Raw genomic sequence first — 115,343 nt, forward strand, 5'->3', positions numbered from 1 at the left:
GGACAGGCAGCGTCGTGACCAGCAGGCCGGCCTGGGCCAGTCGTTCCCGCTGCCGGGCCCCGGTGTCCGGCCGGGAGGTGGCGACACCGCGCAGCAGGCGGCCGTCGGGGCGGCGCAGGCCGAGCGCCCACCACCCGCCGTCGGCGGCGGGGCCGAACACCGCGTCCGCGCGGGCCAGCGCGCGGCAGGCGTCGGCGAGCAGCGCCGGGGTCACCTGTGGGGTATCCATGCCGATGAGGAGCGCTGGGCCGGCGGCGGCGTCGAACGCGGCGGCAAGCCGGGCGTCGAACGGTCCCGGGGCCTGCGGGACCACCTCGATCGGCGTCCGCAGCCACGGGCCGACCGCGCCGTCGAGCATGAGCACGGGCCTGACCGGCCCGATGCCGGGAAGCCGGGTAAGACAGTCGACGGCGGTCAACGTGTCCGCGATGGCCGCCTCGGCCACGGCCGCGGCCTGAGCCGGGGTGAACGGCGGCGTCAGCCGGGTCTTCACCCGGCCGGGGACCGGTTCCTTCGCCACCACCAGCAACGTCACCGCGGGAGCCGGCTCCACGGGCCACTGATGAGAGGTCACCGCAGACTCGCCAGCGCGGCCGTCATGTCCCGCACCGTGCGGGCAGTGCCGAGCGGCGTCCCGGTCACCTTCGACCGGCCGACCCGGGGGTGGTAGTCGACGTCCGTCTCGACGATGCGCCAGCCGGCCTGGGCGGCGCGCAGCAGGAGCTCCAGTGGGTAGCCGAAGCGGCGGTCGGTGACCGGCAGGCGCAGCAGCTCCTCACGGCGCGCGGCCCGCATCGGCCCGAGATCGTGGACTCCGACGCCGCGACGGCGCAGCCGCTGGGCGACGATCGCATTGCCGATCCGGGCATGCGGCGGCCAGGCCCGGGCGGAGGTCGGCCGGCGGCGTCCCAGGACGAGGTCGGCGCGTCCGGCCACCAGCTCGGCGAGGAGCCGGGGAAGCTGCGCGGGATCCAGCGACGCGTCGGCGTCGCATACGCAGACCACGTCGGCGTCCGCCGCGAGCAGGCCCGCCTGCACCGCCGCCCCGTAGCCGCGCTGCGGCACGTCGACGACCACGGCGCCCCGCTCGCGGGCCAGCCGCGCCGAACCGTCGCGGGAGCCGTTGTCGGCGACGACGGCGCGATATCCGGGTGGTATCCGGTCGAGGACCCAGGGCAGTGCCTCGGCCTCGTTCAGGCAGGGGAGCACGACGTCCACCGACACCGACCCCTGGTGACTTTGCGTGAGCATGATCGCGACTCTAGTGACCGTCCGCCAACATCGACCCTTACCGAATAAGGAAATCCGGCAGGCAGGCGACCATCACTCGAGGGCGGGCCTAGGTCTGCTTACGAACCTGTGACGGCCTGCCCGGCGCGGTCCGTATCGGGCTCCGGCGACCTATGGTGACGGTGTGCCCCGTGTCCTCGTCGTCGATGACGACGCCACTGTGGCCGAGGTCGTCGACCGCTACCTGCGCAACGCCGGCTTCGACGTCGACCGGGCCGCGGACGGGCTCGCGGCACTGCGGATGGCGGAGGCCACCGCCCCCGACCTGGTTGTCCTGGACCTGATGCTCCCCGGTCTCGACGGCATCGAGGTCTGCCGCCGGCTGCGGGAGCGGGCCCCCATCCCGGTGATCATGCTCACCGCGCGGGGCGAGGAGGGCGACCGCATCGCCGGCCTCGAGTGCGGCGCGGACGACTACGTGACCAAGCCGTTCTCCCCACGAGAACTCACGCTGCGGGTACGGTCCGTGCTGCGCCGGGCGAGCGAGCCACCGCCGGCCGGGGCCGGGGTCCTGCGTGCCGGCACCCTCGTCGTCGACGCGGCCGCCCGCACCGCCACCCGCCACGGCGTTTCGCTCGGGCTCACCGTCCGTGAGTTCGACCTGCTGGTGTTCCTGCTGCGCCACCCCGGCCGCGCCCTTACCCGGGCTGAGCTGCTGGAACAGGTATGGGGCTGGACCTACGGTGACCCGTCGACCGTCACCGTGCACATCCGCCGACTGCGGGAGAAGATCGAGGACGACCCGACGACCCCACGGCTGCTGGTCACCGTGTGGGGCGTCGGCTACCGATATGACCCGCCGGCCGCGGCTGACCCAGATCCCGCGGGCCGGTCCCACGCCGCCGACGGGTAGGTCCCGGCAGGCCGGCCAGAAGGCCGGTGGGTAGGTCCTGCCGTTCGCCAGGAGGGAGACGCTGTCATGAGCGCGGACCTGCAGGTCGTCGGAATCGCCCTGGCCTGCTCGGCGGTGGCAGCGCTGACTGGTGTCCCGCTGCTTCGCCTGCTGCGCGCCCGGCCGCTGTGGGCCACCGCGGGCGTGCTCTGCGTCGTTCCGATCCTGGCGGTCGCGGCCGGCGTGGCCGGTACCGCCCGCGCCATGTTCCTCTCGCATCACGACCTACGGGTCGTGCTGATCGTCGTCGCCGTCTCCGCGGTGGTCGCGGCCGCATCCGCGGTGCGCCTCGGCCGGCCGGTCGTCGCGGCCACCAGTTCACTGACCCGCGCGGCGGACACACTGGGCGGCCCGGTCTACCAGCGGGCCGACCGGGTCCCGACGGCCGAGCTGACCGCCCTGGCACGCACGCTCGACGCGACACACGTTCGCCTCGTGGAGGCGCGCGAACGCGAACGCGCGTTGGAAGCCAGCCGGCGCGAACTGGTGGCCTGGATCAGCCACGACCTGCGCACGCCGCTGGCCGGGATCCGGGCCACGGCGGAAGCGCTCTCGGACGGCCTGGTCACGGACGCCGGGACGACGGCGCGTTACCACCGGCAGATGCTCGCCGACGCCGAGCGGCTGACCGGCATGGTCGACGACCTCTTCGAGCTCGCCCGGCTCCAGGCTGGAGCGCTCGAGCTGGCGTTGGAGAAGGTCTGCCTGGCCGACATCGTGTCCGACGCCGTCGCCACCGTCGATCCCATCGCCCGCGCCAGGAGGGTCGTCGTCACCGGTAGCGCCGACGACGCCGTCTATGTCGACGCGGACGCCACCCAGGTCGGCCGGGCGCTGATCAACCTGTTGGTCAACGCCATCCGCCACACCCCCGACGACGGCACGGTCGAGGTCCAGGTCGAGCGGGCGGGCGGTGCGGCACGCGGCGGCGGGGAGGGCGCGGCGGACGACAGCCGGGCGATCGTCGCGGTCGCCGACCGGTGCGGCGGCATCCCCGCCGAGGACCTGCCCCGGCTGTTCGACCTCGGTTTCCGCGGGGAGACCGCGCGTACCCCGGGTGACGGTGGCGATCATCCTCATCAGCCGCGGGTACGGTCCGGCATCGGGCTGGCCATCGTCCGAGGCATCGTGGAGGCCCACGGCGGCGACGTCACCGTCCACAACCAGCACGGCGGCTGCCGCTTCGTCGTCGCCCTCCCGGCCGCCTGAGCTCCTCCGGAGCTCCTCGGGAGCTCCTCGGGAGGAGCAGGCTTCCGCGGCTCGTAAGATCCGGCGGGCCCCAGCGCCGCTAGCGTCGCGGACATGCGGGTCCTTGTCACCGGCGGCGCCGGCTTTATCGGTTCCCATATCGTCGACGCACTGGTCGACGCTGGTCATGCCGTACGGGTGCTCGACGCCCTGCTTCCAGCCGTGCACCGCACGAAACCCTCAGTCAACGACGCCGCCGAGTTCATCACCGGGGACGTGACCGACCAGACCGCGGTGGACGCGGCGCTCGACGGGGTGGACGCCGTCTGCCACCAGGCGGCCATGGTCGGCCTCGGGGTCGATCTTGACGACCTGCCCGTCTACACCACCCACAACGACCTTGGCACCGCGGTCCTGCTCGCCGCGATGGCCCGCCGCGGCATAGGGCGGCTCGTACTGGCCAGCTCGATGGTCGTCTACGGCGAAGGTGGATATCGCTGCGCGGCCGACGGGCCGGTGCGCCCCGGCCCCCGGCAGCCACCCGACCTGGACGGCGGCAGGTTCGAACCGCCCTGCCCATGCTGCGGTGCCCCGTTGCGATCGACGCCTGTCACCGAGGACGCGCCGCTGGACCCGAGGAGTGTCTATGCGGCCACCAAGGTCGCTCAGGAACACCTCGCGGCCGCCTGGGCCGCGGCCACCGGTGGCACCGTTCTGGCGCTGCGCTACCACAACGTCTATGGCCCGCGGATGCCTCGGGACACGTTCTACGCCGGCGTCGCGTCGATTTTTCGAAGCGCCCTGGAACGGGGCGAGCCACCCCGGGTGTTCGAGGACGGCGGCCAGCTCCGCGACTTCGTCCACGTCCACGACGTCGCCCGCGCCAACGTGGCTGCGCTGCGGCACAGTTCCATGCCTGGCCGGCTCGTACCGGTCAACGTCGGCTCCGGGCAGGCCCACACCATCGGCGAGATGGCGTGCGTACTGTCCCGCGCCTTCGGCGGGCCTGTGCCCGTCGTCACCGGCCAGTACCGGGCCGGCGACGTCCGGCACATCGTCGCCTCGTCCGACCGCGCCCGCGAGCTCCTCGGCTACCAGGCGGCGGTTTCCTTCACCGAGGGCATCACCACCTTCGCCCACGCCCCGCTACGGAGGTGAAGCCGGAAGCCGAACCGCCTCGGCCTGGGCCGCGACTGGGACCACCGAACCGACAGCGACGGGGCGGCAGCGGTAGACGGGCGCGGAGGTAGAGCTCTCACGACTCCTGGACGTCGCCGACTGTGCCGTCGTCGACGCGACCGCCGGTGGGCTACTCGACGGTGACGGACTTCGCGAGGTTGCGGGGGCGGTCAACGTCGTGGCCGAGTGTCACGGCGGCGTGGTAGGCGAGCAGCTGCAGGGGGATGCCGAGGAGGACCGGGTCCAGTTCGGGCTCGTTCCGAGGGACGACGAGCACCTCGTCGGCGGCCGCCTTCAGCTCGGGGTCATGGCCGACGGCGAGGACCCGGCCGTCGCGTGCCTTCACCTCGGCGACCGTCCCCAGGTTCTTGTCCCGCAGCTCGTCGTCGGGGATGACCGCGACGACGGGCCGGTCGGGGGATATCAGCGCGAGCGGGCCGTGCTTGAGCTCGGACGCCGGATAGGCCTCGGCGTGCAGGTACGCGACCTCCTTGAGCTTCAGGGCGCCCTCCGAGGCCACGACCGCGCCGCGGACCCGGCCGACGTACAGCATTCCCGGGTAGGAGGCCCAGCGGGCCGCGACCTCCCGGATCTGCTTCTCGGAGGCGAGGATCTCGGCGATCTGGCCGGGCAGCGCCCGCAGCCCGGCGATCAGCCGCCGCCCGTCCGCGGGTGACAGATCCCGCACCCGGCCCAGGTGAAGCGCGAGCAGCGCGAAGGCGACCGCGGTCGCCGTGTAGGTCTTCGTGGACGTCACCGACACCTCCGGCCCGGCGTGCAGGTAGATGCCGCTGCCGCACTCCCGGGCGATCGCGCTGCCGACCATGCCGACCACGCCGACGACCCGGCCGCCCTTGCGCTGGACCTCCTGGACCGCGGAGAGCGTGTCGTAGGTCTCCCCGGACTGGCTGACGGCGACGTACAGCGTGTCCGGCTCGATGACCGGATTGCGGTAGCGGAACTCGGCGGCCGGCTCGGCGGAGGCGGGGATGCGGGCGATCTCCTCTACGAGCTGCGCGCCGAGCCGGCCCGCGAGGTAGGCAGAGCCACAACCGAGGATGACGACCCGGCGGATCTCCCTCGTCTCCCGGGGGGAGAGGCCGAGGCCGCCGAGGTGCGCAGTGGCGAACCGGTCGTCGATCCGGCCGGTGAGTGCCCGTTCGACGGCGGCGGGCTGCTCGTGGATCTCCTTGTGCATCCAGTGCGGGTGTGGGCCCAGCTCGTAGGCCATCGGCTCGATGTCGACGACCTCCGGCACCCGGCTCGCCGGCGCACCGTCGCGATGTACCTCGTAGCCGCCGGCGCGCAGGACGGCCAGGTCGCCGTCCTGAAGGTGGACGACGCGGCGGGTGTGGGTCACCAGCGCGGACAGGTCGGAGGCGGCCAGTACCTCGCGCTCGCCGACGCCGAGCAGCAGCGGACTGCCGTTGCGGGCGACGACGATCTCGTCGGGCCGGGTCGCGTCCAGCACGGCGATGCCGTACGTACCGGCGATGTGGCCTAGCGTGATCCGGACCGCGTCGGCGAGTCCCCGCTCACCCGCGGCGAACTCTCGGGCAATCAGGTGCGCGAGCACTTCCGTGTCCGTGTCGGAGGCGAACACGACGCCTTCCGCGGTGAGCCGGGCACGCAGCTCCGCGGCGTTCTCGACGATCCCGTTGTGCACGACCGCGACCCGGCCCGCGGTGTCGAGATGCGGGTGCGCGTTGACGTCGCTGGGCACGCCGTGGGTCGCCCAGCGGGTATGCCCGATCGCGGTCGTCGCCGTCAGACGTTTCGGCAGCCGCGCGGCGAGGTCGTCGACCCGGCCGGCCGTCTTGTGCACCGCCATTTTGTCGCCGCGGTCCGGAATGGCGAGACCGGCCGAGTCGTAGCCGCGGTATTCCAGCCGCCGCAGCCCGTCGACGACGAGAGGGACGGCTGGCCGGCGGCCGATGTAGGCGACGATCCCGCACATGTGATCTGCCCCTTCCGGGGTGCTAGTGGACGTCGAGATGTCCTGAGCAGGGAGGTCCTCAGCCGTAGACGAGGCGACGCAGTTGCCGCGAGGTCAGGCTGTCGGACCGGAACCGCTGGTCGGCCAGCTCCCGGCCGATCTGCCCGAAGATCGTGTCGTTGGTCAGTCCCTGGCGCTGCAGCTCGCGGTGCCGGCGGCGGACCCAGCAGTCGGGCGTCTCGTCGTAGTAGGCGAGAACATCGGCGACGACCCGGGCCGCCTCGGCCTGGCTCAGGTCCGTCGTCTGGGCCACGTGAGCGACGAGGTCGGCGGGCAGCGACACGGGCATGCGGGCCACGATGCCGGCCCGTCGGGCGCCAAAGCCAGCTTCCTGCCCGAAATCGGGCAGGAAGCTGGCGAGACGCGGAGTCTTGTTCGCGATCCGGGGCCCAGAGGCGTCCCGCGACGCGGCGCGGACATCTGGGCGGTCGCCAACCCGTACAAGGCGAGAACATGCCTGAGCCCCTGGGCCTGGGGCCGGAGGAAAGCGGGATCAGGGTTTGCGGGCGAGGGCGCCGTAGACGCTGACCTGGCGTCGGGGGTCGGGGGCGCGTACAGCTGCGTGCTGACCCACTTGGTGGCCTGACTCCCCACCCCGCACCCGCGGGGTCAGCCTGGGTCTCTCGGCGTGTCCTGCGTGCTCGTCGCTCGTCGCTGTGCCGTGAAGAGCTGGTATGCGGGGCGCAGCGCCTCGCGGAGGTCGCCGAACGGTTCCACCGCCAGTGGCCCGCACAACTCCAGCAGGATGTCGGGGCGCGCCGCCGGCGCGTGTCGATCAGATGCGGCGCCCCGGCGATCGGCCGGGACTGGTGATGACCAGAACGCGGAGACAGACCGGGGGAGCGGCTCCGCGCCTTCGTCAGCCGGGCCCGTCGCCGTCGTCGCCGCCATCGTCGGGGTGTCCGGCGGGCCCGGTTCCGCCCGCGGCCATCCCGGTCCCGCCGGCCAGGAAAAGGTGCGCGTGCCGCGTCCCGCGCGGGCGGCGGGGTGCGGGCGGAGGCGTCGGATCTCCCCCAGGAGGGCGTCGCGCTCCCGGCCGCGCAGCGCCAGGAGCACGAACGGGTCGAGGTCGATCGTGTCGGCGAGCTGGTGGCAGGCCGCCACGAGGTGCGCGCATGGCCGTTGCCAGTCGGAGCACGTGCAGTCCATCGCGAGGTCGTCGGCACGGGTGGGGAAGAGGGACAGCCCGAGCGCGGCGAAGGCCGGCTCGATACCCGCCGGCATCGAGCCGGCCAGCAGCGCGGCGGCGTACCGCGCCTCGGACGCGAGCGCGTCCTCGACGCGGCGCCAGTCGGCGTCGCCGAACGTCCGGACGGCGAGCCGGGCCTTGTGCAGGTCCTCGCCCTGGTCGCGGACCATCGCGACGACGAGGTTGCCCGATCGCCGCACGCTCAGCACGGCCTCGGTGCGTACCAGGACGCGACCGGCACGCAGCGGATCGGGCAGGCTCATGCCCTCGATCAGCGCGAGGAACCGGGACGACCACCAGGCCCGCCCGCCTCGATGGCCGCGGCCTCCGCCGCCCCCGCGGGCGCCCGGGTCAGTCATGGACGGCCTCGGGCGCGAGTGCGACGAGATCTCGCAGCTCGTCGGTGGACAGCGACGCCAGCCAGCTCTCCCCACCGCCGACGATGGTCCGTGCCAGCGCCGCCTTGTCCGCGAGGATCCGGTCGATGCGCTCCTCGAGCGTGCCCATGCACAGCAGCGTCTGGACCCACACGTCGCGCCGCTGCCCGATGCGGTGGGCACGGTCTGTCGCCTGCGCCTCCACCGCCGGGTTCCACCAGCGGTCGATGTGGATGACGTGGTTCGCCGCGGTCAGGTTCACGCCGGTGCCGCCGGCCTTGAGGGAGAGCAGGAACACGCCCGGTCCGCGCCGGGTCTGGAAGCGCTCGACGAGCGCGTCCCGCTCGGTGGCCCGCAGGCCGCCGTGCAGGAAGGACACCTCGACCCCGAGCCGGGTGGACAGGTAAGGCGCGAGCATGGCGCCGAAGCGGGCGAACTGGGTGAAGCAGAGCGCTCGCTCGCCGCCCGCGACAACCTGCGCGAGCACCTCCTCCAGCCGGGCGAGCTTCCCGGACCGGCCGGGCAGCGCCGAGCCGTCCCCGAGCAGGTGGGCCGGATGGTTGCAGACCTGCTTGAGCCGCGTCATCGCCGCGAGTACGACGCCGTTGCGGCGCACCGGGGACGAGGCGTCCCGCAGCCGCGCCATCATGTCGTCGACGACCGCCCGGTACAGCGACGCCTGCTCCGTCGTCAGCGTGCACAGCTGGCGCAGCTCCACCTTCGCCGGCAGGTCACGCAGCACCGACGGGTCGGTCTTCACCCGGCGCAGCACGACCGGGCGGATCCGCCGGCGCAGCCGGATGGTCGCGTCGGTGTCGCCGTAGCGCTCGATCGGCACCGCGTAGCGGGCGCGGAACGAGCTGGCCGAGCCGAGCAGGCCCGGGTTGACCACGTGCATGATCGACCAGAGGTCGCCGAGCCGGTTCTCCACCGGAGTGCCGGTCAGCGCGATCCGGTGGCGGGCGGTCAGCTGGCGGACCGCGCGGGCCTGGGCGGTCGCGGAGTTCTTGATCTGCTGTGCCTCGTCCAGGACGAGCCGCTCCCACGCGACCGGGCGGAACTCGTCGACGTCGCGGGCGAGCTGCGTGTAGGTCGTGAGGATCAGGTCATGCCCGGCGGCGGCATCGGCCATCGCCACGTTCCGCGGCTGGTGGGCCGAGTGGTGGATATGGACTCCCAGGCCAGGCGCGACCCGCTCCGCTTCTCGCAGCCAGTTCCCCAGCACCGAGACCGGGCAGACGACGAGGGTGGGCTCGCGGCGGGCGGCGCCCTGTGCGGTGCCCCGGGTGAGCAGCTCCAGCGCCAGGACCTGGATGGTCTTGCCCAGGCCCATGTCGTCGGCGAGGAGCGCGCCGACCCCGAGCCGGTCGAGCAGGGCGAGCCAGGCCAGGCCGTGCGCCTGGTAGGGGCGCAGGCGCACGCCCAGGCCGGCGGGCGGCTCGACCAGCGGCGGCGGCCCCGCGCCCGGCTGGCGGTCCGCGCCGGCGAGCAGTGCGCCGAGCCAGCCGTCCGCCGCCACCTCGACCTCCGCGCCGGAGGCCTCGTCACCGTCCCAGCCGGGGCCAAGACCCGTGTAGGCGAGGACGTCCCGGACGGTCATCCGGCCGCCGGCGGACTGCCGAGCCAGGTCGAGCCCGGCCAGCGTGCCCGGGTCCACCCGGGTCCACCGGCCCCTGACCTTGATGAGCTCGGCCTTGGCCGCCGCCAGGCCGTCGAGCTCGGCGCGGCTGAGCTCGACATCGCCCAGGCTGACGGCCCAGCGGAAGTCGACGATCTGGCCGAGGTCCGTCGTGATGTCACGCAGGATCGGCGTCACCGGATTCACCGCGCGCACGGTGAGCCGGGGCGCCGGCCGGACTGGCCGCGTCCACCAGGACGGCACGAGCACCCCGAAGCCCTCCTGCTCGAGGGCACCGGTCACGCCCAGGAACTCCTGTGCCTGTTCGAGGGTCAGGTCCATTCCGGTCGGACGGGCCTCGCGCAGGGCCCGGCCGAGCCCGGGCCACACGGCGACGGCCCGCCCGAGCCCGGCGAGCAGCGACTCCTCGGCGTCGGTGGCCCACGCCGCCGGCCCGGCGGGCCGACGCCGCCAGACCTGGCCGGCGGACACCTGGACACCGGGGTCCTCGACCGCCTGCAGCAGGAAGTCGACCCGCCAGGCCTCGTCGTCGCCCGGGGCCGTCCTCGACAGGGCGCCCGGTTCGCCCAGCCGGAAGCACACCCGCACCGGCCACGCCCTGGTGCCGCCCGAATGCCACGCACCGACCTTCGCGGCGAGCTCGCCGGCCGCGGCGCCCGCGGTGGTGCCGGCGGCGGTGGTGAAGCGCGGCTCGCCGCCGAGGGCCCGCAGCCAGCCGGCCGTCGCGCTGCCCAGCGGCGAGCGCCGTGCCCTGGGCGCCGCCGGGTCCGCCGGGGCCCTTGGCACAAGGCGGGCCCGCCGAAGCCGGCCGCGGGCGTGGGCGTCCACGAGATCGTCGAGCGTGGCGCCCAGTGCCTCGGCCGGATCGTTCCCGGCGGCGGCGTCCTCGCCGGCGGCCCGGAACGCCGGCGGCATGGCGGCGGTCAGTTCGTCGAACCGTTCGGCGTCCGGCCCGGTGAGGACCGGCCGCCAGTGTGCCAGCGGCTGCGCGCCGTCCCACCCGACCGCCGGAAGGACCCGGCCACGGTCGACCAGACCTGCCGCGAACGCGTCGACGGCCAGCAGGAACAGCGCGGAGGCCCCGAGCTGGAACGATTCGCCCGACTCCCGCGGTGGGCCGAGTGCCAGCGGGGCATCCAGGCGGATCGTGTCGACCAGCCAGCGGCGGAGGACCGGGCTGTGGGCATCCGCCCCCTCCCCGCCAGGCCCAGGCGCGGCGTCGGCCACCGCGGCCGCGAGGTCCGGCGACGCCAGCGGTCCCGTGGCCGCGCTCGGCAGGAGCACGGCGAGCTGCCCGGCCGCGGCGGATCCGCCGGTGACGAACGGCGCCAGCTCCGAGGGCCGGGCCGCGAAGGGATGGGGTGACGGCCCGCCGTCGCTTCCTCGCGGCGCCTGGCCCCATCGCCGCGTGTCCTCGGCCCACAGCCGGACCCCGCCGGTGGCCGCGCGGACGCCGTGCACGACCAGCATCGCCCCTCCCAGGGGCCGTTACCCGGGACCGGGCATCTCCACAGGGCTTGCCCCTGAGCTTACGTAGGCCCCGGCACTACCAGCGGACCGCCAGCACGATGACGATGACGGAACCAGGGCGGCTCGACGGCGCGGATGCAACGCCGACGCCCCGGCCGGGCGGGACCTGTGGTCCGAGCCTGGACGGGGCGTGGGATGGCGACGCGTCAGGTCAATGGGACGGTCGGGCGGTCGGTCGGGTACTCAGCGATTGCTGAGGACCTTCTCGAAGAAGTCCCGGTAGCCGCGTAGTGCCCGGCGCAGGTCCTCCGTGGACGCTTCGCCGTGCGTGTGCCACGCGTCCCGCAGTCCCGAGTGCTCACGGTTGATCCGTTCGGTCAGCGTCCGCACGGCGTCGTCGACGAGTCGATCGGCCTTCTCGACGGCCTCCCGCGGATGGTCGACGAACTCCAGCAGCACCTGCCGCCAGGCTCCAGACTGCCCGTCGCCCGCGGTGCCCTTGTCGGCAGCGATGTCGGTGTCGGCGGCAGAGTCGGTGTCGGTGTCGGCGGCGGTGCCGACGCCGACGGGGGTGCCAGCATCGGTGCGGGCGCGGGAGTCGGTGCCGACAGGAGTGTCGGCAGCGGTGCCGGTGTCGTCCACGTCGGTGCCGGCCTCAGGCGCGTTCGCCTTGTCGAATGCCCGGGTACCCGGGAGACCCGCGGCCGCCGGCTCATCCGCGCGGCTGTCGCCGGTGGCGCCACGAATGCCGGGGGGCGAGACCTGCGGAGTCGGCACCATCGCCCCGTCCAGGGCCACGATCCGATGCTCCGCGGTGGTATCCGCGGGCACTGGCTGGTTCGTCGGTACGGGCCTGGGCGTGTTCGGGGACGCCGCCTCGTCCGCGGATGGTCGTCGTTCGAACAGGCTCATATCGCGTCCTCCTCGGGGTCATGCTGGCGGGGGTTCCCGCCCGGCTCCTTCGCTCAGGGCCGCACGCGCGGCTCATGGGCCGGCGGGCGGTGCATGCCCGCCATGCCGGCGTCGGCATCGGGGCTTGTCGGCTCCTTCGCCCACCGGCGGACGGACTCGTGCCCGGCCGCGGGCGGGACGGCGGCGCGTCGCCGAATCCCGGACATGGCCGGGGGCCGGCCACGGTCTTCGGCGCCCGCCCGTTGCAACCTCGCCCGCTCCGAGCCGTCCACGAGCCACGCGAACAGCTCCCGGTACTGAACGAAGGCCGACCGCAGCTTCTCGGTGCCCCCACCGTTGACCTGGCTGGACGCCGCGGCCTGAGCCTGCCGGTAGGGCCCGGCGACCTCGGGACGGTCGGCCGAGATCAGCTCGACGCGCTCGTCGAAGCCCGCCTCCGGATAGCCGCGGGTCCGCATTACGTCCGCGATGAGCAGGTCCGCCTGCCGGGTGGCCTCGGCCGGGTCGTCCACGAACTGGCTCTGCAGCCCGTCCCAGCGGGCGACGTAGCCGGCGCGCTCGCGGTCGTCGAGGGGGCGGATGTCGAGTTCGTCGCGGCGGCGCGCGATTTCCGCGAGTTTGAGCTCGGCCGTGCGCCGGTCACCGCTCTGCTCGACCGCGCGGTCGTATTCCGGGCCGAACCGGCGGCGCAGCATATGCGTTCCGCCTCCGGGCCGGCCGATACGGTGGACGAACACGAGCGCGACCGCAGCCAGCGCAATCACACAGAGCGCCAGAATGGTCCATCCCAATGCCGACACGGCGCAACCTCCGTATGATCACTGCCTGCCTGTTACGTTTCGCCTGCTACGTCCGCTGCGGTACCCGGGAGCATCGGGGGTAAACACCGCGGATCGGCGGCCCGGCGGCGAGGCCGTCCATCCGATACCTCCCGTTCGGCCCCGCGCACCGCCGAAGCGCTGGTCGCGGGTCTGTCCGTCGCGTCCGTCGCGTCACATCCCGCGCGCCCGGAATGCGGCTGCCCGGTCCGCGGTGGGCTCCGGAGCGGGCATTCCGAAACAGTTCAGGCGTTGACGCGCCGCTGAGGCGACCGAGATCCGACGGGGCGGTGTGCGTAGCCTGCGGCGCAGAGGCGCGGCGGGAGAACGAGCGGACCGAGGAATCAGCCCAAATCCGCGATGCCGGCCTTGGCTCAATGCGACGGCGCCCCTTCAACGAGTTCGCCGCGAGTTCGCCGCGCCGTCTGGCCGCAACACCTCCATGGCCCCGCCCGCCTCGGCTCCTCCCGGCGCGACATCGCCGGCCAGGCCGCGTCGGCCAGGCCGCGTCGGCCAGCGGCCGGTGATTCGGCCAGGGACCGGCGATGACGCAGCTGAGCCCCGGGTATTCCACGTTGACGACGAGGCAGCGGCCCGGCCGCGTCAAGTTCGGTGACGCGTAGCGTCTGACTGATCGTTGACCTGCTGGAGCAGGCCGCGGGGCGAACGTTCGCTGAAGCGGCACCAGGCATCCATGGCGGCCGCGGTGGCCGTGGCCGTCAGGCCAGTCCGGGCGCTGGCGCCGTGATCGTGCGGCGGAGCCAGGCCGGCGATGGGGCCGGAGACGGCGCCGGGACCGGTGCCGGATCACGCAGCCAGTCCACGGTGAGCCGGTAGCCGCCCGCGATCAGGTTCCGGGTGCCGCGGAAGTCGAACGGGTTCACGGTCGCCGAGCCGGGTGTGGGCAGCAGGTACACGGTCCCGCGGACGGCGGACATGTCGGCCCAGGCGGCGTTGCCGAGGATCTGGTTGACCGCGCGCAGCGCCAGCGCGAACGCCCCGCGCGGGACGAGCTCGGGGGTGGCGGCGCTCGGGGTCGGGCCGACCGAGGGCAGCACGTAGGTCGTCGTCGCCCCCAGGCTCTCGGCCTGCCGGACCGGCGTGTCGGCGCTCACGCCGCCGTCGATGAGCCGTCGCCCCTCGATGGTGACCGGGGGGAAGACACCCGGGTAGGCCGAGGTCGCCAGCAGGGCCTCGACGGCGTCGCCGTTCGAGAGCACGACCGGGTGCCCGGTCGCCAGGTCGGTGGTGACGACGTGGGCCGGGATGACCGTCTGCTCCAGCTGGGACACCACCAGCCCGCTTTCCAGCAGGTGGCGCAGCCCGGTGCTGGAGGCCAGCCCGTCCTGCCGGCCGATCAGGCCACCCACCAACGCGCGGGGGGACAGTGGCGCCACGTCCTTGCGACGCATCGATGCCCATACTCCGGCGAGCCGTTCGATGCCCTCGACGGTGGGGTCACTGGCGTACGCGACGGCGTTGAGCGCGCCGGCCGAGGCGCCCACGACGAGGTCCGGGACGATGCCCGCCTCGGTCAACGCCCGCAGCATGCCGACCTGGGCCGCGGCGAGACTGCCCCCGCCCTGCAGGACGAACGCGACCCTGCCTTCGCTGGAGCCCTCCCCGGCGTCCTCCGGTCTGCCCGAGTCCCCGGCGCCGCCGGCCCGCGGGCCCGGCGCCGGGCGAGCGCCGTCCCGCGGCTGGCCCGAGGGCGGGGGCAACTGAAACGGCTGAGAGGGAAGCAGCGGCGCGGTCATCGGACCTCCCGGACGTGTCCAGTCGCCTCAAGGGCCCGCTGCCCACCTGGAGGGCACCGCCGCCCGAAAGCCAATGTCAGGCTATGACATTCCCCTCAACGTCGTCACCACTATGCGTTATGCCACATGACGGAAAGGGTGTGCTAGAGCACATTCGGTGACCTGGGTGCGCCCTTGGGGGCGGCTGTGCGGCGCACCGGCGAGCGCTCTCGCCGTCGGGCTGCTCCGTCGCCGGTCGCGGCATCCAGGGTGGACCGATTATGGTCGGGGCCCATGCAGAATTCGTTCTGCTCGTACTGTGGTACGAGGTATGGGCCCGACGCGACGTGGCCACGGGTGTGCGCCGCCTGCGGTGAGACGACGTGGCGCAATCCGACTCCGGTCGCGGTGGCGCTGCTGCCCGTCGTCATGCCCGAGGGTGGGCGCGGTCTGGTGGTGGTACGCCGCGACATCGACCCCGGTCGTGGTGAGCTGGGGCTGCCCGGCGGCTTCATGGAGGTCGGCGAGGTCTGGCGGGAGTCCACGGTCCGGGAGCTGCGTGAGGAGACCGGAATCCTCGCGGACGCGGCCGACGTGCGGCTGTTCGACGTGCACAGCGGCCGGGACGGCGGGGTCCTGCTGGTGTTCGGCCTGTTGCCGGAGCGGCCGTGGGCCGAGCTGCCGCCGGTGACCGCCACGGACGAGACCACGGAGTGGCTGGTGCTCACAGAGCCGCGGCCGCTCGTGTTCCCCACGCACACCGACGCGATGGCCGCCTACTTCGCCCAGCTCGACGGGCACGCCTCGGTCCCCACCGCCTGACCGGCGCCGCTGCTGGCGGCGCCCGATGTCGGTGCCAGCGAGGATCTGGGGGAGCTGACAAGGCCTCCGGCTGATCTGGCCCTCCCTAGACTGAGCGGGTGCCGATCGTCCTGACCGTCCTCGACCGCGTGCGCTGGCGCGGTCAGCCGGTGGTCGGCGAGCGCCCGCAGGCGTTGCTGGCCGCCCTGGTCGTCGGCGGCGGCCAGGCGGTGCCGAGCGACCGGCTGGCCGAGGCGGTCTGGGGCGAGAACGGCCCGGGAAACGCCGGCAAGGCGCTGCAGGTCCTGATCTCGCGGACGCGCGCCCAGTGCGGCCCGGACGCCGTCGTCCGGGACGGCGACGGTTACCGGCTCGGCGTCCCCGTCGACCAGGTGGACGCGTTACGGCTGCGAGACCTGACTCTGCGCGCACGGCGCCTGCTCGCGGCCGGCGACGTGCTCGCGGCCCGCGCGGTCGCGACCGAGGCCATGGCGCTGACGGAGGCGCGGACGGCGGCCCAGGACGGGGACGACCACCCGCTGGCGGAGCTGCGCCGGGGCGCCTCGGCGCACCGGGCGGAGCTCGCCGGGCTGCTGGGCCGCGCGCTGAGCCTGAGCGGAGAGCACACGTCCGCGCTGCCGCGCCTGGGTGAGGCGTTCGACCGAGATCCCTCGGACGAGGCGGTGCTCGTCTGCCTGCTGCGAAGCGAGGCGGCGGTGCGGGGCGCGGGCGCGGCGCTCGACCGGTACGAGAGATACCGGGCCGAGCTTCGCGAGCGGCTCGGCGTCAGCCCTGGCTCCGGGCTCGAGCGGGTGCACCAGGAGCTGCTCCGCCTCGACGAGCCGGTGCGCGCGGGCCTGCACTACGACACGAGCGCGTTGATCGGGCGCACGGATGACCTCAGGCAGCTCACCGCGCTCGTCAACACGGCCCGCGTGGTCTCGATCGTCGGCCCGGGCGGGCTGGGCAAGACCCGGCTGGCACATGTGCTCGGCCGGTCCGTCGAGCTGCCGGTCGTGCACTTCGTCGGGCTGGTGGGAGTCACCTCGCCGGAGGACCTGATCGGCGAGGTCGGCTCGGCGCTGGGGGTGCGCGACTCGGTGCACGGTCGCCGGACTTTGACACCCCAGCAGCTCGCCGACGTGCGCGGGCGGATCGCCCAGCACCTCAGCGCGGCGCCGAGCCTGCTGATCCTCGACAACTGCGAGCATCTCGTCGACGCCGTGGCCGACCTGGTCGCGTTCCTCGTCGCCACCACCAGCGACCTGCGCGTGGTCACCACGTCGCGCGCGCCGCTCGCGATCAGCGCGGAACGCGTCTACCCGCTCGGCTCGCTGCGCGAGACCGAGTCCGGCGAGCTCTTCCGGCAGCGAGCCGTCGCGGCCCGGCCCGACGTCCAGCTTCCCGACGAGGCCGTGACCGACATCGTGACCCGCCTGGACGGCCTCCCGCTGGCCATCGAGCTCGCCGCCGCCAAGGCCCGCATGATGTCCGTCGAGGAGATCAGCCGGCGGCTGGAGAACCGGTTCGCCCTGCTGCGCGGCGGGGTCAGGAACGCCCCGGACCGGCACCAGACCCTGCTCGCCGTCATCGACTGGTCGTGGAACCTGCTGACCGACCCGGAACGCCGCGCGCTGCGCTGGCTGGCGGTCTTCCAGGGCGGAGTGACGCTGGCCGCGGCCGAGGAGGTGCTCGGCGAGGACGCGTTCGGCGCGGTGCAGGCGCTGGTCGACCAGTCGCTGCTGACGGTCGCCGAGACGAGCGCCGGCGTCCGCTACCGGATGCTGGAGACGGTGCGCGAGTTCGGCCGGATGAGGCTCACCCAGGCCGGCGAGGAGGAGCAGGCGCTGCTGGCGCGGCGGGAGTGGGCGATCCGCTACGCCGCCGGCGCGGCGGAGCTGCTGTTCGGGCCGGACCAGTTCGCCGGCATCGACGCGCTCGGCGAGGAGGAGGCGAACCTCGCGGATGTACTGCGCCACGCGCTCGCCCACGCCGACCGGGAGGTCGTCGTCGAGGTGCTGCGCGGCCTGGGCGGGCTGTGGTCGTTGCGTGGCGATCACGCGAGGGTGGCCACGCTGGCCGGTACCGTCGCGGAGGTGGTGGCCGGCTGGCAACCACCGGACGAGCTGGCCGACAAGACCCGGGCGGCCATGGTGATCGTGCTGCAGAACGCGATGATCGGGACGCCGGGGGACCGGGCCAGGCCGGTCCGTGAACTGCTCGTCCGGCTCGGGACGGACGACCGCGGCGACCCGCGGATCAACGCCATGGCGACGGTGCTGCTGGCCTTCGACCCGGATCGGCCCGACGCCGAACCCCGCCTGGATGTGCGGCTGGACGAGTTCGTCGCCTCCCCGGATCCGTCCGTCGCGATCGCCGCGCTGCAGTGGCGCAGCTACCTTCTGGAGAACGCCGGCGACCCGGCGGCCGCGATCGACGCGGCCGAGCGGGCGCTTGCGCTGGTGCGGGAGACGGCCGAGGGCCCGTGGGCCGTGGCGATGCTGCACGCGCACCTCGCCGGCCTGCACATGCAGCTGGGGCATCCTGCCATCGCCCGCCCGCACGCGCAGGCCGCGCTGCCGGTGCTCGAACGGCTCGGCGCCCTCGACGACCAGATCCAGCTGCGCTCGGTCCTCGGGCTGTGCGCGGTGGCCGCCGGCCGCCTCGACGAGGCCGACCAGCACGTCCACACGGTGAACCGGCTCCTGGAGTCGGACAACGTCCTCGGTGGCCTGCTGGCGCTCGGGACGGTCGCGGGGGAGGTCGCGCTCGCGCGGGGCGACGTGGCCGCCGGGCTCGCGGCGTTCCGGCGGGCCTCCACGCGCATGCGCGCCTTCGTCTTTCCGGGTCAGCGGCCGACCGGCGTGGAGCCCTGGCTGATGTTCGCCGACGCCAGCCTGCTGACCGCGCTCGCGTACCACGGCACGGGCGAGGAGATCGCCGAGGGGGCGGAGGTGTTCCGCGGGTGCCTGGCCCGGACGGAGCGCGTCCTGGGCCTGGTCGACCCCTACCTCGACTACCCGGTGTGCGGCATGGCGCTGTTCGCGCTGGGGGTATGGGGTCTGCTGCGGTCCGCGATGCCACCGGCCGAGGCGGTGCGGCTGCTGGTGCTGGCCGAGCGGTTCGCGTACAGCCGGACCATTCCGACGATGTCCTGGGAGAAGATCGCGTCCTGCGCCGAGGAGCGCGAGCCCGGCCGGATCGCCGAGCTGCGCGCCGAGTACGGCGTCCGGCGTGGGCCCGACCTGACCGGCGAGGCACGTCGCCTCGTCGGCCAGGCCGGCTGAGCCCGCCACCACCGCCACCACCATCGCCTCCCGTGACTCCGGCGGGGGCGTCCGCGGGGTCCGCGAGAGCGGGGCGTTGCCGCGCACCCTCGGTCCTCTAGAGGTGCCGCTTGTAGAGCTTGACGGACAGCGGCGCGAACACCGCGATGACGATCACACAGGCGACCAGCGTCCAGCCCGCCTCAACGGACACGTGGGCGTGGTTGGCCAGGTCCCGGTCGGCGGAGACCAGGTGGGACACCGGGTTGACCTTGACGAACGCGGCCAGCCAGCCCGGCAGGGTGTCGACGGGCACGAACGCGTTCGACAGGAACGTCAACGGGAACATGATCATCATGGAGATGCCCTGGACGCTCTGGGCGCTGCGCGCGACGGTGCCGAGGCAGGTGAACACCCAGGCCAGCGACCAGCCGGTGATGACCGCGAGCAGGATCGCGCCGACCACGCCGAGCACGCCGCCGCCGGGCCGGTAGCCGAGCGCGAGGCCCATGCCGAAGGTGATCGTCGCCGCGATCGTGTAGCGGAGCAGGTCGGCGACCATCGGCCCCGCCAGCGGAGCGATCCGGGCCATCGGCAGCGACCGGAACCGGTCGAAGACGCCCTTGTCGATGTCCTCGCGCAGCTGCGTGCCGGTGGCCATGCTGGTCGTCAGGACCGTCTGCGCGAGGATGCCGGGGATCATCAGCGGCAGATAGCTCTTCACGCTGCCGGAGATCGCCCCGCCGAAGATGTAGGCGAACATCGCCGTGAACAGGATCGGCTGCAGGGTCACGTCGAAGAACTGCTCCGGGTTGCGGCGCATCTTCTTGGTGGCGCGCCAGGCCATGGTCATGATCTGGCGGAACGTGTCCGCCGGGCTGGGCCGGCTCTGGGCGCGGGCGACCGCCGCGCGGGAGTCGATGGTGATCGTGGTCATCGGGCCACCTCCTGTGGGATCTCCTTGCGCATCGGTCCGGGCACGGTCGCGTCCGGCTGCTCGCTCTCGTCCTCGGCGGTGTCGTGGCCGGTGAGCGCGAGGAAGACCTCGTCGAGCGTCGGCTTGTCGACGCCCACCGAGGCGATGTGGACGCCGGCCTGGCGCAGCCCGATCAGCACGTCGGCCACCCGGTCGGCCGTCTCGAGCGCGACGTTGAGCTGCCCGGACTCCGGGGTGAGGACCGGCTCCTCGCCGAGCTGGCGGCGCACCACGTCCGCGGCCAGGGAGAAGTCCGCGCCCGGGGCCAGGCGCAGCTGCAGCGTCAGGTTGCCCACCGAGGTCTTCAGCTCGTCCGGGGTGCCCTCGGCCACCTTGCGGCCGCGGTCGATCACCGCGATCCGGCCGGCGAGCTGGTCGGCCTCGTCGAGGTACTGCGTGGTCAGCAGGACGGTGCACCCGCTGGCGACCAGGTCGCGGATGGTCTCCCACATCTGCCCGCGTGTGCGGGGGTCGAGGCCGGTGGTCGGCTCGTCGAGGAAGATCAGCGGAGGCCGGGTGATCAGGCTCGCGGCCAGGTCGAGCCGTCGCCGCATCCCGCCTGAGAACTGCGCGATCCGCTTGTCCGCGGCGTCCGTGAGACCGAACTGCTCGAGCAGCTGGGCGGCGGTGTCCCGGGACCGGCGCGAGCTCAGGCCCTGCAGGCGCCCGAACATCCACAGGTTCTCGGTGGCGGTGAGGTTCTCGTCGACGGAGGCGTACTGGCCGGTGACGCCGATCAGCTGCCGCACCCGGTGCGGCTCCCGGCGGACGTCGACGCCGAAGATGGACGCCTCGCCCTCGTCGATCTTGAGTAGCGTCGCCAGCATCTTCAGCATCGTCGTCTTACCGGCCCCGTTGGGGCCGAGCACGCCGAAGATCTCGCCCTCACCGATGTCAAGGTCGATGCCGTCGACGGCTCGGACGTCGCCGAACGCCTTGACCAGACCATGCGCGTTGACCGCGGCTGTCATCGAGTTGCTCCTTCCGGGCCGTTCTCTGATGACCGGCCCTTGGGAACGACTCTGTGGGCGACCGGTTTCACCGTGACCTCAGCACGGTTTCACGGACGTCCGACCGTTTCACGGACGCCTGTTCGGTTTCACGGCCGCCTGGCCGGTTTTACGGAAGCCTGGCCGGGCGCGCGGCCACGGTCGGTCCGGCCGGCTCCGCCCCGAGGCCCTGGGCGGCTCGCGCCCGCCGCTCCGGGGCGGTGGCGGCGACGAGCAGGAATGCCACCGCGGCGAGCAGGGCCGCCGCGGCCGGTATCGCCGAGGCGCCGGCCACATCGAGGGTCACGCCACCGAGGGCCGCGCCGAGGGCCGCGCCGAGGTAGATCGCGGACCCGTTGAGGCCGAGCGCGACGGTGGCGACATCCGGGGCGACGACGAACAGCCTGTGCTGCTGCGGCGTGATGGTCAGTCCGCCGAAGGCCCCGACGGCGAAGACAAGGGCCAGCGCCGGGACGTACCAGGAATGCGCCGGCACCAGCAGGCCGTCGAACACGGCGACCCCGCCGACGCCGACCAGCAGCACCGGCAGCGCGCCGCGACTGTCGACCAGGTTTCCCACCAGCCGGTTGCCGAGGACGGCGCCCAGCCCGGACGCCAGCAGGACGATCACCAGCCGGCCACCCGTGCCGGACCCGCCGAGCACCGCGGGAAGGTAGGAGATCAGCACGAACGCCGGTGCGACCACGGCGACCGTCGCGGCCAGGACCGCGAGCACCGCGGGCCGCGTCAGCACACCCAGCCGAGTGCGCATCGACGTCGGCGGGACATGCGCCCTCGGCAGTCTCGGCACGGCGACCGCGGTAAGCGCCGCGAGCGCCGCGATCGTCCAGAGCACCACCCGCCATCCCCACCACTGCCCGATCAGGACGCCGAACGGGACTCCCAGCACCGTCGACAGCGAGGTCCCCGCGGTGACGGCGGCCAGCGCGCGGCCACGGCGCTGCTCGCTGGCCAGCAGGCCGGCCATGACGTAGGCGTTGGACTGGAAGGCGGCGGCGCCGACGGCCGCGACGACCCGGCCGGCGGCCATGACGGCGAACGAGGTGGCGAGCGCCTGGCCCGCCATGCCGAGCAGGAACAGCGCGAGCCCGCCACCGAGCAGGACGCGCCGGTCCCAGCGTCCCGTGAGGGTCGCGATGATCGGCGACCCCAGCGCGTAGGTGATCGAGAAGATCGTGGTGAGCTGGCCCGCCGTGGACACGCTCACGGACAGGTCGGTGGCGATCCCAGGGAGCAGGCCGCTCAGCACGAACCCGTCGACGCCCAGTACGAAGGTGCCGGCCGCCAGCACGCCGAGCTGCCAGCCACGCAGCCCGTCGGCGGGCGCGACGGCACTTTCATTCGATGCTTGTCGAATCGTCACAACGTGAGGCTAGGGGTAACGTTCGACGGGTGTCAAAGTATTTGGGTCGGCGCATCGGCCGACCGAGCAGCTGAACGGGGCGGCCGACCGTGCCTCGACAGCTTCCGCAGCCAAGCCGTGACTCGCTCGACCTGATCACGATCCTGGCGGCGTTGGCCGATCCGGTTCGGCTCACGCTGATGCGGGCGATGTACGCGCGACCGGGCGCGCACGACTGTGCCGTCGTCGCCGACGGGATCGAGGTCGGCGCGCCGACGATCTCCCACCACTACCGGGTGCTGCGCGAGGCGGGCCTCACCTCGACCACCGTGGAGGGGCGCCGCCGAGTCGTCACGATCCGCCACGAAGATCTCGAGGCGCGATTCCCCGGCCTGCTCGCCGCCGTCCTGGCTCCAGAGCTGGACGACCAGCCCGCTCGCGCCTAACGCCGCCGACCGGCCGGGCTACGGCATCCCCGACTGGCTGCGGCTGGTGCCGGTCGACTTCGAGGTGGACGGGGACTGGCTCAGGCAGCTGTCGGTCGCCGGCTTCGATCCCGGCCGGCCGGCGGTCGTCGTCTCCACCGGCGTCACCATGTACCTCACCAGGCAGGCCACCGCGGCGACCCTGCGCCAGATCGCCGCGCTCGCCCCCGGTTCGACCCTCGCCATGACGTTCCTGCTGCCATCGACCTCGTCGACGAGGCCGATCGCCCCGGACTCGAGGCGTCGAAAAAAGGCGCGCAAGGATCCGGAACACCGTTCATGAGCTTCTATGCCCCGGACGGCATGCTGGCACTGGCCCGCGAGGCCGGTTTCAAGAAAGCCCAGCATGTTGCGGGGTCCATGCTCGCCGAGCGTTATTTCGCCGACCGGTCCGACGGCCTCCGCCCGTCAAGCGGAGAGGACATCCTGGTGGCCGCCACCTGACACCGTCGCCGCGTCGCGCCGGCCTTCCAGGCGCCATGTTGCCTTCATCCGAGGGCGAATCTCCGTGCGGGGCGGCGCCGATATACGGTCGGCCCCGGCGGGTTCACGCCAACGCGGCACACCGAGGAGGGCCCTGACGTCCATGGTCGGTATCGAGGAGTCCGTGGAGGTGTCCGCGTCGCCGGACGAGGTCTGGGAATGGATCGCCACCGGCCCCGGGCTTTCCGCGTGGTTCGTGGCGGCGAGTGTGGAGCCCGGAGCGGCGGGGTCGGTGACCCTGACGTTCGCGCCGGGCGCCTCCGGCACGATGCCGATCGTCGAATGGTCACCGCCGTGGCGTTTCCGTTTCGGCGCCGCCTCGGGAACGAGTGGCCGAGCCCATGACTTCACCGTCAGCGCGACGGCCGGCGGCTGCCGGGTGAAGCTCCTGGACGACGGCGTAGCGCCTGAGGAAGCGGAGCAGACCGCGCTTGGCTGGCGCGGGATGCTGTCTCGCCTGGCGGCGGTCGTCGAAGGCGGGCATGAACGCGCCGATGACCAACCATGACCCGGCCGCATTCACGACGGAGCCGAGACCGGGCGTGACATGTCGAGGCTGGCGTGCTCCCGCGCCGCCTCGCGGCGGGATCAGCAGGTCGAGGCGGCTGGTTTGCCCGCGAATCGGAGAAGGTTTCTGCCGCGGTCGCGAGCAGCCGTCCCGACGTCGTGATCCTGGATATCCGACTGCCGCCCGACTCCACCGACGAAGGCCTGCGGACCGCGATGGCGCTGCGAACGACACCTTCGGCCAACCTACGGCGGCGGCGTGCCGACGACCGCGGCGTCCGGTCGCGGTCCTGCGCCGGCGGAGGCCGGCGCTTGACTTGAAGTTTGGTTGAGGTTCGAGCCTGGTGCCATGACGGACTCCAACAAGATCCTCGTTATCGGCGCCACCGGCAACATCGGCCGCCACGTCGTGGCCGGACTCCATGCCCGCGGTGCCGCCGTCGCAGCGATGTCCAGGTCTCCGGCCGCGGGCCGGTTTCCGGCCGGCGTCGAAACCGTTGTCGGTGACCTGACCGCCCCGGCCACCCTCGAACATGCGCTCGCCGACGTGGACGGGGTCTTTCTGCCGTGGCCGTTCCTGACGGCGGATGGCGCGCCCGCGGTCGTCGACGCCATCGCCCGCCACGCCCGCCGCGTCGTCTACGTCTCGGCGGCCAACGTGCGCGACGACCGCGCGCCGGCGGAGAACGGGGTCTGGGGCCAGATCGAGGCCGCCATCCGGCGTACCAACCTCGACTGGACGTTCCTGCGGGCCAGCGGGCTGGCCACCAACACCCTCGCCTGGGCCGGGGCCGTCCGTGCCGGCGAGCCCGTCCGCGTCCCGTATCCACGCGCGGCCAGGTCGCTGATCCACGAAAAGGACGTCGCCGAGGTAGCCGTGCGGGCGCTGACCGAGGAAGGGCATGAGGGGGCCGCGTATCTGGTCACCGGTCCCGCGGCCATCACCCAGGCGGAGCAGGTGCGCGTTCTCGGCGAGGTCGCCGGCCAGCCTGCGCGAGTCGAGGAGATCACCCCCGACGAGGCTCGCGCCTCGATGCTGACCTGGGCTGACGAGGACTTCGCGGACGCGGCGCTGAGCTACTGGGCCTCCCTGGTCGACACGCCCGAACCGGTGACCGGGGCGGTCGAGGAGATCACCGGGGCGCCGGCCCGCACCTTCGAGCAGTGGGCGAGCGACCACGTGGACGACCTGCGGCCGACATCGATGACGGATATCGCCGAGAGCTATGTTTCGGCGTTTCGGCAAGGACGGATGGACGTCGCCCTGCGGCTGATGTCCCCTGATGTGGTGCGGGCCGCGCCGTTGGAAACCGGCGGTGAGCGCCGGGAACTACGCGGGCTCGCCGAGATCATGGCGAACAGCGAACGGCTCAACCATGACCTGCGAATCCATGGCGTCGAGGTCGATGGGCCGTTCCTCGATGGTGAAAGGTTCGCTGTCCAATTCTCCTTCGATGAGACCCACCTACCGACCGGACGCCGGAATACGGCGGCGAAGATGTGCCTTTACACGGTCGCCGACGGTGCGATCACCCGAGAAGAAGTGTTCTACTTCGACCCGCCGGCCGGAGTGGCGTCCGTGACGACCACGTCCCACGGACAAGAAGGTCCATGACGGCGGCCGGCATATCTGTCTGGCGATCGTGGGCCGAGCCTCACCTGCGGCGTCCTGTCCTACCTGGGTGCGTCAGCGAGTCGGTGATCTCCGTCAGCTCCCGGATGAGCCGCTGAGCGGTCGCCACGTCGATGCCATACCGCGGGAAGATGCGCTCGGGTATGCCGGCGGCCTTCGCGCGCATCGCCTGTCCCGCCTCGGTCAGGGTGATGAGGACGCGGCGTTCGTCCGCCGGATCGCGGGTCCGGTCGGCCAGACCGAGGTCTTCCAGCCGCTTGAGCAGTGGGGTGAGGGTGCCGCTGTCGAGGTGTAGCCGCGCCCCGATGTCACCGACTGTGAGTGGCTCGGGCGCTTCCCAGAGCACGAGCATCGTCAGGTACTGCGGGTAGGTGAGCCCGAGCTCGGCGAGGAGCGGGCCGTAGGCGCGGATCGAGGCGCGGCTGGCGCTGTACAGCGCGAAGCAGAGCTGGTTCGTGAGTTCGAGCTGGGGTAGGCGACCCGCCATGGTCAAACGGTAGCAGGTTCCTCTTGCGCGGTTAGATTGCGCGCAATATTATCGCAAACGATAGATCTGGAGAGGAGCTGGACCTGATGGACGCCCTTTACACCGCCACGGCCACCGCATCGGGCGACGGCCGCAACGGCCACACCGAGAGTGACGACGGACTACTTGCGCTTGACGTCCGGATCCCCAAGGAGATGGGCGGCCCCGGTGGCGCGACCAACCCCGAACAGCTGTTCGCCGCGGGCTACGCGGCCTGCTTCCACTCGGCCCTCAAGCTCGTCGGCAACGCGGAATCGGCCGACCTGACCGGCTCCGAGGTCTCCACCAGCGTGTCCATCGGAGCTCTGTCGCAGGGCGGCTTCGGCCTGGCCGTCGAGATCGTCGTGCACGCGCCCAACCTCGACCGTGAGACCACGGCGGCGCTCGTCCACAAGGCACACCAGGTGTGCCCCTACTCGAACGCGATCAAGGGCAACGTGGAGGTCACGCTCGACACCGTCTGACGGCGGCGATCGTGCCGCGGGGTGACCCGGCGGCCATCGGCGGCCGGCGCTGCTGGGCCCGGGCCAGCGTCGGGCTGGCCGTCGAGGACGGTCCCGGACCGATCGACGCCGAGGTCCGGCGCACCTTCCCCCTGGAACGCGCGGCCGACGCGCACCGCGACGTCGAGACCGGCCATGGACGCGGCAAGGTCGTCCTGCTCGTCGGCTGACCCGAGACACAGGAAAGGAACGTCCGTGATCGATCTGGAAATCGGCGTCATCCTTCCGTCGGTCGCCGTCCAGCAGCGGGAGGCCCTGCGGATCCCCGCCGCAGCGCGGTACGCCGAGGGCGCCGGGCTGGACGGTGTGTGGCATGGCGACCACCTCGCGGTCGGCGTGGCCACGCTGGACTGCGCGATCGCGCTCGCCGCGGCGGCGACGGCCACCGAGCGGGTCCGGGTCGGCGCCTCGGTCCTCATCCCGGCGATCCGGCCGATCGCCTGGGCCGCGAAGCAGATCGCCAGCCTGCAGCACCTTTCACAGGGTCGGCTGGTCCTCGGCGTCGGCTCGGGCGGCGGCCCCGACCAGTGGGCCGCGGCCGGGGTGCCCTACGAGCAGCGTGGCCGGCGCACGGACACGGCGCTGGAACTCCTGCCGAGGCTGCTGGCCGGCGGGCCCGTTCAGCTCGTGGACGAGCAGGGGCAGCCCGAGGTGGCCCTCGACGCCGCGGTCACGCGACCGCCCTTCTGGGTCGGCAACGCCTCCGCGGCCGCGATCCGCCGCGCCGCCCGGCTGGGGGACGGATGGTTTCCCTCCGTCGTGCCGGCCGCCGACGTCCTGTCCGGCGCCGGCCGTCTCGGCGAGCTCTGCGTCGAGCTGGGTCGGCGAGTGCCCACGATCGCCGTCGGTGCGACCGGCGCGCTCGGCAACGGCGCCGGGCTCCCGACCCGGGACGAGATCGCCGCCAGGCTGAGCCAGGCCTACGAGATCCCGCCCGACCGGGCGACGACGATCCCGATCACGGGCAGCCCGGACGAGGCGGCCGAGCGCCTGGCGGCTTATCACGCCGCTGGCGCACGGCACCTCGTCATGGGATTCGCGGGCGGCGACTGGCGCCGGCAGTGCGACCTGCTCGCCGAAGCCCGTGCGCGGCTTCGGTGATGGAAGAACCGACATGTCGTCATGCTGGCCCTGGAGATGGTGCTGGTCATCCTGCTCGCGGCCTTCCGCGGACCACGCAACGTCCCGGCGGTGACGCTCCTGGCGGTTGGCCTGATCTCGGTGTCGATCTCGCAGCCCGCTCGCCCGGGCGGTGACGACGCGGGCGACGGCGTTCCCGCGGCGGTGTGGCTAGAACCGCCACCGCGTCGCGCCTCCGGGATCGACGGTGGCCAGCGCGGTCGCCGCGCGCGGCCGCAGGCGGTACACGTGCCAGGGGGGCGACCCGGCCGAGGGCGCGCTGAACTCGGCCGTGAGCGCCAGGCCCGTGTCGTCGACCCGGGCCGGCCAGCCATTCGCGGCCCAGCGCGCCGCGAGGTCGGCGACCGTGCCCGGGTCGGTGACCAGATCGGCCTCGCCCTCCACGGTGAGATCGAACTCCCGAGCGGCCACGCTGAGCGCGCAACGCGGGTCGCGAGCGAGGTTGCGCCCCTTGCGGGTGTCCCGGCCGGTCTCGAACCAGAAGCAGCCGTCGACCCACAGGGCGCCGATGCCGGTGGCGTGCGGACTTCCGTCCGGGTTGATCGTCACCAGCCAGGAGGTGTGGCGGTCCGGGCCGCCCGTGCCCGGGGCCTGGCTCAGGCCCGCGTCGAGCCGGGCCGTGATCCCGGACCAGTCGAGCGCGGGCAGGTCGTACAGGGTGGCAAGGTTGGTCGCTTCCATAACCGTTCGACCCCGCTGGGCGCCGGAACTCATCGCGACCGTGGCCGGGTGGGTCCCCGCGACCCGGCGGAGCGCGGGGAGTGACGTGTGGTGTGGGCCGCTCGCTTGGGCTACCCGGTGGAACCGGCCCGGCGGTAGGCGAGCCCGGCCGCGTTCGGGTTGCCCTGTTCGTCGTACAGGCCGGTGAGGCTGCCCGGCGTCGCCGGGAGGGCGAACCAGGCATACCGGCTCAGGAACGGAAGACTTTCCAGCATCGTGGTCGAGGCGGTCACGAAATCCGCCTGCTGCTGTGTCGAGGGTGCTTTGGCGGTGCCAGTGGAGAAATCCATCAACGCGTACTCGGTCAGCCAGATCGGCAGGCGGTATCGGTTGTAGACGGCCTGCAGATATGTCCTTAGCTGGTCGACCGCGCGGGACGTGTTGAAGTCCCCGCCATACCAGTGCAGCGTGATGAAGTCGACCCGGTAGCCGCGCTGCTTCGCCCCGGTCATGAACCGGTCCAGCCAGCCGCCCTGGTCGGCCCCGCCGTAGGCCACGGCCGGGCTGCCGAGCCGCTTGCCGGTCGCCTGCAGCTGCGGCCAGAGGTTCAGCGCCGCGTCGACCGTCATGTTCGCCTGGCCGCCCAGGTCCGGCTCGTTGAAGCCCAGCAGGGTGTCACCCTGGGCGGAGGCCTGCCCGAGGGTTGCCGCGTTGACCGACCCCGCGCCCCAGATCATGGGCACGAACTGGGCTCCGGGCGGTGCCGTCGCGCTTCGCGGAGTCGCCGCCCAGTTGTAGTACCAGGTCACTCCCACATCGTTCAGCGCCTTCTGCAGGCCACCGAAGTCCCAGATGCTGATGCCCCTCTTGCCCGAGCCCGCGGCGGGGGGCGGGGGTGGCGGGGCGGCGGACGAGCTCGGCGCCGCGGTGGTCGGTCTCACCGATGCGGTCGGGGACGACGAGGACGAGGCGGGCCCGGACGGCGACGATGAGCCCGTGGCCGCCGGAGCCGACGCGGTCGGGGGCCGCGAGGCGCCGGACGCCGTCGGCACGGTTCCCGGACCGCCGGGGGCGATCGTCGTACCCGGGCCCGACGCACCGGGTGTCCCGGCGCTGGGCAGGCATCCCGCGACTGCGATGGCGGTCGCGGCGATGACGGCGCTCAGCCCCAGCCGGGCCCCGCCACCATGCCTCGACCAGCGCCGGCGAGGCCGCGTGCGCGGCCCGCGCGCCGCCGCGGGCCGGATGCGTCCGTCCGCCGCCATTTCCTGGGTGCGGTCTTCCTGGGTGCCGTCCGCGGCGAGCTCCGGGCAGGTGCCGGACCCGTCGTTCTCCTGCATAGCCTCTCCTCACCTTGGTGACGAACTGGCTGTGCATCCGGCCGACCCCAGGCCCCGGGGGGTGAGCCCCCTTCGGCGCGAACACCACAAAACGGTCAAGCGCGCCCATTCTTCCATGGTCAGCGGGGCGGTTCGCGGCTGGCCACCGCGGCGGCTTCGGGAGCGCCGAAGATCGCCGGCCGGGAATGCGGACCGGCGGAACCGGGTCGGACTGGGACCGGACCGCTGCCCGGAGGCCCACGCGGGCCGGCGCGGGGCTCCTCATAGGGTCGGTGGCGTAGCGACGCGAACCGGGATAGACGGTAGGTAACGATGCGAGTGCTGGTGGCGACACTTCCCGAGCTGAGTCACGCCCTTCCGGCGGTGCCGTTGTGCTGGGCGTTGCGGGCTGCTGGCGCCGACGTTCTGGTGGCGAGCGGCGGAGACGTGGTCAAGGTCGCCGGAGCCGGTCTTCCGGTTGCCGATCTCCTGCCCGGCCGCGGCATCGCCGACTTCCTCCGGGCCTTCGACCTGGCCGCGCTGACCGGTCCGAACGACGGTCCGCCGGCGGACCCGCTCGCCCAGCCGGACCCGGCCGCCCACCCGGGGCCGACCACTCACCAGGGGCTCACCGAAACGCCGCCGGCTCGGCCGGAGCCCGCCACGCCCCCGCCGGCGTCCATGCGGGACGAGCTGGCCGAGGCCCCCTCGTACGCCGGCTTCCTGCCGCGCGTCAGCCAGATGCTGCCCGAGGCGGACATCGCCGAGCTTTTCGAGATGATGCACGGCTTCGTCGCGCTCGCCGAGCGGTGGCGGCCCGACGTGATCGTCTATGGGCCGATGACGGTCGGCGCGCTGGCCGCCGCCGCGAAACTGCGCGTCCCCGCCGTCGAGCATGGTTTCGGTTTCCTGCGCACCGCGGGCATTGACGGTCTGCTGCGCACCCTCGGCGGCGAGGTGTTCGACCGGCACGGGGTGGACCTGCCGGCCGACCGGTACGCGATCGACGTCGCGCCGCCCAGCATGCTGGCGGAGGAGCCGCAGGGCTGGTCCATGCGTTACATCCCTTACAACGGCGGCGCCACGGTGCCCGACTGGCTGGCCGAACCGCCAGCCCGTCCGCGGATCGCCGTGACGCTCGGCAATCTGATCCCCGAGCTGTCGCGATCCGGCGGGAACGGCCTGGTCGGGCGGATCCTCGACCGAGCAGGCAGCGTCGACGCCGAGTTCGTGCTGGCGCTGGGCGCTTTGGACCCGGGCGTTCTCGGGAAGCTCCCGGACAACGTGCGAGCCATCGGCTACACGCCGCTGACCCAGCTGCTGCCCACCTGCGCGGCGGTCATCCATCACGGCGGTGCCGGTACCTGCATGGGCGCGCTCGACGTCGGTATCCCGCAGCTGGTCATCCCGCACCTGTTCGACCACCAGCACACCGCCGACCTGGTGGTGAAGCGCGGCGTGGGCATGGCGCTCGACCTGTCGGCCGACCCCGACCTGCCGGCCAGCGTCCTGGACGCGCTGGTGGGGGACGAGCAGCTGCGCACGCGTGCCCGGGAGGTCCAGGCGGAGATGCACGCCATGCCCACACCCGTCGACGTGGCGAAGCGGCTTTTCGAACTCGTCTCCGCCTGACCAGGCAGTGCTGGCCCCCGCGGCCGGCACTGCCTGGTCAGCGACTCGCTCGCGGACGCCTAGAGCTTGCGCCCACCCCGCAGTGGGAAGGCAGCGGCTCGGCGCCCGGGGCGTTCGGCCGCCACAGGGTGTTCGGAACCAGGCCCGGCTCCGCGAGCTCCGTGCCGTCGAAGAACCGCGCTATTTCCTCGTAGTAGCGGACGGTGTATTCATATCCGCCCTCGGCGATGGCGTCCGCGGCCTTGTCCGCGTCCCCGTGCACGCTGTCATTGATGACGACGTAGCTTCGGCCTCGGCGACCTCCCGGTCTGCCGGGAAATTATCCGTCCCGCCCACCCGGTAATTCCAGATCCTGGCGCCGTGCGGGATGTGCGGGCCGTAGCCAGGGTCGGCTTCGGCCGCCGTCGGCTTGTCGGTGCACATGAACGGCTCCTGCGCTGGGAGGACGTACCGACAGGTCGGGTCCGGATGGACCGCATGTGCCCGGAAGGCGACTGTACAGATACGTGGAGCGCCACGTCCATGTCCGACAGCGCCCGGGCGGTCGACGGTGCGTGGCCGGCAGGGGCCGCGTGACGGGACTTCCAGCACGTGCGCGCGCGGCCTGGTTCATACTCACGCTCCGCTGGTTGTGGCTACACGCAGAGTATTCATGGTGTGAGCGGTGAAGTTGCGCAACGAAACCGTGTCGAAAACACGTCGTCTATTTCTTGTCCCGGCCGGACCAGTATGTTCGCGCGATCGGGCAAGGCTCTTGCCGGACGCGGCCGGCTATGCTGTTAACGTCTCACCACTTCCGGTACTTCTGGTGGGGCCGGCGGCAACGCGGAACGGCTGCGCCCCGATAAGCTGACATCCGACTTTCAAGCGAGTGAATCGAGGGAACCAGTCGTGGCTGTTCCGGGGGGTGGCGGGCCGACCGTGCGTCGCATCCTGCTCGGCTCCCAGCTGCGGCGGCTCCGGGAGAGCGTGGGGATCGGCCGAGAGGAGGCCGGCTACCACATCCGCGCTTCCGAGTCGAAGATGAGCCGGCTGGAGCTGGGCCGGGTCAGTTTCAAGAAACGTGACGTCGAGGACCTGCTCACGCTGTACGGCGTGACCGGCGAGGACGATCGCGCGCAGGTGCTGGCACTGGTTCACGCGGCCAACGAACGGGGCTGGTGGCAGCCCTACTCCGACGTCCTCCCCACCTGGTTCCAGCCCTATATCGGCCTGGAGGAGTCGGCCTCGCTAATCCGGACCTACGAGCTCCAGTTCGTTCCCGGCCTGCTTCAGACCGAGGGCTACGCGCGTGCGGTCATCGCCGGCGGCAACAGGGGGGCGTCCCGGGAGGTCATCGACGGACGGGTCGACGTCCGGATGAACCGGCAGAAGCTGCTGACCCGGCCGGACGCCCCCCGCGTGTGGGCGGTGATCGACGAGGCCGCGCTGCGCCGGCCCATCGGCGGCCCAAAGATCGCGCGGGCGCAGATCGAGCATCTTCTCGAGCTGACGGACCACGCGCAGCTGACCCTGCAGGTGGTGCCGTTCACCGTCGGCAGCCACGCGGCCGACGGCGGGGACTTCAGCATCCTGCGCTTCCCCGACGCCGACATGACGGACGTCGTCTACCTGGAGCGGCTGTCCGGCGCCGTCTACCTGGACAAGCGCGAGGACGTGGACCGGTACACGATCGCCATGAACCAGCTGAGCCTCGACAGCTGCACCCCGGACAAGACGGTCGACGCGCTCCGCACGATCGCCGCCGCCCTTTAGTGATCCTGGGGACAACGGCCGCCGGGTGTGCGAAGGAAGATCATTTTCGCACACCCTTTGGCCCTCTAGCCGGTGCGGGACGGCGGCCTCTCCGTCCTGACCCGCTCTCCTGAGCGGGCTCGTCGGCTTGCCGAGTCGCGCCGGGTCGCGGAATGGTTACGGCGGGCCGTGTACCGTTTGCCCTCCGATGCGCGCGATGACCCGGGTGTACTGGCGCCTGCTGGGGGCGGGGTTTCGCCGCCAGTCCACCTACCGGCTGGCGGCGTTGGGCGGGCTCGTCGCGAACACGACGTTCGGGCTGCTCAAGGTGGCGGTGCTCTTCGCGACGGTGCGCGCGGCGGGCGGCGACGTCGCCGGGTACGACCTCGGGCGGATGAGCACCTATATCTGGCTCTCCCAGGCGCTGCTCGGCTCGATCAACCTCTCCGGCCGGACCGACATCGCCGAACGGATCAAGGATGGCCAGGTCGCGGTCGACTTCCTGCGCCCGCTGGACGTGCAGGCCGCCGAGGTCACAACCGCGGTCGGTGGGGCGCTGTTCGCGCTGATCCCGCGCGGGATCCCCATGCTCGCGATCGGCGGGTTCGTCGGGATGGCGCTGCCCGCCTCGCCCGCGGCGTACCCGCTCAGCGCGCTGAGCCTGCTGCTCGGGATCGTGATCTCCGTCGCGGCCGCCTACCTTGTCGGGGTCGCCGGTTTCTGGCTGGTGGAGACTCGCGGCCCGCAGATCTGCTACATGGTGGTCTCGGGCTTCCTGGCCGGGCTGTTCGTCCCCATCCAGCTGTTTCCGCGCTGGCTGGAGCTCACCGCCCAGGCGACGCCGTTCCCGTCGATGATGATGTACCCGATCGACATCCTCGCGGGGCGCGTCGGCCCGGCCGGCGCACTCACCCTGCTCGCGGTGCAGCTCGCGTGGCTGGCCGCCGTCGGCGGGCTCGGCCAGGCGCTGACCCGCGCCGGCCGCCGTCATCTGGAGGTGCAGGGTGGCTGAAAGGCCAAAGGACCTGCGAAAATGATCTTTCTTCGCAGGTCCGGCGGCCCTCGTCCTGGGGTCACTGACGAGCTCGCCCTACGGGTCCGGCTGCGGCCCTACCGGGCGGTGCTCGCGTCCCGGGCCAGGTCCCAGGCCTCCTACCGGGCGAACTTCGCCCTCGACCTGGTCAGCTCATTTCTCGCCGCCCTTGTCGAGCTGGCCGAGGTCTGGGTGCTGTTCCACGCCGTCACCCGCCTCGGCGGGCTGGAGTTCCACCAGATCCTGCTGGTGTTCGGCCTTGCCGACCTGGCCTTCTCGCTCGCCGACCTCGCCGTCGGGCACTGCGACAACCTGCCCACCTATCTGCGCGCCGGCACCCTCGACGTGTTCTACCTGCGGCCGCAGCCGTTGCTGCTGCAACTCGCCACCAGCGACATCACCCTGCGGCGGCTGGCGCGCGCGTCCGTTGGCCTGGTGGCGCTCATCGCCGGTCTGGCCGTCAACGACATCGCCTGGGGAGTGGGCGCCGTGGCACTGCTGGTGGTCGCCCTGGCCAGCGGCTGCGCGACGTTCGCGGCGATGTTCGTCTGGGCGGGTGCCCTGCAGTTCTTCCTCATCGACGGCGCGGAGATGACCAACGCCTTCGTCTACGGCGGGCGCTATGCCGCCACCCAGCCGGCGTCGGTGTGGTCGCGCCCCCTCAAGGCGGTGTTCGGGTTCTTCTTCCCGATGGCCTTCGCCGGCTTCCTTCCGACGCTGCGGCTGCTCGACCTGCCGGCGCCCGCGTGGCTGCCGACGTGGCTCGGCTGGTGCGGGCCGCTCGCCGCGCTCTGGGCGTGGGCTATGGCACTGCTGTGCTGGCACTGGGGCGTCCGGCACTACCGCGGCGGCGGCGGATGAGAGAGGGCGAGGGAGATGACCGACGGGAGAACGGGCGGATGAGCGCGATCGTCGAGACCCGTGGGCTGACCCGGGAGTTCACCGTCCGCGACGGGCGGCGCCGGCGGCGGCTGACCGCCGTCGACGACCTGACCGTACGCGTCGAGCCCGGCGAGGCGGTCGGCTACATCGGCGCGAACGGCGCCGGCAAGTCCACCACGATCAAGATGCTGACCGGCATCCTCGTGCCCACCAGCGGCACGGTGACCACCTGCGGTCTGCGCCCCGTCAAGGACCGGCGGCGGCTCGCCCGGCAGGTCGGGGTCGTGTTCGGGCAGCGCTCCCAGCTGTGGTGGGACCTGCCCGTCCGTGAGTCCTTCCGGATCCTGGCCGCCATCCACGCGCTGCCCGCCGCCACCGAGCGCGCCCGGACCGCCGAGCTGGTCGACCGGCTGGAGATGGCCGACTTCCTCACCACCCCGGTCCGTCAGCTGTCCCTGGGCCAGCGGATGCGCGCCGAGGTCGCGGCCGCGCTGCTGCACGCCCCGCGGCTGGTGATCCTCGACGAGCCGACGATCGGCCTCGATGTCCTGTCCAAGCAGCGGCTGCGGGAGTTCCTCATCGCCGAGCGCCGTACCCACGGCACGACGCTGCTGCTGACCACGCACGACATGGGCGACGTCCAGCGCCTGTGCGACCGGGTTCTGATCATCGACCACGGCCGTCTCGCCTACGACGGCGACCTGGTCGGCCTGGGGCGGGCCACCGGCGCCGAGCGGGTGCTCGTCGTCGACCTCGTCGGGCCGTCCCCGGACCTGACCGGGATTCCCGCGGCCCGTCACCTGTCCAGCGAGGCGCACGGCCTGCGCCAGCGGCTCTCCTTCGACGCGGAGGCCACCACCGCCGCCCGCGTGTTCGCGGCCGTCGCCGAACGGGTCGAGGTCCTCGACTTCACCGTCGAGGAGCCCGACATCGAGGACGTCGTCCGCCGGATCTACGCCGCCCGCCGTTGACGGCGCGCCGCCTGCCGCGGCGACCATCCATGATCGCCAACCATGACGACACGGTGGTGATCTACCGGTCGCGTGCTGGCGGGCGAACGTCGGCGGGGCGGCGCCCGGCAGGCGGATCTGACGCGCCGTCAGATCCGGTGTGCCAGACTTCGGAACCGACCGGCTGGCGCGCTGGAAGGTGGCGACCTCGATGTCCCAGGTACCGACGCGCGGCGAGGAGCCAACCGAGCCTGCGGAGCCGGCAGAGGCGGCGGAGGCGGCGGAGGCGGAGCCGGTTCTGTCGCTCGGGCTTCCGCCCAACGTCCGGGTGGTCGAGTACGCCAGGCTGGCCGAGCGGCTGGGCTACCACCGGCTGTGGCTGTTCGATTCGCCCGCGCTGTACGGCGACCTGTGGATGGCGCTCGGCCGGGTCGCCGAGGCGACCGAAAGCATCGGGCTCGGGACCGGGGTGGCCGTGCCCAGCCTGCGTCATCCGATGGTCACCGCGGCCGCTGTCGGCACGGTCGAGGAGCTCGCCCCCGGCCGCCTCACCTGCGCGTTCGGCACTGGCTTCACGGCCAGGGTGGCGCTGGGCCGCCCCGCGATGAGGTGGGCGGACCTGGCGCGCTACGTCCGCCAGGTGCGCGCCCTGCTCGCCGGCGAGGCCGTCGAGATCGACGGGGCGCAGGCGCAGATGCTGCACCGGCCGGGCTGGGGACCGTCCCGCCCGCTTGCCACACCACTGTGGGCCGCGCCGATGGGACCCAAGGGGTTCGCGACCGCGCGGGACCTCGACGTCGATGGCGTCATCTTCCCGGTCGTTCCCAACACGCCGCTGACCGACTGGAAGTCGCGGGCGCTGCTCGCGCACGGAACCGTCCTGCGCCCCGGCGAGGACCACACCAGCCCTCGGCTCGTCGAGGCCGTCGGGCCGTGGTTCGCGACCAGCTTCCACGGCGTCTGGGAGCTCTACCCACACGTCCTCGACAGCCTCCCCGGCGGTCCCGAGTGGCGGGCCGAGATGGAGGCCAGCCGACCGGCCGGCCAGCGCCACCTCGCGGTGCACGAGGGCCACGTCGTCACCCTCACCGAGGCCGATCGTGCCGGCATCGCCGCCGCCGGCCCGGCCATCCTGGGCACCGGCTGGACCGGCGAGGCCGCCTCGATCCGGGCCCGGACGCGCGAGGCGGGCGCCGCGGGGGTCACCGAGGTGGTCTACACACCGTCCGGCCCCGATATCCCGGCCGAGATCGAGGCGTTCGCCGCCGCCGCCAGGACCTGAACGCCACGAGCGGCGCCCCGGGCCACGAGCGGGGCCCCATGAGCGGGCGCCGCGGGGCCATGAATGGCGCCCGACGAGCGTCGTGGCCGTTCAGAGGTGGTTGGGCGATGTGGCTGTGTTCGGGTGGATGGCGTGTGGAATCCGTACGCCCGGGCAGGCGGCCCTGGGTGTCGAGGTCTGTTCTGTACCGTTCATTCGCGTGACGGACGAGCGTGAGGTTCTGGACTGGCGGACCTTCGGTGTCGCATCGAGGGAGCTGGCCCAGCTGGTCGCCGACGACGGGTTCCGGCCGGACCTGATCCTGGCGATCGCGCGCGGCGGCCTGTTCGTGGCGGGTGCTCTCGGCTATGCGCTGTCGGTGAAGAACCTGCACGTGATGAACGTCGAGTTCTACAACGGCGTCGGCGCCACTCTGGACATGCCGGTGATGCTGCCGCCTGTGCCGAGCACGGTCGACTTCTCCGCGAAGAAGGTACTGATCGCCGACGACGTGGCGGACAGTGGCAAGACCCTCGTACTGGTCCGGGACTTCATCCAGGACCAGGTGGCCGATGTGCGGTCGGCCGTGGTCTACGAGAAGTCCCGGTCGCTGGTCAAGTGCGAGTACGTCTGGCGGCGCACCGACCGGTGGATCAACTTCCCGTGGAGCACCCAGCCCCCGATCGTGAATCCGTGAGTGCCGTGTCTCGGAAGGTGCTGGTCCGGAACGTGCTGGTCCGGAACATGGTGGCTCGGAATCCCGACGTCTGACCACGGACCAGGACCGGTAGCGGCGGTCAACACACCGCGGACACCTTCGGGCGCGAGCTGATCGCACTGCCGCGGCGCCTCTGAGCCGCTCCTCACAGGACATCACCCAGCCCTTCTCGCAACCATGTTCGCGATATATCGTGAGCGTATCGTCCGTTGCGGAACGGACGGCTGAGCGATGGAGGTCGTCGATGGCAGAGCAAGGAAGCAGACCGGGCGGAGGCGGCACAGGGCCCGGAAGGCCGCCTGGGCCGGGCCGGCGGCGCCCGCCGCCGCGACCGGTCGAGGTGGTGTCCGTCGCGCGCCTGGCGCCGTGGCTCGTGTCGGTGTCGCTCGGTGGCGACGCCCTCGCCGGGTTCGCCGTCGACGCACCCACCTCGCACATCAAGGTGTTCATCCCGCCGCCCGGCGAGGCCCTGGTGCTGCCCACTCCTGGGCCCGAAGGGCTCGTCTGGCAGGCGGATGCGCCGCGGCCGGTGATACGTACCTACACCCCGCGCCGCTTCGACCCGGCCACCGGCACGCTCGAGGTGCAGTTCGCCCTGCACGGCCCCGGGCGCGCCGCGTCCTGGGCCGAGGCGGCCAAAGCGGGTGACCGGGTGGCCGTCGCGGGGCCTGGCGGCCGCTTCCGGCTCGACCCGAGAGCGGAGCGCTGGTGGATCGCCGGCGACGAGAGCGCCGTTCCGGCGGTCGCCACCCTGCTGGAGGCGCTCCCGCCCACGGCCCGGGCCGAGGTGCATCTCGAGGTCGCGGACGCCGCCGACGCGATTCCGTTGCCAGGCCCGGCACAGACCTCGGTCACCTGGCACCCGCGGCGAGACGCCGCGGCCTACGGCGCCGAACTCGTCGAGGCCGCGGCCGGTTCCTCCTTCACCGCCGGCACCAGCGCCTGGGCCGCCTGTGAGGCGGGTGCCGTGCGTCGCATCCGCCGGCACCTGTTGACGGAGAAGCAGGTCCCGGCGGCCGCCCTGACCACCCGCGGCTACTGGCGGCTCGGAACCATGAACCATCCCGACCACGATTACGGGGACGACAGCTGACCGACGGGCGTCGGGCGTCGGGTCCGCCGAACCGTCTCGGGCCTGGGGTCTCCGGGTGCGGCGGCCGGTCAGCGCGGGGTGGAGATCGTCGGACGGGCCGCCCGGTATCGGCCGAACTGGGCCGGTATAGCGTGACGGGTGAGAACCGGTCACCGTGTGGAGTTACCCCGTGATTGATGGCTACAGCTCGTTCGAGCGGGTCGGGGGTGGTGGATTCAGCACCGTCTACCGCGCCTACCAGGAGGTCTTCGACCGGCAGGTCGCGGTCAAGGTCCTGCACGCCGATCTGCATGACGACGACGCGCGGCGCCGATTCCTGCGTGAGTGCCGCGCGACGGGCCGGCTGACCGGGCACCCGCACATCATCACCGTGTTCGACGCCGGCACCACCCGGGAGAACCGGCCGTATCTCGTGATGGAGTACTTCCCCGGGGGCTCGCTCGGCGACTCCCTGCGGGCGCGGGGACCGTTGCCGGTCGCGGCCGTGGCGAACCTGATGCTCCCGATCGCCGACGCGCTCGCGACCGCCCACCAGGCCGGCATCGTGCACCGCGACCTGAAGCCGGCCAACATCCTGCTGCGTGGCCCCGCCGACCCGGTCCTGTCTGATTTCGGCATTGCCGGCGTGTTCGACGCCGGGAATGCCGCCACTCTGTCGGCCGCCTATACCCCCGGCTACGCGGCGCCCGAGGTGCTGTCCGGCGACCCGCCCAGCCCGCCAGCCGACCTGTTCGCCTTCGGCGCCACCCTGTTCGTCCTGCTCGCGGGCAGCTCGCCGTTTCCGGGGAAGCTGGCGACGCAGATCCTGCCGCGCATTCTCGCCGGGGAGATCGCCCCGCTCGACCGTCCCGATCTGCCGCCGGATGGCCTCGCGCTGGTTCGGTCACTGCTGGCCGCCGATCCCAGCCAGCGCCCGGGCTGGGAGGAGATCTCGGCGCGGCTGACCTCGCTGGCCGCGATCGACGGGCCGGAGCCGAGCGGCCCCACGGCGCGCGTCGACGCGCCGGCGCCGGCCAGCGCCGCACCTGTCAGCGCCGGCGGTCCTGACAGCACCGACCGCCTTGGCGGCGCCGACGATCCTGACGGCGCCAACCGTCCTGAGGGCAACAACTACCACCCTGAGAGCACCGACGGATTCGGCGGCGCGACCGTCGATGGCCTCGTCCCGCTGGCGGGGCCCGCCGGCCCAGAGCCAGCCACGTCGGCCACGTCGGCCACGTCGGCCGAGGGCCCGTCGGCGGCCCGCTCGCCGGACCGACCTGCCCGGCGGCGGTCACTCGTTCTGCTGCTCCCGGTCGTCGCGGTCGTGGTGATCGCCGTCCTGATCGCCGTCCTGGTGACCCGGCCGGGCGGGGACGGCGACGAGCTGCCGCCCGGCCGCGGCGTGACCGACCGCGCGGACAAGGCGGCGGGCCTGAGCGGCAAGGACGAACTCGCGGCGGCCACCGAGGCGCTCGACGTGACAGGACCGCCGGGGGCGGGCGCGGGGACCCGGACCGGCGTCGGGGCCTCCGGCCCAGGGTCTGGTTCAGCGGCGTCGGGCGCGCCGGGCGCGGATCCGGGAGGGGCGATCCAGAGCTCGGCGGGCGGGCCGGCGGCTTCCTCCGAAGCGGTGCCCGGAGGCTCGCCCGCACCGGCGCCACCCGCGCCGCCGGAATCCAGCCCGCCGGCGCCGCCGGCCGGCGAGTCCTGCGCGTCGTCGGCGGTGACGACCACCGACTACAGGAACCGGAGCTGGTCCACCCGCTACGTCTGCCGGACCTACGTCGGCTCGGCGGTCTACGCGAACGTCAGGACCAGCGACGGGTCCCTCGACGACTCCGGCTACATGGACGCCGCCAACCAGGTATGGGTGATCTGCCAGTACCAGGGCCGCGCCAACCCGACGATCCAGGGCAACACCAACACCTGGTGGCTTTACACCCAGGGCGACACCGCCCGCGACAACGCCTTCGGCTACACCCACGCCTGGGGGTACCTGCCGGCCACCGCCGTCGCCCAGGGCGGCCAGAACGAGGCGATCCCCGGCGTCCCCAGCTGCGGTGGCTACCTGTGACAGGCGCCGCCCCCCGGCAGCGTTTGCCCGGCGGCATCCAACTGGCAGATCACCAGTGACGTGTTGTCGTAGTCGTGGATCCGGTCAAATCGCGACCCTGGCGACACGTTCGCGACGATCATGAATGAGCGCGGGTGGGCAGACCTGCGCCGCGGCTGGGCTAGTTGGCGACGCCGACGGTGTGCTCGACCGTCTGGGGCTCGTCGAGAGCGCGCAGCATGCAGTGGGCCACATCCGCGCGGGAGACAGCGACGCCGCCGCGCAGGTTCCGGTCGAGGGCCGTGCGGTAGGTGGTGGTCAACGGGCCGTCGGTCAGCCGCGGCGGCCGGACGACCGTCCAGTCCAGGTCGCTGTCGCGCAGTACCTCCTCCATCCGGGCGAGGTCGGCGTAGTGCGCGCGCAGGACGGTCCTGATGCCGGGGGAGAGCAGGAAGCGGGTGAAGAAACCGTCACCGGCGTCGTGCCGGGGCGGGCGCGGCCGGCCCGGCGAGGGGACCTGGCCGATCGGCGCCGCGCTGACGACGACGATTCGCCGGACGCCGCTCGCGCGCATCGCCGAGGCGATCGCCGTCGTGCCCCGCCAGGCGACCCCGGCGTCCTTCTTCCCTCGGGCGCCGAGGCCGGACAGGACCGCGTCCGCGCCGGCGAGCGCGGTCGCCAGCGCCGTGGGGTCGGCTGCCGCGAGGTCGGCGGCGACGACCCGCGCCGGGACCGGCGGCAGCGCGTCCGGCCGGCGCACGACGGCGGTCACCTCGTGACCGGCCGCGGTCGCCTGCTCGAGAAGATGCCGCCCGATGCCACCCGTGGCCGCGAAGATCGCTAGTTTCATCGTTGCTCCAGACGCGTCAGATCCGCCCATCGCGGTTCGTCATCGGTATGACGGATCCAGAGGGGGAACCATGACCGACGGCGGCGGCGACCCGCTCACCGAACAGTTCGAGACCCATCGGCCACACCTGCGGGCGGTTGCCTACCGCATGCTGGGTTCCCTCAGCGAGGCGGACGACGCGGTGCAGGACGCGTGGCTGCGGCTCACCCGTGCCGACCGCGGGGACGTGGTGAACCTGCCCGGCTGGCTGACGACGGTGGTCGCGCGGATCTGCCTGGATATGCTCCGGGCGCGCCGGGCCCGACGGGAGGAACAGTTCGGGGTCCACCTGCCCGAGCCCCTGGTGAGTCGCGAGGACGCCACCGACCCCGAGCAGGAGGTCCTGCTCGCCGATGCCATCGGGCTCGCGCTGCTGGTGGTGCTCGACACGCTGACCCCCGCGGAGCGCATCGCGTTCGTGCTGCACGACCTGTTCGGGGTGCCGTTCGACGAGGTCGGCAGGGTCGTCCGGCGCTCACCGGCCGCCGCGACGCAGCTCGCCAGCCGCGCCCGGCGCCGGGTGCGTGGCGCCGGTGTGACCTCGGACGTCGACCGCGCGCGGCACCGGGAGCTCGTCGACGCGTTCCAGGCCGCGGCGCGCGACGGCGACCTCGACGGCCTGCTCGCCGTGCTGGACCCCGACGTCGTGCTGCGCGCCGACGCCGGCACCCGGCTGGGCGCGTCGGGCGAGGCCCGCGGCGCCCGGGCGGTCGCCGCGGAGGTGTCGACGTTCGCGCCGATGGCTCCGTTCGGGCGGCGGGCGCTGGTGAACGGAGTCCCGGGAATCGTGGTCATCCCGACTGGCATGACGCCGACCGCGATCCTCGGCTTCACGGTGCGCGGCGGACGGATCACCGAGATTGACGTGTTCGCCGACCCCGACCGGCTGCGGCGGCTGGACCTGACGGCGTTCGCGCCCTGACCCGGCGGTGCCATCCCTCGAGGGCCGTCCGCGGCGGTGAACGCGGACGGCCCTCGAGGCGGCGCGTGGAGCGTCAGAGGCGGCCGAAGTCCTGCGTCCAGTAGTAGCGGTAGGAGCCGCCCTCGGCGTAGCCGACGCCGATGTGGGTGTAGGAGCAGTTGAGCATGTTCGCGCGGTGCCCCGCGCTGTTCATCCACATCTCGACGGTCTGCGCCGCTGTCGTCCCGCCGGCGGCGATGTTCTCCCCGATGGAGGTTCCCGGGAAGCCGGTCGCGCGGATCCGGTCCGCGAACGAGCGTCCATCAAGACTCGTGTGGCTGAAGTAGTTTTTCTGCGCCATGTCCGCGGAGTGGCCCTGCGCGGCGGCGGTGAGGCGGGCGTCGACGGCGAGCGGGCCGCAGCCGGCTTTGGACCGTTCGACGTTGGTGAGCCGGACGACCTCGTCGGCCTTCGTCCCCGTGGCGGGTGGCGGCGGGGCGGCGGGTGACGTCGTCGTCGGCCGTGGGGCCGACGTCGTCGGCGGCCGCGTCGTGGGGACCGTCCTCGGCGGCGTCGTCGCCGGTGCCGGCGGGGCGGCGGGTGACGATGTGGGCGCCGTCGGCCCGGTCGTGGGCGAGCTCGTGGTGGATGGGCTCGCGGCCGGCGAGGTGGTGATGGCCGGGGTCGCGGTGGCCGTCGGCCGCGGGTTCCCACCGCCGGACGGCGGCAACGAGGCCGGCTTACAGGAGGCGAGGACCGCGGCCAAGCCGACGGCGGCCATGACGCCGGTGAGACTTCTGGAGACAGAGGTCATGAAGCACTCCCTCGGGCACCCCTCCCCAGGAACAGGCGTAACGGTAGCAAATCGGTCTGCGCCGACATCAGGCCCATCCGTCAACACCCGGGAGCTGGTGCCGCGGCCGCGGATGTCAGCCCCAGCCGGAACCGGCCTTGATCGCCGCCGGCGTGTCGCCAGCGTCGCGATTCCGCCGCATCCGCGACGACGGCGGCACGTGCGCGGCGATCACCGGGGACGAACGATGCCCGAGGAGGCACTAGTGATCACGTAGTCCGTGCATTGGGCTGCCGCCTCGCGCGAGCCGCGAGTAACTGACGGGTTGACGACTCTGGCAACCGCCTGCCGGGGGTCTCGCGACGATGTTCCGTAACAGGCGACGCAGGGGGACAAGGTGAGCACGAGTCCGGAAGCGGACGGCGCGGCGCGGCGGCGGGGGCCGCGGTGACCCTGGGCGCGCCGGGGGGCGGCACGGCTGGCGCCCCCCTGAGCGAGACCGACCCGCGCCAGGTCGGCGCCTACACACTGCTTCGCCGCCTCGGGCGCGGCGGGATGGGACTGGTCTACTACGGCCACAGCCAGCAGGGACGCCCGGTCGCGGTCAAGGTGATCCGTCCGGAGGTCGCCGCCGACCGCGAGTTCCGGGCCCGGTTCCGCCACGAGGTGGCCAATGCCCGCAGGGTCCGGGGATTCTGCACGGCTGAGGTTCTCGACGCCGACACGGACGGCGAGCTCGCCTACCTGGTCACCGACTACGTCCAGGGCCCGACACTGGCCCAGGCGATCAGGGAGCGCGGGCCGCTCGCCCGTCCCGACCTCGAGCAGCTGGCGATCAGCGTGGCGACGGCGCTGACGGTCATCCACAGCGCCGGCGTGGTCCACCGCGACCTCAAACCGGAGAACGTCCTGCTCTCGCCGACCGGCGCGCGGGTCATCGACTTCGGGATCGCCCGCGCACTCGACGCGGCCACCGCGCTGTCCCGGGAGATCCGGCGCGTCGGCACGCCGGCGTTCATGGCGCCGGAACAGGTCGCGGGCACCGACCTGACGCCGGCTGCCGACATCTTCGCCTGGGGCGGCATCGTCGTGCACGCCGGCACCGGCCGTCTCCCCTTCGGGGACGGCCCCACGGACGTGATCTTCTACCGCATCGAGACGAAGCCGCCCGACCTGTCCGGCCTGCCCATGCCGCTGCGGGACATCGTCGCGGTCGCCATGCGCAAGGACCCGGAGCTCCGGCCGACCGCCGCCGAGCTCTACGGCATGCTGCTCGGCGCGTCAGTGCCCGCCGCGCCGGAGCCGTCAGATGACGCCGAAGCCGGGCCCGAGGCCACCGTCATCTCGACCCTTCCGCGGATTCCGCCGCTGACCATCCCGCCTACCGCCCTGTCGGTTCCTCCGGGCGGCTCGGTTCCTCCAGCCGGCTCGGTTCCGCCGGCTGGCTCGGTTCCCCCGGGTGGCTCGGTTCCTCCGGCCCTGTCGGTTCCTCCGGCCGGCCGGCCCGATGACGTGCACCTACCCGCGGGTGCCAACCCGCCCGGCTTCATCCCGTGGGGCCGCCGGCGACGCCGCGGCCGGGCGCTGGTCGCGGCGGGCGTCGCTCTCGTCGTGGCGGCGGCGCTCACGACCGTCGTGCTGCTCAACCGTTCCAGCGGCGGGAACGACCCGTCAGCCGATGACCTGGCAGCCGGCTCCCGGACACTCGCCGCGCGGGCCACGGCGGCCGGGCCGACCGGCCGTGCGTTGTCGCTCCGGCTGGCGACGGCGGCCTACCGGCTGGCCCCGACGTCCGAGGCCCGCGCGGCGCTGCTGGCCGCCGCGGACAGCAAGCTCGCGACCCTGGCGGTCCTCTCCGGTCACACCAACAACGTCATCTACGTGGCGTTCAGCCCGGACGGCAAGGTTCTCGCCACGACCAGCGACGACGGGACCGCCCGGCTGTGGGACCTCACCGGTTCCGGTGGGCCGACGACGATAGCCACCCTCATCGGGCATACCGGCGAGGTCAACGGTGTGGCATTCAGCCCGGACGGGAAGACGCTCGCCACCGCCAGCGAAGACCACACGCTTCGGCTGTGGGATGTCACCAACCCGCGCCAGCCGGCGCCGCTGGCGGTCATCACCGGTCACACCGAGTCCGTGTACGGCGTCAGATTCAGCCCGGACGGCCGGATCCTGGCGAGCTCCGGCGGCCTCGACCACACGGCCCGGCTGTGGGATGTGACCAACCCGCGGCAGCCGGCGCCGCTGGCGACGATCAGCGGTCACGACGGTGCCGTCTGGGGCCTGGCGTTCAGTCCGGACGGGAAGACGCTCGCCACGGCCGCCACCGACCAGAAGGCCAGGCTGTGGGACATAGGCAACCCCCGCGAGCCGGCGCCGTTGGCGACGATCAGCGGCCACACCAGCTTCGTCCTGGACCTGGCGTTCAGTCCGGACGGGAGGACGCTCGCCACCGCCAGCGGCGATCGGACAGTCCGGTTGTGGGATGTCGCCCACCCCCGGCAGCCGGTGCCGCTGGCCACTCTCACCGGCCACACCAACGAGCTCTACGGGGTGGCGTTCAGCCCGGACGGCCGGACGCTCGCGACCACCAGTCGTGACCAGACCGCCCGGCTCTGGGACGTCACCAGCCTCCGTCAGCCCCGGCCGTTGGCCACCCTCACCGGCCATGAGGACCGCGTCTACGGGGTAGCGTTCAGCCCGGACGGCCGGCAGCTCGCCACCACCAGCACCGACTGGACCGCCCGGCTATGGACCGTCGACGCCGCCGAACTCGCCCAGCGAGCCTGCGCTGTCCCGACCGACCGCCTCACGCCGGCGGAATGGGCCCGCTACCTCCCGAACCTGCCGTACCGAGCCACCTGCCCCTGAGCTCGCGGCTCCTAGCTCACGGCCGGTGGCGGTCGTGTGTCAGGCGGCTCGGCCGGTGACCCGTACCCGGGTCCAGGCGTTGTTGCCGTAGCCCTTCGGGTTCCACAAGGTCGCGGGCTGTTCCGGCTGCACGGTGGCGCTGGTGTCCCAGGCACGCGCGACGATGTCCACCGGCCCGGGCGGGATCCGCACTGTCGTATCCCACAGCCGCCAGGCCCAGGGGCTCGGCGCCGGGCCGAGGTCGGCCTGCCGCCAGGGGCTGGCACCGTTCGCGTCCGGGCCGGTGCCCTGGCGTGACCCCGGCGTCTCCACCCGCACGTCGACGCGGGCGACACCGCGGCCGTCGCCGGCAATGGCGTATCCGCTGATCCGGTTCGGCCCGGGCGGGAGCGCCTGGCCGTCCTCGGGGGTGAGGATCGCGGCGTTGACGGCCAGGGGCCCGAGCGACAGGCCGGCACCGGCCGCGGCCGCCGCCGGGTCGACGTCCGCGGGTAGCAGCCGGTAGGCGCTGGCCTGGAAGTAGTTGTCCGAGGGCTGTTCCTGGACGTGGATGTGCTCCACCCACTTGACGCTGCGCGCACCGATGTAGCCGGGGACGACGACCCGGACCGGGGCGCCGTGTGCCGGAGGCAGTGGGGCGCCGTCCATCTCCCAGGCGAGCAGGACCTCGCCGGCCATCGCCTTCGACATCGGCACCGACCCGCCGAAGGGCTGCGGGGGATCGGCGAGTTCGGAGACGTCCGCGGCGCCGAAGGCGACATGCCCCGCGTCGGGCCAGGGCTCCGCCGCGGCCAGCACATCCGCGAGGCTCACGCCGGTCCACCGGGCCGTGGAGATCACGCCGGATCCCCACGGAACCTCGTCGGGGATAGGGCGGACCGCGGCCAGCTCGGCCCGGCGGTTACCGGCGCACAGCAGCGTCGCCACCATCGTCCGCTCGGGGAATCGGGCGCGAAGCTGCGCCAGGGAGAGCACCAGGGGACGGCGGACGACCCCGTCGACCCGCAGGCGCCACGAGTCCGGGTCGATCTGAAGGATCGGGCCGTGGTTGCGGCTGTAGAAGGTGTCCAGAGGCGTGATCGGTCTGTCGGCGAGCGCCGCCGCGGGAGGTTCCGCGTTGAACGGCTCCTCCTCGTAGACGATCATGTCGTCGCGCTTGTCCCATGCCGCCACGCGGGCCGGTGTTCCCGGGAGGCGTGATGAGCAAACAGTCGACACTTGACCACTCGGCGCCCACATCTTCGACACCGCCCACCCAATCAACCTCGGAACGTAGCTTTATGGCTACGCGTTGTCGTGGTGTCTGCAGCCGGCCTACGACTGGAGTCCGCACGTGCCCGACGAGTCCCCCGCGCCCGACACGAGCGACACGAGCGAAACGAGCAACCTGAGCAGTCCGGGAGGCCCGAGGGACCTGAGCAAGCCGGGAGAGTTCCCGCCGCGAGCCTCGCCGGACCGGCGTGACGCGCGTCCCCGGTGGCGCGCCGACGTCGAGGCGTCGCTGGTGGTCTTCCTGGTCGCCCTGCCGCTCTCGTTGGGCATCGCTGTCGCCTCTGGAGCACCGGTCGCCGCCGGAGTCATCGCCGCCGTGGTCGGCGGTGTCGTGGCGGGCGCCCTGGGCGGCGTCCCCCTTCAGGTCTCAGGCCCGGCGGCAGGCCTCACCTCGGTGGTCGCGACGGTCGTGGCGACCTACGGCTGGCGGGCCGCGTGTTTCGTCACCGCCGTCGCGGGCGTCCTGCAGGTGCTTCTCGGCGTCAGCCGGGTCGCCCGCGGCGTGCTCGCGATCTCGCCGGCCGTCGTGCAGGGGATGCTCGCGGGCATCGGGATCACGATCGTCGTCGGCCAGGTCCACGTCGTGCTCGGCGGCGCCGCGAGGTCCTCGGCGCTCGACAACATCGTCGAGCTCGGCCGCCAGTTCGGGACCGTCCACGTCCCGGTGGCGGCCGTGCTCGGCCTGGCGACGGTCGTCCTGATGCTGGCGTGGCCGCGGCTGCCGTGCCCGCTCGCGAGCGTGCCCGCGCCGCTGGCGGCGGTGACCCTCGCGACCATGGCCTCGTTCGCATCCGACGTGCCCCGCGTCGCGCTGCCCCATGACGTTCTCAGCTCACTCGCCCTGCCCGAGCTGCCCGGCGGCCCGGCGACGGGCATCGCGACCGCCATCCTCACCGTCACGCTGATCGCCAGCATCGAGTCACTGCTGTCGGCCGTCGCCGTGGACAACATGCACGGCGGTCCTCGCGGGAACCTGGACCGGGAGCTGGTCGCGCAGGGCGCCGCGAACACCGTTTCGGGGCTCGCGGGCGGGCTCCCGGTCACCGGTGTGATCGTCCGTAGCGCCACCAACGTCCGCGCCGGAGCCCGGACCCGCGCCTCGACCATCCTGCACGGACTCTGGATGGCCGGGTTCGCCCTGCTGCTCGCGCCGCTGCTGCGCCAGATCCCGCTCGCGGTCCTCGCCGGGCTGCTCGTCGTGATCGGCGTGAAACTCGTCGACCTCGCCGGAGTCCGGGTCCTGTCCCGTCATGGGGACCTCGCCACCTACCTCGTCACCGCGGGCGGCGTCGTGGTCCTCAACCTCCTGGAGGGAGTGGCGCTCGGAGTGGGCGTGGCCGTGCTGCAGACGCTGCGGCGCGCTCTCGTCACGGCCGTCCACGTCCACCCGCCAGCGGCTGGCGGCCTGCCGTGGCGGGTGGTCATCGAGGGAACGCTGGCCTTCCCGTCGCTGCCCCGGCTGGCACGCCAGCTAGCCCGGCTGCCCGCCGCCGCGCCGGTCCAGCTCGACCTCGCCGTCGACTACCTCGACCATGCCGCATACCAGCTGATCGACAGCTGGACCCGCGCCCGCCGCCACGACGGCACCCGCGTCGTCATCAACGAGATCGGCACACCCGTGCTCAGCCAGATCCGCGAGGGCCGCCCGCCGCCGCGCCGGCTTCGAGCGGCCTCGGCCGCCACCGCCCCCTCGGCCGCCACCAGCCCCACCGCGACCTGCGCGGCTTGTTCAGCTCCGTTCGCCGAGGGTTAATGCGCGGCGCTCCGACGAAGCGCCGGCTGGAGGCGATGGAAGGCGACTGAGCTCCCGGGCCGGGCGGGTCAGGCGGGCTTGTGGCCGACCCCGGTCCAGATCACGGTGGACTCGGGCTCGTCGGCCCGCCACTTCGTGGCCAGCACGACGCCGGGCTCGAGCAGGTCCCAGCCGTCGAAGAACCGGCCGATCTGTTGCTGCGTCCGCGCGTGGAAGCTGCCGGTGGACGCCTCCCGCATCAGGGCGTACGCCGCCGCCAGGTCCTCCGCCGGGACGTTGCCCGAGGGGGCCTCGGTCGCGATGGCGGGATGGGTGAAGACGAAGAAGCTGCCGGGGGGCATCGCGTCGGACAGCGTGCGCACGATCGAGTACGGGTCATCGCCGTCCGGCACACAGTGCATGATCGCGATGAGCATCAGGGCGACCGGCTGGCTGAAGTCGAGGACCTCGGCGGCCTTGGCGAGGATGTCGGCCGGCTGGCGCACATCGCCATGCACGTAGGTGGTGCTGCCCTCGGGTGTGCTGGTGAGCAGCGCGTGCGCGTGCGCGAGCACGATCGGGTCGTTGTCCGCGTAGACGATGCGGCTGTCCGGAGCGGCCCGCTGGGCGACCTCGTGCGTGTTGTCCGACGCGGGCAGGCCCGTGCCGATGTCGAGGAACTGGCGGATGCCGTGCTCGGCGGCGAGCAGGTGCACGGCGCGACGCAGGAAGGAGCGGTTGGCGCGGACGCTCTCGGTGACGGCGGGCATCGCGGCCATGACCGCTTCGGCGACCTTCCGGTCGGCCGGGTAGTTGGTCTTGCCGCCGAGCCAGTAGTCGTAGACCCGGGCGATATGCGGGAGGTCGGTGCGCAGGTCGATCGGCTTACCGTCTGGCCCGAGGACCGTGCCGCCGGACGCGACCGACTCGAAGTTCCACGACCCGTCCCCAGCGACGTCGCTGTCGGTCACTGACTCCCGCTCCTCTCGCGCACCCACCGGTGTCTCGCCGGATGCCGCCGGCGTGATCATCGGCAGGCTACGCCCAGCTCGTAACCTATACCCAATTGCGACGCATACGATGCGGGCTACGCCGCATCGTGAACGTCTGGCTGTTTGGGGCGGGCCCGGTCATCCGGCCTGGTCACCGGTCACGCCGTCGCGGGGCGCGTCCATCGGCTCCGGCGAGCACGGCGCTCCCTCGGCCGCGGCGTTTGGCGTCGTACATGGCGAGATCGGCGGCGCGGATGATCCGCAACGGGTCGGGGTAGGCGGTGGAGAGCGCGGCACCGATCGTCGCGGCGACCGTCAGTACGGCCACCTTGGTCCGCAGTGGCTGGCGCAGCGCGGCGAGGATCCGCTCGGCGAGCTCGACGAGCTCGCCCTCGTCCGTGTTCGCGACGAGGATGCCGAACTCGTCGCCGCCGAGCCGCGCCACGGTGTCCCCCGCCCGGACGGTGGCTTCCAGCCGCAGCGCGACGATCTCGAGAACCTCGTCGCCGGTGCCGTGGCCGTAGATGTCGTTGACGGGCTTGAAGTTGTCCAGATCGACGAACAGGACGCCGAATGGCGAGGCGCCCGTCTCCCAGGCACATCGGGAGGGCGACGCGCCGGCGGACGCGGTCGGGACGCCGCTGCCAGCCTCGGGTCCGGAGCCGCCGGCGGCGAGATCATGCCCGTCTGGCCGCTCGGCACACCGCCTGGCCGCCCGCAGGACGGCCTCGTCGAGACACCGGTCGAAGGCGACCCGGTTGGGCAGGCCGGTGAGCGGGTCGCGGTACGCGGCGGCGGTCAGCTCGTCCTGCAGCGCCTTGCGCTCGCCGATGTCGTGACAGGTGATCAGGACACCGGACACGTCCGAGCCGGGCGCCGTCGTCAACGCCGACGCGGTGACGTCGAACCACCGGTGCCGGCCGTCGGCGGTACGGAGCCGAACGTCCTGCAGAGTCTCCGGACCGGGCCGCCCGGCCCCCGCGGCCGGCGACGGCGCCGCCGCGGAGGGCGGTGAGGCCGCCGGGGCACGAGGCGAGGCGGGCGCCCCGGTGGGCGGCGGCGGTGGTGGCAGCCTGCCGGCCGTGGCCCGGACGAACGTGCACAGCCGCGCCGCGTCGTCCGGATGGGCGAGGTCGGCGACGTCGTGGCCGGCCCAGTCGGTGGTCCGCTGGTCGAGGAGGCGGGTCACCGATGGCCCGACGACGCTGATCCGGCCGTCCGGGGCGGCGACGGCGACGATGTCGTGAGCGCCGCGCAGCAGCGCCTCGAAGCGGTCGACATCACGGCGCAGCACCCGCCGGCGACGGTCGTCGGACGCGGCCACGGCGATCAGCGTGAACGCGACGATGCCGAGCAGGAGCCCGAGCCCGGGCAGCGAGCTGCCGAGGTCGTCGAAGACCGCGGCCCGGTCTCGTTGCAGGAGCGTGTAGTAGCCGGGAATCCGGCCCGTCGGCATCGCGAGCGAGATCAGGCCTGGGTCGGCCGAGCGCACGGAGGTCGCCTCGCCCTCAGGGGGGAGCCGGCTCAGCGTCGCGGGGTCGACGACGCGACGCCCGATGAAGGTGTTGTCCGAGCCGAAGCCGACGCGTCCGTTCTGGTCGACCAGTTCCAGGGAGCCCAGCGAGGCGAGCGACTGGAAGATCACCGTCGGTAGCCCGTGGTGCGCCGAGCGGCCGATGGCCAGTACCGCGACGGTCCTGCCATCGCGGATCACCGGCTCCAGTCCGTACACCCGCTCGGTCCCCGTGGAGTCGGCGGTGACCGGGGTCCACTGAGCCTGGCCCGCCACGACCGAGCGCCACAGCGTGCCTCGGGTGTCTACCGGCATCGTCGCCTTCGCTGGAAGCGCCGAGAGAATCTGACCGTCAGGCGAGGTCAGCAGCAGATCGGTGTCCGGGCCGCCGATGGCGGAGGCCGCGAACCGGCGCAGGATCTCGCGGTCGATCGTGGGGTTCGTGAAGGTCCACGGAGCGGCCGAGACGAGTGGCACCAGCCGCCCTGGCTCCAGGATCGTCGCCGCGGAGTCGTTGAACGCCGCCGCCACGGCACGGTTCTGGGCGAGGGCGGCGGCGCGCGCGGTGCGCTGGGCATCGGCCTCCTGACGCAGGCCGATGCCGAGGATGCCCAGCAGGAGCGCCGCGACCGCGAGAATCGGGGCAAGGGAGCGCAGCCATCTGGGCCAGGCCCGCCGGCGGCGACCGGCCATCGGAGCGGCGAGTCTGGCGCGGCCCGCGGCGGCCCGGCGCGGCCCGCCTCCGCGCGCGGAGGCGTCGTCCCGCGGCGCCGGGCCCGCCGTGGCCGGCGCTGTCTCCGCGGCCCCGGCCGCGGCCCGCCGCGACACCGTCGCCGGCCGCGCTGACGGCGCCGACGGTGGCGCCGAGCCGGCCCGCGGCGACGGCTGAATGGCCGCCGCGGCCGCCTCGGAGAGGGCCGCGGCGGGGCCGGTGATGGGGGCGAGATCCGGTGCGAACACCGTGCGCGGTCCGTGGCCGGCGCGCTTTGCCTCGTACATGGCCTGGTCCGCGGCCCGCAGCAGCGCGTCGGCATCGGCGGGGGAAGCGTGGCCGTCGAGAGACGGCGTGCTCAGCGCGACACCGATGCTGGCGCGGACCTGCACGCGGTCGGCCTGGTGCGCCGAGGCGACGCCGGCCCCCGTGTCCGGCGGGGGCAGGCTGATCGGCCGGGCGATGGCCGTGGCGAGACGCTCGGCGATCAGCCGCGCGGTCGCGGGTTCGGCCTCGCGCAGCAGCGCGCCGAACTCGTCCCCGCCGAACCGACAGGCAAGGTCGTCCGGGCGCAGGGTGGCGACGATGCGCTGGGCGACGACCCGCAGCACGTGGTCGCCGACGGCGTGGCCGTGCCTGTCGTTGATGGGCTTGAAGTCGTCGAGGTCGATGAACAGCAGCGCGTCCCGCGTGCCGTCGACGGCGGACGTCGTGAGCGCGCCGGCGAGGTGGGCGAGGAAGGTCGCGCGGTTGGGCAGGCCGGTCAGGGGGTCGTGCCGCGCCTTGTGGGCGAGGCGGTCCTGAAGGGCCTTGCGCTCGCCCACCTCGTGGCATGTGATGACCACCCCGCCCAGGTCGTGGGCACCGCGTTCGTCGACGGCGGTGAGATCGAACCACCGGAAGTGCTCCGGGTCGGTGTCCGTGGCCGCCTCCGCGCCCGAGGCCGCCTCCGCGCCGGTGGCTGGCTCCGCGCCGGTGTCGTCAACCGGGGCGGATCCGTGCTCGGCACCGTTCGTGGCGCGCAGCCGGACGTCGACGAGCGTCGTTTCGCCTGGCGAGAGGCACGCGAGCGATGCCGCCACCCGGTCGCGGTCGTCGGGATGGACGAGGTCGAGCAGCGGCCGGTCGACCCACTCGGCGTCGGCCTGGCCCAGCAGCCGCCGTGCCGATGGGCTCATGAACACCACGGTCGAACCGTCGCGGACGAGCACGATCACGTCATGGGTGTTGCCGAGCAGGTTGTGCAGCCGGGCGCGGGCCCGGCGGGCTCCTAACTCGCGTAATGCGCCGAAGAGGACCAGCCCGAACACCGACCCCCCGAGCACGCCGACGAGCGTGTGGTTCCGGCTGGCCTGCTGGTCGCGCAGGTCGCCGTAGAGCTGCTCGTTCGAGGCCTCGAACACGGTCACATAGCCGGTGGTCAGCTGTGCGGCGGCGATCACGGTTCGTTCGTGGCCGTCGGCGCCGCGCGTCTGCCAGACCTCGGAATGGCCTGGTCGCAGGCCCGTCAGCCGGGCCGGGTCGACGATGCGTCTGCCCACCTCGGTCGGCGCCCACGAGGAGATCGCGACACCGTCGCGGTCCACCTGGGACAGCCCGCCCGCGCCGGCGCCGTTGCCCAGCACGCCGAGGCGCTCCTGGAACCGCTCACCGGCGGTGTCGATGGACAGCGAGACGAGCACCGCTCGCGGCTCGCCCTTCCCAGCCGCGAAGCCCTCGGTGGGGCTGCCGCCGGCGTGGGCCGGGGCGAGCGCGGCGCGGACCTCCTGGCCATCCACGTCGAATGCCGAGGACCAGCCGGGCTCGCCGCGCAGCGCGTCCCCCCAGGCGGAGCCCAGCTGGGCGGTGGGGATCGCCGCGCCGTCCGGGCGCGCCGCGATCACCCGTCCCGACGTGTCCAAAAGGGCGACGGCCACCGTCGGGTTGCCGGTTGGCGTGAGGTCGAAGGCCGCCAGCAGATCGGCGTCGTGGGCCGGATCGGTCAGGCTGAACCCGGCGCCGTCGACCATCGTCTGGAGAGTCGCTGGGTCGTCGGTCTGCGACCGGTAGTTCGCGATGCTCTCGACGAGGTCGACCCGGTTGGCCCGGCGGCCGTGCTCGGCGTTGCCAAGCTGCCAGCGCCCGACCAGCACGGCGGTGAGCGCGAGCAGCAGGGCGAGGACGGCACCGGTGATGAGGGGAACGGCCCGGCCCAGCCGGCCCGCCCGCCACGGTCGGTTCCGCCGCCACCGACCCGGGTGGTCATCCTCGCCGAATCGGCCACCCGCACCGCGCTGGGCGCCGGTGCCTTTGCCGGTGCCGTCATCCGTATGCCACCTGCGCGACAGTGACGTCGCGATACGTGTCCATGCGGGGGCCGTGAGCCTCGCGTCGGCGGGCTTCGCCGACTGGCTAGTCGAGACCATGCGGGTCGAGGCCGTGCCCCCTCCGATTCCGGAGGCGCTGGACGTCCACGTTTTCATGGAGATCGCTGCCTGTACGCGAAGGACTACATCAAGTTACGGGAATGCGTACCCTCAGGCAAGCTCGGCGACCCTCGGGACAGTTCACCGGCCGGGCACCCCGACGGCACGTAGGTCGTCGCGACCGGGACCGGGGACCGGGATCGAGACTGGGACCAGGATCACCGGCCGCCTTCCCGGGATTCTCCAATGAGGCAATTAATCTCATGGCCGCCATCGCCCGCTATGCCGCCATGAAAGCCTCCGGCCGTAACAGCCATATCCGACGTGGGGCGGCGAATATGCCCGCGGAACATCGGAAACTCGGAACGATGGAAGCCACGGAACCGGTGGCCAGGTTTTTTCCGGCGGCGCCGGGCAGGAGTCCGGCAGCGTCGGGGTCGGGGCCGTCCCCGAGCCGAGGTGACCGGGGGACTTCTCTTGAGACTCGTCGTTGACCTCACGCGCTGCCAGGGATATGCGCAGTGCGCCTTCCTCGCGCCGGACGTGTTCCACATGCAGGGGGACGAGGCGCTCTGGTACGACCCGGAGCCCGACGACACCCGGCGAGAGCAGGTTCTCCGGGCGGCGGCCGCCTGCCCGGTCCAGGCGCTGCGGGTCGAGCCGATCCGGGTGCGCGACCGCGTCGGCGCGGGTCCGCCGCTTCGCGCTGGCGCCAGCGGTGGCACTGCCACTGGCGGCCGCACTGCCACTGGCGGCCGCACTGCCACTGCCGGCCGCACTGCCACTGCCGATGCCGACGGCGATGCCATGAGGCGGGCCGCGCGAATCGTCGTCGTCGGCGTCTCGGTCGCCGGCCTGCGAGCCGCGACGGCGCTGCGGCGGGAGGGCTTCACCGGCCCGCTGACGCTGATCGGAGACGAGCCGTGCGAGCCCTACGACCGGCCGCCCCTGTCCAAGCAGGTCCTCGACGGCTGGGTGCCGGGCCGGCGGACCGCCCTGCCTCGGCCCGATGACCTCGACGCAGAGTGGCGGCTCGGCGTGCGCGCGACCGGCCTCGACCTGGCCCGCAAGCGGGTCCTGCTCGCGGACGGCGAGGAGGTCGAGTTCGATCGGCTGCTGATCACCACCGGTGCGCGGGCGCGACCGTGGCCCAATCCAGCCGAGGCGGCCCTGGACGGCATGTTCGTCCTGCGTGGCCGGGACGACGCCGCCGGCCTGCGCCAGCGGCTCGCCGCCGGGCCTCGCCGGGTGCTGGTCATCGGCGCCGGCTTCACCGGGTCGGAGGTCGCGTCGTCGTGCCGTGGGCTGGGGCTGCCGGTGACCGTCGCCGAGCGGGGCCCCGCGCCGCTCGTCGGGGCGCTCGGGCGAGCGGTCGGCGCGGTCGCCGCGGACCTGCACCGCGACCACGGCGTCGACCTGCGCTGCGACGTCACGGTCACGGCGCTGGAGGGTGACCGGGCCGGCCGGCTTCGCCGCGCCCACCTGTCGGACGGCACGTCGCTCGACGTCGACGTGGCCGTCGCCGCGCTCGGCAGCGTCCGCAACGTCGAATGGCTCCTGGACTCGGGGCTCGGGGCCGGGCCGTGGGGAGTCGGCTGCGACACCGGGTCGCGGGCCTTCACGGTCGACGGCATGGTCTGCGACGACGTCTTCGTCGCGGGAGACGTGGCACGGTTCCCGCACCCTCTCTACGACTTCCAGTTCCTCGCGCTCGAGCACTGGGGCAACGCGGTCGCGCAGGGCGAGATCGCGGCTCACAACATGATCAGCCCGCAGACCGAGCGCTGGCCGCACCTGGCCGTGCCCAGCTTCTGGTCGACCCAGTTCGGTACGGAGATCAAGTCCGTGGGCGTCCCCACCTTCGCCGACGAGGTCGTCATCGCGCAGGGCTCGACCGCGGACCGCCGGTTCATCGCCGTCTACGGCCACCGAGGCCGGGTCACCGCCGCGGTCGCCTTCGACCAGGGGAAATGGCTGGACTTCTACCAGGGCCTGATCGAGCGGGCAGCGCCGTTCCCGCCGGACTTCCGCCGCGTCGACCAGCCCGCCCGGCGGCCCGTGCCGGCGGAGATCCCCGACCGGCCGGCGCTCATCCACGAGGCCACGGTCATGGTGACCGGACATGACCCGTCCGCGCGGCGCGCCCGGTTCGTCCACGTGGGCCGCTGAGTGAGCCGGCCGCACACCGTCGACAACTCGGAGGGCCGCCCTATGGCTATGGCGCCGGTCAGCGTCTTCGACCAGATTCTCGACCACAGCAACCGTGCCAATCCGTACCCGCTCTGCGCCGAGCTGCGCCGCACACCGGTCAGCCGGGCGGATGACGGCGGCTTCGTCGTGAGCACGTACGCCGAGATCGTCGCGCTGCTGCACGATCCCCGGCTCAGTTCGGATCTTCGCAACCGCGCGGACCACGCGGCCGTGGCCCAGGACGAGGCGGCAGGGCCGCTGCCGCCGTCGTTCATCGCCCTCGACCCGCCAGAGCACGACAGGATCCGGCGGCTGCTGACCCGGCACTTCGGGCCGCCGCACAACCCTGGACGGATCGTCCGGCTGGTCCCCGAGATCGCCGAGATCGCCGGCGGCCTGGTGGACGGCCTCGCCGGGCGCGGCCGGGTGGACCTCGTCGACGAGTTCGCCTACCCGCTCCCGGTCACGGTCATCTGCCGGCTGCTCGGAGTGCCCCGCGAGGACGAGCCGCGCTTCCGCGTGTGGGCCGACGCCGTGGTCGAGGCCACCGACCCGGCCACCGGCGACCTGGCCACCCGGCGAGGCCGGCGCACCAGGGCTCTGGCCGAGCTCGGGGAGTACCTCGGCGACCTGGCCGACGCCCACCGGCGCGACCCCGGCGACGACATCCTGTCCGGGCTGGCCACCGACTCCGACACCGACGTGGGGGGCCGGCTGTCGCGCGGCGAACTGATGGTCAACGCCGCGCTTCTCCTCATCGCCGGCCACGAGACCACCGTCAACCTCATCGCGAACGGCATGCTTACCCTGCTGCGCCATCCCGACGTCGCGCGCAGGCTGGCCCGGCAGCCCGACGTGGCCGGCCGGGTGGTCGAGGAGGTGCTGCGCCACGACCCACCGGTGCAGTTCCTGGGGAACCGCGGCGCCCTCGACGAGATCGAGGTCGCCGGCACCGTCATTCCCCGCGGCGCGCCCATCACCCTGGTGCTCGCCGCGGGCAACCGCGACCCCGCCCACGTCGCCGACCCCGACCGGTTCGACCCGGATCGGCAGTACATCGAGCATCTCGGCTTCGGCGGGGGAGTCCACTACTGCTTCGGCGCCCCGCTGGCCCGGCTCGAGGCACAGATCGCCCTGACGGAACTCGCGCGCCGGCTGGAGAATCCCCGGCTGGCCGCCGACCCGCCGCCCTACCGGCCGAGCCCGCTCCTGCGCGGCCCTCGCCATCTGCTGGTCACCGTGGACGGCGTCACCCCGGCGCCCCCGCCGGCGGGCGGAGCCCGGTCAGCCGGCCGGGCTCGCCCTTCGACCGCTTCGCCGGCGGCCGTCCGGTGATCTTCCGCGCCGAGGTCGGGCGAACGTTGCCGGGGACGGCGTCAGGCGCGCTCGCCGCCGGTGCCGGCGAGGGTGCGACCGATCCGCTCACCTGATGCCGCGTGCCGCGTGCCGCTGGCCGGTGAGCCGCGGTGCCCGCATGGCCATCGGCTGCCGGGTTGTCCGCCGGCGCGACGGTGCGTCAGAACTCCGCCCGCCCAGAACTTCTATGGCATCCTGTGACATTCCTTGACATCCTCGAGCCGAGGAGCTGGACGGCGTGGGCGGCAGGCGGCGGGTGTTTCTCACCGGGGCGACCGGAAACTGGGGCCGCTGCGTCCTGCGTGAGTTCGCCGACAGGGCCGACCGGTTCGACGTCGTCGCCCTGGTGCTGCCGACCCGGCGTGAGCGAGAAGTCATCGGCGAGTTCGCCGGCATGCCCAATCTGCGGGTCGCCTGGGGCGATCTGACGGACTACGGCGCCGTCGAGCGGTGCGTGCGCGGCAGCGACCACGTCCTGCACCTGGGCGCCGTCGTCTCGCCGCTGGCCGACGACCATCCCGAGCTCACGCGCCGGGTGAACGTCGGCGGCGTCCAGAACATTGTCAGGGCGGTGCTGGCTCAGGAGGACCCCACGGCGATCGGCGTGGTCATGGTCGGGTCGGTCGCCGAAACCGGCGACCGCAACCCCCCGCACCACTGGGGCCGGGTCGGCGACCCGCTGCGGGTCTCCCGGTTCGACGAGTACGGCCAGAGCAAGATCATTGCAGAGCGGGTGCTGATCGAGTCCCGCCTGCCGCGCTGGGTGTGGCTGCGCCAGACGGGGATCTTCCATCCCGGGGTCCTGGAGATCCGCGATGCCATCGTGACCCACGTGCCGTTCGCGGGGGTGATGGAATGGGCGTCGGCCGAGGATTCCGCCCGCCTGGTCGCCAACATCTGTGAGGACGGCGTGCCCGAACGGTTCTGGAGCCGGGTGTACAACATCGGCGGCGGTGAGCCGTGGCGGCTGACCAACTGGGACCTGCAGGTCGGCCTGGCCGGTGCGCTCGGCGTGAAGGACTTCCGGCGCTGGTATGAGCGCAGCTGGTTCGCCACTCGCAACTTTCACGGCCACTGGTACACCGACTCGGACGACCTGGAGAACCTCGTGCCCTTCCGGCGCGACACCTTCGACGGCGCGCTTGCCCGCGCCCTGGGTGCCGCCCCGCGCACGGTGCGCCTGGCCGGGAAGGTGCCGGCGGCGATCGTGAAGAACTTCGTCATCGGTCCACTGACGCGGCAGCCCAGGGGCACCATGACCTGGATCCGGGACAACGACGAGGCGCGGATCCAGGCCTATTTCGGCTCCCGCGCGGACTGGGACGCCATCGGCGACTGGTCCACCTTCCAGCCGCCGGCCCCGGACCGGACCCCGCGTCTGCTCGACCACGGCTACGACGAGACGAAGGACCCGGCCGCGTGGAATCGCGCCGACCTTGCCGCGGCCGCCGACTTCCGCGGCGGCGAACTACTGTCCCGGACGGTGACGACGGGCGATCTCTCCACGCCACTGCGCTGGCGCTGCGTCGACGGGCACGAGTTCGCGGGCAGCCCCCGGCTCATCCTCACCGCCGGGCACTGGTGCCCCGAATGCGTCAGGGACCCGGCCGGCTACCCCAGGCAGGCGGCCGCCAACCGCTTCCTCGCCCAGATCGAGCCCACGCCCTAGAGCCACGCCAGCGAAGGGCCTGTCCGGCCCTCGATCATTCATGATCGCCACGGCGTGTTGTCGCAGTCGTAATTTGGCCCGATCCACGACTGCGGCGACACGGTAGTGGTGATCTACCAGTCATTGGCGGAGGCGGCACCGGGGCACGTCGCGTGTGCCCGGCCTGATCTCACTCATCAGGTATGAACTGGGTGTGGACGACGCCCCGCGGCCGTACCGGGACACGGCCGACGAACGCTTCGAAGGCTGGATCCGACGCCGGCGTCAGGCCGGTGCCGACCTCACCGACGACCAGCTCTGGAGCGCGGTTTCGTGACCCTTGTCCTGAATCCCGTCGACATAGTCGCCGAGGCGGAGCGCTCCGGTGCTCCCGGCCTGCTGGGATGTCACGAGGCCTGGAGGCGTGTCCCGCTGGCGGACGTGGCGGATGTGCGGAACGGTTTCGCCTTCAAGGCGGGCCTCTTCAACCATCATGGCCATGGCATGCCGCTGATCCGTATTCGAGACGTCGGTCGGCTCGCCAGCGACACCTATTATTCGGGTGAGTACGAAGAGGGATACACGGTCCGTACCGGGGACATGGTCGTCGGAATGGACGGCGATTTTCGGGTGGCCGTCTGGCGTGGCCCCGAGGCGCTTCTCAACCAGCGGGTATGCAAGATCTCCGTTCGTGATCCCGATGTCTATGACCCAGGTTTCCTGCTGCATGTGCTGCAGGGCTATCTCGACGCGATATGGGCGAGAACCTCGTCGGTCACCGTCAAGCACCTGTCGTCGCGGAGCGTTCAGCAGATCCCTCTGCCCCTGCCTCCGGTAGGCGAGCAGCGCCGCATCGTCGAGGCCCTCGAAGACCGCCTCTCCCGCCTCGACGCGGCGGTCCGCGAGATCGAGAACGCCCGCCTGAAGACACGCTCGCTGCGGAAGGCCATCCTGCTCACACTGGTGCCGGAGGACCCGCCGGCGTCGTGGTCGGTGACGACGACGGGCGAGGCCGGAGTCATAGAGCTCGGCCGGCAGCGCCATCCGGCCCGGCACCACGGCCCCGAGATGCGGCCGTACCTTCGGGTCGCCAACGTGTTCGAGAACCGGATCGACACCGCCGACGTCAAGGAGATGGATTTCTCGGGAGTCTTTGCCAAGTACCGGCTCGAGCCGGGCGACGTGCTCCTGAACGAAGGGCAGAGCCCGCATCTCGTCGGCCGGCCGGCGATCTACCGGGGTGTCCCCGAGAACGTCGCCTTCACGAACAGTCTGCTCCGGTTCCGCGCCCGCCCCGACGTGCTTCCGGAATGGGCACTGCTGGTCTTCCGCCGGCATATGCACTCGCTCCGCTTCATGCGCGAAGCCCGAATCACCACGAACATCGCCCATCTTTCCGCGAAACGGCTGGCCACGGTAGAGTTCCCTGTCCCACCGCTCGACGAACAGAAGCGTCTCGTCGGTGTCTGTGACGAGCTGATGAGCGGCGCCGACGCCCTGGACCGCGCCGTGCGGAGTGGTCTGAACAGGGCGGCCCACCTTCGGCGGTCGCTCCTTGCCAGCGCCGTCAGCGGCCGGCTCGTGCCGCGGGACCCCGCCGACGAGCCCGCCCCCGAGCTGCCCGCCCGGATGGGCGACGGGCACCGGGCGGTGACGCGCGGCCGACGGAGAGCCGCCGCCACCGCGCCACGATCGATCCCCGTTCCCCAGGAGATTCCACTGTGACCCCCGCATCCGCGATCCCCGCATCCGCCACCCAGGCGCGTACTCGGACGAACGCGCTGGTCGCGAAGCTGTGGAACTACTGCAATGTGCTGCGGGACAACGGGCTGTCGACGATCGAGTACATCGAGCAGCTGTCGTACCTGCTGTTTCTGAAGATGGCCGACGAGATCGCCTCCGACCCGTTCACGGAGGAGGAAGCGATGGCTGTCGTGCCGTCCGCCTACGACTGGAGGTCGCTGGTCCGGCTACAGGGCGAGGCGTTGGAACAGCATTACCGGGACATTCTCGGGGCGCTCGGCAAGGGCACGGGTACGACGCTGTCCACGATCTTCGCGGAGGCGCAGAACCGGATCACCAAGCCGGCGCTGCTGGAGAAGCTGGTCAAGGATCTGATCGGCAGGGATGACTGGACGATCCAGGGGACCGACCTCAAGGGCGACGCCTACGAGGGGCTGCTCGCCAAAGGCGGCGAGGACACCAAGACCGGCGCCGGGCAGTACTTCACCCCGCGGGCGCTGATCGACGCGATGGTCGCCGTCACCCAGCCACGGCCTGACGACACGATCTCGGACCCGGCCTGTGGCACCGGCGGCTTCCTCATCGCCGCGCACCACCACATCCGGGAACACCACCTGGGTGATCTCTCGCGCGACGAGCGGCTCGCGCTCGGCGCCGGGCGGATCCGGGGCACCGAGCTGGTCACCGGCACCGCCCGGCTCGCCGCGATGAACATGCTGCTCCACGGCATCGGCGATGCCGACGGCCCGTCGTTGATCACGGTGGACGACGCGCTCGCGGAGAAGCCCACGCGGCACGCATCACTGGTCCTGGCGAATCCGCCGTTCGGCCGGAAGTCCGCGATCACCGTCGTCGGCAACGACGGCAACGTGGAGAACGAGGACATCGCCTACGACCGCGACGACTTCCGCGCCACCACGACGAACAAGCAGCTGAACTTCCTGCAGCACATCATGTCGCTGCTGGCGATGAACGGCCGGGCGGCGGTCGTCCTGCCGGACAACGTGCTGTTCGAGGGCGGCGCCGGCGAGAAGGTGCGCCGGCGACTGCTCGACGAGTTCGACCTGCACACGATCCTGCGGCTGCCGACCGGCATCTTCTACGCCGGCGGCGTCAAGGCCAACGTGCTGTTCTTCGAGAAGAAGCCGCCGCGCGCGGACGGCGGCCCGAACACCTCGACCGTCTGGGTCTACGACTTCCGCACGGGCAAGCACTTCACGCTGCGCCAGCGCCCGCTCCGCCGGGACGATCTGGACGGCTTCGTCGAGAGCTACCTCCCCGGCAAGCCCCGCGCCGAGCGGGTCGAGTCCGAGCGCTTCCGCCCCTTCACCTATGCCGAGCTGATGGCCCGCGACAAGGTCAACCTCGACGTCACCTGGCTGCGAGACCCCTCTCTCGACGACGCCGACAGCCTCCTTCCCCCAGCTGTCATCGCCCGCGAGATCGTCGAGGATCTTCAGGCGGCACTGGCCGAGTTCGCGGCAATAGCCGAATCGCTCGACAACCCCGTGGGCGGGGCCTCCGAGCCAATCCCCCCTCGGCTGAGTCTCGCTGAGTAGCCGTTCCGAAGGCTGAACGATCCGCGGTGGCACCGCTGGAGCGCTGGCCTGTTCGTCGGCTGGTCGCGCCGTTTATGGCGCGGCCAGCCCGATGAACTCGGAGGAACCTGGGCCCGACACGGCTGTCAGACCGCGAAGGGCGGTGGCAGGGCCGATGCGCGCCGCCAGGCCGCCGCCTGCTGCCGCGGGTATCGCGGTGGGGTGGTGCCAGTAGCCGGTGACGCCGGGACACGCTCAGCCCCTGTGGCTCGGTCTCACAGCCAGTCGTTGCGTTTGAAGACGAGGTAGAGCAGGGCGCTGACGGTGGCCATGAACGCCAGGGCGGCGGGATAGCCCCAGACCTGGCGTAGCTCGGGCATGTGCTCGAAGTTCATGCCGTAGATGCCCGCGGTCGCGGTGGGGACGGCGGCGATGGCCACCCACGCGCTGATCTTGCGCATGTCCTGGTTCTGGGCGACGGAGACCTGGGTGAGGGTGGCCTGCAGGAGGGAGCCGAGCAGGTCGTCGAATCCGGCGATCCGTTCGGTGACGCGGTGCAGATGGTCCTCGACATCGCGGAAGTAGCTGCGCACCTCGGGCGGGACCAGTCCGGCGGCGCCGTCCGGGTCGGCGAGGACGCGCAGCGGGGCGGCCAGCGGCAGCACGGCGTGCTTGAACTCGACGACCTCCCGTTTGAGCAGGTAGACCGCTCCGGCGTCGGGAAACCGGGCCCGGTGATCGAACACGGCGCTTTCGAGCGCGTCGATGTCGGTTTCCATCAGGTCGGCGACCTTCAGATAGTCATCGACGATGTGGTCGGCGATGGCGTGCAGCACGATGGCCGGGCCGCGGGCGAGCAACTGGGGGCGGGCTTCCATCCGGGCGCGCAGCGTCTGCAGCTCGCCGTGCGCGCCGTGACGAACGGTGACCACGAAATCGCGGCCCAGGAAGACCATGATCTGCCCGGTCTCGACGATCTCCGCGGTCGTGGAGACGTTGTCATGGTCGACATAGCGGATGGTCTTCAACACGGCGAACAGGGTGTCGTCGTAGCGTTCCAGCTTGGGTCGGTCGTGGTTCTGGGCGGCGTCCTCCACCGCGAGCGGATGCAGCCCGAACGTGGCCGCCACCGCGGCCAGGTCATCCTCCGACGGCTCATACAGGCCGAGCCACAGGAAGCTGTCCCTCCCGGAGCGCACGGTGCGCAGCGCGGCGTCGAACCCGTGCGGATGCGGGTCGCGCTCGCCGTGGCGGTACACCCCGCACGCCACGACCGCGTCGCGCGCGCCCAAGGGGGGTCCTTCCAGGCTGGACGTGCGACGTCGAGGATGGACCAGCGACACCGGCCTGCGCAGGGCGTCGCCTAACCGCGCGGCACCTTCTCTGACCGTCGTTGCCGGACCCGATATTGGACGACGCGACCTCGGCGGGCGGTCCTGCTCCCAGCTCACGCGGAAAGCCTACGGCGGCCGGCCGGCCGGCCATATCGCCGCGACCGTCACATCCCAGCTTTTACCGGCGGTCATGTCGCGCGCCGCGAGCGCCAATCGACGCCGCGCGGCGCTCCCGACGTCGCACAGCGCCCGCCGACGTTGCCCGCCAACGTCGCCCGCCGACGTCGCCTGACGTCCGTGGATCGGGTCAGCCGAATATCGGGTCAGGCGAGCAGAAGCCGCGTCCGCGTCAGGGTCTCGCGCAGGTTGTCCTCGGCGGCGAGGTCCAGTGCCTCGGGCAGGCTGAGCCAGCGCAGGGGAGTGGTCGGCTTCTCCGGGCTGGCCTCGTCGGGGGTGGCCGTGGCCAGGACGAAGCGAAGGTCCGCGTGCTCATGCGCGGGTTCGCGAGGCGTCCCGGGCACCGAGACCACGACCGCGTGCCGCAGCTCCCCGGTCGGCCAGGGGCGCAGATCCGCGAGGCCCGTCTCCTCGCGGCCCTCGCGCAGGACGACGCTCAGCGGGTCGCTCTCCCCGGGGTCGCCGTGGCCACCGACCTGCAGCCAGCTCCCCATCCTGTCGTGCCAGCGCAGCAGGACGCGCCCGGTCTCGGGATGCACGATCAGTGCCGACGCCGTGAGGTGCAGCGGAACGTCCCGCGACCACGGGTCGGGGGTGCTGGCGATCATCGCCCTGACCCTGGCGACGTCCTTCACCTCGGTCTCGCCAACGGGTAGGTAATCCGCGAGCAGGCCATCCGCGCTGTGGGGGGAGGAGCGCATACGAAGGGAGCCTAGAGGACACCGATCCCCGTACCCCGCCGGCGATCTTCGCGGCATTCGAGGGGTAACCGCCCGCCCCGAGGACCCTTTGCCCGGGCGAGCGGGTTACTCGGACGAGCGGGCCAGCGCGCCAACGACCTCGATCGTGCGGGCGCGGTCGGTGGCGCTGCCGCAGGCGATGATCTGGACCTCGGCCGCGCCGGCGTCGGCGAACTGTCGCAGCTGCCGTTCGACGTCGGCGGCGTCGCCGACGACGGCCGTGTCGGCCGGGCCGTCGAGGCCCTGGCGGTCGAAGATCGCGCGATAGCTGGGCAGGCCGCGTGCCGCGCCGAACGCGTCGTCGATCCAGCGCCGCGCCCCCTCCGGGTCGGCGGTGACGCAGACGCAGACCCCGGCCACCACCGCCGGGGCCGGGCGTCCCGCCGCCGCGGCGGCCCGGGCCAGGGTGGGCAGGAAGTAGCTCTCGAGGAGGCCGGGTCCGGCCCAGGTGGTCAGGGTCCCGTCGGCCGCCTCGCCCGCCAGCCGGAGCATGGCCGGGCCGAGCGCGGACAGCAGCACGGCCGGTTCCTTCGCGCCGGGCACCGCCACCGTCCCCTCGGCCGCCCAGTGCCGCCCCCGGTACGAGACCGGCTCGCCGCGCAGAGCGGGCGTCAGGACGCGCAGGTAGTCACGCAGGTTCGCGACCGGCTCGGCGAACGGGTGGCCGTACCGGGTCTCGATGATCGGAGCGGGCCCCGGCCCCACTCCGAGCACCAGCCGGTTCCCGGTCAGGGCCTGGACCGTCAGCGCCTGCGCGGCCAGCGCCACGGGGTGGCGCGGGTAGCTGCGGATGATCGAGGTGCCCAGGGTGGCGCCGGGCGCCGCCCGGCCGACCGCGGTCAGCAGGGTCAGCGGGTCCCAGCCGTCCCGCTCGCTCAGCCACAGCGAGCCGAATCCCGCCTCGGCCGCCCGCGCGGCGTCGTGCGCGAGGTCCCGCGCCGTCCGGTCACCGTCGTCGAGCCACAGCCCGATCCGCATGTGCTCCTCCGTCTTCCGTCTTCAGGCGTCGGGTCCCGCGCGTGCCAGGACCATCGCCAGTCAACGAGGCGCCGCGCGGCTGACCAAGGCCCGATTAGCCTGGGCAGCGATAACGAACGTTGATGGAGGGGGCGACGGCGTGGAGCTTCGTCAGCTTCGCTACTTCGTGACCGTCGCCGAGGAACTGCATTTCGCCCGGGCGGCCGAGAAGCTGCACGTCGTCCAGCCCGCGGTGAGCCAGCAGGTCGCCCGGCTCGAGCGTGAGCTGGGGGTGCGCCTGCTGGACCGCTCCTCCCGCCATGTCCGGCTCACAGCGGAGGGGGCGCGGCTGCTCGTCGAGGCCCGGTCTGTGCTCGCCGCGGCGGACCGGACGTCGGCCGTGGCCGCCGAGCTGGTCGCGGCCGGCAGGGCCACGATGCGGGTCAGCGCCAGCCCGGGTCTCGGCCCGCGGCTCGAGCGGGCGCTTCGTGAGCTGCGGGAGGCGGCGGGCCAGCGCGAGGTGGCGGTCGAGCTGGTCAGTGTGCGGATCCCGGACCAGGTGGCGGCGGTGGCGCGGGGCGAGGTCGACGTCGCGCTGGTGCGGGCCGCCCGCCCGAGCCCGGGCGTCCGGGTCGTGGAGCTGTGGCGCGAGCCGCTGCGGGTCGCGATGCCAGCCTGGCTCGAGACGGCACCCCGGCCCGCCGTGGACCTGGCCGCCCTGGCTGGCCTTCCGCTACGGATCCCGTCAGAAGCCTGTGACCCGTTCTTCCGGGCGTTCGTGCTCCGGGCGTGCCAGGTCGCCGGGTTCGAGCCCCGGCTGGGACGGCCGTCCGGCAGTGTCCAGGACACGCTGGTCGAGATCGGCGCCGCCCGCCCGGCGGCGACGGCGGAGGGACCGGGCGGTCCCACCTGGACGGTGCTGCACGGCGAGGCCGCGAAGGACCCGGCGGCCCAGCTCCGCTCGGTGGCCATCCGGCCGACCGACCCTCCGCTGGACGTCCCCGGCTGTCTCGTCGTCGCCGAGACAAAGACGCCGTCCTGCGTCGACGCCCTCGCCGCGGCCTTCGCCGCCTAGCGCGGGCCTGCTCAGGGACGGGCGCGCAGCGCGTCCATGAGGAGGTCGAGCAGGCGGCCGGCCTGTGCGCGGTCCTGTCGGTCGGCCGTCGCCAGCGACAGGCCGCTGAGGCTCATCAGAAGGTCGTCGGGCGTCACGTCCGAGCGCAGCGTCCCGGCCGACGAACCTGCTCGCAGCAACGTCGTCACGGCGCCGGTCAGCCGGTCGCGGCTGCGGGAGAAGGGATCGCCGCCGGAGGCGATGAGCGCGCGCAGGGCGTCGCCCATGCCGCGCTTCGTGCTCATGTAGTCGATGAAGTGATCCATCCAGACCCGTAGAGCCTGATCGGGCGACATCGTGGCCAGCAGGTCGTCGACGGAGTCGCACAGCCGGTCGAGCTCGTTGCGGTACGCCGCGTCGACGAGTGCCTCGCGCGTCGGGAAGTGGCGGTAGAGCGTGCCGATACCCACGCCCGCCTCCTTCGCGATCGTCTCGAGCGCGATGTCCGGACCGTCCTGCGAGAAGGCTCGGACAGCGACCTCGAGCAGCCGCTCCCGATTGCGCCGCGCGTCGGCACGCAGCGGCCGTGTGGTGGCCATCACACCTCCCGCGCGGGAAAGATTCGGAGGTTCCTCCGGTTACTGTTCGACGAGCCGGAGGTTCCTCCGGTTGAGCCTACCGAGCATCGAGAGGGAACGCGTCATGACCGATCGGATCATTACCCCGTTCACCGCCGAGTCGACGGCCGCCGAGGTGATCGACGGCATCGACCTCTCCGGCCGCCGGGCCGTCGTCACGGGCGGCGCCTCGGGCATCGGCATCGAGACGGCGCGCGCCCTGGCCGGCGCCGGCGCGGAGGTGACCCTGGCCGTCCGCAACGTCGAGGCGGGCGACCGCACCGCCGCCGACCTCATCGCCAGCACCGGCAACAAGCAGGTCCTCGTCGCTGCCCTCGACCTCGCTGACCAGGCATCGGTCGCGGCGTTCGTCGCCCAGTGGGACGGCCCGCTGGACATCCTGGTCAACAACGCCGGCATCATGGCCCCGCCACTCCTGCGGACTCCCGAAGGCTGGGAGCTGCAGTTCGCCACGAACCACCTTGGCCACTTCGCCCTCGCCACCGGGCTGCACGGCGCGCTGGCCGCCGCCGGTGGTGCCCGGATCGTGTCGGTCAGCTCTAGCGCACACCACCGCTCGCCGGTCGTCTTCGACGACATCCACTTCGAGCGCCGCGAGTACGAGCCGTGGTCTGCCTATGGGCAGTCCAAGACCGCCAACGTGCTGTTCGCCGTCGAGGCCAGCAAGCGGTGGGCTGGTGACGGGATCACTGTCAACGCGCTGATGCCCGGCGGCATCCGGACCAACCTGCAGCGCTACGTGTCCGAGGAGGACCTGGAGCGTCTGCGAGCCGCCGCGGGCGGGGCCGACCTCAAGTGGAAGACCCCCGAGCAGGGCGCCGCCACGTCGATCCTCGTCGCGACGTCACCCCTGCTCGACGGCATCGGCGGACGCTACTTCGAGGACTGCGGCGAGGCCGAGGTCGGCACCCTCAGCGCCCGCAGCGGCGTCGCGCCGTACGCCCTCGACCCCGAGGCCGCCGCGCGCCTGTGGGACGTCACTGTCACGACGCTGGCCGGCTGACAGGGTCTAGGCTTTCCCCCGCGGAGCGCCGGCAACGGCCCGTCAGGCCCGGTGTCGATGGGCCGGGCCTGGGCAGAACCATGCCGCACCGTGACATGAGTGGGCGGTGACACGGAGGGAGGACCTGGCCGTGGCGAAGCCCCCGTTGCCAGAGAAGGTCAGCGAACTGCTGGTGAAGCCGAATCCGAGCGTGATGACGACCATGCGACCGGATGGTCAGCCGGTTTCGGTGGCCACCTGGTACCTGTGGGAGGACGGCCGGGTGCTGGTCAACCTGGACGAAGGCCGCAAACGGCTCGAGTACCTGAGGTCCGACCCCCGGGTGTCGCTCACCGTGCTCAAGGCGGACGACTGGTACACGCACGTCAGCCTGCAGGGCCAGGTGGTGGAGCTGAAGGACGATCCGGACCTGGTCGACATCGACCGGATCGCCACGCACTACACCGGCCAGCCATACCCCGACCGGGTCCGCGGGCGGGTGAGCGCGTGGATCGAGGTGGTGACCTGGCATGGCTGGGTGTCCGGCAGAAAGATGGCCACCTGATCCTTGCCTGGCCACCCGGCGCTGGCCACCGAGTACTGGCCACCGGGTACTGACCGCGATTGCTGACTGATGGCGGCGGTGCGGGCGGTGCTGGTGACGGCGATGTCCGGGCCCCTGGCCGAGTACGGCCGGGCCGGCGCGGCCGCCCTCGCCCTCTGGGCAGAGGAGTTCGCCGGGCCGGACCGGGTGTCTCTCGAGGTGGTTGACGCCCATCCGGATGCGCGCGCGGCGGCCCGCCGTGCCGAAGGCCTGCACCCGGACCTGTTCTTCGGTCCGTACGGGAGCCGCTCGGCCGCCGTCGCCGCCGCCGCCACCCGTCGGCTCGTCTGGAACCACGGTGGCGCCCTGGTTCCGCCACGGAACAACGTGGTGAGCATCCTCGCCCCGGCGGACACGTACTTCGCCGGCACGGTGGAGATGATCCGTCGGGATTTCCCCGGCATCCGGACGGTCGGCGTGCTGCACGGCCCCACTGGATTCGCGCGCGGCGTCGCCGCCGGCGCGGTGGCGCGGGTGGAACGGCACGGCCTCGACGTCCGCCCGGCGGTCCTGCCCGCCGCGCCTCCGCGCGCCGGCGCACTGTTGGTGGCGGCTCGTTTCGACGAGGAGCTCGCGGTCGCCCGCACGGTGGACCGTGCGGGGTGGCGGGTGCTCGGTTTCGTCGCGGCCGGTGTGCGGGAGGTGCTCGCCGAGCTGGGTGACGCGCGGGAGGGCCTCGTGGGCCCGGCGCAGTGGCTGCCCGAGGCCGCGCCCGAGCCGGACGAGGGGCCCACCGCGGCGTCGTTCGTCGCCGCCTACCGGGCCCGCACCGGCTCTGAACCGCCGTACCCGGCCGCGCAGGCGTTCGCCGCGGGCCTCGTCGCCCTGCGCTGCCTGCGGGCGTCGGGTACCGCCGGTGACGACGCTCTGCGGGCGGCGGCCCAGCGCCTGACATGCACGACGCTGTTTGGCCCGTTCCGCGTCGACGCCTCCGGACGGCAGCTCGGGCACCAGGTGCTGACGGTGCAGTGGCAGAACGGGCGACGGGTGGTCGTCTGGCCACCGGAACGAGCGAACGCCTCGCCACGCTGACCCAGTCCCCACATCGATACGCGCCGGCAGGGCGGGGAACACGTGGGCTGGCCGTCAGCGGGAGTGCTGTCCGTCTGTATCCGCCCGGGGCTGGAGGACGGCACCGAGCTGGGCCCGGGAGGAGACATCGAGCTTGCTGAAGATGTGGGTGAGGTGTCGTTCGACGGTTCGGGTGGACAGGAACAGCTCCGTCGCGATCTGGCTGTTGGTCCGGCCGGCGGCGGCCAGGGCGGCGATGGTGCGTTCCCGTGGGCTGAGGGCGTCGTCGTGCGTCCCCTGGCCGGATGCGCCCTGGGATGCGCCGCGCTGAGGCGTGGCCCCGGATCCGGTCCGGACGCCAAGTCTGCGCAGCTCGCGGGCCGCCTCGTCGCGGTAGCGCAGCGCTCCGTAGAGCTCGAGCTCGGTGCGGGCCCGCTCCAGAAGGTCGACGGTGCCTTCCCCGTCGGCGGTCCCACGGACGTTGGTTCCTCCGGGGGTCCCGTCGCCCGCGGTCTTGCGGCCGGCGGCGGCCAGGGCGCGTCCGGCCAGCAGCCGGGCGCGGGCGGCGTACAGCCGGGCGGAGATACGGTCGGCGGCGGCGGCGGAGACGAGCGCGGCCGACGCGGCGGCCTGGTATTTCCCCTGGGCGAGCAGGAGGTGCGCGCGTGCGCTTTCGGTCTCGGCGCGCGGCAGGCTGAACGGCGCGACGCCCGGCAAGGCGGCGTCGAGGCGTGCGATCCACTCCTGCGCGGCTGACAGGCGGCCGCGCTCGGTGTCGGCGCGGGCGAGCAGGTGCCAGGCGCGGCAGCGGTTGGCCCAGGGCAGGCGTTCGGCGTCGGGTCCGCCCGCGGCGTCGAGGACGACGGCGACGCAGCGGGCCGGCCGGCCGGCCTCCAGCTCCGCCTCGCCCAGGATCCAGGCATCGACGGCGGCGAGCATGGTGTGCGGGTTGCGCCGGGTGATCGCGCGGCTCTCCTGCCCGCTGGCCAGCGCGAGGTCCAGATCGCCGCGTGCCGTTGCCACCCAGGTGCGGGCCTGCAGCGCGAAGGCGATCAGGTTGTCGTGGCCGCCGAGCCGGGCGCTGTCGACAGCTTCCTCGGCCGACTGCGCGGCCTCGCTCAGCCGGCCGAGCAGGCGCAGCGCACCGCACTTCATGATGATCGTCTGTACCATGTACTGTCCCTGCCCGGTCGCGCGGGCAAGCGCCACGCCGCGGTCCGCGTGTCGGACGGCCTGCTCGAACTGTTCGAGGTTGAGCCCGGCCCCGGCCAGGTGAAAGGTGATGTCCAGGCGTCCAGCCACCTCGGCGTCGCTCATCGTGTCCGCGAGTGTCGCGGCTGTGCGCAGCGTGTCGTCGGCGAGTTCCGCGGTGCCCATGCCGAACTCGCTGAAGGCGACGAGCGTGAGCGCGGAGGCCTCGATGGCCTGGTCGCCGACGTGACGGGCGACCGCCGCGGCCTCGGCCGCCCAGCGTCGCTCCGCGGGCCAGTCCAGGCTCCAATGAGCGTCCGCGGCAAGTTCGATCATGAGGGTCGCCGCCTCCGCCGAGCGCCGGTCCGCCAGCGCGTCGAGGGCGAGTCGCAGCCGTCGGCGCGCCTGGTCGTGCAGGCCCAGCACGGTCTCCACCGCCGCGCAGAACGCCTGCAGGCGAGCCGCCATCCCCACCTCTCCCGCCGGGAGGTGGGCAAGGGCCAGTTCAAGCGCGCGGTGGCTGTCCTGGAACTGCCCGGCCGCGCCCAGCGAGGTCGCCAGCGCCACGAGCAGATCAAGCCGTGTCCGGGTATCAGCCGGACCCACGGGCAGCAGCCGCAGCGCCGCGTCGAAGCGGCGGGCGGCGACCAGCGGGGCCTGGCTGGCCACCGCGTGACCGGCGGCGGTGAGCGCGGCCACGGCCTCGAGATCACCGGGCTGCGCGCAGGCCTGGACATGATGAGCGAGCTCCACGGCCGCCGCGCCCCGGGCGCGCAGCGCGTCGGCGAGGCGGCGGTGCGCCTCGATCCGCCACCCCGGCCCGGCCGACTCGTACACGGCGCGGCGGACCAGCGGGTGGCGGAAGGCGAAGCGGCGCGGCACGTCGGTCTGCGTGACCAGCCCGACGCTCGCCAGCTGGTCGACCAGGCTGAGGGCGTCCGAGTCGGCCATCCCGGCGGCGAGCGCCGCGAGTTGGATGTCGAACGGTTCGCCGGCGACCGCCGCGCCGTGCACGAGGGTGCGCGCCGCGTCGGGCAGGGTGGCGATCTCCTGTCCGATCGCGGCGATGACAGCAGCGGGCACCGCGCCCGCGGAGGTGCCGCCGGAGACAACAGCGCCTCCTGAGACGACAGTGCCTCCTGAGACGATGCCGCCACGGACGGCGGTCCCGCCGGAGCTGGCGGTCCCATCGCGGTCGGCGGCCCGCGCCAGCTCCAGCAGGTAGAAGGGGTTGCCCCCGGACTCGGTATAGAGGTGCTCGAAGGTTCCGCGGCGCACCGCCGCACCGGCGAGCAGCTCCGCGTCGGCTCGCCGCAGCGGGCCGAGCTCGATCGTCTCGACGTGCCCCGAGAGGTGCCCGCGGTCGAACGCGGCCCGGAGTCGATCCGGCAGGTGCGCCGGCCGGTAGCCGACCGCGATCAACACCGATCCGGTCGGGGGGTGCGCCAGCAGGTAGGTCAGCAGCTCGCCCGACGCGGTGTCGCTCCAGTGCACGTCGTCCAGCACGAGGACCAGGGGTGCCGGTTCAGCCAGCAGGCTCAGCAGCGCGCGGACCGCCCGGTGAATCCGGTACCGCTCGGCGGGCAGGGTGAGCACCGGTCCATCGGCCCGGTGTTCCAGCGCCGGAAAGACGGTTCCGAGATGGGCGAGGACGGCGGGAGCCAGCCGTTGCAGCGCGCGATCATCGAGCCCGGCGAGATAGTCGTCCAACGCATCCACGAAGACGGCGAACGCCAGGTCGTCGTCGAACTCCGCGGCGGCCCCCTCCACGACGAGGAAACCCCGCCGGTCAGCGCGACGGGTCGCCTCGGCGAGCAGCCGCGACTTGCCGATCCCCGGTTCGCCGACGACCCGCACGAACGCGGACCGGCGGGAAGCCCGCGCCGCGGTGAGTCCCCCCAGGACGGCGTCGATGGTGGCGAGCCCACCGTCGCGGCCTACCAGCCGCATAGCCACCTGTCCAGAATAGTGGGCGGATTCCCCGACGATGGCGGACGTCCGCCGCGAACGTGACGGACCGTCCCCCATCCGTGCGGGCATCTGGCGGAGGTCCCCGATGCCGCGACCTCCTACCGGTGCACATGATCGTCGGTATGGCCACCTTCCGGCTCAGCCACCGGCACACCCCGCGGGAGTGCCCGGCGGCGTTCGCCTGCTGGCGCGGCTTCCCGAGTCCGCTGCGCCACCACCCGACCACCGGAAGCTGTCATCTCGACGACCACCAGCTCTGGTGGGACGTCGAGGCAGACGACGCCGACGCGGCGCTCGCCCTTCTGCCTCCCTTTGTCGCGGCTCGCACCACGGCAAGCCCCATCGGAGACGTGCGCATCCCATGAACCCATCCCAGCTTCCTCGGGCCCGTCCGCCGGCTGCCGGACCTTCACTCCAGGCACTTCCAGTCCTCCAGGCTCTCCAGCCGCCGGCGCCGGTGTCGTCGAGGTGTGCCTCGTTCCGCGGAGGCCGGACCGGATGCCAGGTGACCGATGTCCAGTGATGGTGACGGCGACGGTGCGGGCGTGGCGGCAGGGGAACCAGAAATGATCGTGATGCCTGGCGAGCACCGCGTTCCGTTGCGGCCGTTGCGGTCCACGGATCCCCCGATGCTGGGACGCCACCGGCTCGTCGGCCGGCTGGGCAGTGGCGGAATGGGGGTCGTCTACCAGGCCGAAGGCCCGCGAGGCCGGGTCGCGCTCAAAATGATCCGCGCCGAGCTGGTCGACGACCCCGACTACCGAGTGCGGTTCCAGCGCGAGATCCAGGCATGTTTCCGGGTCGAGAGCGCCCACACGGCCCGACTGGTCGATTTCGAGCTGGATAGCGACCGGCCGTGGCTGGCGACCGAGTTCATCGACGCCACGGACCTGGAACGGTGGGTGCGTACCCACGGTCCGCTGCCCGATGCCGCCCAGCGGACCCTGGCCGCGGGGCTCGCCGAGGCGCTCGCGGCCATTCACGCGGTCGGGCTGGTGCACCGCGACCTCAAGCCGTCCAACGTGTTGTGGACGGCCGACGGCCCCCAGGTCATCGACTTCGGGATCGCGGCGGCGGCCGACGCCCGTCCGTTGACCGCGACCGGCCAGTTCATCGGTACCCCCGCCTGGTTCTCCCCCGAGCAGGCGGCTGGCGGCGAGGCCACCACCGCCACGGACGTGTTCGGCTGGGGCGCACTGGTCTGCTTCGCCGCTTCCGGACGGCCGCCGTTCGGCGGCGGCCGGGCCGAGGTGGTCCTGGACCGCGTCCGGTCCGCCGAGCCCGACGTCGACTATGACCAGGTCGCGGCGCCGCTGCGAGCCCTCGTCCGCCGCGCGCTGGCCCGCGAGCCGGCATCGCGACCGACGGCCGAGGCGTTGCGCGACGAGCTCGCCGACCTCGTCGGCGGAGCCGTGGCGTTGACGGCTCCCCACGACGGTCCGACGACCGAGGTCACCCGGGTGCTGCCGCCTGACCTGATGGTTCCCGGCGGATCGACTCCGCCGCCGGCCTGGCCCCGATCTCCGACCCCGGTGCCGACCCCGATGCCGGTGGTGCGGCGGCGTCGGTGGCCGTATGCGGCGGCGGGGGCGCTGGCCCTCACGGTCACGGTGATCGTGGCCGGATCCCTCGCGGGCGGAGGGGACGGCGGCGGCCAGGATGTGAGCAGCACGGCACCAGGATCGACACCATCCGCGACACCGTCGACCGCGCAGACCACGACGCCGAGCCCGGCACCGACCACGCTGACATCCTCCTACCGGGCGGACGCGCCGTGGCGGATCGTCATCCGCAACACGGTCGAGAAGGCCGATCACGGCTGTGTGGTAACGCTGCGTGATGTCGACGCCGACGGCAAGGAAATCGGAAACGCGACGGACCTGTACGGAATGTGGACCTTCCAGATTTCGACCAGTGGCAATTTCCAGTGGGAGGTGAACGACCCCGGTTGCCTGGTGATGGCGATCGCGGGCACAGGTGCGGTCACGCTGCCCTTCACCCAGCCGGCGAACGAGGGCGACACCGCCGCCTTCGCCGCCCCGGCCCGGGTGGCCGTGGAGGTCGTGGACTTCAACGGCACCGGGGACTGTTCCCCCACGCTGCACGACGCCACCAACGGCGAGGAGCTGGATACCCGTGCGGTCCGGCACGGCGACGGCGCCGGCCCGGTGGTCCTGGACCCGAAGGGACGCACACAGGTGTACCTCAACGACAAGAGTGATCACGCCTGCGCCATGCGGGTATCCGCGGCTTCGGGGTGACCGGCGGTCGTTTTGCCGTCTGGACACGTCGCCGGCGACCCTCGATCTCTGTGGCCGAGCCCAAACCGGCTCACTCGTCGATCGACGACCTGAGGTGATGCCCAGGGCTGCGCGAAGGTCGCCTAGCGTAGTGATCGATTACTTTGGGTGGCTAGGAACTGGAGTGCCCGGTTGCGGTCTCCGGCGATGTATTCGAGGGTCTCCTTGATCTTTGTGGCGCTGTGGAGGCGAAGGAGGGCGCGGCGCCAGCGAGTGTGGCGACGACCGCGACAGCGAGTACGAAATAGAGGTCGTACATCTTTCCGCGGGCTGCGCGGAAATCTTTCACCGGGCGCAGCATCTCGAGAAGTCTGCTGGTCTTGTTCTCACCGGTCTGGTGGCGGGACGCGGCGAGGATGCCTTCCAAAGCGGGTCGATGTGTTCGGGCCTATGGTTTGCGGGCTACTCCGGCGTAGGCGAGGCGCCCGCCTTCTTCCGCCTCCGGGCTGTCCACGACGGTTGCGTCGGGACGCCACCGGTGTAGCGGGGTCACGCCGGGGTCGACGACGTCGAGGCCGTCGAAGAACCGCAGGATCTCGTCGTGGGTGCGCGGATGGACCGGAATGTTCTGTGCGCGGTAAATGTCGACGGTCTTGGCGACCTGGTCCGGGCTGAAGTCGGTGGTGAGATAGGTGACGGTCAAGTAGCTACCCGACGGCAGGGCGTCGATCAACTGGCGAACGATGCCTTCGGGGTCGGCCTGCTCGGGGATGAACGGCAGGAGCGCACCGAGAGACAGCCCTATCGGACGGGTCAGGTCTAGCGTCTCCAACAGTTCCGGCGCTGTCAAGATGCGCTGGGGGTCGCGGAAGTCGGCGTCGAGGTACGCGGTTGCGCCCTCGGGACGGCTGGTCAGCAATGCCCGGGCGTGGGCCAGCACGATCGGGTCGTTGTCGACGTAGACCAGCCGCGAGGTCGGCGCGACCACTTGGGCGACTTCGTGCAGGTTCGGGCTGGTCGGTATTCCGGTGCCGATGTCGAGGAACTGGCGCAGGCCGGCCTCGGCGGCTAGATACCGGATCGCTCGGACCAGGAACGCCCGGTTCTGCACGGCCCCGTGGACGACCTCGGGCATGGTCGTGCGTACCTGCTCGGCCGCCTGCCGATCAGCTGGGAAATTGTCCTTGCCGCCGAGGTAGTAGTCGTACATCCGGGCGGAATGGGCCACGTCCGTCTTCAGGTCCACTGGCGTTAGTGGCCCATCGACCGCCGACTTCGGCCATTGCGTGAGCCCCGCCTCCCAGGCGCCACCGTCCGCGACCACTACTAACCCCCTGTAGTCTCATGACCTGTCATGAGGCAGCTTAATTCACCCAGATCATCCCGCGGCTACGGCATGCGGTCCGCCCGGATCGTCCTGCCCGACCGACTTCACGAGGAACGCCGGCGGTCGATGCCAGCGCTGGTCGTGGCCGTGTCGCGATTGGCACCCGGCTGACAGAGGACCCGTCGCCCGTGACCGGCGTGATCGGCCTCAGTGAGGCCCGACACAGGCGAGCAAGGTAAGGTCGCCGCCCCAACCGGAGACGTCTCCCTCCATGGCATGCGGCACCGGCCAGCAACAGTACGCCTGACACCATCGACTGCACCGGGTCGTCGATTGCACCGGGTCGTCGATGAGCAGGAAGCCGAACGGGCTGTCGGCGGTCCGCGCCCGCGGCGGGAACAGCGAGAGCGCGAGGGAGTGCTGTTCGCCCTGGCTCATGACGGCCAGCGCCGGGGCCCGCTCGTCGTCGACGGAGACGTCCATGACGAGCCTGCGGACGTTGGCCTTCTCGCTGCCGTCGAGGCGGACCTCATTCAGGCTGACGTTGCTCTCCTGCCGCGGCTGTTCCCAGATCGCCTGGGCCTGGCCGCCGAAGGCGTCCATCCGCTGGCGACGCTCGCCCGGCTGAGCAATACCGTGATCGACCAGACGCTGCACGGGCTGACCGCCGGGATCCTGGCTCCCGGTCGGCAGGCTCCGGGCCAGCCCACGCCGCCGCGGGACGAAGGAACGAGGAGACGCTGTGAGCACGGTACCCAGTCACTCCCGGACCGCCGCCGACATCTGGTCGGTGGCCGACCTGCTGCGCGGCGACTACAAGCGGCACGAGTACGGCGGCGTCATTCTGCCGTTCACGCTGATGCGCCGCCTGGACGCCGTCATGGCCGAGAGCCGGCAGCCCGTGCGCGACAAGGACGCCTCGCTAGCCAACCAAAACAAGCACCCCCTTCTGGTGAGCGCTGCTGGGCGGCAGTTCTACAACGTGTCCAAGCAGGATTTCTCGACGATCGCCTCCGACTCCACCAACCAGGCAGTGGTGGCGAAGAACCTTCGGGACTACGTGAACGGCTTCTCGCCGAACGTGCGCGCCGTCCTGGAGGCCTTTGGTCTGGATAACCAGATCGGCAGGCTGGCAGGCTCCAAGCTGCTCTGCCAGGTCATCGGTCGGTTCACGAAGATGGACCTCGGCGGCCTGTCCAGCCACGACATGGGCTACGTCTTCGAGCACCTGATCCGCAAGTTCGCGGAGGACTCGAACGAGACCACCGGTGAGCACTTCACCCCGCGTGAGGTCATCGAGCTGATGGTCAACCTGCTGGTTGCCCCGGACGCGGACACCGTCGCCGTGCCGGGCCAGGTGATCAACGTTTTCGACCCGGCCTGCGGGACCGGCGGCATGCTGACCGCCGCCGCGGACCATCTGCGGAACATGAACCCGGGCGCCAACGTGTTCCTCAACGGCCAGGAGGTCAACCCCGAGTCGTGGGCGATATGCCAGTCGGAGATGCTGCTGCGCGGCCAGCGCGGCGACATCGCGCTCGGCAACTCCTTCAGCCAGGACAGGTTCGCCGGCAAGCGGTTCGACTACATGCTCGCCAACCCGCCGTTCGGCGTGGAGTGGAAGAAGGTCAAGGACGAGGTCGAGCAGGAGGCCGAGCTGGGCCACGCCGGCCGGTTCGGTGCCGACCTGCCGCGGATCAACGACGGGTCGTTCCTCTTCCTGCAGCACATGATCTCGAAGATGGAGCGGGTCGAGGGCAAGGGCGCGCGGCTCGCGATCGTCTTCAACGGCTCGCCGCTGTTCACCGGCGCCGCCGAGTCCGGCGAGTCGAACATCCGCCGCTGGATCCTGGAGAACGACTGGCTGGAGGGCATCGTCGCCCTGCCCGACCAGCTCTTCTACAACACGGGCATCTCCACCTACTTCTGGATCCTGTCGAACCGCAAGGCGCCCGTGCTGCGGAACAAGGTGATCCTGCTCGACGCCCGCGACCAGTGGGCGAAGATGCGCAAGTCCCTGGGGGACAAGCGCAAGCTCATCAGCGATGCCCAGATCAAGCACATCACGAGGCTCTACGAGCGGTCCGTCGACGTCGCCGTCAGCCCGGACGACCCCGACCACGGCAAGGTGAAGATCTTTGCGACGCGGGACTTCGGCTACCACCGCGTCACGGTGGAGCGGCCGCTCAAGCAGCGCTTCGAGATCACCGAGGACACCCTGCTCGCCCTGGCCGAGGCGAAGGCCCTCGCCCGATGGGACGGCAGGGAGAGCCTGGTCGAGGCCCTGCGCGGCGCGGTCGGCTCGGTCTGGTGGAGCAAGGATGAGGCGACCGCCGCGCTGCTCGGCATCGCCATGGGCGCAGGCGCCAGCCTGCCCGGCACGGCGGCGCTGCTCAAGGCCGTGTGGTCCGCCGTCGCGGTCTCCGACCCCGAGGGCGAGGTCCAGCGCGACAGGAGCGGGAGCCCGCTGCCCGACCCGGACCTGCGCGACTACGAGAACGTGCCCCTCGACGAGGACATCGAGGCCTACTTCGTCCGTGAGGTCACTCCCCATGTCGCCGACGCGTGGATCGACCGCGAGAAGACCAAGGTCGGCTACGAGATCCCCTTCACCCGCCACTTCTACGTCTACACGCCGCCCAGGCCGCTGGCCGAGATCGACGCCGAGCTCCGCGACCTCGAGGCCCAGATCCAGAAGCTCCTGGGCGAGGTCACGGCGTGAGCGGTCCTCCTGCCTGGAGGTCGACGCGCGTCTATCGCGTGGCGACCGTCAATGCCCGGATCGGCTGGAAGGCGTTGACGGCGAGCGAGTACCAGCCGGACGGCTATGTCTTCCTCTCGACCCCGAACATCAAGTCCGGATCCATCGACTTCGAGAACGTCAACTACATCAGCGAGTTTCGGTACGAGGAGTCCCCGGAGCTGAAGCTGGCGGTCGGCGACGTCCTGCTCGCGAAGGACGGGAACACGCTCGGGATCACCAACGTCGTCCGCGAGCTGCCGAGACCGGCCACGGTGAACGGTTCCATCGCGGTCCTTCGGCCGTTCGGTGTCGGCTCGCGGTTCCTGCGTTACTCCCTGGCCAGCAGCCCGACCCAGAGCCTCATCGAGGAGCTCAAGGGGGGCATGGGCGTTCCGCATCTGTTCCAGTGGGACATCAACCGTCTCCCGGTCCCGCTGCCGCCACCCGACGAGCAGCGCCGTATCGCCGACTTCCTCGACGCCGAGACCGGTCGGATCGACAGAATGATCGGGCTTCACAGGTCCCAGCTCGGCCTGGTCGCCTCGCGGACGCGCGCGCATCTTCATCAGCTGGCCGAGGACCTGAGCCGGGAGCACGGCGTGGTGAAGGTCCGGCATGTGCTTCGGAAGATCGAGCAGGGATGGTCGCCGCTGTGCGAGGAGCGCCCGGTGGAGGGAGAGGAGTGGGGCGTCGTCAAGGCGGGCTGTGTGAACGGGGGCGCCTTCGACGCGAGCCAGCACAAGTCCCTCCCGGCCGGCATCCCACCGGACCCGCGTTTTCGCCTCGCGCCCGGCGACCTTCTCATGTCGCGCGCCAGCGGGTCGGTCGAGCTGATCGGGAGCATCGCCGTCCTGCCGGAGGACCTGCCTCCCAGGCTCCTGCTGTGCGACAAGATCTATCGGCTCCGGATGGATCGCACCCGCATGGCTCACGAGTTCGTCGCGTTCATGCTTACGACGCATCGGGTGCGCGAGCTGATCAGGATTGGGATATCCGGCGCCGATGGCATGGCGAACAACCTGCCGACGGCGACCGTCACCAACCTCCCGCTGCCAGATGTTCCCCTGGCGAAACAGGACGCCGTCATCCGCGAGCTGGCGGCTCGCCGCGGTATGGCGCAGGAGTCCGCGCGCGCCCTGACGCAGCAGATCAACCTCCTGGCGGAACGCCGACAGGCGCTCATCACCGCGGCCGTGACCGGCCAGATCGATGTGACAACCGCGCGTGGGCTGGTGCCAGATCAAAGGAATGCCGCATGACGCCGGGGGCGCACACCATTCGGTAGGCGAGTCCAACGCCTGGCGCCAGGCCGTCGACCGGAAACCGATCACCTTCACGACGCCGTCCTCCACCTCACCGCCGCGGCCCCCTGAGCCGCTCCGGACAGACGGCCGCCCGTCTCGGCGCCGCTGAACCGCGCGAGGATCATGGGCGGCTCGCGAGATCGTCGAGGACGACGGGCAGGGATGCCTCGCACTCGGTGTCGTGGGGGGCGGGCGGTCTGGTCGGGGCGGGCAGGATCGCCAGGCGGGCGCGCAGCAGGAACGCCGCCGCGGTGTAGAGCGCCTCGTCCTCCTCGTCCTCCTCCTCGTCCTCCTCGTCGAAGAGGTCCTCGTCGTCGGACGGGCCGAACAGGTCCTCCTCGCCGTCGAACGGGCCGAACGGGCTGTCGTCCTCCAGGTCGAGGCCGGCGGGATGGACGGCCTCCCCGTCGAGGTCCAGCTCGAGTTCCACGCGGTCATGGTCGGCCCGCGCGGTGAGCGCGTTCTCGGTTCGCCAACGGAAGTCCTCGGCGGTCAACGGCGTGGTGCGCAGCTCGATGCCGTCGGCGCGCGCGTCGGCGCGGATCTCGTCGAGGACACCGTCGATCTCGTCGGCGTCCATCGTGGCGATGTCGATCGCGGCGCCGCAGTCGTCGGGGTCGGCGCTGAGCAGGAACGCGTGCGCCCGGCCGGCCCGCTCGAAGACGCCGGTCAGGACGACCACGTCGGTCGGTTTCTCATCGGTGAGCAGCTGGAACCGCGTCGCGGTCAGCGGCTCGGCCAGGTCACCGGCCCAGCGGGGCAGGTGGGTCCCGGCGGCGGCGAGCCGGTCCGCGGTCGCGCCGAGGGCTTCGCGGACAGGACCGGGCGCGACGGCGCGCAGCGCGAGGGTCACCGCGAGGGCCTGCCTGCTCGGCTTGCGGGCGAAGCGCGGCAGGACCTTCTCGACGACGGTCCGCAGAAGCTCGCCGTCCGTCTGCTCGTCGACCGAGGCGAAGATCGCGCCGAGCATCTCGGCCTCAAGCGGGTCGTCGGTGCGCAGCAGGCTCCTTCCCGAAGTCAGAAGCTGGTCGCCAAGCTGGCGCACCCGGTTCTGCTCCTCCCGGCAGGCCGCGCAGCGGCAGCCTCCGGGTCGCTCCGGCTGGTGCGTCTCCTGGTGCGCACGGACCGCCGGCGACCTTGACGGCCCGGTGCGCTTCCGGGTGCGGCTCATAGATCCAGTGTGCCCGTTGCGGGCGGCCACCAGTCACCGGGCGCGGCCCGGGCAGGTGGGAGACGAGTGCCGCAGTATCCGGTCAGGAACATGGCAGATCGAACTCAGCCGAAGATGCCGGAGAAATGGTTCTCCGTCCGCTGGTCGGACGGTGCGCTGAAGTTCTTCGCCGTCCGGTCGGACCACACCATCAGCCCCGAGCGCCGGCCGGTCCCGTCGTCGGCGGATCAATCACGGCTTGGAGGTGCCGGGACGTCATGGTATGACTGCAATTAGTAGCCAGTTGCAGCTCGGCCTTGAGTGATCATGACGAGCGGCCTGGAAGCAGGATCTTTACCGTCTTGAGGCAGTGCGTTCCCCCGTCCTTCGGCCCCGACGCGGCTGGCCCTCAGGTGGTTCACCGGTCGGTACGGCGTGCGGACAGTCATGCCGGCGGCACTCGGACAAGGCGGTACCGCACTGGAGTCATCCTGATCAACTCCACGTCACCCCTCGCGGCCGACCGGGCGCAGCCGTGGTTGGTCATAGTTGTGGGCGTCGATCGTTATCCGCCCAGTACATTCCCGGCCGCCCCTGACCGTCGGCAGGATCATGGAAATCGAACGGCTGATTGGAGATAGGTATTCTCCTTGCCGCCCGACGTGATCCCGTGATTCGCTTCCACCCGTTCCATCGACAACCGGGGCTTCCGAACTCATTCTCGTCTTGTTACCGACACTGTTGTTGACAGGATTCCTGGTGAGTGCTCCTCGGCGGGCGATGGGCGCGGGCGTCCGTCAGTGGGCACTTCTCGCCCTTCGAACTCGTGTAGCCGAACAACTACGCAAATGTGCGGACCGGTGGCTTTTCCGCCACCGCGACGGGCCCTGACGCCTGGCCGGTCGTGGCGGGCCGGAGGAAACGGCTCGCGCCGACGGGCGTCGGCAGAGTGGCCACCGCCCCGCACTTCCGTCCTGCCTCCGCCCGGAGCGGCGCGCACTCGGGCCGCTCGGCGTCACACCGCTCGCCACCACCGGCAAGGTCGCCACCAGGCAGCCGTGGACCTCCACCAGCAGACCGTGAAGGACGCCCTATGAGTCCCTGTGAGTAGGCAGACCCTCGAGGACCTGGGCCGCGGCCGCGCCGGTCAACCGGATCCCGGGTGGCGGCGCGCGCGGCTCGGTTTCGAGCCGACCCCGCCCGACCTGGCCGTCTTCGACACCACCCTCGCCGCCGCGGCCACCGTGCTGTGCGCCGACGAGGCCGCGGTGGCCGCGCTCGGCCTTCCCCAGGTCGGTGGCCTGCTGGACTTCACGGACGTCGCCAACGCGGCGCTGCACTCCGGGACGGGCACCACACTGCCGGAAATGGCCAGGCGGCTGCTCATGCGGTTCGCGGCCGGCGAGCCCGACCGGTGGTACGCGCCTCTGGACTGGACGGTGGCGGTCCACCAGCCGCCCACCGGCGAGACCCTCCAGATGGCGGTGCCGGATCTGGACGCCGAGGGCGTGGAGCTCCTGGACGACCCGGCCGCCGACCAGCCGCGACCGGTCGTCCCGGATGGGCATCAGGCCGATCCGTACCAGGTGCGGGTCCGGCTGACCGGTGAGCGGTACGACGTCACCGACCGCCGGATCCACGCCGCGTTCGACGACGTTCTCGCGGCGCTCCACGGCGGCGCGGTGCACTACCAGGCGATCGCCGAGCCGCTGCGCGCCGACCACCGGCGGTCCTGGGAACTGGGTGTCGCCGACTGCGTCGTGGCCGGGAGGGTGCTCGCCGACCGGCTGCGGGCCGAGGGATTCCAGGCCAGGGCGCGCCGCGGCTTCCTGCTCGGCCTCATCGGCAACGACCACGGCTGGTGCGAGGTTCACCTCGACGGCCAGTGGCGCCCGTTGGACCCCGTGTTCGCCTACCTCGCGGCCGAGCACGGTCGGGACAGCGCGGCGAGGTTCGAGACGGCCTGCCGCGGCGGCCGTTTCAACCGGGTGCTGCCGTGCGCGGTGGCCGAGTCGGCCGCGCTGTTCCTGTCGCCAGACGGCTCGCCCGCCCCGGCCTGGGCCGTCGCCGCCGTGTCCTCACGCCTGCGGCGCGCCGCCGCGCGGGCCTGAGGAGAATGGTCATGGAGCCGGACACGATGGCGCGGCTGGCCGGGAACTGGGCCGTTCCGCTGGGTGGGGACGCGCTGTTCACCTGGGACTACAGCGCCGGCACCGAGCAGATGCTGGACCTGTACTCCCGCGGCAAACAGCGTCAGTGGGACGCCGAGCTGCGGCTGGACTGGAGCCACGACGTCGACCCGGACAACCCGCTCGGCCTGTCCGACGAGTTCGTCTGGATCGCCGGCTCGCCGGTGTGGGAGCGCCTGCCGGACGCGGAGCGGGTGACCGTCCGCCGGCACCTGGCTGGCTGGCTCTACTCACAGTTCCTGCACGGTGAGCAGGGCGCCCTGGTGTGCTCGGCGAAGGTCGTCCAGTCGGCGCCGGACATCGCCTCGAAGTTCTACGGCGCCACCCAGGTGATGGACGAGGCCAGGCACGTCGAGGCGTTCCAGCGCATGCTGCAGACCAAGATCAAGGTTGAGTATCCGATCTCGACGGCCCTGGGCGGCCTGCTCGAGACCATCATCGGGGACGGCCGGTGGGACATCACCTACCTCGGCATGCAGGTGATGATCGAGGGCCTCGCGCTGGCGTCGTTCAGCATCCAGCGCGACCGGATGCGCGATCCGCTGGCGCGGGCGCTCAACGCCTACGTGCTGCAGGACGAGGCGCGTCATGTCGCGTTCGGGCGGCTGGCGCTGCGTGACTACTACGGCCAGCTCAGCGCCGCCGAACTACGTGAGCGCGAGGACTTCGCGGCCGAGACGTGCTGGGTGCTCAAGGACCGGTTCACTGGCGAGGAGATGTGGCGCAACCTCGACCACGGCGCCGAGGAATGCATCGCGGCGGCCAACCGCTCGCCGGCCCAGCGGGAGTTCCGGCGCCGGCTGTTCAGCCGGATCGTCCCGACGCTGAAGGACATCAACCTGTTCGGTCCCAGGATGCGGGAGACCCTGCGCGCGCTGGGCGTGCTCGGGTTCGGCAAGGTGGACGGGGCGGAGCTCTCCGCCGAGGACGAGCGGATCGCCGACGAGATCGCCGAGGCGGAGCTCGCCGCCCGGCGGCGGGAGGTCTCCTCGGCCGTCGCCCGCGGTGCCGGCCCCGCTGACGACGGCGAGGCCGCGGAATGACCGAGCCGACCGAGGCCACCGACCCGTACGTCACCCCCACCGAGGCCGGCGTGCAGGTGCTGGCGGGCGCGCCGTGGAAGCGGATCGCCGTGATCGGCGACAGCATCTCCGCCGGAGTGCGCGAGGTCGTTCCCGGCTACCAGGACCTGTCCTGGGTGGACCGGATCAGCGCCGTGCTGCGCCGGATCCACCCCGACTTCGACGAGATACGGCTAGCCCGGCGCGACGTGACGCTGGCCGAGATCCGCCGGGCGCAGCTGCCGCCCGCCCTGGACTTCGCGCCCGACCTGGTGTTCCTCTCGGGCGGGGGCAACGACTTCATCAGGCCGGGCTTCGACCCGGTCGTCGCCCGCGCCGAGCTCACCGAGATCGTCTCCGGGGTCCGGGGGAGCGGTGCCGACATCCTCACCATCGGCATGCTCGACATCAGCCGGGCGGGCGTCGTCTCGGAGCGATTCGCGGGACCGATCGGCGAGGCGACGAGGATCCTCACCCGGATCACCCGCGAGGTGTCCCAGGAGCACGGCGCGATCTTCGTCTCGTTCACCGACCATCCGCTCTGCGCCGACCCGGGTCTCTACTGCGGCGACAAGCTGCACCTCAACTGCCGCGGCCAGGCCTTCGAGGCCACCGAGAAGATGTGCGCGCTCGCCGCCCACCTGGCCGCGAGGAGCCAGGTCTCATGATCGACCCGACGACGTCGCTGCCGCCCGGGCCGCTCGAGTGCGGCCCGGCCGCCGCCGCGCAGGCGGCCGCGCTGGTCGCCGGGCCGCCGGGCGCGCTCTACCGGGTGCTGCTGGTCGAGCAGGAGTCCGAGGCGGCGCTGGTGGCCGCCCGCCGGGTGCTCGCCGCGTTCCTGCCGGATGGCGCGGGCCTGGACCGGGATCGGGTGCTCGCCGAGCTGGCCGACGCCCGCGCCGCGATCGCGACGGCCGCCGCGCGGCTGCGCGCCGCGTCGGCGGAGACCCTGGCCGCCGTGCTGCGCGAGCGGGCCCCGCTCGCGCTGATCGAGGGCTGCTGGCTCGACGCCGTGTCGCAGCCGGCGACCCAGCCCGCCGTGATCGTCAACCGGCTGCTCGCCGAGCGACTGGAGATCCTGGGCCATGGCGTCGCCGAACACACCCTGGCCCAGCGCCGCCGCCGGCTGCTGGACGACCACGGCGTGCTGCTCCCCGGCCTGACGTCTCCCGACTTCCTGGCCGGGGCGCGGGCCCGGCCGCTCACCGCGGTGACAGGCGCCTTCTACCTGGCGCTGTCCCGGCTGCCGGCCACCTTCCTGCCGGAGGTGGTCGGCGCGCACTGCGCCTTCCGCGCACTGGGCACCGACACCGGCCTGTCCGGGATGAACGGCCCCGGGTACGACCCCGCGCCGCTGCTGTCGGAGTACCTGGCGCTCACCGAGCGGGCACCCACGGGCCCGGCCGACAGGGCCCGGCTGCTCGCGGCCATCCAGCTCGTCGTGGGCCTGGAACGCGCGCACGTCGCCATGCTCGCCGAGCTCGCCGGCTGGCACGAGAGCCTCTCGCTCGACGACCGCATGGCGCTGATCGTCGCCAGGCACGCGCCGTACGCCGGCCGCCAGCACGACAACGTGCAAATCTCCGGTGTAGCGCTGCGCGATCTGCTCGCCGGCCCGGACTTCGACGCCGCGGCGCTCGTCCACCGCCTCCGCTCCGCCAGCCAGCTGAGACCGTCGCCGTCCGGCGGTTGCCGCTTCACCAGGGCGATCAGGTTCGGCGGACCGATGTTCGGGATCTTCGACGAGGTCGAGGCGCGCACGATCACGCGGTGGGCGTCGGCCGTTGCCAGCGGCGACGAACCACGCGCCACGCTCGCTCCCTGTACCGCGGGGGACGACGAGGCCGCCGCCTGGCGGCGCGCGCTCGTGGCCGCCGCTCCCGGCGACGTCGTCGTCGCCGAGCCGGCGGTTCTCGACGAACGCCGGTTCCTTTACCGCCTGGTCAACGTCGAGCGGTTCCCGGGCGTGCTGGCCGCGGCCAGGACCCGCGTCGAGCGGGTGCTCGCCCAGGCCGAGGCGCTGTTCGAGCTGGGCGCCGCCGGGCGCTACACCGACGCCACCTGGTTCGACTACAGCCCCGTGGCGCTGCGGCGACGGATGGACACCATCTACTGGACGAAGCTCGTCGAGCCGTTCCGGCCGCTGACCGACATCCCACCGCGGGACGAGGTGATCAACAACCAGAAGCGGTTCGCGCTGGGCAACCTCGTCGACGGCGCCTGCACACACCGGATCGGCGCTACCGGCCGTGACCGGCCTGGCGACGCCGCGCTGTTCGCGATCTACGCCGACGAGATGGGCCGCGGAGACGTCGCCAAGAACCACATCACGCTGATCCACCAGGCCCTGGCCAGCATGGACATCCAGCTGCCGCACCTGCGCGCGCGGGAGTTCCTCACCCAGACCGAGCTGCCGGACCTGGGCTACCCCTACGCCACCTACCAGCTCAGCCTGGCGCTGTTCCCGGACTCCCACTACGAGGAGATCCTCGGCTACCACCTCGGCCTCGAGATGTTCGGCCTCGGCGAGCTACGGCTGCACGAGGTGCAGAAGCTGCGCCACCACCGTATGGACACCGCCTACGAGTCGGTGCACCTGTCGATCGACAACGTCTCGGCGGGCCACAGCCGCCAGGCGGCCGACCTGATAGTCGACCACCTCGACCACGTCGGCCGCGCCGCCGGTCCGGCCGCCGTCGAGCCAGCGTGGCGGCGGGTGTGGCGCGGCTACGCCTCGTTCGCGCTCTTCGTCGAGCCGCGGCTGGCCCGGCGCCTGCTCGCGGGGCGGGGGGCGCCGTGAGCCTGGACGCGGAACTGGTGGCGCTGCCGTTCTACGAGCAGCGGCACCGAGAGCTGGCCGAGTCGCTGCGCGGGTTCTGCGACACCCACCCGGAGCTCGTGGTGACGGCCCGCGCCGACGCGCCGGAGAAGTACGCCGCCCGCGTCCTGCGTGCGCTGGGGGCCGCGGGGCTGCTCGACCCCGCCGACCTGCGCAGCCTGTGCCTCATCAGGGAGGCTCTTGCCTACACCGAGGACCTGGCCGACTTCGCGTTCTCCATCCAGGTCCTCGCCGCCTGGCCGATCCGGCGCCATGGCACCGACGAGCAGCGGCGGCGCTGGCTTCCCGGGATGGCGCGCGGCGAGCTGGCCGGTGCGTTCGCGCTGTCCGAGGAGCAGGCCGGCTCGGACGTCGGGGCACTCGCCCTGCGCGCCGTGCCCGAGGGCGACGGGTATGTCCTGGACGGGCACAAGACGTGGATCGCCGGCGCCGCGGGAGCCGACGTCTTCTGCGTGGTGGCCCGCACCGGCGAGGGCCCGGCCGCGCTGGGCCTGACCGCCCTGCTCGTGCCGGCCGGCACACGGGGGCTGCGGATCGAGCCGATCGACCTGGTCGCGCCGCGTGACATCGCCCGGTTGGAGTTCGACGGCTGCCGGGTCCCGGCCGACGCGGTGCTGGGCGCCCGTGGCGGCGGGTTCGTCGTGGCCATGGAACTGCTCGAACGGTTCCGCCTCACCGTCGGCGCCGCGGCGCTCGGCTTCGCGCGCCGGGCCGCCGACGCCGCCCTGGTGAGGGCCCGGCAGCGGGCGGCGTACGGCGGGCGGCTGTTCGACCTGCCGACGGTGAAGGCCACCTTCGGCGACATCGAGGTAAGGCTCAACGCCGCCGCGCTCCTGGTGGCCAGGGCCGCCTGGGAGGCCGACCGGGGCGCCCCGCTGGCGAGGCACTCCAGCATCGCGAAGCTGTACGCCACCGAGGCCGCCCAGCAGGTCGTGGACGCCGCGGTGCAGGTGTACGGCGCGGCGGGGCTGGTGCGCGACAGCCTGCCCGAACGGCTGTACCGGCAGATCCGGTCGCTACGGATCTACGAGGGCGCCTCCGAGGTGCTGCGGCTAGCCGTCGCCGACGCGCTGGGGCCGCGCGGCCGGGACGGTGCGCTCGCCCGATGACACCGCCGGACCGTCCGGACCGCTACCCACCCTGCCCACACCGCTCCCTGCCCACACCGCTCCCTGCCCGTAACACTCCCTGCCCGTAACACCCCTCTCCGTCCGCACCACCCCCCTTCGACGCCGGGTGGTCGGCGAACCCGCCGCCGGTCGACGTGACCGCGCTCGACGACCTGATCTCGCCAGACGCTGAAAGCGAGCTCTACTCATGGGGAGTACGTCTCCGCGGTACCGCTGTGTCGGAATCGGCGCCGGACCAGCGAACCTGAGCCTCGCCGCCCTGCTGCACGGTGACCCGGCGACGCCAAACCTGATCATCGACCGGAAGGCCGAGTTCAGCTGGCACGACGACCAGCTCGTCCCGGGCGCGACCCTCCAGGTGTCCTTGTTCAAGGACCTGGTCAGCCTGTCCGACCCGACCAGCCCGTTCTCGTTCATGGCCTACCTGCACGACCGCGGGCGGATCTACCACTACCTCAACGCGCGGTTCGACAACGTGCCCCGCGAGGAGTTCCGCAACTACCTGCGCTGGGCCTGCGGCCGCAACGAGAACGTCGTCTTCGGCGAGGAGGCGCGGTCCGTCGACTTCGTCGACGACGCGTTCGTGGTGCGAACCGGCCGGCGCACCCTCCGGTCGGACAACGTGGTGGTCGGCGTCGGAACCGCGCCGTGGGTGCCGCCGTTCGCCCGGCGGCACCTGGGCGGCGCCACCCAGTTCCACGTCAGCGAGTTCCGGTCGAAGGCCGTCGGCCTGCGCGACCGGCGGGTGGCGGTGATCGGCGGCGGGCAGTCCGGGGCCGAGGCGTTCCTCGACCTGATCTCCAGGCCGGAGGGCGAGCTGCCTCACCGGGTGTCGTGGCTGTCCCGGCGGCGCAACTACTTCCCGATGGACGACTCGCCGTTCACCAACGAGTTCTACATGCCCTGCCACTCCGACTACTTCGCCGACCTCGACCCGGCGGTGCGGACCGAGTTCAACATCCAGCACGTGCTGACCAGCGACGGCATCTCCGAGGCCACCGCGCGCAGGATCTACCAGCAGGTCTACGTCCACCGGTTCATCACCGGCGCCCCGCAGCTCGCCGGGCTCTACCCCAACCGTGAGGTGGTCAGCGTCGAGGCGTGCTCGCCCGACGGCTGGAGCATCTCCGCCCAGCACAACGACCTGGCGGGCGGGCTGGAGATCTTCGAGGCCGATGTGATCATCTGGGCCACCGGTTTCCGGCCGGCTCGGATGGACTTCCTGGCGCCCCTGGAAGGGCGCCTGGAGCGGGAGGGCGACGAGTACCGGGTCGACGCCGACTTCGCCGCCCGCTGGGACGGCCCGGCCGACCGGAACCTGTTCCTGCAGAACGCCACCCGCGCGCAGCGCGGCCTCGCCGAGGTGAACCTCAGCCTCAACGCCTGGCGCAGCCAGCGCATCGTGGACCGGATCCGTGGCGTCCGGGCCAGGGCACAGGACCCGGCGTTCGTCGAGTGGTCACCGAAGACGGGAGCCCACTGATGGGCCAAGGGGCGTGCGATCATGGCGAAGCCGCGCGCCCGGAGGCCGCCGCCCAGGCGACGCCGACCGTGGACGCCGACATCGTGGTGGTCGGTGCCGGAGTGGTCGGCTGCCTGGTGGCCACCGAGGCGATGGCCCGCGAGCCCCGGCGGCGGGTGACGGTGATCGACAAGGGGCTGGTCGGGGGAGGGGCCTCCCGGTTCTCCGCCGGCCTGCACTTCCCCCGCGGGGCCTCCGCGCGGGTGCGGGCCATGGCCGCCTACAGCGGGCGCTGGTACGAGGAGCTGCGCCGGCGAGACCCACAGATGCCCATCCACCCGGTCGGCATGACCGTGGTCAGCGCCGACGAGGCCTCGGTCCGGGAGCACTATCTCGCCGAGGTCCGGCTGCGCCCGGTCGACGGCGGCTGGGACTGCGACGGGGCGCAGTACGCCGACGTCGGCGCGCTGACCCAGCTGCTGGCCGCCCGGCTGCGCGACCGGGTGACGATCCGTGAGGGCACGGCGGTCACCTCCGTGAGTCCGACCGCGGACGGCGTCGTTCTCACGCTGGGCACCGGCGCGCGGCTCACCGCCAGCCGGGTCGTGCTGGCGCCCGGCCCCTGGCTCGCCTGGCCGGAGCTGCTCGCCCCGCTCGGCATCCGCGTCAAGAAGGTCGTCGCCCTGCACGTCGAACGACCCGCCTCCCTGACTGACCGCGCGACCGTCTTCCACGACGAGGACGCGTTCCTGCTCCCGCTCGCCCACCGTCGCCACTGGCTGTTCAGCTACACCTCGACCGACTGGGACGTCACACCCGACGCGCTGGCCGGCGGGCTGTCCGCCGAAGACCTCGACCGCGGTCGGGCGCTCCTGGCGCACCACGCCCCGGCGCTGCGCCCGCACTGCGTCTCGGGCCGGGTCTTCTGCGACGCGTACAGCCCTGACCGTGCGCCGATCGTGCGCCCGATCACCGCCGACGGCCGGGTGATGTTCGCCGGGGCGGCGGGCGGTTCCGGCTACCGGCTGGCCCCCGCGATCGCCGCCGAGTGCGCCGACTGGCTCGACGAGGAGGACAGTGCATGATCATCGAGCGCTATGACGCCGCCGCGCTCTCCCAGGCCTTCGGGATCGACATGGCCTCGGTCGACGGGCTGGGCTCCGCCGCCGCCTGGGGCCGCGTCGCGCCCCACAGCGTCTCGATGCACCACCGGCACGACGAGACCGAGCTGATCGTCGTCGTCGCCGGCCGCGGTGAGGTCGTCGTGGGCGCGGGGCACCACCCGGTCGAGGCGGGTACCGCCCTGCTGTTCGAACCGTTCGAGGACCACGTCGTGCGCAACACGGGGGACCGGGATCTGGTCTTCCTCAGCCAGTACTGGCGCGACGGCGCCCGCGCGGTGTCCTCGGCCGCGCCGGTGACCAGCGAGCATCGCGGCCGGCCGGTGTTCGTCTTCTCGACGCCGCCCACCCCGAACGGCGACCTTCACCTCGGCCACCTCGCCGGGCCCTACCTGGGCGCCGACGTCTACGTCCGGTTCCAGCGGATGCACGGCGCCCGCGTCTGGCACCTGACGGGCAGCGACGACTTCCAGTCCTACGTGGTCGACCGCGCTCGCCGGGAAGGCAGGTCGAACGCCGAGACGGCGGCGCACTACAGCGCCGAGATCGCGGAAACCCTGCGGCTGATGGACATCTCGCCCGACCAGTACACCGCGACGAGCACCGACCCCACCTACGTCCCCGTGCTGAGGGACTTCTTCACCGGGCTGGTCGAGCGCGGCGCGATCGCCGCGGCGGACGGCCCCGCGCTGTTCGACCCGCGGACCGGCCAGTACCTCTACGAGGTGGACGTCCGCGGCCGCTGCCCCGGCTGCGGCCAGACCACCGGCGGCAACATCTGCGAGGAGTGCGGCGAGCCGAACACCGTGGCCGACCTGGCCGACCCGGTCGCCGCGCCGTCCGGCCAGGCACCGACCGCCGGCACGGCCCGTCGCTACCTGCTCGGGCTGCACGAGCACGCCGGCACGGTGCTCGACCACCACCGCCGGGGCCGCGTCCCGGCCCGGTTGCGGGAGCTCGCCGCGCGGCTGTTCCGCCGGGAACGCATCGACCTCCCCGTGAGCCACCCCAGCGACTGGGGCGTCACCCCGCGCGAGGCGGACGGCGCCGGCCAGGTGATCTGGGTGTGGCCGGAGATGGCCTTCGGTTTCCTGTATGGCATCCAGAAGCTGGGCGAGCGGCTCGGCCACGGCTGGACGGCAGCCGAGCCGGCCGACGACTGGAAGATCGTCCATTTCTTTGGCTACGACAACAGCTTCTACCACGCGATTCTCTACCCGGTGCTCTACCGGCTCGCCCTGCCCGGCTGGACACCGGACATCGACTACCACGTCAACGAGTTCCTCCTCTACGACGGCCAGAAGTTCTCGACCAGCCGCCGGCACGCCATCTGGGGCAAGCAGATCCTCGACGCCGACAGCGTGGACGCCGTGCGGTACTTCCTCGCCCGTAACCGCCCCGAAGTGGAGCGGACGAACTTCACGCTCGCCGACTACGAACACACGCTGTCGACCAGCCTGATCGGTACCTGGCAGTCCTGGCTGAACGACCTCGGCTGGCGGGTCGCCGACCGCCACGGCGGTGTGGCGCCCGACGCCGGCAACTGGACGCCCGAGCACGCCGGGTTTCTCGGCCGGCTGGAGGCCCGGCTCCGCGCGCTCACCGCCAGCCTGCGGCCCGGCGGGTTCTCCCTCAACCAGGCCGCCGCCGAACTGGACGCGCTGGTGGCGGACGCGTCGCGGTTCAGCCGCGCGGAGGATGGGCTGGCGCGGGCCGGCGGCATGCCGGACGAGACGCGCACGGCCACGGCGCTCGAGCTGGCCGCCGCCGCGCTGCTCGCGCGCGGCGCCGCGCCGGTGATGCCGCGCTTCGCCGGCCGGCTGGCCGAGGCCCTCGGCCAGCCGCCGCCCGACCGGTGGCCGAGCACCGTCGAGCTGATACCGCCGGGCAGCAAGCTCACCCTCGCCGACGCCACGTTCTTCCGCCCGACCAGCGGGAACCTCTCGTGATCAACGAGCTCCTGGCGTCCACGCCGGACCGCGGGACCCTGCACATCAGCAGGCTGGCCGGCACCCGCGAGGTCCCGCTCGCCGAGGTCTGGCGGTTGTCCGGTCTGGTCGCGGCCGGCCTGCGTGCCCGCGGCCTCGGCGCGGGCGACCGGATCGGCATCCTCGGCGCCAACAGCCTCGAATGGGTAGTGCTCGACCTGGCCGCCCTGCGCAGCAAGGTCGAGACCGCCGGCCTGGAACCAGGCAAGTTCATGCCCACGCGCGAGCTCATGCGCCGCTACGGCCTGTCCCTCCTCTTCACCGACCGGCCGTGCGACGAGCCCGGCGTCGAGCAGCTCGGGACGCTGCTCGACGACCTGACCGACCTGACCGGCGCGGCGCAACCGGCGCCGGCGACGTACGCCCCGGACGAGGTCACCACGATCAAGTTCACCTCGGGAAGCACCGGCACACCCAAGGGCCTGGGCGCCACCATCGGCAGCGTCGACAGTTCGCTGAACGCCGTCCAGGACATGTTCGGCCATGGCCCCGGCGACAACCTGCTCGTGTTCCTGCCGTTGTCGTTGCTCCAGCAGCGCTACTGGGTGTACTCGGCGCTGCGGTACGGCCATGACGTGACGGTGTGCACCTACGAGGCGGCCTTCGCGGCGCTCACCCAGGTACGCCCGACCGTCGTGATGGGCGTGCCCGGCTTCTTCGAGGGCGCCCGCAGCCAGATCGAGCGCCGCGCCCGGCGCACCGGCCTGGACCTCGCCGAGGTGGCTCGCGACCTGTTCGGCGACCGCATCCGCTACCTGTGGACCGGCTCGGCCCCCGCCGATCCCGCCACCCTCGCCTTCTTCAACCGGCTCGGGCTGCCGATCTACGAGGGCTACGGTCTCAACGAGACCTGCATCGTGGCCAAGAACCACCCGGCGGCGCACCGCGAGGGCAGCGTGGGCCGGGTGCTGCCGGGCAAGCAGGTGATCGTCGACGACGACGGGGTCATCCACGTGCGCGCCGAGCACCCGGTGAACCGGCGGTACGCCTACTGCGAGCCCGGCGACTCCGAACGCGTCTTCGGCCCTGATGGCACGGTCCGCACCGGCGACCTCGGATATCTCGACCCCGACGGCTTCCTTTTCATCCTCGGCCGCGCCGATGACACGATCGTGCTCGACAACGGCAAGAAAGTCATTGTCCGGCAGATCGAGGAACACCTGAAGGCCAGCCCGGCCATCGCGGAATGCGTGCTCTACTGCCCCGCCCAGACGGAGCTGGTGGCGGTCGTCTCGCCCGCGTCGGCGCCGGCGGACACGGCCGCCATTTCGGCGCAGCTCACGGCCACGAACCGCGCGCTCAGCGGTGACCAGTACATCCACCGCGTCGTGGTGGCCGACGAGCCGTTCAGCATCGACAACGGCCTGCTCACCTCGCAGTACAAGCCCAGGCGGAAGCAGATCCGGGCGCGCTACCTGCGCGAGATCGGCGACCCGAGGAAGGGAATCCATGCTGCCTGACCCAGCCAAAGACGCTCCCCCAAAGATCGGCTGGCGCCGATCTTTGGGGACCCCGGCGGCGACAATGGCGAAGCCTTGCGCGGCCGGAGGCGTACCAGCCGACCCAGCCAAAGGCCGCGCGACAATGGCGAAGCCTTGCGCGGCCGGAGGCGTGCCAGCCGACATCGAGGCCGCGGCCCGGGAGAACCTGGCGGCGGTGCTGACGTTCGACGTCGCCCCCGCCGACCTGGCGAGCGACGTCGACCTGACCGGCACCTATGGGCTCACCTCACTGAACAAGGTTCTTTTCCTGACCTCGCTGTGCAGGGACACGGGCGTCGACATCGCGCGCCTCACCGAGGACGATCTGGCGGGAATGCACACGCTGCGCGACTGCGTGGACATCCTGTCGCCGCACCTTCCGGCCGGGACCTGACCGGTGGCCTGGAGCACGGACGGTCCGGCCGTCCTGGGTAACGACCATGTCCGCCTCGCGCCCGTCACCGAGCCCGACCGGGAACCATTGCGGGCGATCGCCCTTGACCCGGACATCTGGCGGTACTTCGTGTCCCGGGTGGAATCCGACCCCGACTTCGACGCGTTCTTCGACGCCACGCTGGCCGATCACCGAGCCGGCCGGCGATGTGTCTTCGTCATCACCGACAGGCGCACCGGCCGGGCCGCGGGCAGCATGAGCTACGGCAACCTGTCCGAACCGGACTCCAGGCTGGAGATCGGCTGGTCCTGGCTCGGCCGCGACTTCCGCGGCGCGGGGATCAACCGGTGGGCCAAGTTGCTGCTGCTGGAGCACGCCTTCGAACGCCTGGGCGCGTTGCGGGTGGAGTTCAAGACCGACGTGCTCAACACCCAGGCCCGGCGCGGCCTACGCAACATCGGCGCCGTCGAGGAGGGCGTGCTCCGCAGCTACAACCCCATGCCGGACGGGCGCCGCCGCGACGCGGTCTACTACAGCGTCCTGGCCGAGGAATGGCCGAGCCTGAAGAAGACACTCAGCGAGCACCCGAAGGTGCGCCCGTGACGGTGCTGGTCAGGGCCGACGGGGAGCCGGCGGAGCTGGGCAGGGCTCACGGGGCGGCACTCGCGGGCCGGCTGCGGTCGTTCATCGACGACGACGCCTGCCGGCTTGGCCGGCTGCTCCCCGAGCCGGTGACGGTCGACGGCCTGCGCCCGACGATCGCCCGGTACCGCGCCCAGATCGAGCGCGCCACACCGCGGCTCGCCGAGGAGGTCGCCGGGCTCGCGGCCGGCGCCGGCCTGGACGAGGACGAGGCCTGGCTGCTCCAGCTTCGACGCGAGATCCTCGGCTACACCAAGATCCCCACCTCGGGAGACTGCACCACCTACGCGCGGGACGCCGGCCCTCTGCTCGCCCAGACCCCTCTGCTCGCCCAGACCCCTCTGCTCGCCCAGACCGTCGACCTCAACGGCGGCCTGGACGACCAGATCGCCGTGCTCGACCTCGCCTCGCCGATCGGCCGCTCGCTCGTGCTGAGCTTCGGGGGCCTGCTCGGATACCTCGGCCTCAACAGCCGCGGCCTCGCCGTCGGGCTCAACCTCGTCCTCGGCGGCGACTGGCGGGCAGGCCTGCCCCCGTACCTGGCGATCCGGCACCTTCTCGACACGGCGGCGAGCGTCGAGGAAGCACTCGACGTCCTGGGCGGTCTGCGGCTGGCTAGCTCGCGGTCGCTGACCCTCTGCGATGCCACCCAGGCCGTCTGTGTGGAGATCCTCGGAGACGAGCAGCGGACCATGCGGGCGCCACAGACCGTGCACACCAACCACTTCCTGCACCCGGACCTCGCCGCCCACGACGAGATCAACGTGTTCGCCCGCAACTCCTCCGTCCGCCGGCTCGAGGCGGCCAGGGCGGCGCTCGCGAGCGCGGGGACGGAGCCCGAGGAGCACCTGGCGCTGCTGTCCGCACCGCCGATCCGAGTACCGGACAGCCGCGACATCCGGCGCGAGCGCACGGTCGCGGCGGCGGTCCTGCTGCCGGGGCTTGGCGAACTACGCCTTCGGCCCGGTGACCCCGCGCTGTCCACGACCGAGACATTCCGGCTGGAGCGGCGGTAGGGGCGGCGCCCCGGCACTCCTCCGGCGCGTCCGGCGCGTCCGGAGGGGTCGCGGACCGTGGCCGACGCGGCCTCGGGCGCGTCCGCGTACGGGTGGGGCGCGGTCAGGTCGAGCGGGGGGCCAGGCGGATGACCGGGAGTTCGCGGTCGGTCTTCTGCTGGTATTGGGCGAAGCGGGGGGAGTTGGCGGTGATCCGCTGCCACGCGTCATCACGCGCCCCGCCGTGGAGCTGCTCGGCGGTCACGGCCACCTTGCGGCCGGCCGTCTCGATCTGGACCTCGTCCGGGTGCGCGGCGAGGTTGTAGTACCAGGCCGGGTTGCGGGGCGCGCCAGCGGCCGACGCCACGATCAGCCAGCTGCCCTCGTCGCCGGGGAAACAGGCGACCGGGGTCTCGCGCGCGGTTCCGGTCCTGCGACCGACGGTGGTCAGGACCAGGGCGTCGGATCCGCCCGCCTGGCCGCCCTTGCGGATCCTCTTCGCCATCAGTTTGTTCGGCAGGTTGACCCACTTGCCGGGCTGCCGGGCGCCGCGGGTGCCGTTCTGCGTGTCGAAGCTCATCTGACTACCTCCACAGGGCCTGTGTCGTCCTGACAAGACCTGTGCCCATCATCACGCGATTCACCGCGCGGCTGTTCGGTGACCTAGGGGATGGCGCGTCGACGGGGCGGGAATGCCCAGCGCGCCGCACGCGGCGGCGAGTGTCGCGGCGCGGACGGCGGTCGGGTCGTCGTCCGGGTCGGCGTGGACAAGCCCGGCCCAGATGGCGCCGACGGCGGCCCGGGCCCTGGCCCGGGCCGCCGTGTCCGGCTCGGCCTGGCCGGACAGCAGCTGCAGTATCCGCCGGGACAGGTCGGCATGCTCGGCGGTCGCGGGGCGGTGGGTGACGGACGGGTCCTGGGTGAGGACACGGATCAGGTCCAGGTCCGCGCCGGCGATGTCGACGTAGGCGGCGAGCAGCGCGCGGCGGGCGGAGGGGGCGGCGCTCAGTGGCGTCCCGGTGACCAGCGCGCGCATCTGCTCGACGAAGGGGGCGGCCAGCGCCTTCAGCAGGTCGTCCTTGGTACGGAAGTGGTAGTACAGGGCGGCCTTGGTGAACCCGAGCCGCTCGGCGAGCTCGCGGGTCGTGGTGGCCGCGAAGCCCTGGGAGACGAACAGCTCCCGCGCCGTGCTGAGGATCTGCTCTCGGGTGCCCGCCGGCGGGGTCACGCCGCCCGTCAGAGCCGTGGCGGCAGTGCTGGCCATACGGGCTTTCTCCTCATCGCAGTGTCCGTCGCCCGGATCATTCGGGCCGGGACGGGGGGCTTGATTGTAGGCGTTGACATCCTCACATTCACTTGACGTGCGCCCGGTCGGACGTCCAGCGCACCTCCGTGGACGCACGGAATCTACTTGACGGGCGCCTAGTAAGTCCCTTGTCGGGCGACAGGTATGCTGCCTTCCGTTGGCGCGGTCGGTTCGACCGCTTCGCGACCCGGGACCGGCAGCCGGCCAGGCACGGCCGGACCTCCCGAGCTCGGAAAAGGAGCCGCACATGTTCGCCGCGCTCGGCCGATTCGTGGTGCGTCGCCGGTGGTGGGTGATCGCCGCGTGGGTCGTGGCGGCGGTCGCGATCGTGGCGAGCGCGCCGAAGCTGAAGTCGACCAGCGACGAGGCGTCCTTCCTGCCGAGCCACTACGAGTCGATCCAGGCGCAGAACGTGCAGCAGGAGGCGTTCCCGCAGGCGGCGACACCGGCGGCGATCGTGGTGCTCGAACGCGCCGACGGCGCGGCGCTGACCGCGGCCGACTCGGCGAAGGTGGCCGAGATCGGCGCGGCGCTGACGGCGGCCAAGGTGCCGAACGTGACCGCGGTCCAGACCGGTAAGCCGTCCCCGAACAAGTTGATCCAGACGATCGGCGTGCAGATGACCGAGCTCTCCGGCGCGAACGACAAGCGCCAGAGCGACGCGGCCAAGGTCCTGCGCGCAGACCTTCAGGACAAGCTGGCGGGCACCGGGCTGAAGGGCGGCATCACCGGCACCGCCGCGCAGGCGCTCGACTCGGAGAAGTCCGGCAACCGGGCCGAGGCGATCATCGGCGTGGCCACGATCGGCCTGATCATCATCCTGCTGCTGGTGATCTTCCGTAGCCCGATCATCGCGCTGCTGCCGATCGTGACCATCGGCCTGGTCTCGCAGATCGCGACCGGGTTCATCGGCTGGGCCAACGAGGCGTTCAACCTCAAGACCGACAGCTCCGTGACGTCGCTGCTGATCGTGGTGCTTTTCGGCGTCGGTACGGACTACATCCTGTTCCTGATGTTCCGCTACCGGGAACGCCTACGCGCAGGCGAGGACCCGAAGACGGCGATGATCGCCGCCGTCACCCGGGTGGGCGAGGCGATCACCTCGGCCGCCGGCGCCGTCATCATCGCCTTCCTGATCCTCAGCCTGTCCACGCTCGGGCTGTTCAAGTCGCTCGGCCCGGCGTTGGCCATCGCCGTAGCGGTCACCCTGCTCGCCGGGCTCACGCTCATCCCGGCCATCGTGTCCCTGCTGGGAACCCGCGTGTTCTGGCCGTCGAAGAGCTGGCGGCGCGAGCCGACCGGTGCCCGCTTCGCCGCGATCGGCACCGCGATGGGCCGCCACCCCGGCCGGTTCGCCCTCGCCTCGGGCGGCGTCCTCGTGGCGCTGTCCATCGCCGCGCTCGGTTTCCACCCGAACTTCGACCTCAGCGGCGGCTCCACCACGAGTGACGCGGAGTCCAGCGTCTACAGCAACGAGCTCCTCAAGGGCCTGCCGGCGGGCGCCACCGAGCCCACCCAGATCTACCTGCGCTCCACCGGGCACACGGCCCTGACCGACACCGAGACCGCCGCCTACCACGACGCGCTGGCCAAGGTCGGCGGCGTCGGCCAGGTCGCCCCCGCCGAGCTGTCCCCGGACAGGACCGTCGCGTACTACCAGGTCACGCTCGCCGACAAGCCCGAGTCGAGCACGGCGATCGACACCGTCGACGGCCCGCTGCGCTCCACCGCCCACACCGCGGCACCGCCCGGCACCACCGCAATCGTCGGCGGCATCACCGCCGTCTATGTCGACATCCAGAAGGCCGTCAACCACGACTACACGGTCGTCTTCCCCATCGCCGCCGTTCTGATCATGCTGATACTCGGCCTGTTGCTGCGCAGCGTCGTCGCCCCGCTGTACCTGATGCTCTCCGTCGGGCTCGGCTTCGCCGCGACCCTGGGCGCCACGGTGCTGATCTTCCAGAACGCCGGCGGGGAGCCCGGCCTGATCTTCATGCTGCCGATCATCATGTACCTGTTCGTCGTCGCCCTCGGCACCGACTACAACATCCTGATGATCGCCCGGCTTCGAGAGGAGGCCCGCGAGGGCCGCAACCCCCGCGAGGCCGCCGCGATGTCGCTGCGCCACACCGGCCCCACGGTCGCCGCGGCCGGAGTCATCCTGGCCGGGACGTTCGCCTCGCTGATGCTCGCCGGCAACTCCACCCTCACCCAGATGGGATTCGCGATCTCCTTCGGCATCGCCGTCGCGGCCTTCGTCATGGCGATGTTCTTCACCCCGTCGCTGACAGCGCTCATCGGCCACGCCGCCTGGTGGCCCGGCCACGCCGACGCTGGCCCGCCCGCCGAGGGCGGCACCGTCGAGATCCCTCACCAGGGCTCGCATCGGCGAACCCGCGTCTGATCCCGGCGCCCGCCGGATGACCTGATCAGCCGTGGTGCACCTACGCATCATGACTGATCAGGTCGGCGGCGCGTTCGGCGGTAGCTCAGGCGTCGAGCTCAGGCTCAGGCCGGTCGGTCCTCGGTGGCTGGGCGGGCGCGCGGCGGATGATCGCCTGGAGCTGCCCGCGCAGCGCCGGGTCGCAGTGCGCGTCGACCGTCCGGTTCAGTGAGACGCCGCCCGCCCAGAGAACCTGGAGGATCTCCATCAGCGGGCCGATCTGCCCACTCAGGTCGTAGGTCGTGTCGTCCTCGGCCAGGGTGAACAGCGCCGGAACGAGCCCGTTGACCAGCGCGCTGCGGGCCCAGTCGATCTGGATGGCGTGCGTGGACGGATCGACGAGCACCACGATCTTTCCGGCGTCTAAGCTCGCCCTGCGGCTCTCGCCGGCGAGCAGCCTGGCCGCCGTGTCGAACGCGAAGCCCGATCCCGTGACGTGCAGACTGACCCTGACCTCCGGATGGCCGCCGGCACCCGTGCCCGTCTCGGTCAGGCCGGTCACCAGGGCGAGCGCCAGCGCCCCCCGCCGATCGGTGATCGTGGACCCGGTGGTCGCCTGCGTCTGGGGAGAGCGCCCGGACATCAGCATGCTCCTGTCTCGGAATTGCGTGTCGTCGGCAGGGACCACAGCTCCGCCGAGTCCGGGGTGACCTCTCACCCGCTCCCGTGCGCTCTGCCCACCGTGCCTGACGACCGCCCGAAGGCTGGAATCGTATCTGTTCGGTTCGTCACAGGCCTTCTTTGCACACCGGCGCTCTCGGTGCTCCGGTTGTGATCATCCGGCCTCCTGTGGGCGGTGCCTCAGCCCGACGGTCCCAGCCGTACCGGCTACCAGACTCACACGTACCCGAGTACCAGTCAGCCGCGGGCGGCAATACCAGTCTCACGCAGCACTCGGTACCAGTTCACCGCACATGACGGTTGGACCGCTACGGGGGCGCGTCTCCGTAGCTCAGTAGCGGACGGCGCTCTGCAGCAAGGGTGGATACACCGTGGAGGTCTCGCCGTCGACGGTGGTGCCGGCGAACTGCAGCATCGCCCGCTGCGCGCCGTGCATGGGTGCCGGGTAGTCCCGGGTAGTCCAGGTCGGGGGCCGAGACCTCGTCCAGCAGGCGGAGGTGGTCCGGGCCGAGCCGCACTTCCAGGCCGGTGAGGTTGGTCTCGAGGTGGTCCACGCGCCTGGCGCCGAGGATGCTCCCGTGCGAGCTGGAATGATCTCGGAAGTGGTCGATGACATCGAAGCGCGAGCCGGGTGTCCCGCGGTAGGCCAATCCGCGCGGCGCCTTGCCTAATCCTCTCGACTTCGCCCGGATCAGGCTTGCCTCGCGGCTGGAGGCCCCGGCCGGGCGGTGGTCGCGCACCACGGCCGGGCTTCCCGCCATCGCGACCAGCGACGCCGATATCGACCTGCTTGACGCCGTGGCGCGGATGCTGCGGCTGCTCGACCACCCCGCGGACGCGTCCGTGCTCGCCCCGCTGACCGAGCGGGAGATCCTCTGGCGGCTGCTCACCGGCCCGCACGGCGCCGTGATCCGCCAGGCCGGCCTGACCGACAGCAGCCTGTCCCACGTCAGCCGGGCGATCCGGTGGATCCGCGACAACTATGCCGAGCCCGCGCGGATCCCCGACCTCGCCCGGCTGGCCGGGATGAGCCCGTCCGCGTTCCACCGGCACTTCCGCGAGGTCACCACGATGAGCCCGCTGCAGTTCCAGAAACGCATCCGCCTCCAGGAGGCCCGCTCCCTGCTGCTCTCCCGCGCGGGCGACGTCGCCGGCGTGGGACATCTCGTCGGCTACGACAGCCCCACCCAGTTCAGCCGCGAGTACCGCCGCCTGTTCGGCGCCCCACCGGGCCAGGACGCCGCGCGCCTGCGCGCGGACACCCACCCGGGCGGCACTCGACACCTGCCCTGACCCGCTCGTGTACCTGCCGTGACCTGCTCCTGTCCGCTCCGCCACCTCGGCCACCCCGCGCGGGAGCCCGCCGGTTGACACGCCGTTTTTCGACGAACGCCACCGGCTCGTAACGACGGTGGCGGAGAGTCGGGTAGCTCCGTGGCCGGATGGCCCCGCGGACGGAAGGAGGTGTGCCGGATGAGGATGAGGATGAGGCAGGACCGTCGCGTGGACGTGCGCCGCCATGTCCACCGGCATGCCTGGACCCGCGGGCGGATCGCGCACGGCGCCTGACGCCGACGACGCCGACGACCAGACCTCCGGTCGGCCCCGTTCCGGGTGCCGCCTCGTCATGCCGCGTCCGGTGCCAGCCCACCAGTCCCTCTTGCGTGCCCGGCGGCACGCGATCCCCGCCCTTCCGAACTTTCTGGACCCTCCGAACCTTCCGAGGCTTCCGATGGCTGACGCACCCGCCGCGCTCGCCGCTCCGGTGACGCTTCCCACTGACTGCTCCTTCGACCCGGACGACTGGGCGATCCTCGCCCGGCAGTGGTATCCGGTCGCGCTGTCCCGCGAGGTCCGCGACCAGCCGGTCGCGGCTCGCCTGCTCGACGAGCGGCTCGTCGTGTACCGGGCCGGCGACGCGGTCGTCGTCGCCCGCGACCTGTGCCCCCACCGCGGCGTCCCGCTGACCCTGGGCAACGGCGACGGCGAGACCATCGCCTGCGCCTACCACGGCCTGCGGTTCGGTCCCGCCGGCGCCTGCGTCGCGATACCCGCGCACCCGCAGGCGAAGATCCCGGCCCGGATGACCCTGACGACCTACCCCGCCGTCGAGCGGTACGGGCTGGTCTGGACCTGCCTACGCCCAGATCCGGACCCGGCCCCAGGCGGACCGCCGGCGGCGGTCATCCCGCGGATGCCGCACTGGGATGACCCCGGATACCAGCGGGTGACCTGCCCGCCCTTCGACGTGGCCGCGTTCGCCGGCCGGCAGATGGAAGGCTTCTTCGACGTCGCGCACTTCGCCTTCGTACACACCGCCACCTTTGCCGACCCGGACAACGCCCAGGTCCCCGAGTACTCGCCCACCCCGACCGAACACGGCTTCGTCGCCGACTACTGGAGCACCGTCGCCAACTACCCCCGCGGCGGCCGGCAAGGTGACCCCGGATTTCGCTGGCTGCGCCACTTCGAGGCCCACCTGCCGTTCACCGGCACGCTCGTCGTGCACTTCCCGAACGACGGCCGCCTTGTGATCATGAACGCCGCGTCGCCCGTCTCCGCCCGGCGAACCAGGATGTTCGCGCCGATCGCGAAGAACGTCGATACCGACCAGCCCGACGAGGAGATCTACGACTTCAACCTGCGGATCTTCGAGGAAGACCGGGCCATCGTCGAAGCCCAGCGGCCCGAAAACCTCCCGCTCGACCCCCGCATCGAGGTCAACATCGCCGCCGACCGCAGCTCCGTCGCCTACCGACGCGGCCTGCGCGCCCTCGGTCTGAGCCACTTCTTCACCGCCTGAACAGGAAGCCCAGCCCTGATGAACCCCAGCCCCGCGTCACCCGCCATCCGCGCCGCCACCGCGCTCGACGTCGTCCTGCCCGCCTGGGTCGACGAGGAGGCCCGCGCCGCCGGCGGCGTGCTCCCCGACGTCGAGGACCGGATGCGCCTCGTGCACCGGCTCGCGGCCCGCAACCACCAGGAAGGCAGCGGCGGCCCGTTCGCCGCCGCCGTCGCCAACCCCGACACCGGCGAGATCTACGCCGCCGGCGTCAACCTCGTCCTCGCCACCGGCGTGTCCGCGATGCACGCCGAGGTCGTCGCCCTCTCCTTCGCCCAGACCCGCCTCGGGCTCTGGGACCTCAGCGCTGCCGGCACCCCGGTCGAGCTCGTCGTCAACTGGCGCCCCTGCGTCATGTGCTACGGAGCCGTCCTGTGGTCCGGCGTCCAGCTGCTGACCATCGCCGGCGACGGCGAGGAGCTCGAACAGCTCACCGGCTTCGACGAGGGACCCATGCGTGACGACTGGGCCGAGCAGTTCGCCCGCCGCGGCATCACCGTGCGCACCGACATCCTCCGCGACGAGGCCCTGAAGGTCTTCGCGGACTACGGCAGCCGCGAGGACGTCATCGTCTACAACGCCCGCCGCGGCGCCGCCGCCGACTAACCCAGCCATCGACCGGAAGCCGGCCCCGCTGACCCAACCACGGCCGTGTCAGCGTTCGATCATCCGCATCTGCTCCTCGTTGTGGTGGTCGCCGGCCGCGGGGGTGAGGCGGTCGAGCCGGTCGATCTGCTCGGGGGCCAGGGTGACCTGGTCGGCCGCGGCGTTCTCCTCCACGCGGGAGACCCGCTTGGTGCCGGGGATCGGGGCGATGTCGTCGCCCTTGGCGAGCAGCCAGGCCAGCGCCACCTGCGCGGATGTGGCGCCCACCTCGGAGGCGACCGCCGCGACCTCGTCGGCGCTGCGCAGGTTGCGGTCGAAGTTCTCGGTGGAGAACCGGGGGTTGTTCCGGCGGAAGTCGGCGTCGTCGAGCTCGCCGGCGGAGCGGATCTGGCCGGTGAGGAAGCCGCGGCCCAGCGGCGAGTACGGCACGAAGCCGATGCGCAGCTCGCGCAACAGCGGCAGCACCGCCGGCTCCGGGTCGCGGGTCCACAGGGAGTACTCGGACTGGAGCGCGGTGACCGGGTGGACGGCATGGGCCCGGCGGATCGTGGCCACACCGGCCTCGGAAAGCCCGATGTGACGGATCTTCCCCTCGGCGACCAGCTCGGCCAGGGCGCCGATGGTGTCCTCGATCGGCGTGTCCGGGTCGACGCGGTGCTGGTAGTAGAGGTCGATGTAGTCGGTGCCCAGCCGGCGCAGCGAGCCCTCGACGGCGGCCCGGATGCTCGCCGGGCTGCTGTCGAGCCCGCCGCGGCCGGTGTGGGAGATCAGCCCGAACTTCGTCGCGAGCACCACGGCGTCCCGCCGGCCCTTGAGCGCCCGGCCCACCAGTTCCTCGTTGATGTACGGCCCGTAGACCTCGGCGGTGTCGAGGAAGGTGACTCCGAGGTCCAACGCCCGGTGAATGGTCCGGATCGACTGGTCGTCGTCGCCCGGCCCGATGTACGCGGTCGACATACCCATCGCGCCCAGGCCGATCCGTGAAACATCAAGATTGCCCAGCTTGGCATGCTTCATAGTCAGGTCCTTCCGCGCCGCCTCGGCCGGGCGGCGCTGTGGCAGGTGTCCGGTCCCGATGGCGTCGGCCTCGGCGCACGGCGCGCCGGGCTTCATCCTGAGTCCCGCGGCGGCGAACGTCCTCGCCGGCTCGTGTCCCCTTGTCCGGGCTCCCCTCGGAGGGCCGACTATCACGGGAGTATGTCGGTGTTCAGGGGCGAATGAGGACCTTGAGATACAGCCGGCCACGGCCCGCACCACCGCGTCGGAGGACTCCACGAGCCGGGCGTCGGGCACGTTCTCGACCCGGACGTCGCCGGCCCCGTACACCACGGTCGCACGTATAGAAACACCTCTTCGCGATACGTCGAATGGGCCGAACAGGCACGGATCGCCAGGAACGGCGTGGCGGCCCGCCAGGCGGTCGCGGTGGGCGAGGCGGTCACGTCACCGACTCTGGCGTCAGCCGCGGCGCCCGGGGAGTGCCTGGCTTTCCAGGTAACGGCGGTACCTCCTTCCGGCCGTCGGGCGCGCCTACCGTGGAGGCATGGACAGCTACGCGGACAACCGGGCCCAGGCCCGCGAGTTCCTCGTCTCGCGGCGGGAGCGGATCACCCCCGAGCAGGCCGGGCTGCCCGCGTACGGCGGCGGCAACCGCCGCGTCAAGGGCCTACGTCGCGAGGAGGTCGCGCTGCTGGCGGGGGTGAGCATCGACTACTACGTCCGGATGGAGCGCGGGAACCTCGCCGGCGCCTCCGACGCGGTCCTCGACGGCCTCGCGACCGCGCTGCAGCTCGACGAGGCCGAGCGGGAGCACCTGTTCGACCTCGCCCGCGCGGCAGCGCCCGCTCCTGCCCGGCAGCGGCGGACGAAGACCACCGGTGTCACCGACGGAATCGAGCAGGTCCTCGACGCCATCACCGACGCCCCGGCCTGGGTCCGCAACGCCCGCCACGACCTGCTCGCCGCCAACCGACTGGCCCGCGCCCTGTACGCACCCGTGCTCGCGGACCCGAGGCGGCCGGCCAACACCGCCCGCTTCGTCTACCTCGACTCCGCCGCGCGTGCTTTCTTCGTCGACTGGGAACGCGCCGCCGACGACATCGCCGCGATGCTGCGCTCCGAAGCGGGCCGCAACCCCCAGGACAAGCAGCTCATCGAACTGATCGGCGAGCTGTCCACCCGCAGTGAGGACTTCAGCGCCCGCTGGGCCGCCCACAACGTCCGCTTCCACCGTGCCGGCCACAAGAAACTCCACCACCCGGTGGTCGGCGCGCTCGACCTCACCTTCGAGGCCATGGAGTTCCCGTCACACCCAGGGCTCACCCTCCTCGTCTACACCGCGCCAGCCGGCACCCCGACCGCGGACGGGCTCAAGCTCCTCGCCAGCTGGGCCGCCACCGCCGAAGCCACCGGTGAACTCGCACACCACTGATCAACTCGCTGCGCCGGTGCCCCCTCGGACGGCCTGCTCGCGCGGCGGGACATCATCGGCGACGGTGTCGACCTGTTAGTGATCCTGGGGACAACGGCCGCCGGGTGTGCGAAGGAAGATCCTTTTCGCACACCCTTTGGCCCGTTAGGCGGCCGCCTTTCCCACGAAATACATGCCGAGCAGGGCGGCTGCCATGAGCACGACCCAGAGATCCGTGAGGCGGCAGAGCAGCGGAGGCGCGTGCCGCACCTCCATGAACTCCCGCATGATGATCCTGACCTTGACCAGGGCGAGGGTGATCGCGCTGACGGTGACGACGGTGCTCGCCGTCGGGGCGCCGCGGTCGTCGGCCGAGCGGTCGATCCAGAGGTAGATCACCGTGATGGCTGACAGGACGAGCCAGACGGCGAGGAGTCTTTTGTTGAATGTAGTTCCCACGGCTCACCTCGCGACGTAGAGCAGAGCGAAGATCAGAACCCAGAGGAAGTCGACCGTGTGCCAATACGTGGCGCAGGTCTCGACGATCTCCTGGGATCGTCTTCTCGGACTTGCGAGCTGATAGGCGAGGACACCGAGAGCGACGAAGCCGATCAGCAGGTGGACGCAGTGAATCGCGGTGAAGAAGAAGTAATACTGGAAGAAGTCGCCGCTGGTGAACGTGTTTCCCATGTGGATCTGCCGGGCCCACTCGATGCTTTTGAGGGTCAGGAAGACCGCGCCGAAGCCCGCGGTGAGGGCCGCGTCCCGCAGTGCGAGCCGGTAGCGCCCGACGCGCGCCGTCTGGACGCAGCGGGCCACCGACCACGAGCTCGTCAGCAGGGCGATCGTGCCGAGGACTCCGAGCCAGAGGTCGAGGTGCGACTGGGCCCGCAGGAATGCGGCCTCGTGCTGAGCGCGGTAGTAGAGATAGACACCGAAGTACGAGGTGAAGACAAGGGACTCGAAGAGGACGAAGAACCACATGCCCGATTCGCCGGGCACCCGCCTTGGCGTCTTCTCCGTCGGCGCGGTCACCGTCTGCGTGGTCGTCATGACGCCACCTCCGCCACCTCCGCCGCGGCGCGCTGGCGCGGTTTCCTCGGCGGGAGGTCAGGTAGCGGACCGGTACCGAAGTCCTCACGGATGATCATATTGCGCAGCAAGGTGATGAAGACGCCGGTGTACATGCCGAAGACGGCCACGTTGATCCACCAGGCGATGGTGCCGTTCCAGGAGAAGGCACCGCGATCGAGGATCCAGGCCGGCGAGACGACGACCTCGGTGAGGGCGTTGCAGAGGTTCAGGTAGCCGAACCACCTGGGGAGGACGCGGTTCTTGTCGAGCAGGATCGCGGCCATCCAGATCAGCGAGCCGACGAGGAAGACGCCCATCGTGCCGGAAAACGACAGGAACCCGAAGTCGTAGAGCCAGTGCTGTATCGCGGGGTCCCGGTCGGGCCGCATGGCGCCGACCGTCATCGCCAGGCAGATGAGCAGAAGCCCGGGGACCGCGCTGACCGCGTACAGGATCAGGTAGGAGTAGGCGAAGGCACGGCTGACCGACATCCGCCGGATCGAGTATGTGATCAGCGCGGTGGACGTCATCGAGAGACCACCCAGCGCGAACATCAGGGCGAACCCGACAAGCAGGCCCTGATGGCGGTGCGCGAACCACGCGGTCGCCTGGTCGGCGTCATACCACGGGGGCGCCGGGGGCTGGGTACGTGTGAGCACGAAGAAGACGACCGTGAACACGTTGTAGAAGATGAGAGTCGCGTACCACATAAGCCACAGCTCGCGCTTCGGGTCCCCGCGCCAGGCGAGACGCTTCATGCGGCGGCCTCGGCGGCCTCGGCGGCCTCGGCGGCGGCGCTGTCGCGCCGCAGTGACCGGCCCAGAACGACGGACATCACGACGATCCAGATCGCGATGGCGACGTTCCTGACCCAGAACGACAGGAACCCGTCCCAGGCAAGCACGCCGCTCAGCGTCAGCCCGGCAAACCCGGCCGGCACAAGCGCGGCCGCGACGAGGACATTGAAGTGCGCGACCCACCGCCGGAACACCGGCTCTTCCTGCTCATCGAGATAGATCGCCAGGGCCAGGAAAAGGCTCTGTGCGACGAGAAAAGGAACGCCGCACGTGAACGTGACCCATCCGAGATCGTTGAAAAGCAGCGTGAGGTCGGGCGACCGATCTGGCCGGAACGCCGCCAGCAGCCAGAAGACGGTCGCGGTCAGGAACGTGATGGGGGCGGCTCCCGCGCAACCGATCATGCAGTAGCGCAGGACCGGGGTGCGGTGAGTCATATCGCGCATCCGCTCCACGATCAGCATCAGGATCGGGACCAACGCCACGCAGAACCAGTTGAGAAGGATCATGCTGTAGCGGACGCGGGCGGTGTGGTCGAGATAGAAATCCGCGACCTCCGCGGCCGGCGCCCGCGGAGACATTGGTGGCAGAAATCCAGGGAAGAGGAAGAACGCCGCGACCCAGATAACCGCCACCGCGGGTAATGTCCAGAAGATGATCGTCTCGCCGGTAGTTCGTCGCATGAGGGGCGAGGATAGCCGATCGGCTACTCTACGGTCTAGCCGATCGGCTATCCTGTCGTCCATGGCTTCGACGACGCCGTTCCGCTCGGGCACGCGCCTGGCAGAGATCAGGCACACCCCGGCCCAGGTGCGCGTGATCACCGCCGCGTTCGGGCTCTTCGCCGAGTACGGCGTGGCCGGAACATCGCTGCAGATGATCGCCGACGCGATGGGCGTCACCAAGGCGGCGGTCTACCACCAGTTCAAGACCAAGGACGAGATCGTCATCGCGACCGCCGACCACGAGCTGGTCACCCTCGAGGCGGCCGTCGAGAACGCCGAGGCGGCGCCCAGCCGCGTCGAGGCGCGCCGGGTCCTCCTACTTCAGCTGGTCGATTTCTCCGTGCGCAACCGCGCGCAGGTCCGGGCCTGGCAGGGTGACCCCGCGATGATGCGGGTCCTCGCGAAGCACGAGCCGTTCAGCGGCCTCACCAAGCGCATGTTCGCCCTGCTCGCCGACGACGACAGCGACACCGACTGGAGCATCCCGGCCGCGATGCTCGCCGCCGCCATCACTGCCGTCGGCCAGCCCGCGCTCGCGGCGCTCGACCCAGAGGTCTTGCGGCAGCGGGTCTTCCACTACGCATGCCGCCTGCTCGACCTGCACGACTGAGCCCGACGGCCGGCGCGTGACCTGGACGCCAGCGGGACAGCCTGTCCGACGGCGTTCCGGGCGGAGCCTCACCTGCGCTGCACAGAGAGTGTTCGCGTGCGCACGGCTGAAACGGCCGTGGAAGGACGACCGCGGCCGGGGCGGGTACTCGCCCCAGTCCGCGCGGCCCGGGACGGGATGGTGTCCGCCGGGGCACCGGCCCAAGCGCGGATCGTGTCAGATCAGCATGTCCCCAGGCTTGCCCATCTGCCACACATCGAAAGGCCCGAGGCGAACTGTGGCGGACTGGCCAGCCTATGGACGTGCCCAGATGCCACGTTCCGGGGTCGGAGGCCGCTCCAGCAGCGGCTGGCACCGCGCGGGACGGTCGTCCAGGAGCGTGTCAGGTGCCGACGAGCGCAGGGGCTGGCGGGCTGGGGAAACACGTCGGTCCTCGTTGCCTGGGGACTCTGGCTCGATCGGAGACTGAACGCCTGCACTGTGCTGGAGCTCCGATTCGGCTTGCCAATGTGCTGGCGCTCGGGCCGAGGTTGGGAGTGCCGGTGTGTGGCGCGTCGTTGGTCGCGCCGGCGCGGATCGTTGGCTTGCCTCGCCGTTTCGACGACCCCCGCACCGGTGGTGCTATTCGCCGTAGCTGGGCCCGGAGGGCTTGGCGGTGAGGGGTGCGTAGGCGCGGACGAAGAGGGCGACGTTGGCGCGGATGGCGGCGTCCAGGCCCGGGGCGTCGAGGTCCGGGGGCGCGGAGAGGGCGAAGGTGCCGAGTTCGGTCATCTGTCAGGAGGCTCCGGTGACCAGGGTGACGAACTGGCCAGCGGCGCGGGCCGGGTCGTCGATGGACAGCGCGCCGGCGTGGGCGATGCGGGCGAGGCTGCCGATAGGGGCTGGCCATACGGGTGTGGCGACGCGAGAACGCCACAGAGCCAGAAGCTGTGGGTGGCGGGGTGCCTCGGTCTGGACGAGCAGGCGTAGGGACGTGGTGCTCGGACTGGCGTAGACCCTGGTGAGCCGGCGGGCGAGGTCGAGGAGGTAGGCGGCCGCGTCGTCGACACCGTCTATCCGGTTGGGGAAAGCGTCCGTCGCGTCGCGCAGCGCGTCGAGGTTCGCCGAGATCCGCTCGTCGACGACGGCCAGGAAGAGCTTCTCCTTGTCGCCGAAGTGGTTGTAGACGGTCTGGCGGGAGACCGGGGTGGCGGAGGCGATGTCGTCGAGGCTTGTCGCCGCATAGCCCTGCCGCGCGAAGACCTCGAATGCGGTCCTCATGATCGCTTCGCGTTTGGCCAGCCGGCCACGGGCCGGCACGGCGGCGCTCGTACCCGCTGTGTCGGTGGCCACGAGCACACGCTACCCTCATGGACTCATGCGGCTAGAAAGTTATACATCAGCGTCTAACTAGATGGACTGGTGAGTCTCGTATGGCCGCGGTTGGTATCCCAGCTCGGTGATTCCCCGGCCGCCCACTGCTCCGCTGGGATGGCATGCCCCACCTGCAGCTCGATCGCACGCGTCGCCGGGCACCGGTCCGGGTGATACTTCGGATGTGGTGCCCCGTTCTCGTCACCTGCTGCGGGCCAGGGACCTCGCCGACGGCCGGTATTTCGAAGCGCTCACCGTGGCGGATCTGGCGCGTGCCGCGGGGCTGTCGCCCGCGTACTTCAGCCGGGAGTTCCGGCGGGTGTTCGGCGAGTCGCCGCACCAGTACCTGCTGACCCGCCGCCTGGAGCGGGCGGCGGCGCTGTTGCGCAACACGGACCGTCCCGTGACCGACGTCTGCTTCGACGTCGGGCTCACCAGCGTCGGCTCGTTCACGACCAGCTTCCGCCGGGTGTACGGCGCCACGCCGACGGCGTACCGCGCGAGCTTCCCGCCCGCGCGCCGCCACATCCGGATTCCGGACTGTGTCGCCCGGGCCTACGGCCGGCCCGAACACCGCACGTTTGGAGAAGCCGGCACCTGACCCCGGCGCATAGCGTCGCGCCCAGCCGACGCGTCGACCAGGGGAGTCCGCAGTGATCAAGATAGCCAACGCGCAGTTCTGGGTGCACGACCAGGACGAGGCGGCCGCCTTCTATACGAAGAAGCTCGGCTGGGAGGTGCGCGCGGACGTCAGCATGGCGGAATGGTCGTTCCGCTGGCTCCTCGTCGGGCCGCGCGACCAGCCCGACGTCGGGCTGGTTCTGATGCCCGTCCCCGGGCCGCCGATGATCGACGCGGGCAGCAGTGAGGCGCTCGCGGAGCTGGTCGCCAAGGGCGCCGGCGGCACCCTGTTCCTGGAGACCGACGACTGCCAGGCCGCCTACGACGAGCTGTCCGCCAGGGGCGTCGTCTTCAACGACCCGCCGACACCGCAGCCCTACGGCATCGACACGTCCTTCCGTGACCCGTCGGGCAACAACGTCCGCCTCACCCAGGTCCTCGAGTTCTCCCCGGACCGACACTGAGACGCCGCACGGGGGAGCGAGTGCGGCATCCATGCCACCGGCCGCTTCCTGAGCGCCACCGACCTCGACTGGTCGTCCGGTGCCGGCCGGCCGCTGCGAGGGCCGGCCGAGGAGCTCGCCCTGGTGCTCGGCGGCCGGAAGCTCCCGAACCCTCGCCTGGTCGGCGACCCTCTTCAGGGCCTAGATCAGGAGTCCTGAGACTCACAAGTCGAAGACCCAGAAGTTCTGAAGACCCGGAAGCTCGGAGACGGCCCGCGGAAGGAGAGTACGTACTCCTCGCCACTCCTAACGTATAGCGCACCGGGGGGCTTGCGGCAAGACCCGGGTCATGCCGCAGAATCGCTGGCCGAGGCCAGGACCAGCGGAAATGGGAGTCGCTAGGTGCGTGTGTTGTTGTCGAAGTATGGGTCGCGCAGGGACGTCGAACCGCTGGGGCGAGCCGCGGTGCGGTCGCGGGCACTTGTCGCGGGCGGCCTTCGACCGGAGCTGATGGCGTGAATCCCCTCGCTACCAGCGCGTTCGACCTGCCCGACCGCCTCGCCGCGAAGGCCGAGCCGGCGCTGATCGCCGGCGACGAGCAGCACTTCGCGGCCATCGCGGAAAGCCTCGAACAGTCGATCGCCGACCTGTCCGACCGTCTCGATGCCGAGCGTCAGGCGCCCGGCGGCCTGGGCCAGGCGGCGATGGACCGAGACCTGGAGATCCACCGGCTGACCGCTCGCCTGCGCGTCCTGCGTCGCTTCGGTCTCGACCTGTGCCTCGGACGCATCGTCAGCGCGGACAGTCCCGAGCCCGTGTACATCGGGCGGCTTGGCCTCACGGACAGCGCGGGTCGTCGGCTGCTGCTCGACTGGCGGTCCCCAGCCGCCGAGCCGTTCTTCGGAGCGACTCACGCCAACCCGATGGGTCTGGCGAGCCGCCGCAGGTATCGCTGGATCCGCGGCCGGATCAGGGACTACTGGGACGAGGTGTTCACCTCCGACGGGTTCGAGGGGCACGCCGCGCTCGACGACCAGTCCGCCTTCATCGCCAGCCTGGGCAGCAACCGGACGGACCGGATGCGCGACGTGCTCGGCACCATCCAGGCCGACCAGGACGCCATCATCCGCGCGGGATCCCGCGGCGCGCTCGTCGTCGACGGCGGCCCGGGCACGGGGAAGACCGTCGTCGCGCTGCACCGCTCCGCCTACCTGCTCTACTCCGACCCCCGCCTCGGCCACCACCGGGGCGGCGTGCTGTTCGTCGGCCCGCACCAGCCCTACCTGGCCTACGTCGCCGACGTCCTGCCCAGCCTCGGCGAGGAGGGTGCGCAGACCTGCACCCTGCGGGACCTCGTCGCCGAGGGATCCGCGGCGGCGATCGAGACCGACCCGGCCGTGGCCCGCCTGAAGTCGTCCGCGGACCTGGTGAAGGCGATCGAGACGGCCGTCAGGTTCTACGAGGAGCCACCCGCCAAAGGGATGACGGTCACGGCCGACGGGTCCGAGATCTCGCTGAGCGCCGGTGA

The 115,343-nt window shown here is 72.0% G+C and carries 99 protein-coding genes (1 of these 99 running past the window's edge); 59 read left to right on the plus strand and 40 right to left on the minus strand.

Features of this window, described 5'->3' with window-relative positions; genetic code table 11:
• On the minus strand, window positions 1–520 hold a 520-nt coding region (locus BCD48_RS16770), incomplete at its 3' end, for a TIGR04282 family arsenosugar biosynthesis glycosyltransferase (protein WP_071049446.1).
• Window positions 521–570: 50 nt separating this feature from the next.
• Window positions 571–1,251 carry a glycosyltransferase family 2 protein gene (locus BCD48_RS16775; RefSeq protein WP_071049338.1) on the minus strand — a complete coding sequence of 227 codons (681 nt, stop codon included), beginning with the start codon at window positions 1,249–1,251 and terminating at the stop codon, window positions 571–573.
• 163 nt (window positions 1,252–1,414) lie between these two features.
• Between BCD48_RS16775 and BCD48_RS16780 the strand changes: the two genes are divergently transcribed.
• From BCD48_RS16780 to BCD48_RS16790, 3 genes are all read left to right on the plus strand, one after another.
• Entirely contained in the window at window positions 1,415–2,143 is a 729-nt protein-coding gene (locus BCD48_RS16780) for a response regulator (protein ID WP_071049339.1), read from the plus strand.
• Between the two features lie 66 nt (window positions 2,144–2,209).
• Window positions 2,210–3,391, plus strand: a complete 1,182-nt coding sequence (locus tag BCD48_RS16785; protein ID WP_071049340.1) for a sensor histidine kinase — start codon at window positions 2,210–2,212, stop codon at window positions 3,389–3,391.
• Window positions 3,392–3,484: 93 nt separating this feature from the next.
• A complete protein-coding gene (locus tag BCD48_RS16790; RefSeq protein ID WP_071049341.1) occupies window positions 3,485–4,528 on the plus strand; it encodes an SDR family NAD(P)-dependent oxidoreductase in 1,044 nt (347 codons plus the stop codon).
• Between the two features lie 151 nt (window positions 4,529–4,679).
• Here the strand turns inward: BCD48_RS16790 and glmS are convergent, their stop codons facing one another.
• From glmS to BCD48_RS16825, 7 genes are all read right to left on the minus strand, one after another.
• Entirely contained in the window at window positions 4,680–6,506 is a 1,827-nt protein-coding gene (glmS, locus tag BCD48_RS16795; protein WP_071049342.1) for a glutamine--fructose-6-phosphate transaminase (isomerizing), read from the minus strand.
• Between the two features lie 58 nt (window positions 6,507–6,564).
• Window positions 6,565–6,834: an HU family DNA-binding protein gene (locus BCD48_RS16800; protein ID WP_071049447.1), complete on the minus strand. Its 270-nt coding sequence runs from the start codon at window positions 6,832–6,834 to the stop codon at window positions 6,565–6,567.
• Window positions 6,835–7,154: 320 nt separating this feature from the next.
• Window positions 7,155–8,093, minus strand: a complete 939-nt coding sequence (locus BCD48_RS16805; protein ID WP_071049343.1) for an SWIM zinc finger family protein — start codon at window positions 8,091–8,093, stop codon at window positions 7,155–7,157.
• Window positions 8,086–11,220 carry a DEAD/DEAH box helicase gene (locus tag BCD48_RS16810; protein WP_071049344.1) on the minus strand — a complete coding sequence of 1,045 codons (3,135 nt, stop codon included), beginning with the start codon at window positions 11,218–11,220 and terminating at the stop codon, window positions 8,086–8,088. Before BCD48_RS16810 ends, BCD48_RS16805 begins: the two co-directional genes overlap by 8 nt.
• Before the next feature lie 243 nt (window positions 11,221–11,463).
• Entirely contained in the window at window positions 11,464–12,132 is a 669-nt protein-coding gene (locus tag BCD48_RS52280) for a hypothetical protein (RefSeq protein WP_198543276.1), read from the minus strand.
• 53 nt (window positions 12,133–12,185) lie between these two features.
• Entirely contained in the window at window positions 12,186–12,932 is a 747-nt protein-coding gene (locus tag BCD48_RS16820; protein ID WP_241841784.1) for a hypothetical protein, read from the minus strand.
• Window positions 12,933–13,669: 737 nt separating this feature from the next.
• The gene (locus BCD48_RS16825) at window positions 13,670–14,707 is read right to left on the minus strand and encodes a patatin-like phospholipase family protein (protein ID WP_071049345.1); all 1,038 of its coding nucleotides are present in this window, start codon (window positions 14,705–14,707) and stop codon (window positions 13,670–13,672) included.
• 336 nt (window positions 14,708–15,043) lie between these two features.
• On the opposite strand from BCD48_RS16825, the gene BCD48_RS16830 reads away from it, so the two are divergent.
• Together BCD48_RS16830 and BCD48_RS16835 are read left to right on the plus strand one after the other, a co-directional pair.
• Complete coding sequence (locus BCD48_RS16830; protein ID WP_241841785.1) at window positions 15,044–15,508, plus strand: NUDIX domain-containing protein; 465 nt, start codon at window positions 15,044–15,046, stop codon at window positions 15,506–15,508.
• A 98-nt stretch (window positions 15,509–15,606) separates the two neighbouring features.
• Window positions 15,607–18,774, plus strand: coding sequence for an ATP-binding protein (locus BCD48_RS16835; protein WP_071049347.1), 3,168 nt, complete (start codon window positions 15,607–15,609; stop codon window positions 18,772–18,774).
• A gap of 97 nt (window positions 18,775–18,871) precedes the next feature.
• On the opposite strand, the gene BCD48_RS16840 is transcribed toward BCD48_RS16835, so the two are convergent.
• The 3 genes from BCD48_RS16840 to BCD48_RS16850 form a co-directional block, all read right to left on the minus strand.
• Window positions 18,872–19,690 carry an ABC transporter permease gene (locus BCD48_RS16840; protein WP_071049348.1) on the minus strand — a complete coding sequence of 273 codons (819 nt, stop codon included), beginning with the start codon at window positions 19,688–19,690 and terminating at the stop codon, window positions 18,872–18,874.
• Window positions 19,687–20,700, minus strand: coding sequence for an ATP-binding cassette domain-containing protein (locus BCD48_RS16845; RefSeq protein ID WP_071049349.1), 1,014 nt, complete (start codon window positions 20,698–20,700; stop codon window positions 19,687–19,689). The genes BCD48_RS16840 and BCD48_RS16845 overlap by 4 nt, the downstream gene beginning before the upstream one ends.
• A 148-nt stretch (window positions 20,701–20,848) precedes the next feature.
• Window positions 20,849–22,102: an MFS transporter gene (locus tag BCD48_RS16850; RefSeq protein WP_083418757.1), complete on the minus strand. Its 1,254-nt coding sequence runs from the start codon at window positions 22,100–22,102 to the stop codon at window positions 20,849–20,851.
• Window positions 22,103–22,191: 89 nt separating this feature from the next.
• Here BCD48_RS16850 and BCD48_RS16855 point away from each other — a divergent pair, with 89 nt between their 5' ends.
• The 5 genes from BCD48_RS16855 to BCD48_RS16870 all read left to right on the plus strand — a co-directional run bounded on the left by BCD48_RS16855 (window position 22,192) and on the right by BCD48_RS16870 (window position 25,171).
• Window positions 22,192–22,527, plus strand: a complete 336-nt coding sequence (locus tag BCD48_RS16855; protein ID WP_071049350.1) for an ArsR/SmtB family transcription factor — start codon at window positions 22,192–22,194, stop codon at window positions 22,525–22,527.
• Between the two features lie 46 nt (window positions 22,528–22,573).
• Window positions 22,574–22,849, plus strand: coding sequence for a class I SAM-dependent methyltransferase (locus tag BCD48_RS56675; RefSeq protein WP_312622626.1), 276 nt, complete (start codon window positions 22,574–22,576; stop codon window positions 22,847–22,849).
• Window positions 22,846–23,010, plus strand: coding sequence for a hypothetical protein (locus BCD48_RS56680; RefSeq protein ID WP_312622627.1), 165 nt, complete (start codon window positions 22,846–22,848; stop codon window positions 23,008–23,010). The genes BCD48_RS56675 and BCD48_RS56680 overlap by 4 nt, the downstream gene beginning before the upstream one ends.
• A gap of 142 nt (window positions 23,011–23,152) precedes the next feature.
• Complete coding sequence (locus BCD48_RS51330) at window positions 23,153–23,557, plus strand: SRPBCC family protein (protein ID WP_071049351.1); 405 nt, start codon at window positions 23,153–23,155, stop codon at window positions 23,555–23,557.
• A 348-nt stretch (window positions 23,558–23,905) separates the two neighbouring features.
• Window positions 23,906–25,171 carry an NAD(P)H-binding protein gene (locus tag BCD48_RS16870; protein ID WP_071049352.1) on the plus strand — a complete coding sequence of 422 codons (1,266 nt, stop codon included), beginning with the start codon at window positions 23,906–23,908 and terminating at the stop codon, window positions 25,169–25,171.
• A 40-nt stretch (window positions 25,172–25,211) separates the two neighbouring features.
• On the opposite strand, the gene BCD48_RS16875 is transcribed toward BCD48_RS16870, so the two are convergent.
• Complete coding sequence (locus BCD48_RS16875) at window positions 25,212–25,676, minus strand: MarR family winged helix-turn-helix transcriptional regulator (protein WP_071049353.1); 465 nt, start codon at window positions 25,674–25,676, stop codon at window positions 25,212–25,214.
• 86 nt (window positions 25,677–25,762) lie between these two features.
• Between BCD48_RS16875 and BCD48_RS16880 the strand changes: the two genes are divergently transcribed.
• The 3 genes from BCD48_RS16880 to BCD48_RS16890 are packed head-to-tail and all read left to right on the plus strand — an operon-like array spanning window position 25,763 to window position 27,319.
• Window positions 25,763–26,179, plus strand: coding sequence for an organic hydroperoxide resistance protein (locus BCD48_RS16880; RefSeq protein ID WP_071049354.1), 417 nt, complete (start codon window positions 25,763–25,765; stop codon window positions 26,177–26,179).
• A gap of 11 nt (window positions 26,180–26,190) precedes the next feature.
• On the plus strand, window positions 26,191–26,388 hold the full coding sequence (locus BCD48_RS56685; protein WP_071049355.1) for a zinc-binding dehydrogenase: 198 nt from the start codon (window positions 26,191–26,193) through the stop codon (window positions 26,386–26,388).
• A 25-nt stretch (window positions 26,389–26,413) separates the two neighbouring features.
• Window positions 26,414–27,319: an LLM class flavin-dependent oxidoreductase gene (locus BCD48_RS16890; protein WP_198543278.1), complete on the plus strand. Its 906-nt coding sequence runs from the start codon at window positions 26,414–26,416 to the stop codon at window positions 27,317–27,319.
• A gap of 189 nt (window positions 27,320–27,508) precedes the next feature.
• Here the strand turns inward: BCD48_RS16890 and BCD48_RS16895 are convergent, their stop codons facing one another.
• Together BCD48_RS16895 and BCD48_RS16900 are read right to left on the minus strand one after the other, a co-directional pair.
• Window positions 27,509–28,039, minus strand: a complete 531-nt coding sequence (locus tag BCD48_RS16895; protein ID WP_071049356.1) for a pyridoxamine 5'-phosphate oxidase family protein — start codon at window positions 28,037–28,039, stop codon at window positions 27,509–27,511.
• 110 nt (window positions 28,040–28,149) lie between these two features.
• Complete coding sequence (locus BCD48_RS16900; RefSeq protein WP_083418760.1) at window positions 28,150–29,358, minus strand: glycoside hydrolase family protein; 1,209 nt, start codon at window positions 29,356–29,358, stop codon at window positions 28,150–28,152.
• A gap of 312 nt (window positions 29,359–29,670) precedes the next feature.
• Here BCD48_RS16900 and BCD48_RS16905 point away from each other — a divergent pair, with 312 nt between their 5' ends.
• Window positions 29,671–30,969, plus strand: a complete 1,299-nt coding sequence (locus tag BCD48_RS16905; RefSeq protein WP_071049357.1) for a nucleotide disphospho-sugar-binding domain-containing protein — start codon at window positions 29,671–29,673, stop codon at window positions 30,967–30,969.
• A 37-nt stretch (window positions 30,970–31,006) separates the two neighbouring features.
• On the opposite strand, the gene BCD48_RS53730 is transcribed toward BCD48_RS16905, so the two are convergent.
• On the minus strand, window positions 31,007–31,231 hold the full coding sequence (locus BCD48_RS53730) for an SAM-dependent methyltransferase (RefSeq protein WP_071049358.1): 225 nt from the start codon (window positions 31,229–31,231) through the stop codon (window positions 31,007–31,009).
• Entirely contained in the window at window positions 31,150–31,392 is a 243-nt protein-coding gene (locus BCD48_RS53735) for an SAM-dependent methyltransferase (protein WP_241841786.1), read from the minus strand. Before BCD48_RS53735 ends, BCD48_RS53730 begins: the two co-directional genes overlap by 82 nt.
• 468 nt (window positions 31,393–31,860) lie before the next feature.
• Here BCD48_RS53735 and BCD48_RS16915 point away from each other — a divergent pair, with 468 nt between their 5' ends.
• From BCD48_RS16915 to BCD48_RS53740, 8 genes are all read left to right on the plus strand, one after another.
• Window positions 31,861–32,724: a Sco1979 family transcriptional regulator gene (locus BCD48_RS16915; RefSeq protein ID WP_071049359.1), complete on the plus strand. Its 864-nt coding sequence runs from the start codon at window positions 31,861–31,863 to the stop codon at window positions 32,722–32,724.
• A 187-nt stretch (window positions 32,725–32,911) separates the two neighbouring features.
• Entirely contained in the window at window positions 32,912–33,715 is an 804-nt protein-coding gene (locus tag BCD48_RS16920; RefSeq protein ID WP_071049360.1) for an ABC transporter permease, read from the plus strand.
• A 21-nt stretch (window positions 33,716–33,736) separates the two neighbouring features.
• A complete protein-coding gene (locus tag BCD48_RS16925; protein ID WP_071049361.1) occupies window positions 33,737–34,597 on the plus strand; it encodes an ABC transporter permease in 861 nt (286 codons plus the stop codon).
• 38 nt (window positions 34,598–34,635) lie between these two features.
• Window positions 34,636–35,589, plus strand: a complete 954-nt coding sequence (locus BCD48_RS16930; protein ID WP_071049362.1) for an ABC transporter ATP-binding protein — start codon at window positions 34,636–34,638, stop codon at window positions 35,587–35,589.
• A gap of 190 nt (window positions 35,590–35,779) precedes the next feature.
• Window positions 35,780–36,850 (plus strand): LLM class flavin-dependent oxidoreductase, encoded by a 1,071-nt coding sequence (locus tag BCD48_RS16935; protein WP_241841787.1) that lies wholly within the window; start codon window positions 35,780–35,782, stop codon window positions 36,848–36,850.
• Window positions 36,851–37,049: 199 nt separating this feature from the next.
• Window positions 37,050–37,526: a phosphoribosyltransferase gene (locus BCD48_RS16940; protein WP_071049363.1), complete on the plus strand. Its 477-nt coding sequence runs from the start codon at window positions 37,050–37,052 to the stop codon at window positions 37,524–37,526.
• Between the two features lie 364 nt (window positions 37,527–37,890).
• Window positions 37,891–38,640 carry a siderophore-interacting protein gene (locus BCD48_RS16945; RefSeq protein ID WP_241841788.1) on the plus strand — a complete coding sequence of 250 codons (750 nt, stop codon included), beginning with the start codon at window positions 37,891–37,893 and terminating at the stop codon, window positions 38,638–38,640.
• Window positions 38,641–38,809: 169 nt separating this feature from the next.
• Window positions 38,810–40,696, plus strand: coding sequence for a serine/threonine-protein kinase (locus tag BCD48_RS53740; RefSeq protein ID WP_071049365.1), 1,887 nt, complete (start codon window positions 38,810–38,812; stop codon window positions 40,694–40,696).
• Window positions 40,697–40,856: 160 nt separating this feature from the next.
• Here the strand turns inward: BCD48_RS53740 and BCD48_RS16955 are convergent, their stop codons facing one another.
• Complete coding sequence (locus BCD48_RS16955; protein WP_071049366.1) at window positions 40,857–41,525, minus strand: NAD(P)-dependent oxidoreductase; 669 nt, start codon at window positions 41,523–41,525, stop codon at window positions 40,857–40,859.
• A 70-nt stretch (window positions 41,526–41,595) separates the two neighbouring features.
• Here BCD48_RS16955 and sigJ point away from each other — a divergent pair, with 70 nt between their 5' ends.
• Complete coding sequence (gene sigJ / locus BCD48_RS16960; RefSeq protein ID WP_071049367.1) at window positions 41,596–42,486, plus strand: RNA polymerase sigma factor SigJ; 891 nt, start codon at window positions 41,596–41,598, stop codon at window positions 42,484–42,486.
• Window positions 42,487–42,559: 73 nt separating this feature from the next.
• Here the strand turns inward: sigJ and BCD48_RS16965 are convergent, their stop codons facing one another.
• A complete protein-coding gene (locus tag BCD48_RS16965; RefSeq protein WP_071049368.1) occupies window positions 42,560–43,279 on the minus strand; it encodes a CAP domain-containing protein in 720 nt (239 codons plus the stop codon).
• Window positions 43,280–43,705: 426 nt separating this feature from the next.
• On the opposite strand from BCD48_RS16965, the gene BCD48_RS16970 reads away from it, so the two are divergent.
• The gene (locus tag BCD48_RS16970; RefSeq protein WP_083418763.1) at window positions 43,706–46,135 is read left to right on the plus strand and encodes a WD40 repeat domain-containing serine/threonine protein kinase; all 2,430 of its coding nucleotides are present in this window, start codon (window positions 43,706–43,708) and stop codon (window positions 46,133–46,135) included.
• 39 nt (window positions 46,136–46,174) lie between these two features.
• Here BCD48_RS16970 and BCD48_RS16975 read toward each other — a convergent pair whose 3' ends face one another.
• A complete protein-coding gene (locus BCD48_RS16975) occupies window positions 46,175–47,308 on the minus strand; it encodes a sulfite oxidase (RefSeq protein WP_241841789.1) in 1,134 nt (377 codons plus the stop codon).
• A gap of 160 nt (window positions 47,309–47,468) precedes the next feature.
• Between BCD48_RS16975 and BCD48_RS16980 the strand changes: the two genes are divergently transcribed.
• The gene (locus BCD48_RS16980) at window positions 47,469–49,160 is read left to right on the plus strand and encodes a SulP family inorganic anion transporter (protein WP_071049369.1); all 1,692 of its coding nucleotides are present in this window, start codon (window positions 47,469–47,471) and stop codon (window positions 49,158–49,160) included.
• 68 nt (window positions 49,161–49,228) lie between these two features.
• Here the strand turns inward: BCD48_RS16980 and BCD48_RS16985 are convergent, their stop codons facing one another.
• Together BCD48_RS16985 and BCD48_RS16990 are read right to left on the minus strand one after the other, a co-directional pair.
• Window positions 49,229–50,110, minus strand: coding sequence for an SAM-dependent methyltransferase (locus BCD48_RS16985; protein WP_241841790.1), 882 nt, complete (start codon window positions 50,108–50,110; stop codon window positions 49,229–49,231).
• A gap of 172 nt (window positions 50,111–50,282) precedes the next feature.
• The gene (locus BCD48_RS16990) at window positions 50,283–54,761 is read right to left on the minus strand and encodes a diguanylate cyclase domain-containing protein (RefSeq protein ID WP_071049370.1); all 4,479 of its coding nucleotides are present in this window, start codon (window positions 54,759–54,761) and stop codon (window positions 50,283–50,285) included.
• 477 nt (window positions 54,762–55,238) lie between these two features.
• On the opposite strand from BCD48_RS16990, the gene BCD48_RS16995 reads away from it, so the two are divergent.
• The 5 genes from BCD48_RS16995 to BCD48_RS17015 all read left to right on the plus strand — a co-directional run bounded on the left by BCD48_RS16995 (window position 55,239) and on the right by BCD48_RS17015 (window position 63,257).
• On the plus strand, window positions 55,239–56,930 hold the full coding sequence (locus BCD48_RS16995) for an FAD-dependent oxidoreductase (protein ID WP_071049371.1): 1,692 nt from the start codon (window positions 55,239–55,241) through the stop codon (window positions 56,928–56,930).
• A gap of 42 nt (window positions 56,931–56,972) precedes the next feature.
• On the plus strand, window positions 56,973–58,286 hold the full coding sequence (locus BCD48_RS17000; protein ID WP_241841791.1) for a cytochrome P450: 1,314 nt from the start codon (window positions 56,973–56,975) through the stop codon (window positions 58,284–58,286).
• A 259-nt stretch (window positions 58,287–58,545) separates the two neighbouring features.
• The gene (locus tag BCD48_RS17005) at window positions 58,546–59,976 is read left to right on the plus strand and encodes an NAD-dependent epimerase/dehydratase family protein (RefSeq protein WP_083418766.1); all 1,431 of its coding nucleotides are present in this window, start codon (window positions 58,546–58,548) and stop codon (window positions 59,974–59,976) included.
• Window positions 59,977–60,288: 312 nt separating this feature from the next.
• Window positions 60,289–61,680, plus strand: a complete 1,392-nt coding sequence (locus tag BCD48_RS17010) for a restriction endonuclease subunit S (RefSeq protein WP_071049373.1) — start codon at window positions 60,289–60,291, stop codon at window positions 61,678–61,680.
• Complete coding sequence (locus BCD48_RS17015) at window positions 61,677–63,257, plus strand: type I restriction-modification system subunit M (RefSeq protein WP_241841792.1); 1,581 nt, start codon at window positions 61,677–61,679, stop codon at window positions 63,255–63,257. The genes BCD48_RS17010 and BCD48_RS17015 overlap by 4 nt, the downstream gene beginning before the upstream one ends.
• 254 nt (window positions 63,258–63,511) lie before the next feature.
• On the opposite strand, the gene BCD48_RS17020 is transcribed toward BCD48_RS17015, so the two are convergent.
• From BCD48_RS17020 to BCD48_RS17030, 3 genes are all read right to left on the minus strand, one after another.
• Window positions 63,512–64,528, minus strand: a complete 1,017-nt coding sequence (locus BCD48_RS17020; protein ID WP_241841793.1) for a magnesium and cobalt transport protein CorA — start codon at window positions 64,526–64,528, stop codon at window positions 63,512–63,514.
• A gap of 365 nt (window positions 64,529–64,893) precedes the next feature.
• Window positions 64,894–65,448, minus strand: a complete 555-nt coding sequence (locus BCD48_RS17025) for an NUDIX hydrolase (RefSeq protein ID WP_071049374.1) — start codon at window positions 65,446–65,448, stop codon at window positions 64,894–64,896.
• Between the two features lie 105 nt (window positions 65,449–65,553).
• The gene (locus BCD48_RS17030) at window positions 65,554–66,465 is read right to left on the minus strand and encodes a TIGR03564 family F420-dependent LLM class oxidoreductase (RefSeq protein WP_071049375.1); all 912 of its coding nucleotides are present in this window, start codon (window positions 66,463–66,465) and stop codon (window positions 65,554–65,556) included.
• A 139-nt stretch (window positions 66,466–66,604) separates the two neighbouring features.
• On the opposite strand from BCD48_RS17030, the gene BCD48_RS17035 reads away from it, so the two are divergent.
• A complete protein-coding gene (locus tag BCD48_RS17035) occupies window positions 66,605–67,519 on the plus strand; it encodes a LysR family transcriptional regulator (protein ID WP_071049376.1) in 915 nt (304 codons plus the stop codon).
• A gap of 11 nt (window positions 67,520–67,530) precedes the next feature.
• Here BCD48_RS17035 and BCD48_RS17040 read toward each other — a convergent pair whose 3' ends face one another.
• The gene (locus BCD48_RS17040) at window positions 67,531–68,097 is read right to left on the minus strand and encodes a TetR/AcrR family transcriptional regulator (protein ID WP_071049377.1); all 567 of its coding nucleotides are present in this window, start codon (window positions 68,095–68,097) and stop codon (window positions 67,531–67,533) included.
• Between the two features lie 103 nt (window positions 68,098–68,200).
• Here BCD48_RS17040 and BCD48_RS17045 point away from each other — a divergent pair, with 103 nt between their 5' ends.
• From BCD48_RS17045 to BCD48_RS17055, 3 genes are all read left to right on the plus strand, one after another.
• Window positions 68,201–69,139: an SDR family NAD(P)-dependent oxidoreductase gene (locus BCD48_RS17045; RefSeq protein ID WP_071049378.1), complete on the plus strand. Its 939-nt coding sequence runs from the start codon at window positions 68,201–68,203 to the stop codon at window positions 69,137–69,139.
• A 106-nt stretch (window positions 69,140–69,245) separates the two neighbouring features.
• Entirely contained in the window at window positions 69,246–69,683 is a 438-nt protein-coding gene (locus BCD48_RS17050; protein ID WP_241841794.1) for a PPOX class F420-dependent oxidoreductase, read from the plus strand.
• A 69-nt stretch (window positions 69,684–69,752) separates the two neighbouring features.
• The gene (locus BCD48_RS17055) at window positions 69,753–70,754 is read left to right on the plus strand and encodes an ABC transporter substrate-binding protein (RefSeq protein ID WP_071049380.1); all 1,002 of its coding nucleotides are present in this window, start codon (window positions 69,753–69,755) and stop codon (window positions 70,752–70,754) included.
• Between the two features lie 54 nt (window positions 70,755–70,808).
• On the opposite strand, the gene BCD48_RS17060 is transcribed toward BCD48_RS17055, so the two are convergent.
• Window positions 70,809–73,874, minus strand: a complete 3,066-nt coding sequence (locus BCD48_RS17060) for a helix-turn-helix transcriptional regulator (RefSeq protein ID WP_071049381.1) — start codon at window positions 73,872–73,874, stop codon at window positions 70,809–70,811.
• A gap of 143 nt (window positions 73,875–74,017) precedes the next feature.
• On the opposite strand from BCD48_RS17060, the gene BCD48_RS49205 reads away from it, so the two are divergent.
• Together BCD48_RS49205 and BCD48_RS17070 are read left to right on the plus strand one after the other, a co-directional pair.
• Window positions 74,018–74,260: a hypothetical protein gene (locus BCD48_RS49205; protein WP_071049457.1), complete on the plus strand. Its 243-nt coding sequence runs from the start codon at window positions 74,018–74,020 to the stop codon at window positions 74,258–74,260.
• A 264-nt stretch (window positions 74,261–74,524) separates the two neighbouring features.
• Window positions 74,525–76,156, plus strand: a complete 1,632-nt coding sequence (locus BCD48_RS17070) for a serine/threonine-protein kinase (RefSeq protein ID WP_241841795.1) — start codon at window positions 74,525–74,527, stop codon at window positions 76,154–76,156.
• 427 nt (window positions 76,157–76,583) lie between these two features.
• On the opposite strand, the gene BCD48_RS17075 is transcribed toward BCD48_RS17070, so the two are convergent.
• Window positions 76,584–77,459, minus strand: a complete 876-nt coding sequence (locus BCD48_RS17075; protein ID WP_083418771.1) for an SAM-dependent methyltransferase — start codon at window positions 77,457–77,459, stop codon at window positions 76,584–76,586.
• Window positions 77,460–77,669: 210 nt separating this feature from the next.
• Window positions 77,670–78,119 carry a hypothetical protein gene (locus BCD48_RS52290; protein ID WP_071049383.1) on the minus strand — a complete coding sequence of 150 codons (450 nt, stop codon included), beginning with the start codon at window positions 78,117–78,119 and terminating at the stop codon, window positions 77,670–77,672.
• Between the two features lie 85 nt (window positions 78,120–78,204).
• On the opposite strand from BCD48_RS52290, the gene BCD48_RS17085 reads away from it, so the two are divergent.
• Window positions 78,205–80,184, plus strand: a complete 1,980-nt coding sequence (locus tag BCD48_RS17085; protein ID WP_071049384.1) for a type I restriction-modification system subunit M — start codon at window positions 78,205–78,207, stop codon at window positions 80,182–80,184.
• A 38-nt stretch (window positions 80,185–80,222) separates the two neighbouring features.
• Window positions 80,223–81,464, plus strand: a complete 1,242-nt coding sequence (locus tag BCD48_RS17090) for a restriction endonuclease subunit S (protein WP_071049385.1) — start codon at window positions 80,223–80,225, stop codon at window positions 81,462–81,464.
• Window positions 81,465–81,630: 166 nt separating this feature from the next.
• Here the strand turns inward: BCD48_RS17090 and BCD48_RS17095 are convergent, their stop codons facing one another.
• Window positions 81,631–82,554, minus strand: a complete 924-nt coding sequence (locus tag BCD48_RS17095; RefSeq protein ID WP_071049386.1) for a hypothetical protein — start codon at window positions 82,552–82,554, stop codon at window positions 81,631–81,633.
• A 1,208-nt stretch (window positions 82,555–83,762) separates the two neighbouring features.
• Here BCD48_RS17095 and BCD48_RS17100 point away from each other — a divergent pair.
• The 12 genes from BCD48_RS17100 to BCD48_RS17155 all read left to right on the plus strand — a co-directional run bounded on the left by BCD48_RS17100 (window position 83,763) and on the right by BCD48_RS17155 (window position 97,982).
• Window positions 83,763–84,770 carry a transglutaminase-like domain-containing protein gene (locus BCD48_RS17100; protein ID WP_241841796.1) on the plus strand — a complete coding sequence of 336 codons (1,008 nt, stop codon included), beginning with the start codon at window positions 83,763–83,765 and terminating at the stop codon, window positions 84,768–84,770.
• A gap of 11 nt (window positions 84,771–84,781) precedes the next feature.
• On the plus strand, window positions 84,782–85,891 hold the full coding sequence (locus BCD48_RS17105) for a ferritin-like domain-containing protein (RefSeq protein ID WP_071049387.1): 1,110 nt from the start codon (window positions 84,782–84,784) through the stop codon (window positions 85,889–85,891).
• The gene (locus BCD48_RS17110) at window positions 85,888–86,577 is read left to right on the plus strand and encodes an SGNH/GDSL hydrolase family protein (RefSeq protein WP_071049388.1); all 690 of its coding nucleotides are present in this window, start codon (window positions 85,888–85,890) and stop codon (window positions 86,575–86,577) included. The genes BCD48_RS17105 and BCD48_RS17110 overlap by 4 nt, the downstream gene beginning before the upstream one ends.
• Window positions 86,574–88,709, plus strand: coding sequence for an iron-containing redox enzyme family protein (locus tag BCD48_RS17115; RefSeq protein WP_071049389.1), 2,136 nt, complete (start codon window positions 86,574–86,576; stop codon window positions 88,707–88,709). Before BCD48_RS17110 ends, BCD48_RS17115 begins: the two co-directional genes overlap by 4 nt.
• Window positions 88,706–89,857: an acyl-CoA dehydrogenase family protein gene (locus BCD48_RS17120; RefSeq protein WP_071049390.1), complete on the plus strand. Its 1,152-nt coding sequence runs from the start codon at window positions 88,706–88,708 to the stop codon at window positions 89,855–89,857. Before BCD48_RS17115 ends, BCD48_RS17120 begins: the two co-directional genes overlap by 4 nt.
• Before the next feature lie 208 nt (window positions 89,858–90,065).
• On the plus strand, window positions 90,066–91,361 hold the full coding sequence (locus BCD48_RS17125; RefSeq protein ID WP_071049391.1) for a lysine N(6)-hydroxylase/L-ornithine N(5)-oxygenase family protein: 1,296 nt from the start codon (window positions 90,066–90,068) through the stop codon (window positions 91,359–91,361).
• Entirely contained in the window at window positions 91,361–92,425 is a 1,065-nt protein-coding gene (locus BCD48_RS17130; protein WP_083418786.1) for an NAD(P)/FAD-dependent oxidoreductase, read from the plus strand. The genes BCD48_RS17125 and BCD48_RS17130 overlap by 1 nt, the downstream gene beginning before the upstream one ends.
• Window positions 92,422–94,410: a class I tRNA ligase family protein gene (locus tag BCD48_RS17135; RefSeq protein ID WP_071049392.1), complete on the plus strand. Its 1,989-nt coding sequence runs from the start codon at window positions 92,422–92,424 to the stop codon at window positions 94,408–94,410. The genes BCD48_RS17130 and BCD48_RS17135 overlap by 4 nt, the downstream gene beginning before the upstream one ends.
• The gene (locus BCD48_RS17140) at window positions 94,407–95,909 is read left to right on the plus strand and encodes an AMP-binding protein (protein WP_071049393.1); all 1,503 of its coding nucleotides are present in this window, start codon (window positions 94,407–94,409) and stop codon (window positions 95,907–95,909) included. The genes BCD48_RS17135 and BCD48_RS17140 overlap by 4 nt, the downstream gene beginning before the upstream one ends.
• Window positions 95,910–96,033: 124 nt before the next feature.
• Complete coding sequence (locus BCD48_RS17145; RefSeq protein ID WP_071049394.1) at window positions 96,034–96,324, plus strand: hypothetical protein; 291 nt, start codon at window positions 96,034–96,036, stop codon at window positions 96,322–96,324.
• Between the two features lie 3 nt (window positions 96,325–96,327).
• Window positions 96,328–96,927 carry a GNAT family N-acetyltransferase gene (locus BCD48_RS17150; RefSeq protein WP_071049395.1) on the plus strand — a complete coding sequence of 200 codons (600 nt, stop codon included), beginning with the start codon at window positions 96,328–96,330 and terminating at the stop codon, window positions 96,925–96,927.
• Window positions 96,924–97,982, plus strand: a complete 1,059-nt coding sequence (locus tag BCD48_RS17155) for a C45 family autoproteolytic acyltransferase/hydrolase (protein ID WP_241841797.1) — start codon at window positions 96,924–96,926, stop codon at window positions 97,980–97,982. Before BCD48_RS17150 ends, BCD48_RS17155 begins: the two co-directional genes overlap by 4 nt.
• Before the next feature lie 103 nt (window positions 97,983–98,085).
• Here the strand turns inward: BCD48_RS17155 and BCD48_RS17160 are convergent, their stop codons facing one another.
• Window positions 98,086–98,541, minus strand: a complete 456-nt coding sequence (locus BCD48_RS17160) for a nitroreductase/quinone reductase family protein (RefSeq protein WP_198543279.1) — start codon at window positions 98,539–98,541, stop codon at window positions 98,086–98,088.
• A gap of 60 nt (window positions 98,542–98,601) precedes the next feature.
• Window positions 98,602–99,225, minus strand: coding sequence for a TetR/AcrR family transcriptional regulator (locus BCD48_RS17165; RefSeq protein ID WP_071049397.1), 624 nt, complete (start codon window positions 99,223–99,225; stop codon window positions 98,602–98,604).
• Window positions 99,226–99,514: 289 nt separating this feature from the next.
• Here BCD48_RS17165 and BCD48_RS17170 point away from each other — a divergent pair, with 289 nt between their 5' ends.
• Window positions 99,515–101,674 carry an MMPL family transporter gene (locus BCD48_RS17170; protein WP_071049398.1) on the plus strand — a complete coding sequence of 720 codons (2,160 nt, stop codon included), beginning with the start codon at window positions 99,515–99,517 and terminating at the stop codon, window positions 101,672–101,674.
• An 85-nt stretch (window positions 101,675–101,759) separates the two neighbouring features.
• Here the strand turns inward: BCD48_RS17170 and BCD48_RS17175 are convergent, their stop codons facing one another.
• Window positions 101,760–102,296, minus strand: coding sequence for a hypothetical protein (locus BCD48_RS17175; protein ID WP_083418787.1), 537 nt, complete (start codon window positions 102,294–102,296; stop codon window positions 101,760–101,762).
• Window positions 102,297–102,997: 701 nt separating this feature from the next.
• Between BCD48_RS17175 and BCD48_RS17180 the strand changes: the two genes are divergently transcribed.
• The 3 genes from BCD48_RS17180 (at window position 102,998) to BCD48_RS17190 (ending at window position 105,782) form a co-directional block, all read left to right on the plus strand.
• Window positions 102,998–103,627 (plus strand): AraC family transcriptional regulator, encoded by a 630-nt coding sequence (locus BCD48_RS17180; RefSeq protein WP_198543280.1) that lies wholly within the window; start codon window positions 102,998–103,000, stop codon window positions 103,625–103,627.
• A 439-nt stretch (window positions 103,628–104,066) separates the two neighbouring features.
• The gene (locus BCD48_RS17185) at window positions 104,067–105,137 is read left to right on the plus strand and encodes a Rieske 2Fe-2S domain-containing protein (protein WP_071049462.1); all 1,071 of its coding nucleotides are present in this window, start codon (window positions 104,067–104,069) and stop codon (window positions 105,135–105,137) included.
• Between the two features lie 18 nt (window positions 105,138–105,155).
• Window positions 105,156–105,782: a tRNA-specific adenosine deaminase gene (locus BCD48_RS17190; protein ID WP_071049400.1), complete on the plus strand. Its 627-nt coding sequence runs from the start codon at window positions 105,156–105,158 to the stop codon at window positions 105,780–105,782.
• Window positions 105,783–105,830: 48 nt separating this feature from the next.
• Here BCD48_RS17190 and BCD48_RS17195 read toward each other — a convergent pair whose 3' ends face one another.
• On the minus strand, window positions 105,831–106,799 hold the full coding sequence (locus BCD48_RS17195) for an aldo/keto reductase (RefSeq protein ID WP_071049463.1): 969 nt from the start codon (window positions 106,797–106,799) through the stop codon (window positions 105,831–105,833).
• A 526-nt stretch (window positions 106,800–107,325) separates the two neighbouring features.
• On the opposite strand from BCD48_RS17195, the gene BCD48_RS17200 reads away from it, so the two are divergent.
• Window positions 107,326–108,213 (plus strand): helix-turn-helix transcriptional regulator, encoded by an 888-nt coding sequence (locus tag BCD48_RS17200; RefSeq protein ID WP_071049401.1) that lies wholly within the window; start codon window positions 107,326–107,328, stop codon window positions 108,211–108,213.
• Window positions 108,214–108,357: 144 nt separating this feature from the next.
• Here BCD48_RS17200 and BCD48_RS17205 read toward each other — a convergent pair whose 3' ends face one another.
• Genes BCD48_RS17205 through BCD48_RS17220 form a run of 4 tightly spaced genes read right to left on the minus strand, consistent with a single transcriptional unit; the run spans window position 108,358 to window position 110,887 of the window.
• Window positions 108,358–108,651: a cytochrome C oxidase subunit IV family protein gene (locus BCD48_RS17205; protein WP_071049402.1), complete on the minus strand. Its 294-nt coding sequence runs from the start codon at window positions 108,649–108,651 to the stop codon at window positions 108,358–108,360.
• A gap of 3 nt (window positions 108,652–108,654) precedes the next feature.
• Window positions 108,655–109,245 (minus strand): cytochrome c oxidase subunit 3, encoded by a 591-nt coding sequence (locus BCD48_RS17210; protein WP_071049403.1) that lies wholly within the window; start codon window positions 109,243–109,245, stop codon window positions 108,655–108,657.
• Window positions 109,242–110,024 (minus strand): hypothetical protein, encoded by a 783-nt coding sequence (locus BCD48_RS17215; RefSeq protein WP_071049404.1) that lies wholly within the window; start codon window positions 110,022–110,024, stop codon window positions 109,242–109,244. Before BCD48_RS17215 ends, BCD48_RS17210 begins: the two co-directional genes overlap by 4 nt.
• Window positions 110,021–110,887 carry a hypothetical protein gene (locus tag BCD48_RS17220; RefSeq protein ID WP_241841798.1) on the minus strand — a complete coding sequence of 289 codons (867 nt, stop codon included), beginning with the start codon at window positions 110,885–110,887 and terminating at the stop codon, window positions 110,021–110,023. The genes BCD48_RS17215 and BCD48_RS17220 overlap by 4 nt, the downstream gene beginning before the upstream one ends.
• Between BCD48_RS17220 and BCD48_RS17225 the strand changes: the two genes are divergently transcribed.
• Window positions 110,880–111,398: a TetR/AcrR family transcriptional regulator gene (locus tag BCD48_RS17225; RefSeq protein ID WP_241841799.1), complete on the plus strand. Its 519-nt coding sequence runs from the start codon at window positions 110,880–110,882 to the stop codon at window positions 111,396–111,398. The two genes, BCD48_RS17220 and BCD48_RS17225, sit on opposite strands and share 8 nt — an antisense overlap.
• Before the next feature lie 621 nt (window positions 111,399–112,019).
• Here BCD48_RS17225 and BCD48_RS55700 read toward each other — a convergent pair.
• Complete coding sequence (locus BCD48_RS55700) at window positions 112,020–112,169, minus strand: hypothetical protein (RefSeq protein WP_349308026.1); 150 nt, start codon at window positions 112,167–112,169, stop codon at window positions 112,020–112,022.
• Window positions 112,170–112,172: 3 nt separating this feature from the next.
• Complete coding sequence (locus BCD48_RS17230; RefSeq protein ID WP_349308027.1) at window positions 112,173–112,658, minus strand: TetR/AcrR family transcriptional regulator; 486 nt, start codon at window positions 112,656–112,658, stop codon at window positions 112,173–112,175.
• Window positions 112,659–112,938: 280 nt separating this feature from the next.
• On the opposite strand from BCD48_RS17230, the gene BCD48_RS17235 reads away from it, so the two are divergent.
• The 3 genes from BCD48_RS17235 to helR all read left to right on the plus strand — a co-directional run.
• Entirely contained in the window at window positions 112,939–113,352 is a 414-nt protein-coding gene (locus BCD48_RS17235) for a helix-turn-helix transcriptional regulator (RefSeq protein ID WP_241841800.1), read from the plus strand.
• Between the two features lie 52 nt (window positions 113,353–113,404).
• Window positions 113,405–113,836 carry a VOC family protein gene (locus BCD48_RS17240; RefSeq protein ID WP_071049408.1) on the plus strand — a complete coding sequence of 144 codons (432 nt, stop codon included), beginning with the start codon at window positions 113,405–113,407 and terminating at the stop codon, window positions 113,834–113,836.
• 494 nt (window positions 113,837–114,330) lie between these two features.
• Window positions 114,331–115,343 carry the beginning of an RNA polymerase recycling motor ATPase HelR gene (gene helR, locus BCD48_RS17245; RefSeq protein ID WP_071049409.1) on the plus strand. 1,156 nt of this gene lie beyond the right edge of the window, so only the first 1,013 of its 2,169 coding nucleotides appear in the window; it begins with the start codon at window positions 114,331–114,333; its stop codon lies off the right edge, out of view.

The sequence above is a fragment of the Pseudofrankia coriaricola genome, from assembly GCF_001854805.1.
Lineage (GTDB): Bacteria > Actinomycetota > Actinomycetes > Frankiales > Frankiaceae > Pseudofrankia.

Bases quoted from the DNA above. Each gene is read 5' to 3' on its own strand.
- BCD48_RS16775 (WP_071049338.1), bottom strand. From the start codon at position 1,251: ATGCTCACGCAAAGTCACCAGGGGTCGGTGTCGGTGGACGTCGTGCTC.
- BCD48_RS16785 (WP_071049340.1), top strand. From the start codon at position 2,210: ATGAGCGCGGACCTGCAGGTCGTCGGAATCGCCCTGGCCTGCTCGGCG.
- BCD48_RS16790 (WP_071049341.1), top strand. From the start codon at position 3,485: ATGCGGGTCCTTGTCACCGGCGGCGCCGGCTTTATCGGTTCCCATATC.
- glmS (WP_071049342.1), bottom strand. From the start codon at position 6,506: ATGTGCGGGATCGTCGCCTACATCGGCCGCCGGCCAGCCGTCCCTCTC.
- BCD48_RS16800 (WP_071049447.1), bottom strand. From the start codon at position 6,834: ATGCCCGTGTCGCTGCCCGCCGACCTCGTCGCTCACGTGGCCCAGACG.
- BCD48_RS16805 (WP_071049343.1), bottom strand. From the start codon at position 8,093: ATGACTGACCCGGGCGCCCGCGGGGGCGGCGGAGGCCGCGGCCATCGA.
- BCD48_RS16810 (WP_071049344.1), bottom strand. From the start codon at position 11,220: ATGCTGGTCGTGCACGGCGTCCGCGCGGCCACCGGCGGGGTCCGGCTG.
- BCD48_RS52280 (WP_198543276.1), bottom strand. From the start codon at position 12,132: ATGAGCCTGTTCGAACGACGACCATCCGCGGACGAGGCGGCGTCCCCG.
- BCD48_RS16825 (WP_071049345.1), bottom strand. From the start codon at position 14,707: ATGACCGCGCCGCTGCTTCCCTCTCAGCCGTTTCAGTTGCCCCCGCCC.
- BCD48_RS16840 (WP_071049348.1), bottom strand. From the start codon at position 19,690: ATGACCACGATCACCATCGACTCCCGCGCGGCGGTCGCCCGCGCCCAG.
- BCD48_RS16845 (WP_071049349.1), bottom strand. From the start codon at position 20,700: ATGACAGCCGCGGTCAACGCGCATGGTCTGGTCAAGGCGTTCGGCGAC.
- BCD48_RS56680 (WP_312622627.1), top strand. From the start codon at position 22,846: ATGAGCTTCTATGCCCCGGACGGCATGCTGGCACTGGCCCGCGAGGCC.
- BCD48_RS51330 (WP_071049351.1), top strand. From the start codon at position 23,153: ATGGTCGGTATCGAGGAGTCCGTGGAGGTGTCCGCGTCGCCGGACGAG.
- BCD48_RS16870 (WP_071049352.1), top strand. From the start codon at position 23,906: ATGACGGACTCCAACAAGATCCTCGTTATCGGCGCCACCGGCAACATC.
- BCD48_RS16875 (WP_071049353.1), bottom strand. From the start codon at position 25,676: ATGGCGGGTCGCCTACCCCAGCTCGAACTCACGAACCAGCTCTGCTTC.
- BCD48_RS16880 (WP_071049354.1), top strand. From the start codon at position 25,763: ATGGACGCCCTTTACACCGCCACGGCCACCGCATCGGGCGACGGCCGC.
- BCD48_RS16895 (WP_071049356.1), bottom strand. From the start codon at position 28,039: ATGGAAGCGACCAACCTTGCCACCCTGTACGACCTGCCCGCGCTCGAC.
- BCD48_RS16900 (WP_083418760.1), bottom strand. From the start codon at position 29,358: ATGCAGGAGAACGACGGGTCCGGCACCTGCCCGGAGCTCGCCGCGGAC.
- BCD48_RS16905 (WP_071049357.1), top strand. From the start codon at position 29,671: ATGCGAGTGCTGGTGGCGACACTTCCCGAGCTGAGTCACGCCCTTCCG.
- BCD48_RS53735 (WP_241841786.1), bottom strand. From the start codon at position 31,392: ATGTGCACCGACAAGCCGACGGCGGCCGAAGCCGACCCTGGCTACGGC.
- BCD48_RS16920 (WP_071049360.1), top strand. From the start codon at position 32,912: ATGCGCGCGATGACCCGGGTGTACTGGCGCCTGCTGGGGGCGGGGTTT.
- BCD48_RS16925 (WP_071049361.1), top strand. From the start codon at position 33,737: ATGATCTTTCTTCGCAGGTCCGGCGGCCCTCGTCCTGGGGTCACTGAC.
- BCD48_RS16930 (WP_071049362.1), top strand. From the start codon at position 34,636: ATGAGCGCGATCGTCGAGACCCGTGGGCTGACCCGGGAGTTCACCGTC.
- BCD48_RS16935 (WP_241841787.1), top strand. From the start codon at position 35,780: ATGTCCCAGGTACCGACGCGCGGCGAGGAGCCAACCGAGCCTGCGGAG.
- BCD48_RS16955 (WP_071049366.1), bottom strand. From the start codon at position 41,525: ATGAAACTAGCGATCTTCGCGGCCACGGGTGGCATCGGGCGGCATCTT.
- sigJ (WP_071049367.1), top strand. From the start codon at position 41,596: ATGACCGACGGCGGCGGCGACCCGCTCACCGAACAGTTCGAGACCCAT.
- BCD48_RS16965 (WP_071049368.1), bottom strand. From the start codon at position 43,279: ATGACCTCTGTCTCCAGAAGTCTCACCGGCGTCATGGCCGCCGTCGGC.
- BCD48_RS16990 (WP_071049370.1), bottom strand. From the start codon at position 54,761: ATGGTCTCGACTAGCCAGTCGGCGAAGCCCGCCGACGCGAGGCTCACG.
- BCD48_RS17000 (WP_241841791.1), top strand. From the start codon at position 56,973: ATGGCTATGGCGCCGGTCAGCGTCTTCGACCAGATTCTCGACCACAGC.
- BCD48_RS17025 (WP_071049374.1), bottom strand. From the start codon at position 65,448: ATGCGCTCCTCCCCCCACAGCGCGGATGGCCTGCTCGCGGATTACCTA.
- BCD48_RS17030 (WP_071049375.1), bottom strand. From the start codon at position 66,465: ATGCGGATCGGGCTGTGGCTCGACGACGGTGACCGGACGGCGCGGGAC.
- BCD48_RS17040 (WP_071049377.1), bottom strand. From the start codon at position 68,097: ATGGCCACCACACGGCCGCTGCGTGCCGACGCGCGGCGCAATCGGGAG.
- BCD48_RS17045 (WP_071049378.1), top strand. From the start codon at position 68,201: ATGACCGATCGGATCATTACCCCGTTCACCGCCGAGTCGACGGCCGCC.
- BCD48_RS17055 (WP_071049380.1), top strand. From the start codon at position 69,753: ATGGCGGCGGTGCGGGCGGTGCTGGTGACGGCGATGTCCGGGCCCCTG.
- BCD48_RS17060 (WP_071049381.1), bottom strand. From the start codon at position 73,874: ATGCGGCTGGTAGGCCGCGACGGTGGGCTCGCCACCATCGACGCCGTC.
- BCD48_RS49205 (WP_071049457.1), top strand. From the start codon at position 74,018: ATGGCCACCTTCCGGCTCAGCCACCGGCACACCCCGCGGGAGTGCCCG.
- BCD48_RS17070 (WP_241841795.1), top strand. From the start codon at position 74,525: ATGCTGGGACGCCACCGGCTCGTCGGCCGGCTGGGCAGTGGCGGAATG.
- BCD48_RS17105 (WP_071049387.1), top strand. From the start codon at position 84,782: ATGGAGCCGGACACGATGGCGCGGCTGGCCGGGAACTGGGCCGTTCCG.
- BCD48_RS17110 (WP_071049388.1), top strand. From the start codon at position 85,888: ATGACCGAGCCGACCGAGGCCACCGACCCGTACGTCACCCCCACCGAG.
- BCD48_RS17115 (WP_071049389.1), top strand. From the start codon at position 86,574: ATGATCGACCCGACGACGTCGCTGCCGCCCGGGCCGCTCGAGTGCGGC.
- BCD48_RS17125 (WP_071049391.1), top strand. From the start codon at position 90,066: ATGGGGAGTACGTCTCCGCGGTACCGCTGTGTCGGAATCGGCGCCGGA.
- BCD48_RS17130 (WP_083418786.1), top strand. From the start codon at position 91,361: ATGGGCCAAGGGGCGTGCGATCATGGCGAAGCCGCGCGCCCGGAGGCC.
- BCD48_RS17135 (WP_071049392.1), top strand. From the start codon at position 92,422: ATGATCATCGAGCGCTATGACGCCGCCGCGCTCTCCCAGGCCTTCGGG.
- BCD48_RS17145 (WP_071049394.1), top strand. From the start codon at position 96,034: ATGGCGAAGCCTTGCGCGGCCGGAGGCGTGCCAGCCGACATCGAGGCC.
- BCD48_RS17160 (WP_198543279.1), bottom strand. From the start codon at position 98,541: ATGAGCTTCGACACGCAGAACGGCACCCGCGGCGCCCGGCAGCCCGGC.
- BCD48_RS17165 (WP_071049397.1), bottom strand. From the start codon at position 99,225: ATGGCCAGCACTGCCGCCACGGCTCTGACGGGCGGCGTGACCCCGCCG.
- BCD48_RS17170 (WP_071049398.1), top strand. From the start codon at position 99,515: ATGTTCGCCGCGCTCGGCCGATTCGTGGTGCGTCGCCGGTGGTGGGTG.
- BCD48_RS17175 (WP_083418787.1), bottom strand. From the start codon at position 102,296: ATGTCCGGGCGCTCTCCCCAGACGCAGGCGACCACCGGGTCCACGATC.
- BCD48_RS17185 (WP_071049462.1), top strand. From the start codon at position 104,067: ATGGCTGACGCACCCGCCGCGCTCGCCGCTCCGGTGACGCTTCCCACT.
- BCD48_RS17190 (WP_071049400.1), top strand. From the start codon at position 105,156: ATGAACCCCAGCCCCGCGTCACCCGCCATCCGCGCCGCCACCGCGCTC.
- BCD48_RS17195 (WP_071049463.1), bottom strand. From the start codon at position 106,799: ATGAAGCATGCCAAGCTGGGCAATCTTGATGTTTCACGGATCGGCCTG.
- BCD48_RS17200 (WP_071049401.1), top strand. From the start codon at position 107,326: ATGGACAGCTACGCGGACAACCGGGCCCAGGCCCGCGAGTTCCTCGTC.
- BCD48_RS17210 (WP_071049403.1), bottom strand. From the start codon at position 109,245: ATGACGACCACGCAGACGGTGACCGCGCCGACGGAGAAGACGCCAAGG.
- BCD48_RS17215 (WP_071049404.1), bottom strand. From the start codon at position 110,024: ATGAAGCGTCTCGCCTGGCGCGGGGACCCGAAGCGCGAGCTGTGGCTT.
- BCD48_RS55700 (WP_349308026.1), bottom strand. From the start codon at position 112,169: ATGACCGAACTCGGCACCTTCGCCCTCTCCGCGCCCCCGGACCTCGAC.
- BCD48_RS17230 (WP_349308027.1), bottom strand. From the start codon at position 112,658: ATGAGGACCGCATTCGAGGTCTTCGCGCGGCAGGGCTATGCGGCGACA.